This window comes from Arthrobacter sp. P1_B9 (assembly GCF_056406495.1).
In genome coordinates, this window is sequence record NZ_JBFUAA010000005.1 from 1 (window position 1) to 115,343 (window position 115,343).

Annotated in this window: 94 protein-coding genes, 5 tRNA genes, 1 pseudogene and 1 riboswitch (1 of these 101 running past the window's edge); of the genes and pseudogenes, 45 read left to right on the forward strand and 55 right to left on the reverse strand. The window is 67.6% G+C overall.

Going from position 1 to position 115,343, the window contains the following annotated elements; genetic code table 11:
• Positions 1-516: 516 nt before the first annotated feature.
• Genes AC1D1A_RS08825 through AC1D1A_RS08835 form a run of 3 tightly spaced genes read right to left on the reverse strand, consistent with a single transcriptional unit; the run spans position 517 to position 8,118 of the window.
• A complete protein-coding gene (locus AC1D1A_RS08825; protein WP_476858128.1) occupies positions 517-4,242 on the reverse strand; it encodes a 1,4-alpha-glucan branching enzyme in 3,726 nt (1,241 codons plus the stop codon).
• A gap of 1 nt (position 4,243) precedes the next feature.
• A complete protein-coding gene (gene treS / locus AC1D1A_RS08830) occupies positions 4,244-6,040 on the reverse strand; it encodes a maltose alpha-D-glucosyltransferase (RefSeq protein WP_018774200.1) in 1,797 nt (598 codons plus the stop codon).
• Between the two features lie 5 nt (positions 6,041-6,045).
• Complete coding sequence (locus tag AC1D1A_RS08835) at positions 6,046-8,118, reverse strand: alpha-1,4-glucan--maltose-1-phosphate maltosyltransferase (protein ID WP_476947549.1); 2,073 nt, start codon at positions 8,116-8,118, stop codon at positions 6,046-6,048.
• A 151-nt stretch (positions 8,119-8,269) separates the two neighbouring features.
• On the opposite strand from AC1D1A_RS08835, the gene glgP reads away from it, so the two are divergent.
• A complete protein-coding gene (gene glgP / locus AC1D1A_RS08840) occupies positions 8,270-10,888 on the forward strand; it encodes an alpha-glucan family phosphorylase (RefSeq protein WP_476850584.1) in 2,619 nt (872 codons plus the stop codon).
• Positions 10,889-10,933: 45 nt separating this feature from the next.
• On the opposite strand, the gene AC1D1A_RS08845 is transcribed toward glgP, so the two are convergent.
• Together AC1D1A_RS08845 and glgX are read right to left on the reverse strand one after the other, a co-directional pair.
• Positions 10,934-11,290 (reverse strand): barstar family protein, encoded by a 357-nt coding sequence (locus tag AC1D1A_RS08845; protein WP_079552073.1) that lies wholly within the window; start codon positions 11,288-11,290, stop codon positions 10,934-10,936.
• Positions 11,291-11,312: 22 nt separating this feature from the next.
• Positions 11,313-13,427, reverse strand: coding sequence for a glycogen debranching protein GlgX (glgX, locus tag AC1D1A_RS08850; RefSeq protein WP_476858130.1), 2,115 nt, complete (start codon positions 13,425-13,427; stop codon positions 11,313-11,315).
• A gap of 115 nt (positions 13,428-13,542) precedes the next feature.
• On the opposite strand from glgX, the gene AC1D1A_RS08855 reads away from it, so the two are divergent.
• Positions 13,543-14,346: a carbon-nitrogen hydrolase family protein gene (locus tag AC1D1A_RS08855; RefSeq protein WP_476947550.1), complete on the forward strand. Its 804-nt coding sequence runs from the start codon at positions 13,543-13,545 to the stop codon at positions 14,344-14,346.
• Positions 14,347-14,967: 621 nt separating this feature from the next.
• Here AC1D1A_RS08855 and rlmB read toward each other — a convergent pair.
• The 6 genes from rlmB to AC1D1A_RS08885 form a co-directional block, all read right to left on the reverse strand.
• Positions 14,968-15,969: a 23S rRNA (guanosine(2251)-2'-O)-methyltransferase RlmB gene (gene rlmB / locus AC1D1A_RS08860; RefSeq protein WP_028276342.1), complete on the reverse strand. Its 1,002-nt coding sequence runs from the start codon at positions 15,967-15,969 to the stop codon at positions 14,968-14,970.
• 134 nt (positions 15,970-16,103) lie between these two features.
• Entirely contained in the window at positions 16,104-17,552 is a 1,449-nt protein-coding gene (cysS, locus tag AC1D1A_RS08865; protein ID WP_476947551.1) for a cysteine--tRNA ligase, read from the reverse strand.
• A gap of 90 nt (positions 17,553-17,642) precedes the next feature.
• On the reverse strand, positions 17,643-18,002 hold the full coding sequence (locus AC1D1A_RS08870; RefSeq protein WP_223914369.1) for a hypothetical protein: 360 nt from the start codon (positions 18,000-18,002) through the stop codon (positions 17,643-17,645).
• A 134-nt stretch (positions 18,003-18,136) separates the two neighbouring features.
• Complete coding sequence (ispF, locus tag AC1D1A_RS08875) at positions 18,137-18,655, reverse strand: 2-C-methyl-D-erythritol 2,4-cyclodiphosphate synthase (protein WP_476850589.1); 519 nt, start codon at positions 18,653-18,655, stop codon at positions 18,137-18,139.
• Positions 18,652-19,497 carry a 2-C-methyl-D-erythritol 4-phosphate cytidylyltransferase gene (gene ispD, locus AC1D1A_RS08880; RefSeq protein WP_476947552.1) on the reverse strand — a complete coding sequence of 282 codons (846 nt, stop codon included), beginning with the start codon at positions 19,495-19,497 and terminating at the stop codon, positions 18,652-18,654. Before ispD ends, ispF begins: the two co-directional genes overlap by 4 nt.
• A gap of 168 nt (positions 19,498-19,665) precedes the next feature.
• Positions 19,666-20,148 (reverse strand): CarD family transcriptional regulator, encoded by a 483-nt coding sequence (locus tag AC1D1A_RS08885; RefSeq protein WP_026266570.1) that lies wholly within the window; start codon positions 20,146-20,148, stop codon positions 19,666-19,668.
• A 326-nt stretch (positions 20,149-20,474) separates the two neighbouring features.
• Here AC1D1A_RS08885 and AC1D1A_RS08890 point away from each other — a divergent pair, with 326 nt between their 5' ends.
• A complete protein-coding gene (locus AC1D1A_RS08890; protein ID WP_223915304.1) occupies positions 20,475-21,044 on the forward strand; it encodes a hypothetical protein in 570 nt (189 codons plus the stop codon).
• 142 nt (positions 21,045-21,186) lie between these two features.
• Here AC1D1A_RS08890 and AC1D1A_RS08895 read toward each other — a convergent pair whose 3' ends face one another.
• Together AC1D1A_RS08895 and AC1D1A_RS08900 are read right to left on the reverse strand one after the other, a co-directional pair.
• A complete protein-coding gene (locus tag AC1D1A_RS08895) occupies positions 21,187-21,867 on the reverse strand; it encodes a response regulator transcription factor (RefSeq protein ID WP_018774213.1) in 681 nt (226 codons plus the stop codon).
• Complete coding sequence (locus AC1D1A_RS08900; protein ID WP_223915308.1) at positions 21,864-23,096, reverse strand: sensor histidine kinase; 1,233 nt, start codon at positions 23,094-23,096, stop codon at positions 21,864-21,866. Before AC1D1A_RS08900 ends, AC1D1A_RS08895 begins: the two co-directional genes overlap by 4 nt.
• Before the next feature lie 207 nt (positions 23,097-23,303).
• On the opposite strand from AC1D1A_RS08900, the gene phoU reads away from it, so the two are divergent.
• Positions 23,304-23,966, forward strand: coding sequence for a phosphate signaling complex protein PhoU (phoU, locus tag AC1D1A_RS08905; RefSeq protein WP_079552056.1), 663 nt, complete (start codon positions 23,304-23,306; stop codon positions 23,964-23,966).
• A 173-nt stretch (positions 23,967-24,139) separates the two neighbouring features.
• Here phoU and AC1D1A_RS08910 read toward each other — a convergent pair whose 3' ends face one another.
• On the reverse strand, positions 24,140-24,886 hold the full coding sequence (locus AC1D1A_RS08910; RefSeq protein WP_230009468.1) for a phosphoglyceromutase: 747 nt from the start codon (positions 24,884-24,886) through the stop codon (positions 24,140-24,142).
• A 178-nt stretch (positions 24,887-25,064) separates the two neighbouring features.
• On the opposite strand from AC1D1A_RS08910, the gene AC1D1A_RS08915 reads away from it, so the two are divergent.
• A complete protein-coding gene (locus AC1D1A_RS08915; RefSeq protein ID WP_476947553.1) occupies positions 25,065-25,913 on the forward strand; it encodes a class I SAM-dependent methyltransferase in 849 nt (282 codons plus the stop codon).
• Positions 25,914-26,039: 126 nt separating this feature from the next.
• Here AC1D1A_RS08915 and AC1D1A_RS08920 read toward each other — a convergent pair whose 3' ends face one another.
• Positions 26,040-26,399, reverse strand: coding sequence for a DUF2516 family protein (locus tag AC1D1A_RS08920; RefSeq protein ID WP_028276353.1), 360 nt, complete (start codon positions 26,397-26,399; stop codon positions 26,040-26,042).
• Between the two features lie 9 nt (positions 26,400-26,408).
• A complete protein-coding gene (locus AC1D1A_RS08925) occupies positions 26,409-27,605 on the reverse strand; it encodes a trans-sulfuration enzyme family protein (RefSeq protein WP_476932470.1) in 1,197 nt (398 codons plus the stop codon).
• A 134-nt stretch (positions 27,606-27,739) separates the two neighbouring features.
• On the opposite strand from AC1D1A_RS08925, the gene tmk reads away from it, so the two are divergent.
• From tmk to AC1D1A_RS08945, 4 genes are all read left to right on the forward strand, one after another.
• Positions 27,740-28,396: a dTMP kinase gene (tmk, locus tag AC1D1A_RS08930; protein WP_476860416.1), complete on the forward strand. Its 657-nt coding sequence runs from the start codon at positions 27,740-27,742 to the stop codon at positions 28,394-28,396.
• A complete protein-coding gene (locus AC1D1A_RS08935; RefSeq protein WP_223914375.1) occupies positions 28,393-29,535 on the forward strand; it encodes a DNA polymerase III subunit delta' in 1,143 nt (380 codons plus the stop codon). Before tmk ends, AC1D1A_RS08935 begins: the two co-directional genes overlap by 4 nt.
• 60 nt (positions 29,536-29,595) lie before the next feature.
• Positions 29,596-31,179: an alpha/beta hydrolase gene (locus AC1D1A_RS08940; RefSeq protein ID WP_476870943.1), complete on the forward strand. Its 1,584-nt coding sequence runs from the start codon at positions 29,596-29,598 to the stop codon at positions 31,177-31,179.
• Between the two features lie 114 nt (positions 31,180-31,293).
• A tRNA-Thr gene (locus AC1D1A_RS08945) sits at positions 31,294-31,366 on the forward strand.
• A gap of 187 nt (positions 31,367-31,553) precedes the next feature.
• On the opposite strand, the gene AC1D1A_RS08950 is transcribed toward AC1D1A_RS08945, so the two are convergent.
• From AC1D1A_RS08950 to AC1D1A_RS08965, 4 genes are all read right to left on the reverse strand, one after another.
• On the reverse strand, positions 31,554-32,117 hold the full coding sequence (locus AC1D1A_RS08950) for a DUF805 domain-containing protein (protein WP_476947554.1): 564 nt from the start codon (positions 32,115-32,117) through the stop codon (positions 31,554-31,556).
• A 41-nt stretch (positions 32,118-32,158) separates the two neighbouring features.
• Entirely contained in the window at positions 32,159-32,335 is a 177-nt protein-coding gene (locus tag AC1D1A_RS08955; RefSeq protein ID WP_476947555.1) for a hypothetical protein, read from the reverse strand.
• Between the two features lie 235 nt (positions 32,336-32,570).
• Positions 32,571-33,317, reverse strand: coding sequence for an HNH endonuclease family protein (locus tag AC1D1A_RS08960; protein WP_476947556.1), 747 nt, complete (start codon positions 33,315-33,317; stop codon positions 32,571-32,573).
• A gap of 148 nt (positions 33,318-33,465) precedes the next feature.
• A complete protein-coding gene (locus AC1D1A_RS08965; protein WP_476947557.1) occupies positions 33,466-35,274 on the reverse strand; it encodes a cellulase family glycosylhydrolase in 1,809 nt (602 codons plus the stop codon).
• 190 nt (positions 35,275-35,464) lie between these two features.
• Here AC1D1A_RS08965 and AC1D1A_RS08970 point away from each other — a divergent pair, with 190 nt between their 5' ends.
• Entirely contained in the window at positions 35,465-36,778 is a 1,314-nt protein-coding gene (locus tag AC1D1A_RS08970) for an MFS transporter (protein ID WP_476947558.1), read from the forward strand.
• Here the strand turns inward: AC1D1A_RS08970 and AC1D1A_RS08975 are convergent.
• On the reverse strand, positions 36,775-37,248 hold the full coding sequence (locus AC1D1A_RS08975) for a hypothetical protein (protein ID WP_230010585.1): 474 nt from the start codon (positions 37,246-37,248) through the stop codon (positions 36,775-36,777). The two genes, AC1D1A_RS08970 and AC1D1A_RS08975, sit on opposite strands and share 4 nt — an antisense overlap.
• Before the next feature lie 86 nt (positions 37,249-37,334).
• On the opposite strand from AC1D1A_RS08975, the gene AC1D1A_RS08980 reads away from it, so the two are divergent.
• Together AC1D1A_RS08980 and AC1D1A_RS08985 are read left to right on the forward strand one after the other, a co-directional pair.
• Positions 37,335-38,372, forward strand: a complete 1,038-nt coding sequence (locus AC1D1A_RS08980; RefSeq protein WP_476947559.1) for a hypothetical protein — start codon at positions 37,335-37,337, stop codon at positions 38,370-38,372.
• A gap of 36 nt (positions 38,373-38,408) precedes the next feature.
• Positions 38,409-38,666 carry a hypothetical protein gene (locus AC1D1A_RS08985; RefSeq protein WP_308443740.1) on the forward strand — a complete coding sequence of 86 codons (258 nt, stop codon included), beginning with the start codon at positions 38,409-38,411 and terminating at the stop codon, positions 38,664-38,666.
• A 195-nt stretch (positions 38,667-38,861) separates the two neighbouring features.
• On the opposite strand, the gene AC1D1A_RS08990 is transcribed toward AC1D1A_RS08985, so the two are convergent.
• The 7 genes from AC1D1A_RS08990 to AC1D1A_RS09020 form a co-directional block, all read right to left on the reverse strand.
• The gene (locus tag AC1D1A_RS08990; RefSeq protein WP_028276361.1) at positions 38,862-39,707 is read right to left on the reverse strand and encodes an aldo/keto reductase; all 846 of its coding nucleotides are present in this window, start codon (positions 39,705-39,707) and stop codon (positions 38,862-38,864) included.
• Positions 39,708-39,860: 153 nt separating this feature from the next.
• A complete protein-coding gene (locus AC1D1A_RS08995; RefSeq protein ID WP_230007903.1) occupies positions 39,861-40,328 on the reverse strand; it encodes a hypothetical protein in 468 nt (155 codons plus the stop codon).
• A gap of 7 nt (positions 40,329-40,335) precedes the next feature.
• The gene (locus AC1D1A_RS09000) at positions 40,336-41,013 is read right to left on the reverse strand and encodes a bacterial proteasome activator family protein (RefSeq protein ID WP_476947560.1); all 678 of its coding nucleotides are present in this window, start codon (positions 41,011-41,013) and stop codon (positions 40,336-40,338) included.
• 161 nt (positions 41,014-41,174) lie between these two features.
• Positions 41,175-41,366: a YbdD/YjiX family protein gene (locus tag AC1D1A_RS09005; RefSeq protein WP_476874209.1), complete on the reverse strand. Its 192-nt coding sequence runs from the start codon at positions 41,364-41,366 to the stop codon at positions 41,175-41,177.
• A gap of 13 nt (positions 41,367-41,379) precedes the next feature.
• Positions 41,380-43,719, reverse strand: coding sequence for a carbon starvation CstA family protein (locus AC1D1A_RS09010; RefSeq protein ID WP_476947561.1), 2,340 nt, complete (start codon positions 43,717-43,719; stop codon positions 41,380-41,382).
• Positions 43,720-43,853: 134 nt separating this feature from the next.
• Entirely contained in the window at positions 43,854-44,390 is a 537-nt protein-coding gene (locus AC1D1A_RS09015; protein WP_476947562.1) for a PadR family transcriptional regulator, read from the reverse strand.
• Positions 44,391-44,568: 178 nt separating this feature from the next.
• Positions 44,569-45,552, reverse strand: a complete 984-nt coding sequence (locus tag AC1D1A_RS09020; protein ID WP_476874207.1) for an NAD(P)H-quinone oxidoreductase — start codon at positions 45,550-45,552, stop codon at positions 44,569-44,571.
• 163 nt (positions 45,553-45,715) lie between these two features.
• Between AC1D1A_RS09020 and AC1D1A_RS09025 the strand changes: the two genes are divergently transcribed.
• A tRNA-Ser gene (locus AC1D1A_RS09025) sits at positions 45,716-45,803 on the forward strand.
• A 758-nt stretch (positions 45,804-46,561) separates the two neighbouring features.
• A complete protein-coding gene (locus tag AC1D1A_RS09030) occupies positions 46,562-46,843 on the forward strand; it encodes a YciI family protein (protein WP_476947563.1) in 282 nt (93 codons plus the stop codon).
• A gap of 55 nt (positions 46,844-46,898) precedes the next feature.
• Here the strand turns inward: AC1D1A_RS09030 and AC1D1A_RS09035 are convergent, their stop codons facing one another.
• On the reverse strand, positions 46,899-47,786 hold the full coding sequence (locus AC1D1A_RS09035) for a helix-turn-helix transcriptional regulator (RefSeq protein WP_476947564.1): 888 nt from the start codon (positions 47,784-47,786) through the stop codon (positions 46,899-46,901).
• A 232-nt stretch (positions 47,787-48,018) separates the two neighbouring features.
• On the opposite strand from AC1D1A_RS09035, the gene AC1D1A_RS09040 reads away from it, so the two are divergent.
• From AC1D1A_RS09040 to AC1D1A_RS09050, 3 genes are all read left to right on the forward strand, one after another.
• A complete protein-coding gene (locus AC1D1A_RS09040; RefSeq protein WP_476947565.1) occupies positions 48,019-49,278 on the forward strand; it encodes an MFS transporter in 1,260 nt (419 codons plus the stop codon).
• Between the two features lie 124 nt (positions 49,279-49,402).
• Positions 49,403-50,206 carry a VOC family protein gene (locus AC1D1A_RS09045; protein ID WP_476947566.1) on the forward strand — a complete coding sequence of 268 codons (804 nt, stop codon included), beginning with the start codon at positions 49,403-49,405 and terminating at the stop codon, positions 50,204-50,206.
• A 374-nt stretch (positions 50,207-50,580) separates the two neighbouring features.
• Positions 50,581-55,152, forward strand: a complete 4,572-nt coding sequence (locus tag AC1D1A_RS09050) for an ExeM/NucH family extracellular endonuclease (RefSeq protein WP_476947567.1) — start codon at positions 50,581-50,583, stop codon at positions 55,150-55,152.
• Between the two features lie 256 nt (positions 55,153-55,408).
• On the opposite strand, the gene AC1D1A_RS09055 is transcribed toward AC1D1A_RS09050, so the two are convergent.
• Positions 55,409-57,628, reverse strand: coding sequence for an FAD/NAD(P)-binding protein (locus tag AC1D1A_RS09055; RefSeq protein ID WP_476947568.1), 2,220 nt, complete (start codon positions 57,626-57,628; stop codon positions 55,409-55,411).
• Between the two features lie 84 nt (positions 57,629-57,712).
• On the opposite strand from AC1D1A_RS09055, the gene AC1D1A_RS09060 reads away from it, so the two are divergent.
• The 4 genes from AC1D1A_RS09060 (at position 57,713) to AC1D1A_RS09075 (ending at position 63,602) form a co-directional block, all read left to right on the forward strand.
• Positions 57,713-59,992: a prolyl oligopeptidase family serine peptidase gene (locus AC1D1A_RS09060; protein WP_476947569.1), complete on the forward strand. Its 2,280-nt coding sequence runs from the start codon at positions 57,713-57,715 to the stop codon at positions 59,990-59,992.
• Between the two features lie 146 nt (positions 59,993-60,138).
• Positions 60,139-60,226: transfer RNA gene (locus tag AC1D1A_RS09065), tRNA-Ser, on the forward strand.
• Between the two features lie 174 nt (positions 60,227-60,400).
• A complete protein-coding gene (locus AC1D1A_RS09070; RefSeq protein WP_476947570.1) occupies positions 60,401-62,059 on the forward strand; it encodes a phytoene desaturase family protein in 1,659 nt (552 codons plus the stop codon).
• 73 nt (positions 62,060-62,132) lie between these two features.
• Complete coding sequence (locus AC1D1A_RS09075) at positions 62,133-63,602, forward strand: MFS transporter (protein ID WP_476947571.1); 1,470 nt, start codon at positions 62,133-62,135, stop codon at positions 63,600-63,602.
• On the opposite strand, the gene AC1D1A_RS09080 is transcribed toward AC1D1A_RS09075, so the two are convergent.
• Positions 63,547-65,727 (reverse strand): RecQ family ATP-dependent DNA helicase, encoded by a 2,181-nt coding sequence (locus AC1D1A_RS09080; protein ID WP_476947572.1) that lies wholly within the window; start codon positions 65,725-65,727, stop codon positions 63,547-63,549. The genes AC1D1A_RS09075 and AC1D1A_RS09080 overlap by 56 nt on opposite strands.
• Before the next feature lie 123 nt (positions 65,728-65,850).
• Between AC1D1A_RS09080 and AC1D1A_RS09085 the strand changes: the two genes are divergently transcribed.
• The 5 genes from AC1D1A_RS09085 (at position 65,851) to AC1D1A_RS09105 (ending at position 72,636) form a co-directional block, all read left to right on the forward strand.
• Positions 65,851-67,269 (forward strand): phosphomannomutase/phosphoglucomutase, encoded by a 1,419-nt coding sequence (locus AC1D1A_RS09085; RefSeq protein ID WP_223914399.1) that lies wholly within the window; start codon positions 65,851-65,853, stop codon positions 67,267-67,269.
• Positions 67,270-67,271: 2 nt separating this feature from the next.
• Complete coding sequence (locus AC1D1A_RS09090) at positions 67,272-67,757, forward strand: hypothetical protein (RefSeq protein ID WP_028278122.1); 486 nt, start codon at positions 67,272-67,274, stop codon at positions 67,755-67,757.
• A gap of 20 nt (positions 67,758-67,777) precedes the next feature.
• Positions 67,778-68,227, forward strand: coding sequence for an RrF2 family transcriptional regulator (locus AC1D1A_RS09095; RefSeq protein WP_230009078.1), 450 nt, complete (start codon positions 67,778-67,780; stop codon positions 68,225-68,227).
• Between the two features lie 194 nt (positions 68,228-68,421).
• Positions 68,422-71,319, forward strand: coding sequence for a CBM96 family carbohydrate-binding protein (locus AC1D1A_RS09100; RefSeq protein ID WP_476947573.1), 2,898 nt, complete (start codon positions 68,422-68,424; stop codon positions 71,317-71,319).
• A 156-nt stretch (positions 71,320-71,475) separates the two neighbouring features.
• Positions 71,476-72,636 carry a globin domain-containing protein gene (locus AC1D1A_RS09105; protein ID WP_476947574.1) on the forward strand — a complete coding sequence of 387 codons (1,161 nt, stop codon included), beginning with the start codon at positions 71,476-71,478 and terminating at the stop codon, positions 72,634-72,636.
• Positions 72,637-72,723: 87 nt separating this feature from the next.
• Here the strand turns inward: AC1D1A_RS09105 and AC1D1A_RS09110 are convergent, their stop codons facing one another.
• Positions 72,724-74,136, reverse strand: a complete 1,413-nt coding sequence (locus tag AC1D1A_RS09110; protein WP_476947575.1) for an FAD-binding oxidoreductase — start codon at positions 74,134-74,136, stop codon at positions 72,724-72,726.
• A 319-nt stretch (positions 74,137-74,455) separates the two neighbouring features.
• Positions 74,456-76,291, reverse strand: a complete 1,836-nt coding sequence (locus AC1D1A_RS09115; protein WP_223914403.1) for a phosphoenolpyruvate carboxykinase (GTP) — start codon at positions 76,289-76,291, stop codon at positions 74,456-74,458.
• Positions 76,292-76,568: 277 nt separating this feature from the next.
• Between AC1D1A_RS09115 and AC1D1A_RS09120 the strand changes: the two genes are divergently transcribed.
• Positions 76,569-76,642, forward strand: a tRNA-Arg gene (locus AC1D1A_RS09120).
• A gap of 169 nt (positions 76,643-76,811) precedes the next feature.
• On the opposite strand, the gene AC1D1A_RS09125 is transcribed toward AC1D1A_RS09120, so the two are convergent.
• Positions 76,812-77,540: a FadR/GntR family transcriptional regulator gene (locus tag AC1D1A_RS09125; RefSeq protein WP_476850662.1), complete on the reverse strand. Its 729-nt coding sequence runs from the start codon at positions 77,538-77,540 to the stop codon at positions 76,812-76,814.
• Positions 77,541-77,705: 165 nt separating this feature from the next.
• Between AC1D1A_RS09125 and AC1D1A_RS09130 the strand changes: the two genes are divergently transcribed.
• The 5 genes from AC1D1A_RS09130 (at position 77,706) to AC1D1A_RS09150 (ending at position 83,450) form a co-directional block, all read left to right on the forward strand.
• A complete protein-coding gene (locus AC1D1A_RS09130) occupies positions 77,706-79,253 on the forward strand; it encodes a dihydrolipoyl dehydrogenase family protein (RefSeq protein ID WP_476947576.1) in 1,548 nt (515 codons plus the stop codon).
• An 87-nt stretch (positions 79,254-79,340) separates the two neighbouring features.
• A complete protein-coding gene (locus AC1D1A_RS09135; protein WP_230008012.1) occupies positions 79,341-80,099 on the forward strand; it encodes an ABC transporter ATP-binding protein in 759 nt (252 codons plus the stop codon).
• Positions 80,096-82,132, forward strand: coding sequence for a YhgE/Pip family protein (locus tag AC1D1A_RS09140; protein ID WP_476947577.1), 2,037 nt, complete (start codon positions 80,096-80,098; stop codon positions 82,130-82,132). Before AC1D1A_RS09135 ends, AC1D1A_RS09140 begins: the two co-directional genes overlap by 4 nt.
• Positions 82,129-82,764, forward strand: coding sequence for a TetR/AcrR family transcriptional regulator (locus AC1D1A_RS09145; RefSeq protein WP_230008014.1), 636 nt, complete (start codon positions 82,129-82,131; stop codon positions 82,762-82,764). The genes AC1D1A_RS09140 and AC1D1A_RS09145 overlap by 4 nt, the downstream gene beginning before the upstream one ends.
• Positions 82,765-82,781: 17 nt before the next feature.
• A complete protein-coding gene (locus AC1D1A_RS09150; RefSeq protein ID WP_476947578.1) occupies positions 82,782-83,450 on the forward strand; it encodes a hypothetical protein in 669 nt (222 codons plus the stop codon).
• A 73-nt stretch (positions 83,451-83,523) separates the two neighbouring features.
• On the opposite strand, the gene AC1D1A_RS09155 is transcribed toward AC1D1A_RS09150, so the two are convergent.
• From AC1D1A_RS09155 to AC1D1A_RS09175, 5 genes are all read right to left on the reverse strand, one after another.
• On the reverse strand, positions 83,524-84,108 hold the full coding sequence (locus tag AC1D1A_RS09155; protein WP_476947579.1) for a hypothetical protein: 585 nt from the start codon (positions 84,106-84,108) through the stop codon (positions 83,524-83,526).
• A gap of 137 nt (positions 84,109-84,245) precedes the next feature.
• Positions 84,246-84,773 (reverse strand): SixA phosphatase family protein, encoded by a 528-nt coding sequence (locus tag AC1D1A_RS09160; RefSeq protein WP_018774262.1) that lies wholly within the window; start codon positions 84,771-84,773, stop codon positions 84,246-84,248.
• A 55-nt stretch (positions 84,774-84,828) separates the two neighbouring features.
• The gene (locus AC1D1A_RS09165) at positions 84,829-85,032 is read right to left on the reverse strand and encodes a dodecin family protein (protein ID WP_230012628.1); all 204 of its coding nucleotides are present in this window, start codon (positions 85,030-85,032) and stop codon (positions 84,829-84,831) included.
• 226 nt (positions 85,033-85,258) lie between these two features.
• Positions 85,259-86,122, reverse strand: a complete 864-nt coding sequence (locus AC1D1A_RS09170) for a winged helix-turn-helix domain-containing protein (protein WP_018774264.1) — start codon at positions 86,120-86,122, stop codon at positions 85,259-85,261.
• Between the two features lie 569 nt (positions 86,123-86,691).
• Positions 86,692-87,696: a hypothetical protein gene (locus tag AC1D1A_RS09175; RefSeq protein ID WP_476947580.1), complete on the reverse strand. Its 1,005-nt coding sequence runs from the start codon at positions 87,694-87,696 to the stop codon at positions 86,692-86,694.
• A 242-nt stretch (positions 87,697-87,938) separates the two neighbouring features.
• Here AC1D1A_RS09175 and AC1D1A_RS09180 point away from each other — a divergent pair, with 242 nt between their 5' ends.
• The 6 genes from AC1D1A_RS09180 (at position 87,939) to AC1D1A_RS09205 (ending at position 97,218) form a co-directional block, all read left to right on the forward strand.
• Positions 87,939-88,679, forward strand: coding sequence for a response regulator transcription factor (locus AC1D1A_RS09180; protein WP_079551963.1), 741 nt, complete (start codon positions 87,939-87,941; stop codon positions 88,677-88,679).
• Positions 88,680-88,700: 21 nt separating this feature from the next.
• Positions 88,701-90,311: a sensor histidine kinase gene (locus AC1D1A_RS09185; RefSeq protein WP_476947581.1), complete on the forward strand. Its 1,611-nt coding sequence runs from the start codon at positions 88,701-88,703 to the stop codon at positions 90,309-90,311.
• Between the two features lie 183 nt (positions 90,312-90,494).
• A riboswitch (cyclic di-AMP (ydaO/yuaA leader) is annotated at positions 90,495-90,654 on the forward strand.
• Positions 90,654-91,493, forward strand: a complete 840-nt coding sequence (locus tag AC1D1A_RS09190; protein ID WP_476874420.1) for an aggregation-promoting factor C-terminal-like domain-containing protein — start codon at positions 90,654-90,656, stop codon at positions 91,491-91,493. (Overlaps the previous riboswitch by 1 nt.)
• Positions 91,494-91,653: 160 nt before the next feature.
• Entirely contained in the window at positions 91,654-93,087 is a 1,434-nt protein-coding gene (locus AC1D1A_RS09195) for a bifunctional glycosyltransferase family 2/GtrA family protein (protein ID WP_476947582.1), read from the forward strand.
• Positions 93,088-95,130, forward strand: coding sequence for a glycosyltransferase family 39 protein (locus AC1D1A_RS09200; protein WP_476947583.1), 2,043 nt, complete (start codon positions 93,088-93,090; stop codon positions 95,128-95,130).
• 6 nt (positions 95,131-95,136) lie between these two features.
• On the forward strand, positions 95,137-97,218 hold the full coding sequence (locus tag AC1D1A_RS09205; protein WP_476947584.1) for an ArnT family glycosyltransferase: 2,082 nt from the start codon (positions 95,137-95,139) through the stop codon (positions 97,216-97,218).
• Positions 97,219-97,272: 54 nt separating this feature from the next.
• On the opposite strand, the gene AC1D1A_RS09210 is transcribed toward AC1D1A_RS09205, so the two are convergent.
• From AC1D1A_RS09210 to AC1D1A_RS09225, 4 genes are all read right to left on the reverse strand, one after another.
• Positions 97,273-97,953, reverse strand: a complete 681-nt coding sequence (locus tag AC1D1A_RS09210) for an HAD-IA family hydrolase (protein ID WP_476947585.1) — start codon at positions 97,951-97,953, stop codon at positions 97,273-97,275.
• 55 nt (positions 97,954-98,008) lie between these two features.
• On the reverse strand, positions 98,009-98,386 hold the full coding sequence (locus AC1D1A_RS09215) for a glyoxalase superfamily protein (protein ID WP_026266579.1): 378 nt from the start codon (positions 98,384-98,386) through the stop codon (positions 98,009-98,011).
• A gap of 71 nt (positions 98,387-98,457) precedes the next feature.
• Positions 98,458-99,093 carry a uracil phosphoribosyltransferase gene (upp, locus tag AC1D1A_RS09220; protein WP_018774274.1) on the reverse strand — a complete coding sequence of 212 codons (636 nt, stop codon included), beginning with the start codon at positions 99,091-99,093 and terminating at the stop codon, positions 98,458-98,460.
• A 12-nt stretch (positions 99,094-99,105) separates the two neighbouring features.
• A complete protein-coding gene (locus tag AC1D1A_RS09225; protein WP_476947586.1) occupies positions 99,106-99,960 on the reverse strand; it encodes a phosphatase PAP2 family protein in 855 nt (284 codons plus the stop codon).
• An 89-nt stretch (positions 99,961-100,049) separates the two neighbouring features.
• Between AC1D1A_RS09225 and AC1D1A_RS09230 the strand changes: the two genes are divergently transcribed.
• A complete protein-coding gene (locus AC1D1A_RS09230; protein ID WP_230008679.1) occupies positions 100,050-100,550 on the forward strand; it encodes a nucleoside deaminase in 501 nt (166 codons plus the stop codon).
• A gap of 10 nt (positions 100,551-100,560) precedes the next feature.
• On the opposite strand, the gene AC1D1A_RS09235 is transcribed toward AC1D1A_RS09230, so the two are convergent.
• The 4 genes from AC1D1A_RS09235 to AC1D1A_RS09250 are packed head-to-tail and all read right to left on the reverse strand — an operon-like array spanning position 100,561 to position 104,651.
• Positions 100,561-101,892 (reverse strand): DNA glycosylase AlkZ-like family protein, encoded by a 1,332-nt coding sequence (locus tag AC1D1A_RS09235; protein WP_476947587.1) that lies wholly within the window; start codon positions 101,890-101,892, stop codon positions 100,561-100,563.
• Positions 101,893-101,927: 35 nt separating this feature from the next.
• Entirely contained in the window at positions 101,928-103,178 is a 1,251-nt protein-coding gene (locus AC1D1A_RS09240) for a glycosyltransferase (protein WP_476947588.1), read from the reverse strand.
• A gap of 9 nt (positions 103,179-103,187) precedes the next feature.
• Positions 103,188-103,586 carry a 6-pyruvoyl trahydropterin synthase family protein gene (locus AC1D1A_RS09245; RefSeq protein ID WP_476857772.1) on the reverse strand — a complete coding sequence of 133 codons (399 nt, stop codon included), beginning with the start codon at positions 103,584-103,586 and terminating at the stop codon, positions 103,188-103,190.
• A 3-nt stretch (positions 103,587-103,589) separates the two neighbouring features.
• Entirely contained in the window at positions 103,590-104,651 is a 1,062-nt protein-coding gene (locus AC1D1A_RS09250; protein WP_476947589.1) for a zinc-dependent alcohol dehydrogenase, read from the reverse strand.
• 127 nt (positions 104,652-104,778) lie between these two features.
• On the opposite strand from AC1D1A_RS09250, the gene AC1D1A_RS09255 reads away from it, so the two are divergent.
• Positions 104,779-104,865: transfer RNA gene (locus AC1D1A_RS09255), tRNA-Ser, on the forward strand.
• 64 nt (positions 104,866-104,929) lie between these two features.
• Here AC1D1A_RS09255 and AC1D1A_RS09260 read toward each other — a convergent pair.
• From AC1D1A_RS09260 to AC1D1A_RS09270, 3 genes and pseudogenes are all read right to left on the reverse strand, one after another.
• Positions 104,930-105,418, reverse strand: a pseudogene (locus AC1D1A_RS09260) (tyrosine-type recombinase/integrase); the annotation flags it as partial.
• A 422-nt stretch (positions 105,419-105,840) separates the two neighbouring features.
• A complete protein-coding gene (locus AC1D1A_RS09265; RefSeq protein ID WP_476947590.1) occupies positions 105,841-106,533 on the reverse strand; it encodes a DUF4145 domain-containing protein in 693 nt (230 codons plus the stop codon).
• Positions 106,534-106,950: 417 nt separating this feature from the next.
• Positions 106,951-107,835, reverse strand: coding sequence for a DUF6602 domain-containing protein (locus AC1D1A_RS09270; protein ID WP_476947591.1), 885 nt, complete (start codon positions 107,833-107,835; stop codon positions 106,951-106,953).
• 384 nt (positions 107,836-108,219) lie between these two features.
• On the opposite strand from AC1D1A_RS09270, the gene AC1D1A_RS09275 reads away from it, so the two are divergent.
• Positions 108,220-108,642, forward strand: a complete 423-nt coding sequence (locus AC1D1A_RS09275) for a hypothetical protein (protein WP_476947592.1) — start codon at positions 108,220-108,222, stop codon at positions 108,640-108,642.
• A gap of 79 nt (positions 108,643-108,721) precedes the next feature.
• Positions 108,722-109,387, forward strand: a complete 666-nt coding sequence (locus AC1D1A_RS09280) for a hypothetical protein (RefSeq protein ID WP_476947593.1) — start codon at positions 108,722-108,724, stop codon at positions 109,385-109,387.
• Here the strand turns inward: AC1D1A_RS09280 and AC1D1A_RS09285 are convergent.
• On the reverse strand, positions 109,307-110,053 hold the full coding sequence (locus AC1D1A_RS09285) for a helicase associated domain-containing protein (RefSeq protein WP_476947594.1): 747 nt from the start codon (positions 110,051-110,053) through the stop codon (positions 109,307-109,309). The genes AC1D1A_RS09280 and AC1D1A_RS09285 overlap by 81 nt on opposite strands.
• A 1,407-nt stretch (positions 110,054-111,460) precedes the next feature.
• Between AC1D1A_RS09285 and AC1D1A_RS09290 the strand changes: the two genes are divergently transcribed.
• Together AC1D1A_RS09290 and AC1D1A_RS09295 are read left to right on the forward strand one after the other, a co-directional pair.
• Entirely contained in the window at positions 111,461-112,066 is a 606-nt protein-coding gene (locus AC1D1A_RS09290; protein WP_476947595.1) for a dihydrofolate reductase family protein, read from the forward strand.
• Between the two features lie 89 nt (positions 112,067-112,155).
• On the forward strand, positions 112,156-112,593 hold the full coding sequence (locus tag AC1D1A_RS09295; protein WP_476947596.1) for a hypothetical protein: 438 nt from the start codon (positions 112,156-112,158) through the stop codon (positions 112,591-112,593).
• Positions 112,594-112,679: 86 nt separating this feature from the next.
• Here the strand turns inward: AC1D1A_RS09295 and AC1D1A_RS09300 are convergent, their stop codons facing one another.
• The gene (locus AC1D1A_RS09300; RefSeq protein ID WP_476850637.1) at positions 112,680-113,456 is read right to left on the reverse strand and encodes a type 1 glutamine amidotransferase domain-containing protein; all 777 of its coding nucleotides are present in this window, start codon (positions 113,454-113,456) and stop codon (positions 112,680-112,682) included.
• A gap of 128 nt (positions 113,457-113,584) precedes the next feature.
• Here AC1D1A_RS09300 and AC1D1A_RS09305 point away from each other — a divergent pair, with 128 nt between their 5' ends.
• Positions 113,585-113,953 (forward strand): hypothetical protein, encoded by a 369-nt coding sequence (locus AC1D1A_RS09305; protein ID WP_476947597.1) that lies wholly within the window; start codon positions 113,585-113,587, stop codon positions 113,951-113,953.
• 120 nt (positions 113,954-114,073) lie between these two features.
• Here AC1D1A_RS09305 and AC1D1A_RS09310 read toward each other — a convergent pair whose 3' ends face one another.
• The 3 genes from AC1D1A_RS09310 to AC1D1A_RS09320 all read right to left on the reverse strand — a co-directional run.
• Complete coding sequence (locus AC1D1A_RS09310; protein ID WP_476947598.1) at positions 114,074-114,313, reverse strand: hypothetical protein; 240 nt, start codon at positions 114,311-114,313, stop codon at positions 114,074-114,076.
• A 181-nt stretch (positions 114,314-114,494) separates the two neighbouring features.
• Positions 114,495-115,136 carry a LutC/YkgG family protein gene (locus tag AC1D1A_RS09315; RefSeq protein ID WP_476947599.1) on the reverse strand — a complete coding sequence of 214 codons (642 nt, stop codon included), beginning with the start codon at positions 115,134-115,136 and terminating at the stop codon, positions 114,495-114,497.
• A protein-coding gene (locus tag AC1D1A_RS09320) for a LutB/LldF family L-lactate oxidation iron-sulfur protein (RefSeq protein WP_476947600.1) crosses the window boundary here: on the reverse strand, positions 115,133-115,343 show its 3' end. 1,382 nt of this gene lie beyond the right edge of the window; the window shows 211 of its 1,593 coding nt (coding positions 1,383-1,593); its start codon lies off the right edge, out of view; it ends in the stop codon at positions 115,133-115,135. Before AC1D1A_RS09320 ends, AC1D1A_RS09315 begins: the two co-directional genes overlap by 4 nt.

Consider the following 115,343-nt stretch of genomic DNA (forward strand, 5'->3'; position numbering starts at 1 on the left):
CGTTCATCCTGAGCCAGGATCAAACTCTCCGTTGAAGTAAAACAGACACAACATGCGCCCCCGGGAAAACGGGATGCACACGCTGCACAAAATTTGAAACCAGCCAAATAACACCAGACCACACCACGGGGTGGCGGGCCCGGCAAATTCAACCAATTCAATACAATAAATTGGTATCAACAAACTTGGCACACTATTGAGTTCTCAAACAACAGACACACCCGGCACCACCACAACCAACAAACAGTCAAGGATCGCTCCGGAGCAACTTTTCAAACTTACCCGGCCGCTTCACCCTAGTCAAATCGGCGATCCAGACTCATTCTTGCCATAGGCTTCTGGGTCTTGGTGGCCGTTCAACTCCGGGGAGCAGCGCGGAAATAAACTCTACCACCACTTGGGCCGGCTGACAAAGCGGCACCGAAGACGGTGCAGAAAAGCCCGGAATCACGGGGATTCCGGGCCTCTCGCAAACACTTCCCTACGCGCGCCAGGTCTGCTGTCCGGGCGCTGCGCCTAGCCCAGCGGCTTGAAGTACGCGGCCCCTAGCGGAGGCAGGGTGACGGTGAGCATGGCCGGCTGTCCGTCCAGGCCGTCCTTCGTCGCGGTCAGGGTTCCGGTGTTCTCCACCCCGGAACCGCCATAGCTGGCGGCGTCGGTGTTGAGCACTTCCTGCCACTCGCCGGCGGCCGGGACGCCGAGGAGGTAGTCCGTGTGCGGCCCGCCGGAGAAGTTCACGGCGCAGACCAGCGGGTTGCCGTCGGCGTCACGGCGGATGAACGTCAGCACATTGCGGTCCGAGTCTCCCCCATTGATCCACTGGAACCCTTCGGGCTGGTTGTCCCGCTCGTACAGTGCCGGCGTGGAACGGTAGAGCTCGTTGAGGTCCTTGGTCAGGAGCTGCATGCCGTTGTGTGCCGGGATGTCCGCGAGCCACCAGTCCAGGCCGTACTGCTCCGACCACTCCGCTTCCTGGCCGAATTCGGTGCCCATGAAGATCAGCTGCTTGCCCGGGTGGGCCCACTGATATCCCAGGAATGCGCGCAGGTTTGCCAGCTGCTGCCACCGGTCACCGGGCATTTTGCGCAGCATGGAGCCCTTGCCGTGCACAACTTCATCGTGGCTGATGGGCAGCAGGAAGTTTTCCGTGAAGGCGTAGACCATCGAGAACGTGATGGTGCCGTGGTGCCACCGGCGGTTGTACGGGTCCTCGGCCATGTATTTGAGCGAGTCGTGCATCCAGCCCATGTTCCATTTGAGGCCGAAGCCCAGGCCGCCGCCGCTCGTGGGCGCCGTGACGCCCGGGAATGCGGTGGATTCTTCGGCAATCATGACCGCGCCGGGGTGGGTTTTGTAGACCGTGGCGTTGACCTCCTGGAGGAATGAGATCGCTTCCAGGTTTTCGCGGCCGCCAAAACGGTTTGGCTGCCACTGACCCTCTTCGCGGGAGTAGTCGAGGTAGAGCATGGAGGCGACGGCGTCCACGCGGAGCCCGTCGATGTGGAACTCATCGAGCCAGTACAGGGCGTTGGCCACCAGGAAGTTACGCACCTCCCTGCGGCCGAAGTCGAAGATCAGCGTTCCCCAGTCCGGGTGTTCGCCCAGGTTCGGATCGGCGTGCTCGTACAGTGCTTCGCCATCGAACCGGGCCAGGGCCCACTCGTCCTTGGGAAAGTGCGCCGGGACCCAGTCGAGGAGGACGCCGATGCCGGCTTGGTGGAGTTCGTCAACGAGGTGGCGGAATTCGTCCGGGTGCCCGAAGCGCGAGGTCGGCGCGAAGTACGAGGTGACCTGGTAGCCCCACGAGCCGCCGAAGGGGTGCTCGGCCACAGGCATGAACTCCACGTGGGTGAAGCCGAGCCATTTGACGTATTCCACGAGTTCCTTGGCCAGTTCGCGGTAGCCCAGCCCCACCTTCCAGGAACCGAGGTGGACCTCGTAGACGCTCATGGCCGAGTTGTGCGGATCGCGGGCGGCGCGGGCCTGCATCCACTCGGCATCCTTGAAGACGTAAGAGGGCTCCACCACCCGGGATGCCGTCAGCGGCGGGACTTCGGTGCCGAAGGCCAGCGGGTCCGCTTTTTCCACCCAGTATCCGTGCCGGGTCCTGAGTTCAAATTTGTAGCACGCCCCTGCTACAACCCCGGGAATGAAGACTTCCCACACACCGGTGGAACCGAGGGAGCGCATGGAGTGTTCGCGGCCGTCCCAGCCGTTGAAGTCGCCCTTGACGCGCACTGCCTGGGCGTTCGGGGCCCAGACGGCGAAGGACACGCCGTCGACGTCGCCAAGCGAGGACTTGTAGTGCTGCACGTGCGCGCCGAGGACATCCCACAGACGCTCGTGCCGGCCCTCACCGATCAGGTGCAGGTCTACTTCGCCGACGGTTGGCAGGTAACGGTAGGGGTCGTCCATGACCTGGGGCTCGTGGTCCTTGTAGGTCACCTCGAGCCGGTAATCCGGCACATGGCCGCGCTCGAGCGGCTCCATCACGGCCACCCATACGCCGCTCGATTCGTGCGTCATGGGCGTCGAACCTGCCGACGTCACGACCGAGACCGCTTCCGCCAGGTGCTTGACCGTCCGGATGGTGACATGGCCATGGTCATCGAGATGGGCGCCGAGGACCGAGTGGGGCGCGTGGTGTTCGCCGCTGGAGACCCTTGCAAGGGTCTCGCCATCCACGGGCAGTGGTGTGCCGGGCCGATCGATACGTGCTGATCCTGTCATTTTTATACCTTCCGCTGCGGCTTCGGCGGCGACGCCGGAACCTGTACTGCCGAGGAGACGACGCGATGCGTTCACCGGGATGGAGAGCCAGTCCGGCCTGTTCCTTAGTTCGTAGATGACTTCGTAGAGGGCTTTGTCGAGCCACAGCGCCACAAAGAGCGGCGAGTCGCGGTCGATGCTGCCGGGAATGACGTCGGCGTAGCCGGCCAGGAAGGCCTCAGCGCAGTCATCCACCCAGGTCCCGGGCACCACGGCTCCGGGGTTTTCGCGGACGGCGGCTCCGGCGGCGTAGTCGAAGGACCGCAGCATGCCGACTACGTCGCGAAGGGCGACGTCCGGGAAGTTGCGCTCGGAGATGGGGCGCAGGGGCTCGCCCTCGAAGTCGAGGATGGCCCAGCGCGGGGGGCCCCCCGGCTCGCCCGGGACCATGCTGCCGGGCACCTGCAGGATTTGCCCGAGGTGGAGGTCGCCATGGATACGCTGGAGCGGGCCTGCGCTGGTGCCCTCGAGCCGGCCGAGGAGACCGTTCAGCGCTTCTTCGTAAGGCCCGACAGCCTGGCCGGCCTGGGCCCAGGACTGACGGACGCGCTCGGCTACTCCCGGCGCGATGTCCTGCCCCGGCGCAGATTCGGCGGCTGTGCCCAGGGCCTCGGCGAGCCGGCGGTGCACGGTGGCCGTGGCCGCGCCCAGCGCGTGGGCTTCTGCAGCGAACCCGATCCCCCGGCTGGCCGCGTCCACGGCGAGCCGCCACGCATCGAGTCCGCCGGCGAGGAATTCGTGCGCCACAGCCAGCTCGCCGGAGGCGGGACGGACAGTGGCGGGACGGCGGGCATCTGATGGCTCCGCCCCTGCTGCCGCCGCCGGCACCTCCCACTCGCCAGCCACCCAGCCAAGGGTTGCCGGGACCTCCGCGGTGTGTCCCGCAGTCAGCGCCGCACCGATTTCAACCTCGGGATTCTGCCCTTCGGACAGCACCCGGAAGAACTTCACGATGGCGACTGTGCCGCCGTCCTCGTCGTCGACGATCACCGAGCTGTTCGATTGCTCGCCCGAGAGGACCTTGACCTTGCCTGTTGCGAACGGCAGGCGGTAGCCGGACTCCACCAGGTGGCCGGTGGCGTTGCCCGACGGCGTCGTTGCGCCGTGCCGCATGAGCTCCAGCCAGGCGGCGACGAAGGAGGCGTCGTGGACGCCGTCGTACACCCACTGGTGGGCGGCATCAGCGCGGGTGCCGGGAAGTTCGCCGATGAGCGCGCGTTCTGCCCCCGGCAGGGGTTCTGGCCGGAAACTGAGCGGCACCTGGACGACGTCGGTGCGGCTGCCGCCGGGCGTGGGGTAGGACACCGCGACCAGCAACACCTCGAACGTGGCCCCGCCGGCGGCGGTCTCAAGGCGCAGGCCGCCCGCCGGTTCGAAGGTGAACTCGGCGGTCTTGACAGGGAACCATCGCTGGCGCGGGAGCCAGGCGCCAAGCAGTCCGCTCAAGGCCGGGGCAAGGGCTGGTCGCGTCATCTCAACCCTCGATGGACAGGACGGGCATCGCCTGTGTGAACGGGGATGCCGGGTTGGAGGCGGCGGAACGGATCCGCAACCAGAAGAAATCGTGGCTGCCCAGGGTCAGCGTCAGCGTTCCGTCATCGCCGATGGCCGGGAAGGCCTGGCCGCCGAAGACGTCCCGGAGGCCGCGGCCGGCGAAGTTCGGCACCCGCAACGTGGCAGCCACGGGGTGCTGTGAGAGGTTGAAGGCGCACAGGATGGTCTCGGCGTCCTCGCCGGCGGCGTTGCCTTCCGGGAGCTCACGCAGGTAAGCGAGGACGACGTCGTGGTCAGCCTCCACATGCTTGAATCCGCCGAGCCCGAAGGCGGGGTGGTTCTTGCGGACGCTCAGGATCTGGCGGGTCCAGCGCAGCAGGGACCCCGAATGTGCGGCCTCGGCCTCCACGTTCGCCATGCTGTAGTTGTAGACCAGCGACTGGATCACCGGCAGGTACAGCTTGCCCGGGTCGGCGCTGGAGAACCCGGCGTTCCGGTCCGGGTTCCACTGCATCGGGGTGCGGACCGCGTCGCGGTCCTCGAGCCAGATGTTGTCCCCCATGCCGATCTCGTCCCCGTAGTACAGGAACGGGCTGCCCGGCAGGGACAGCAGCAGGGCGTTGATCAGCTCGATCTCGGAGCGGGAGTTATCCAGCAGCGGGGCCAGCCGGCGCCGGATGCCGATGTTGGCGCGCATGCGCGGATCCGGCGCGTACCAGCCGAGCATCGCGGCGCGTTCGTCGGAGGTGACCATTTCCAGCGTCAGTTCGTCGTGGTTGCGCAGGAACGTGCCCCACTGGGCGCCTTCCGGAATGTCCGGCGTGTCCTTCATCGTCTCGATGATGGGGGACGCCTTCTGGTCCCGCAGCGCGTAGTACAGCCGCGGCATGATCGGGAAGTGGAACGCCATATGGCATTCCGGTTCCTCTTCGGTGCCGAAATACTCCACCACTTCGGCGGGCGGCTGGTTGGCCTCGGCAATGATCACGCGGCCCGGGTAGCTTTCATCGACCATCCGGCGCAGCTGGCGGAGGAATTCGTGGGTCTGCGGCAGGTTCTCGCAGTTGGTGCCCTCCTCCTCGAACAGGTACGGGATGGCGTCCGCCCGGAAGCCGTCGATGCCCTGGTCCAGCCAGAACCGCACGACGTCGAAGAGCGCGTCAATGACCTTGGGGTTCTCGAAGTTCAGGTCGGGCTGGTGGCTGAAGAACCGGTGCCAGAAGAACTGCCTGCGGATGGGGTCGAAGGTCCAGTTGGATTCCTCTGTGTCCACGAAGATGATGCGGGCGTCTTCGTACTTCTCGTCCGTGTCGCTCCACACGTAGAAGTCGCCGAAGGGACCATCCGGGTCCTTGCGTGACTCCTGGAACCACGGATGCTGGTCGGAGGTGTGGTTCAGCGGAAGGTCGATGATCACCCGGACGCCCCGGGCATGGGCCTCGGCCACGAGCCGTTTGAAGTCGCTGATGGTGCCGAACTCGTCCAGCACGGAGTTGTAGTCCGAGATGTCGTAGCCGCCGTCGCGCAGCGGTGACTGGAAGAAGGGCGGGAGCCACAGGCAGTCCACCCCCAGCCACTGCAGGTAGTCCAGTTTCTCGATCAGGCCGTGGAAGTCGCCCGAGCCGTCTCCGTTGCCGTCGGCGAAGCCCCGGACGAGCACCTCGTAGAAGACCGCCTTGCGGTACCAGAGGGGATCGTGCTGGAGGCCCGGGGCATTCAATTCAAAGCTCCCCCTCGGGCTGAAGTGCTGGCTCGGGTTCTGCGGGCTAAAACTCACTGGCACTACCTCCGGATGCTAAGAATGTGAACGGGCTCGACGTGCGGGTCCAGGCGGACGTAGTTGTACTCCCCCCATTCCCAACTCTCGCCGGTCAGCAGGTCATCAACCATGAAACGGCCGTTGTGCGTGAAGTTCTCCGGGTCCAGTTCCAGCGCCGGCAGGTCCAGGGACACCGTGCTCTCCCGGGTGCCGTGCGGGTCCACGTTGACGACGATGATCAGGGTGTCCTTGGTCCCGTCCGCGAGGGTCTTGTGCTTGGAGAACACCACGGTGGAGCTGTCCGAGCTCTGGTGCACCGTCAGGTTCTGCAGATCCCCCAGGGCCGGGTGCGCGCGCCGGATCCCGTTGAGCCGGGTCAGGTACGGGGCCAGGGTGCGCCCCGATTCTGCCGCAGCGTCCCAGTCGCGGGCCTTGTACTCAAACTTCTCGTTGTCGATGTACTCCTCGGCGCCGGGACGCGCCACGTGTTCGTAGAGCTCAAAGCCGGCGTACACGCCCCAGATGGGGCTTGCCGTCGCGGCCAGGGCGGCACGGATCTTGAAGGCCGCCGGGCCGCCGAACTGCAGGTATTCGGTGAGGATGTCCGGGGTGTTGACGAAGAAGTTCGGCCGGAAGTAGGCCGCCGACTCGCGGCTGACCTCCTGGAAGTACGTCTCCAGTTCTTCCTTGGTGTTCCGCCAGGTGAAGTAGGTGTAGGACTGCTGGAAGCCGGCCCGGCCAAGAGCGTGCATCATGGCCGGGCGGGTGAACGCCTCGGCGAGGAAGACGACGTCGGGGTGCTTCTTATTGACCTTGCCGATCAGCCATTCCCAGAACCACACGGGTTTGGTGTGCGGATTGTCCACCCGGAACACTTTGACGCCGTGGCTGACCCAGAGCATCACAATCCTTAGAATTTCGTTGGACAGCCCCGCGGGGTCGTTGTCGAAATTCAGCGGGAAAATGTCCTGGTATTTCTTTGGCGGATTCTCCGCGTAGGCAATAGTGCCGTCGACGCGCGTGGTGAACCATTCCGGGTGGCTTTGCACCCACGGGTGGTCGGGCGCGGCCTGCAGGGCCAGGTCCAGGGCCACCTCGAGTCCCAGCTCACCGGCCCGTGCCACGAAGGCGTCGAAGTCCTCGAAGGTGCCCAGATCCGGGTGGATGGCGTCGTGGCCGCCCTCGTGGGATCCGATGGCCCACGGCGAACCGGGATCGTGCGGTCCGGCGATCAGGGTGTTGTTCGGCCCCTTGCGGTGCTGGCCGCCGATCGGGTGGATCGGCGGCATGTAGATGATGTCAAAGCCCATGGCGGCGACGGCGTCGAGGCGCTGCGCGGCGGTGCGGAAGTTGCCGGAGGTCCATTCCCCCGTGTCGTGGTTGCGCACGGCACCTTCGGAGCGGGGGAAGAATTCGTACCAGGCGCCGGCTCCGGCAAGCGTTCGCTCCACCAGCAGCGGGTAGGGCTCGGAAACCGTCACAAGTTCGCGGATGGGCTGGCGTTCGACGACGGCGGCGACGTCGGCGCCGAAGCCGGCGGCGAGGCGTTCCTCGGGTGTCCGGGACGTATCTGAGAGGACGACGACGGCCATCCGCAGCGTTCTGCGGTCACCGGAGGGGCGGGAGGCGTCTTCGGAGGCTTCGGCCAGCAGGGCGGCACCTTCGGACAGCATGAGCTCGACGTCGATGCCGGCCTCCACCTTGACCTCGGCGTTGTGGTGCCAGGTGCCGTAGCGGTCGTGCCAGGCCTCGATGACGAAGGACCAGTTGCCAGTGGCGGGCGGGGTCAGGAGGCCTTCCCAGCGGTCCGTGCCCATTCCCCGGGGTCCGCGCGGCGGGGCGAGGCGGACCCGCTGCCGCTCTTTGCCGCGGGGGTCGAGCAGGACGGCGCTGACGCCGAGCTGGTCGTGTCCCTCCCGGAACGCGGTGGCTCCCACAACAATGCTTTGGCCCTCGACGGCTTTGGCGGGAAACTTTCCGCCCTCCACCGAAGGCTGCACGGCGGTGATCGGAAAGCGGCCAAATCGAAGGCCATCCGTGATCAGGGCCTTGGGCTTTTGCTTGGACACGGCGCTGGTTCGCGAGTTATTCGTCACAGCCTCGACGTTATCTACAAAACGGCCAGAATGCTAAGGCCTCGAACGTTTTCCGGAGGTTTCTGGTTCTGGTCGGAGTGATATCCGTCATTTACGGGAAAGAATCTTAAAGCAGTTCCGGGGCAACGACTTGTCCGTTAGTGTTTCGCTGGTGAAGGCAATCCGCAGATTTACCGTCCGAACCGTACTCCCGGAGTCGATCCGGCCGCTGGCCCGGCTCGCCACCAATCTCCGGTGGTCCTGGCATCCGCCCACCCGGGAGCTTTTCGAGGGGCTCAACCCCGGGGTCTGGGCGGAGAGCGCCCACGACCCCGTGACTTTCCTGGGCCTGGTCAGCCGGGAAGAGCTGCAGCGCCTCGCCGCGGACCAGGACGTGGTGCGGCGCGTCCACGCCGCGGCCGATGACCTCGACCAGTACCTGGAACAGCCGCGCTGGTACCAGAGCCTGGGCGACGGCGCGCCGGCATGCATCGCCTATTTCTCGCCGGAGTTCGGCATCACCGAGGTCCTGCCCCAGTACTCGGGCGGCCTTGGCATCCTGGCCGGGGACCACCTGAAGGCGGCCTCGGACCTTGGCGTGCCGCTGATCGGCGTCGGACTCCTGTACCAGGCCGGCTACTTTAAGCAGTCGCTCTCCCGGGACGCCTGGCAGCAGGAAACGTACCCGGTCCTCGACCCCGACGGGCTGCCCCTGACGCTCCTGCGCGAGGCCTCCCCGGACGGCAACGGCAAACCGGTCCAGATCTCCCTGCCGCTTCCCCAGGGCCGGCGCCTGCTGGCGCACGTGTGGCGGGCCGACGTCGGACGTGTGCCGCTGCTGCTGCTGGATTCCAACGTTCCGGGCAACGACGAGGCTGCCCGCGGCATCACCGACCGCCTGTACGGCGGCGGCGGAGACCACCGGCTGCAGCAGGAGCTCCTGCTGGGCATGGGCGGGGTCAAGGCGCTGCGGGAGTTCCAGCGGCTCACGGGTGTCCCCGCGCCGGAAGTCTTCCACACCAACGAGGGCCACGCCGGGTTCCTCGGCGTCGAGCGGATCCAGGAATTGATGTCCGGCACGGCGCCGCTGAGCTGGGAGGAGGCCCTGGCCGCCGGGCGGGCGTCCACGGTGTTCACCACCCACACGCCGGTGCCGGCGGGGATCGACCGCTTCGAAATCTCCCAGATTCAGCACTTCTTCGAAGCCGGCCTCGCCCCGGACGTCCCGGTGGCCAAGATCCTGGACCTGGGCCGCGAGGACTTCGCCGACGGCAACCCGTTCGTGTTCAACATGGCCGTGATGGGGCTGCGGCTGGCCCAGCGGGCCAACGGTGTGGCCAAACTGCACGGCGTGGTCTCGCGCGGGATGTTCTCCGCCCTCTGGCCGGGCTTCGACCACTCCGAAATCCCCATCACCTCCGTCACCAACGGCGTGCACGTCCCCACCTGGGTGGACCCCCGCATCGCCGCGCTGGCGCGGGACCACTTCGGTGCCGAGGCGGAGGCGCAGGGCCGGTGGGACCTGGCCTACAACGTCACCGACGAGGACCTCTGGGCGTTGCGGCGCGAGATGCGGGTGTCCCTGGTCGAGGATGTCCGGCGCCGGCTCCGGGCCGCGTGGAAGAAGCGCGGCGCGGCCGACGCCGAGCTGGCGTGGACGGACTCCGTCCTGGACCCGGACGTCCTGACCATCGGCTTTGCCCGCCGCGTGCCGACCTACAAGCGGCTGACCCTGATGCTGCGCGACCCGGAACGGCTCAAGGCGCTGCTGCTGCACAAGACGCACCCCATTCAGCTGGTCATCGCAGGGAAGTCCCACCCGGCGGACGATGCCGGCAAGAAGATGATCCAGGACCTCGTCCGGTTCACCGACGACCCCGCCGTGCGGCACAGGATCGCGTTCCTGCCCAACTACGACATCGCCATGGCCCGGACCCTGTTCCCCGGCTGTGATGTGTGGCTGAACAACCCGCTGCGCCCCTTGGAGGCCTGCGGTACCTCCGGCATGAAGGCTGCCCTGAACGGTTCGCTGAACCTCTCGGTCATGGACGGCTGGTGGGATGAGATGTACGACGGCGAGAACGGCTGGGCGATCCCGACCGCCAACAACGACGCCTCCCCGGAGGAACGCGACGACATCGAGGCGGCGGCTCTGTACGAGCTGCTCGAAACGCAGGTGGCGCCGCGGTTCTACGGGCTGACCGTATCCGACGCCGCGGGCGCTGCCGGACCGTCCCAGCCCGGCCCGCAGGCCGTGCCTACGCACTGGGTTTCGATGATCAAGCACACCATGTCCCACCTGGGCCCGGCGGTTTCCGCGGAACGGATGCTCCGGGACTACGTCAACGTCCTGTACCGGCCCGCCGCGATCGCAGGACGCCACGCTGTGGCGGACAACTACGCCCAAGCCAAGGCCCTGGCGGCATGGAGCTCACGGGTCCGGGCCGCATGGCCGCACATCCAGGTCGAACACGTCGACTCGGTGGGGGTCTCCGAGGACCCGCAGATCGGCGATCTGCTGCAGGTAAATGCATACGTGGCGCTGCGTGAGCTCTCACCGGACGACGTCTATGTTGAGGTGGCCTACGGCCGGGCCGAGGACACCGACGAGCTGACGGACATCACGGTCGCGGAGCTCAAGGCCGCCGAAGACCTCGGCAAGGGCCGGCACCTCTTCAGCGGCACGCTGGTGATCGACCGTTCGGGGTCCTTCGGCTACACCGTGCGTGTGCTCCCCAAGAACGATGCCCTGGCCTCAAAAGCGGAGCTGGGCCTGATCGTCAACGCCTGACCGTCACCACGGCCTGACCGTCACCGCGTGGCGTGCTAGCTCTCTTTAGAGGCAGACGGCGATGACGTCCAGGCTCTTGCCGGCGTAGCCTTCGGCGTCCTGCAGCGTTTCGCAGATGACGCCGAAGGAGCGGTCCGCGCGGAGCGCGGCGGGCACCTGCCAGATGAACGTGACAGGGGCCTCGCCGTCGTCTGTCACGGCATCCGCGACGTCGTGCAGCGAATCGTGCAGGGCATCCAGGTCTGTGCCGTAGTCCTCGGGGACGTCCAGGAGCTCGCCGAACGTGTCCAGGACCGCCTGCTTGGTGTCGGCGGCGGGGACAACCAGGGCGCGCCGGCCGGCGTCGCCGATTTGCGCCGTGAGTTCTTCGATGGTCCAGGTCTCTGCCGAGTAAATCTTCATGGGGTCCTTAATCTCGAATTGTTTAGGTGCGGTAGATATTGATCGTGTTGGCCTGGACGAGGTCGCGCTCACCGGAGGCGACGCGGGCGCCCTGACGCCGGTCATGGAGTTCGGACGTCGTCACGCGGAGTTCGAAGAGCCGGTGCCCGGTGCCGTCCTCGTTGCTCAGCCGTGGCAAGGTGACCTTGACGTCGTCGGCGCCGCCGTTGACCACCACGAGGCCGTCGACGTGCCCGTCGTCGGACCCGAGCAGGAGCTGGATCACCCGGTGGCCGGGGTCATGCCACGTGTCGGCGGACATGGGCTGGCCGTCCACATCGAACCAGTGGAAGTAGGACTGGTTGTCACGCGCCGGGTAATCATGCGGCTGGCTGGCCAGAAACTCCTTGCGCAGCCGGATGACGCGCTTGGTGGTGCGCAGCATCGCATGGGATTCCGTGGTGCTGGTCCAGTCGATCCAGGTCAGTGCATTGTCCTGGCAGTAGGCGTTGTTGTTCCCCTGCTGGGTCCGGCAGATCTCGTCCCCGGCGGTGATCATGGGTACGCCCTGGGAAATCATCAGGCAGGCCATCAGGTTCCGCCTGCTTTGGGCGCGCCGGGCGAGGATCTCGCCGTCTTCAGTGGGGCCCTCGAAACCGTGGTTGTAGCTGCGGTTATCGCCGTGGCCGTCCCGGTTCTGCTCGCCGTTGGCCTCGTTGTGCTTGCGGTCGTAGGCCGTCAGGTCGGCCAGGGTGAAGCCATCGTGGGCCGTGATCAGGTTCAGCGAGGCGAGCCGGGACCGGCCCGAGGACTCGAACAGCCGGGCGGAACCAGAGAGGGCGTCCGCGAGGCGGGCCACCGGGCCGCCGCTGCCGCCGCCGTCGATCGCTGCGCGGTCGGCGAGCCAGAAGCTGCGGACGGCGTCGCGGAAATGATCGTTCCAGTCCACCCACCCGGCGGGAAACCGGCCGGTCTGCCAGCCGCCGTAGCCCACGTCCCAGGGTTCGGAAATCAGCTTGACGCCGGACAGGACCGGATCGGCTCCGACGGCGACGAGGAAGGGGTGCCGCGGATCGAATTCGTTGGCGCTGTTACGGCACAGCGTGACGGCGAGGTCGAAGCGGAACCCATCGATGTGGAACTCGCTCACCCAGTAGCGCAGGGAATCCAGCACCAGCTGTACGACGCGGGGTTCGCCGAAGTTCAGGCTGTTGCCGCAGCCCGTGGTGTCCACGTACCTGCCGTGGCCGTCGTTGCGGTAGTACTGCATCTCGCCCAGGCCGCGGAAGCTCAGGGTGGGACCGTCCGTGCCGCCCTCGGCGGTGTGGTTGTACACGACGTCGAGGATGACCTCGAGCCCGGCGGCATGCAGCAACTTGACCATGCCCTTGAACTCGTCCTGGACCGCGTGGGCGCCGGCGGCCTGGGCGGCCTCGGTGGCGTAGCCGGGATGAGGGGCGAAGAACGCCGCCGTGTTGTAGCCCCAGTAGTTCGTCAGCCCGAGCTGTTGCAGGTGCGGCTCGTCCACGTGGAAATGCACGGGCAGGAGCTGGACCGCCGTGACGCCCAGCGAGATCAGGTGCTCGATCATGGCCGGGTGGGCCATCCCGGCATAAGTCCCCTGCAGGTCCTCCGGAATGTCCGGGTGCAGCTTCGTCTGGCCCCGGACGTGGGCCTCGTAGACGATCGTGTTGCGCCACGGGACCCGCGGGCTGCGGTCCAGACCCCAGTCAAAATCGTTGCCGACCCGGACGCTGGTGATCAGCCCCTCGCGTTCGTCGACGGCCCGGCCATAGGGGTCCATCAGCAACGGCTGCTCGCCGACGGCATCGAAATTCGTGGCGGGCATGGACAGCGGGAGGGCCTCGTGTTCCGGGGAGGACCGGAAGCCATAGCGCGAGCCGGCGGGAATGCCCTCAACAATTCCGTGGTGGACGCCGTCGGTGACGTTGGGCAGGGTCTTCACCTGCCAGGTTCCCCCGGGCGCCTGATATTCGATCTCCAGCGTGGTTACGCCGGGCGCGTAGACGGCCACGTTGGCGAACGCGCCCCGGGGATCGTCCACTGCCGGCGACCCGGTATGTGGAACGCTGATCCCCAGCGGAAACGCCCGCGAAGCGTCTACGGTGGAAGCGGTATCTATGTAAGACATAACCATTGCTTAAAGCTTAGCCGGGCCAGACAAATGGCCCCCGTTTTCGTTTTCATGACGTTTTGCAGTGTACGGACCGCCGCACTGCATACTGTAATGGAGCGCCGAGTTGGAGGTAATTGTGCGCGTTGCACTAGCCCAAATAATTACCGGCCGTGACGTGGCCGCAAACCTGGACCTCGTGGACGCCTATGCGCGCCAGGCCAAGGCCGGCGGCGCGGACCTGGTGGTGTTCCCGGAAGCCACCATGCGGGCCTTCGGCAATTCGCTCCTGGCTATCGCCGAGCCGCTGGACGGCCCGTGGGCATCCCGCGTCCGCGCCCTCGCCGCGGAGCTCGGCATCGTGGTCGTCGCCGGCATGTTCACTCCCGGCACCGCCGCAGACGGCGCCAAGGTGCGCAACACCCTGCTGGTCACCGGCCGCGGCCTCGAGGCCAGCTACGACAAGATCCACCTGTTCGATGCTTTCGGTTTCGCCGAGTCGGACACGGTCGACGCCGGCACCGCCCCCGTCACCTTCGAGCTCGACGGCGTGACGTTCGGCCTCGCCACGTGCTACGACGTCCGTTTCCCGGACCTGTTCACGGAAAACGCCGACCGCGGCGCCGACGTCAACATTGTGTGCGCCTCCTGGGGCTCGGGCCCCGGCAAGGCCGAGCAGTGGAAGCTCCTGGCCCGAGCCCGCGCCCTGGACTCCACCACCTTGGTCCTCGCCTGCGGCCAGGGCGACCCCGCCAGCGTGGGTCACCCGGTCAAGGGTTCCGCCCCCACCGGCGTCGGGCACTCCGTGGTGGTCTCCCCCATGGGCGACGTCCTCGAAGAACTCGACGGCGCCCCCGGCCTTCTGTTCGCGGACTTGGACACCGACGCCGTCCAGGAAGCCCGCACCAAACTCCCGGTCCTGGCCAACCGCCACAGGTTCTAAGCCGTCTGTTCCCCAAAGCTTCACGCTGTGGTCACCCCTGCTCTGGTCACCCCAGCGTGCAACGGCGCCTTGCCGTCGCTTAGACACCTCCCGCCGCCTCCTTCGGCCGCTGGGCGGCCTCATCCGGCTCTGGTCGGCGATGCGCTCCTTTGCAAGACACCGCCGCCCGCTCGATATTGGGTCACCAACCGCCGGGCTGCTTCACATGAACGGCAGAGACGAAGAGGCGAGTGTTCCCAACAACAACGCGGGGTCACTTCGCGCCCATTTTGGAGCCTCGGATGGGCGCGATCTGACCCCGCGTTGCCTGTGGCCGTTCTCGGCTTAACAGGAAACGCTCCCCCACGAGACGTGAGGAAGCGTTTGCCGTTTACTACCAACGGTGAGCGGGGCTCATCGCCGGAACCGGAGTTTTGCAACGGAGCGCATCGCCGACCAGAGACGGTGAAGGCCGCCCGCGGCCGAAAGCGTCGACGGGAGGAAGGGAAGCCCCGAGGGCCCCGAACTGAGCTTGCGAAGTTTGGGAAGGGGCCGACCGCTAAGCGACGGCAAAACTGCGGTTCCGGCGGAACCCAACCCCGACTCAGGTGACTGGGAACTGAACCGCCACCGGAGCACGGACTACTTAGCGGCGCGCTGGCGGGAGATCTCGTAGAGGGAGATACCGACGGCCATGGAGGCGTTGAGCGATTCCATGGCGGAGTCGATCGGGATGGAGACGATCTGGTCGCAGTTTTCGCGGACCAGGCGGCTCAGGCCCTTGCCCTCGGAACCGACGACGATGCACACCGGTTCGGTGGCCAGGGTGAGCTCGGGCAGCGAGACGTCGCCGTCGCCGTCGAGCCCCAGGACGTAGATCCCCATGTTCTTGAACGCCTTGAGCGTGTTGTTCAGGTTGGCCGCGCGGGCGACGGGGACGCGGACGGCTGCACCGGCGCTGGTCTTCCAGGCCGAGGCGGTGACGCCCACGGAGCGGCGCTCCGGGACGACGACGCCGTGGCCGCTGAAAGCCGAGACGGAGCGGATGATCGCGCCAAGGTTTCGGGGATCGGTGATGCCGTCCAGCGCGACGAAGAGCGGGGCGTTGGCTACGTGGCCCTTCTTCCAGGCCTCGAGGGTTTCTTCGGCGAGCTCGTACGCGTCCTGGTATTCGTACGGCGGGATCTGCAGCACGAGGCCCTGGTGGATGGCGTCGTCGGTCATCCGGTCGAGCTCGGGCTTGCCGGTTTCCATCAGCGGGATGCCGCGTTCGGCGGCCAGCTTCAGGGATTCCTTGACGCGGTCGTCCATTTCGATGCGGACGGCGACGTGCAGGGCCTTGGCCGGGATGCCGGCGCGCAGGGCTTCGACCACCGAGTTGCGCCCGGTGACGACCTCTTCGGTGGCGCGCCCCTTGGGACCGGAGCGGCCGGTGCGGGCGGCGGCGCTGGTAGTGCGGCTTCCGCTGGCGCGCTTGGCCTCGGAGCGTTCGGCGAGCTGCTTGTTCTTGAACGCCTTGTGGTAGGGGCGGTCCTCCGCCTTCGGCGTGGGGCCCTTGCCCTCCAGAGCCTTGCGGCCGTGACCGCCGGTTCCGACGGAGGGGCCCTTCTTCAATTTGACCGAGCGGCGACCGTTGTTGGCCATGAGTTTCACCCTTTAAATACGCGATTCGTTGACAAGTCTGACCTCCAGTCTACTGACTCGAGTAAAATCCACGATTTCGGGGTGGCCCGGAACGGACGACGGCGGCCCACTTCACCGGCCGCCGGCAACGGGCTTCAGCCGCGCTTGAGGCTCCAGCTCGCCCCGTCCGGGCCGTCCTCGACGACGACGCCGGCTGCGGCCAGGGTGTCCCGGATGGCGTCGGACGCTGCCCAGTCTTTGGCGGCCCGGGCGTGGGCGCGCGCCTCCAGCTGAGCCTCGACCAGGACGCCAAGGGCGGAGTTGGCTTGTTCGTCGGCCGCAGGCGTTGCGGTGGCGTTGAGGCCGAGGACGTCCAGCATGGCGGTGACGCTGGCCAGCGCCTGACCCGCGGCGTCGAGGTCGCCGTCGGTGAGAGCCGTGTTGCCGGCGCGGACGGTGTCGTGCAGGACAGCGAGGGCCTGCGGGACGTTGAGGTCATCGTCCATAGCCACCCCAAAAGCTTCCGGGACAGAACCAGCGGATGCCTCCGATCCCGGGTCGGGCAGGACCCGGCTTGCGCGGCTGAGGAAGCCGTCGATCCGCTCGACGGCGGCGGCCGCTTCCTGCAGGGACGTCGGCTGGTAGTCCAGGACCGAGCGGTACTGCGCCTGCCCGAGGTAGTACCGGACAACGCGCGGCGGGGCGAGTTCGAGCATTTCCGCCGGGCTCACGGTGTTGCCGATGGACTTGGACATTTTCTCGCCGGCGTAGGTGACCATCCCGTTGTGCATCCAGAAGCTGGCGAAGCCGTGGCCCGCCGCCTGTGACTGCGCCATTTCGTTTTCGTGGTGCGGGAAGCGCAGGTCCAGGCCGCCGCCGTGGATGTCGAACTCGGTGCCGAGGTATTTGGTGACCATCGCGGAGCATTCGAGGTGCCAGCCCGGGCGGCCGGCGCCCCATGGGGAGGCCCAGCTCGCCGTCGTCGGCTCCCCGTCCTTGTAGCCCTTCCACAGCGCGAAGTCGCGGGGGTCCTTCTTGCCGCGGGGGTCCGCGTCAGGGGCGCCCTGCATGTCGTCGAGCTTCTGCCGCGTCAGCGAGCCGTACTTGGACCAGGAACGTACATCGAAGTAGACGTCGCCGGAGTCGTCCAGGGCCGGGTAGGCGTGGCCGCGGTCGATCAGCTGCTGGATGAGGGTGTGCATTTCCGGGATGTGGCCGGTGGCGCGGGGCTCATAGGTGGGGCGGGAGACGCCCAGGGTGTCGTAGGCCTTGAGGAATTCCTGCTCGTAGCGGTAGGCCAGGGCCCACCATTCCTCGTTGCGGAGGGCTCCGGGCTCGTCTTCAAAGTCGGCGCCGAACGAGGCGGCCGACTTGGCAAGGATCTTGTCGTCGATGTCGGTGACGTTGCGGACTGCCGTCACCCGGAAACCGCGGTACTGCAACCAGCGGGTCAGCTGGTCGAACGCGATGGCCGAGCGGATGTGGCCGACGTGTGGCATGCCCTGGACGGTGGCTCCGCAGTAGTACAGGCTCACCTTGCCAGGTACCAGGGGGACGAAGTCGCGGACTTCGGCGGATGCAGTGTCGTAAAAGCGCAGGGTCACCGCTCCAGATTAGCCGATGGCGCTCCGGGGCCTGACCCGCGGCTTTGCCGGCACGGCGGAGGCCGGCAGGCAGGCCGCCGGTGCGGCGACCTACTTGCAGTATTGGCCGATCTTGTTGATCTGCTCCGTGAGCTGGGCCGTCTGTTGGTCGGTCTTGGTTCCCGTAGGGCTCGCCGCAACCTGCTTCATGATCTCGGCCATCTGCTGGATCGGGGCGCCCACCTCCGGCGCTACCTTGTCCGCAACCTCCTGGTAGTGCTGGCCAATCTGCCCTGCCTGCTCCTTAGCGCTCCCGGAGGGCACGAAGGTGTCGGTGTTGAGGAACTTACAGCTTTCCTCGACGCTGAGCTTCGGAGTGGCGCTAGGCGTTTGGGGCGCTGTCGTGGAGGCGGCACAGCCGCTCAGCATGGTCCCTGCCACGAGTACGACGGCGGTCAGCAGCTTCTTCACGGCAGGTCTCCTGGCAGTTCGGAACGGGTGTCTCGCTTGGGTCTTCCCTCAAGCGTAGGGGACCGGGGCCGGCGGTGCTTAACCAGCGGCGCCCAACCTGCGGTGCTTCACCTGCTGTGCTAAACCTGCGGTGCTTAGCCTGCCGGATACACGAGCGCTGTTGCCACGGCCGAGATCCCCTCGCCGCGGCCGGTGAACCCGAGCCCGTCGCTCGTGGTGGCTGTGACGCTCACCGGCGCCGCGGCAGCGGCGCTGAGGACCTGCTGGGATTCCTCCCGCCGCGGGCCGAACTTTGGCCGGTTGGCCACGAACTGGACGGCGATGTTGCCGATTTCGAATCCGTGGGCGCGAACAATCCGGGCGGCCTCGGCCAGCAGGGTCACGCCGGATGCTCCGGCATATTCGGGCCGGTCCGTACCGAAGTGCGTGCCCAGATCCCCGATCCCGCAGGCCGAGAACAGCGCGTCGGCGGCGGCGTGGGCCACGGGGTCGCCGTCTGAGTGGCCGGACAGACCCCGTTCCCCCTCCCAGAAGAGGCCGCCGAGCCACAGCGGCTGCGGCTCGTCCTCGGCGGCGAAGGCATGGACATCGACTCCGATCCCGGTCCGGGGAATGACCGGGGAAACGACTGGCGGGTTGGTGGACATGCTCATCCCTCCACCCAGCGCAAGCCCAGGGGTCCTTCGAGAAGGCCTTCGGCCAGGATCAGGTCCAGGGGCGTGGTGATCTTCAGGGACTGGCTGGCGCCGCGTACCGCGTGGACCGGGACCCCGATGAGCTCCACGAGCATCGCGTCGTCCGTGACGAGGGCGGCCTGGCCGGCGTCGAACCCGGAGGCAGCTTCGTGGGCGCGCTTGAGGGTGCTCAGGTCGAATCCCTGCGGTGTCTGCACGGCGCGGAGCGATTCCCGGGGCGCTGTCCCGGTGACCAGTTCGGGTGCCACCGCGGCGCCGTCGCCGGTGGTCGGTTCGACGGTCTTGACGGTGTCGACGACCGGTATCACCGGAATGACGGCCGAGGCACCGGCGCCGAGCGCCGCTGCCACGCGGTGAAAGACGGCTTCAGGCGTCAGCGCCCGGGCGGCGTCGTGGACCAGCACCGATTCGATATTGGGCAGGAGGGCCGCCATCGCTGCGCGGACTGAATCGGCGCGGTCCGCACCGCCGTCGACGACCGTCACCACGGGAGCCCGGACGCCGGAGCCCGACGCCGCGCCGGAGTGTCCGGCCGCAAGCTCCTGCGTGAAGGCCTCGCACAGCGCCCGCAACTCGGTGTCGCCCGGGGGGAGCGCAATGCAGATCTGCTGTGCGATCCCGGCAGCCGCCACACCGCGGAGGGCGTGGGTGAGGATGGTGTCCCCGCCGAGAGGTACTTTTGCTTTCGGCATGCCGTAGCCCAGGCGCTGGCCGGAGCCGGCGGCTACAACTATGACCGCTGTGGCGGGACCGGGCTGTGACGTATTCGCCTGTGACGTATTCGTCGGTGCAGTATCCATGGGCACAAGACTACGTCCCCGCGCCTCGGACCGGGGCGCTCAAAGGGACCACAACCGATAGCGCAACGGAGGGGGCGGCCGCTGAAAAGGGGCAAAAAGAAGCCCCGGCGGCTGACGCCACCGGGGTTCGATTCTTATCTGCGCCGGCCCTGCTGGGCCGGCCCTGTGCTAGGAAGCCAGGACCTCGTCGAGAACGCTTGCAGCTTTCTCTTCATCAGTCTTCTCAGCCAGTGCCAGTTCCGAAATCAGGATCTGACGGGCCTTGGCCAGCATGCGCTTCTCTCCCGCGGAGAGACCCCGGTCGTGATCACGGCGCCAGAGGTCGCGGACGACCTCGGCTACCTTGATGACGTCACCGGAAGCAAGCTTTTCCAGGTTTGCCTTGTAGCGACGCGACCAGTTGGTGGGTTCTTCAGTGAACTCGGCCCGCAGCACGTCGAACACGTGCTCCAAGCCTTCCTTGCCCACTACGTCCCGAACCCCTACCAGGTCAACGTTTTCTGCTGGAACTTCAATGGTCAGATCACCCTGAGCCACCTTGAGCTTGAGATACATCTTCTCTTCGCCCTTGACAGTGCGCATCTTGATTTCTTCAATTTTGGCTGCACCGTGGTGAGGGTAAACTACTGTCTCGCCGACCTCAAAAACCATGTGGACATTCCCCTTTCCCGCAGACCAGTTTATCACGATTAAGGCATACAACTGGCATCAAAAGGTGCCGGGAACCGCATGAATCCGGGGAAAATGGCCGTAATCCGCCCCCTCAAACCCCTTGACGAATGCGGATAATAGTGCCTGCGGCCCTAACTGCCAAGAGGTTTCCGTCCCCCGCCGAGCCGGGTCCCGCCGCCGGTGACGCACGCTTGGCCGCGCTTGTGTGTAGTCGCCGAATCCTTGTTTGCGGCCGTTTGCGGCTAGGCTATGGCTGAATAATGTTTCAAGACTCTCAAGGAGTGCGTGACGTGCGTTTCACTGCGATGAACCGGGGCCAGCGCGGCAAGCTGGCAATGGCAACGGCTGCACTTGGCATCGGCCTGTTGTCCCTGACCGGCTGCGGCTACATCAACGCCCAGCAGACCACGGAGCAGTACGCGGCCTCGGACGGAACCCGGACTGATCTCGGTGCGCTGCAGCTGCGCAACTTCATCATCGTCTCCGATGGCGAGGACAAGCCGGGCCGCGTGATCGGCGCCGTGTACAACACCTCCTCCAATGACGTGGTGCTGACCATCAAGGGTGCGGAGGGATCGCAGACCCAGGTTCCGGTCAAGAAGAACTCCTACACCATGCTCAACGACTCCACCGACGCCGCGATCCTGAACCCGGCCGGCGCCAAGCCGGGCGCCGTCCTCGATGTCACCATCTCCGAGAACGGCACCAACAAGGAAGCCAAGTTCACGGTTCCGGTCATGGACGGCACGATCGTCGACTACAAGTCGTACCTGCCGACGCCGGCGCCCACCGAGTCCGGCACGGCCACCTCGACGGAGACGGCTACGCCTACCGAGACGGCCACGCCGACGCCGAGCAGCACGGCCGGCCACTAGCTTCAACGGCTGGAACAATTGCAAAAGGAGGGGCACCTGCAGGTGCCCCTCCTTTTGTGTGTCCCCTGATGTTCAACTGCGCCGGACGTCCAGCAGTCCGGCGGCCCGGCAGCAGCGGCCGCCGGGCTGCCTCTTCCGATCTTTAGGGCTCGAACTTGTAGCCCAGCCCCCGGACGGTGATCAGGTACCGCGGCGCAGACGCATCCGGCTCGATCTTGCTGCGCAGCCGCTTGACGTGGACGTCGAGGGTCTTGGTGTCCCCCACGTAGTCGGAGCCCCAGACCCTGTCGATCAGCTGCCCGCGGGTCAGGACCCGGCCGGAGTTCCGCAGCAGCATTTCCAGCAGCTCGAACTCCTTGAGCGGCAAGGCGATCTGCTCGCCCCCGACGCTGACCACGTGGCGTTCAATGTCCATCCGGACAGGACCGGCCTGCACTGTGGTGGAGACAAGTTCCTCCGGCTCGCTCTGGCGCCGCAGGACGGCCCGGACCCGGGCCACGAGTTCCCGCGAGGAGTAGGGCTTGGTGACATAGTCGTCGGCGCCCAGTTCGAGCCCCACCACCTTGTCGATTTCAGAGTCCTTGGCCGTCAGCATGATCACGGGCACCCCGGAGCGCTGCCGGAGTTGGCGGCAGACCTCCGTGCCGGACTGGCCAGGCAGCTGCAGGTCCAGGAGCACGAGGTCGGCGCCGTTGCGGTCGAATTCGGTGATGGCGTCCAGTCCGTTGTCCACCACCTCCACTTCGAAGCCTTCTTTACCCAACAGGTAGGACAGGGGGTCGCTGAAGGACTCCTCGTCCTCGACAATCAGAATCCTGCTCAAGCGGTAGCTCCTTGCTCATGGACGCCTGCGGCGTCACGTCGTTGCGGTCTGGGGTCCCGACTGGAAGTTTGGGCAGCGGGCTTGCCCGCCTCGGGGGCGTCGCCGTCGTCCTGCCCTTCTATCTCGGGAAGTCGAATGGTGAACGTGGAACCCTGGCCGAGCCGGGACCACAGGGTCACCTCGCCGCCGTGGTTGGAAATGACGTGCTTGACGATGCTCAGGCCAAGCCCGGTGCCGCCGGTCTGCCGCGAGCGGGCAGCATCCACGCGGTAGAAGCGCTCAAAGACGCGCTCCTGGTCCTCGGCGCTGAGCCCATCGCCCTGGTCCGTCACCGAGACCGCCACGAGACCGTCCTTGGCCCGGATGCCCACGCCCACCTTGGTGTTCTCCGGCGAGTAGCGGATGGCGTTATCGATCAGGTTGCGCAGGGCGGTCACGAGAAGGTCCTGGTCGCCGTAGACCAGGGCATCGGCGTGCCCGCCGACCACCAGCTGGATGTTCTTGCTCTCGGCCGGCAGCACGGAGCGGTCCACGGCCTCGCTGACCACAAGGTTGATGTCCACCGGGCGGCCCTGCTGCGCGACGTTGGCGCCCTGGAGCCGGGAGAGTTCAATGATGTCCTGGACAAGCGCCGCAAGCCGTGTCGATTCCTTATGCATGCGCTTGGCGAACCGCTTCACCGCCTCGGGGTCGTCAGCGGACGACTCGAGTGCCTCGGCCAGGAGGGAGATCGCCCCGACCGGTGTCTTCAGTTCGTGGGAGACGTTCGCGACGAAGTCGTTGCGGACTTCCTCGGTGCGGGTGAACTCTGTCCGGTCATCGGCCAGCAGGAGGACATATTCCTCCGTGATGACGGCGGCCCGGACCTGGACAACGATCGTGCCCTGGCCGAGCGGGCCGCGCGGCAGTTCCAGCTGCTGTTCGAGGATGACCCCGTCCCGCCGCACCTTGGCCGTCAGTTCCAGCAGCTGCTGGTGCACCACCGTGTGCCCGCGGACCAGGCCGTAGGCGTAGGCGGCGGGGCTGGCGCGGACCACGCCGTCGATCGCATCCACCACCACGAACGCGCGGCCGAGGACGGCGAGCACTTCCGCGGCCCCCTCGGGCAACGAGGGGTCATCGACGTCGACGTCGACAATATGCCGCTGCTGCTCACTGACCCTGAACGCGAGTACGCCGAACATGCCAAACGAGAGGCCGATCAGGCCGGCGATCACGCCGATGAGCATTGGATCCACGGCTCCAGCTTATGCTCTGCCGCGTGACCGAAACCGAAATCTCCTGCGATTCGGGCAGCGGTTCAGCTAACGTTCACCTATTGGGGCGTAACAGTTCACCGGACACTGAAAGAGTTGACAGTTGGAGCGCCGGTAGGTGAACCGAAATAGGCCCGCCACTTCGATTGCAGGCAATATTTCCGAGGAAAGGACGCACACGTGCGTAAGGTTTTTCAGGAGGAGCTCGCCCAGGTAAGGGAACAGCTCGTCGAGATCTCAGCGCTGGTCACAGAGGCCATCGATAAGGCCACGACAGCTTTCCAGGGCGCCGATATCGACCTCGCCGAGGACGTGATTGCCGCCGATGCCCGCATCGACTTCCTGCAGAACAGCCTCGACGAGCGGGCCATCGACATCCTCGCTCTCCAGGGCCCGGTGGCGAGCGATCTGCGCATGCTGGTTGGTTCGCTCCGGATGAGTGCCTCGCTCGAACGCATGGGCGACCTCGCCCGGCATCTGGCCCAGCTGGCGCGTCTGCGCTATCCGGCGTCAGTGGTCCCGGACCAGCTGCGGGAGACCTTCAAGGCTTTCGCGGAACAGGACCTGCTGATCGCCCAGAAGCTCACGGAGCTGCTGGCAACCCGCGACCTCGGCGTGGCCCGGGAGATCATGAAGGCCAACGGCGCCGTCAACGACCTTCACCTGAGCGTTTTCCAGGCGATCGCCCGCAGCGACTGGCAGGAGTCGCCGGCCACCACGGTGGACGTTGCCCTGGCCAGCCGCTACTTCGAGCGCTTCGCGGATCACGGCGTCTCCGTGGCCCAGAAGGTCACGTACCTGGTGACGGGCGCGTGGCAGCCGAGCACGATCGAGCACAACTGACTCCGGCCAACTGCGGCTGACTCAGCCGCAGTTACGGCTGAATCAGCAGCAGTTACAACGGCGCTGATAGCACCGCGCTGATACGAACGACGGCGTCCGGTCACCTTGGGGGTGGCCGGACGCCGTCGTTTGTGCGCTGTGCCTTACTTAGTGCCTGCCCGGGCGGGGGCCGGTTACTTCTTGCCCTGGTTGGCGACTGCCTTGATGGCCTCGGCGGCGGCCTCGGGATCGAGGTAGGTGCCGCCCGGGTTCAGCGGCTTGAAGTTCTCATCCAGTTCGTAGACCAGCGGGATGCCGGTGGGGATGTTCAGGCTGGCGATGTCCTCGTCGCTGATCCCGTCAAGGTGCTTGACGAGGGCGCGGAGCGAGTTGCCGTGGGCGGTGACCAGGACGGTCTTACCGGCCCTGAGGTCTTCCTTGATGTCTGATTCCCAGTACGGCATGAGCCGGATCAGGACATCCTTGAGGCATTCGGTGCGCGGGACGGCGTCGCCGAGGTCCGCGTAGCGCGGGTCCCCCACCTGGGAGAACTCGGAATCGTCAGCCAGGGGCGGCGGCGGGGTGTCGTAGGACCGGCGCCACAGCATGAACTGCTCCTCGCCGAATTCGGCGAGGGTCTGGGCCTTGTCCTTGCCCTGCAGCGCGCCGTAGTGGCGCTCGTTGAGCCGCCAGTCGCGCTTGACGTCGATCCAGCCGCGGTCGGCCTTTTCCAGTGCCATGTTCGCTGTGTTGATGGCCCGCTTCAACCGCGAGGTGTAGAGGATGTCGGGGAGGATGTTGTTCTCCACGAGCAGCTCGCCGCCGCGGACCGCCTCGGCACGGCCCTGGTCATTGAGGTCAACGTCCACCCAGCCGGTGAACAGGTTCTTGGCATTCCAGTCGCTGTGGCCGTGGCGCAGCAGAATCAGCTTGTAAGTCATGGTTTTCATCCTAGCCGAGCGGTTGGCGGCGGTGCCGAGCGTTACACCGCGCGCGTTTCAGAGCGTGCTTCACCTTCTGCTTCACCGCGTGCTTCAGGGCAACGCGGGGTCGCTGCCGGCCCATCCAGCGCCCATCACGGAAATGGGGTGACCCCGCGTTGGAGGATAGGCTTGGGCGGTGGTGCAGAAGGCTGAACGGGTGCTGGCCCCCCGGAACAAGGGCGGAACGAGGGGCGGCGCGCGCGGCGGCAGGCCCGTGGGTAACGTGACCCGCGGAACCACGAACCCTAACCGGATGCGCCGCGTGGACCGCTGGCTGACCGGGCCGCAGGCATGGCGGCTGCGGGCCGCGGCCCATCCTCTCGCCGTCGACCTCGGGTACGGCGCCTCACCGGCCACCGCCGTCGAACTTTTCGAACGCCTCGCCGCGGTCCGCGGGGACGTGCAAATGGTGGGGATCGAAATCGAACCGGAGCGCGTCCGGCAGGCCCAAGCCCTTGAACGGCCCGGCCTAAGGTTCCAGCTGGGCGGCTTCGAACTGCCCATGACCGGAAAGCCCGTGCTGGTCCGCGCCTTCAACGTGCTGCGGCAGTACGAGGAAACCGACGTGGCGGGCATCTGGCGGCTGGTGCAGGACCGGCTGGCCCCGGGCGGGCTGTTCATCGACGGCACGTGCGATGAGATCGGGCGGCGCGCCGCCTGGGTGGCGCTCGACGTCGAGCGGCCGCTGAGCCTGAGCCTGTCCATGCGGTTCGGTGCCTTCGTGCTACCCTCCGACGTTGCCGAAAGGCTGCCGAAGGCCCTGATCCACCGCAACGTGCCCGGCGAGAAGATCCACGCCTACCTGCAGGCGATGGACCAAGCTTGGCTGGAAGCGGCGCCGCTGGCGGCCTTCGGAAACCGGCAGCGCTTCGGGGCTATGTGCCGCGCACTGCTCGAGGCCGGTTGGCCGATCCAGGACGGCCCGTCCCGCTGGCGGCTGGGCGAAGTGACGGTCGGCTGGGACGCCGTGGCCCCGGGAGCTTAGGCGCCGGGGGTTGGGCCCACGCCGGCAGGGTTCCCTGGGCGAGCTTGCGAGCTTAGGGTGCCGGTGTTGGGCCCACGCCGGCAGGGTTCCCTGGGCGAGCTTGCGAGCTTAGGGTGCCGGTGGGGATCACCAGGGGCCGTAGGGGCCCATGTTGCTGCCGCGGCCGCGGCCGGCGTCCTTGACGGCGGGGCGGACGTCGGCGAGGTACACGGACGCGGCCGTCACGGCTGCAAGGCCGAAAATCCCGAGCGAACTGGCGCCGCCACCGCTGCCCAGCTGCGAGAGCAGGGAGAACAGTCCCACGGCGAACGCGCCGCCGGTCAGGGCCAGCCAGAAGGTCTTGGTCCGCTTCGATACGGCCTCGAACGCGTTGGCCTTGTGCCGGAGGCAATCGAAAAACGCCCATGCCTCAAGGACAAAGGCCACGACAGCCAGGACCAGGTAAACCCCGGATTCGACAAAGTAAATGAGTATGCGTCCGTCCACTCCCCCAGCCTAGCCGTCCAGAGTGCCCAATGCCTGCTCCAAATCGGCCCAAAGGTCTTCTACGTTCTCAATGCCCACGCTCATCCGGACCAGGTTGTCCGGCACGCTCTCCGGCTCGGCGGCGTGCCGGCGCCGGCGTTCGATCAGGGATTCCACCCCACCCAGGGAGGTCGCGGGGAGCCAAAGCTGCAGGGCGCGGATCATGCGGTCCGCGGCGTCCGCGCCGCTGAGGCCCCTGCCCTGCCCACCCACCGGTGCCACCTCGATGCACAGGACGGAACCGAAACCCTTCATCTGCTCCTTGGCCCTCGCGTGGCCGGGGTCCGAGGCCAGCCCGGGGAAGCGGACGCCGGCCACCTTCGGATGACCGTCGAGCCGCTCGGCCAGAATTTGGGCCGACGCCTGCGAACGCTCGATCCGCAGCGCGAGGGTGCGGAGCCCGCGCAGCGCCAGCCACGCCTCGAATGGTCCGGCGATTCCGCCGTGGATGGTGCGGTGGTGCAGCAGGGCGGCGCGGAGACCGGCGTCGGACGTCACCAGGGCACCGAGTACGACGTCGGAGTGGCCGGAGAGGTACTTGGTCACCGAATGCAGCACGACGTCGGAGCCCAGGCTCAGGGGCTGCTGCACCAGGGGCGTGGAAAAGGTGTTGTCCGTGACGACGATGGCGCCGGCCTCATGTGCCGCGGCGGTCAGGGCCCGCATGTCCGCGACGCCGAGCATGGGGTTCGTGGGGCTCTCCAGCCAGAGCATGCTGGCGGCGCGCCCGCCGGCCGGGGCAAGCGCCGCAAGTACAGCGTCGGTGTCCGCGATGTCTACCGTCCGTAGCTCGAGGAACCCTTTGGCCGCCAGTTCGGTGGCCATGGTGACCGATCCCGCGTAGCTGTGCGACGGCATGACGAGCACGCCCTGGGCGGGCACCAGGGACAGGGCCGAACTCACGGCGGCGAGTCCCGAGGCGTAGAGCAGGCCCGGCAGTTCCGCGCCCTCCAACTGGCCCAGCGCCTCTTCAAAGGGGTCCCACGTGGGGTTGGAATACCGGCCGTAGCCGCGGTCGCCGTCGCCTAGCGGTCCCGTACCGAAGTAGGTCGAGGACAGCACCAGCGGCGGGTTGACCGGTTCGTCTCGGGTGCGCGGCGGGCGCCCTGCCGCGACGACCAGGGAATCCGGCGAAAGCGAGGCGGCCTGTTCTTCAGTAAGACTCATGAGGACAGGGTACGTGGGCGCCCGGCAGGGTACCCAAGCCGTTACGCCGCAGACTTTGCGCAGACTAGAGTGTCGGGGATTGTCGGTACTCTTGAACGGTGACTACCCAGAGCCCCGGAGCGTCCCGCCGAAAGTTGACCGGCCTGTTGCCCGGACTGTTTATTGCCTTCGAAGGCGGAGACGGCGCCGGCAAGTCCACGCAGGCGGCTGAACTCGCCAAGGCCCTGGAATCGGGTGGTTTTACCGTGCTGCGGACCCGGGAACCGGGCGGCACGGCGATCGGTGAGAAGCTGCGGTCCCTCGTGCTGGATCACGGCCACGGCCACATCGATGCCCATACCGAGGCCCTGATTTTCGCGGCATCCCGGGCGGCGCACGCTAGCCAGGTCATCCGCCCCGCCCTGGAACGCGGCGACATCGTCCTCACCGACCGGTACATCGATTCCTCGGTCGCGTACCAGGGCGCCGGCCGAGGCCTCGGAACGCAGGCGGTCCGGGACATCAATGCCTGGGCAACATCGGACCTGCAGCCGGACCTGACGGTACTTCTCGACGTCGAGCCCGCCGTTGGCCGGCAGCGGCGCACCGCCGGCGAGGCCGCCGAAGACCGCCTCGAGTCCGAGGCCGACGAATTCCATGCCAAGATCCGGGCGGCCTTCCTTGACCTCGCCTCGGCCCGGCCGGAGGCGTATCTGGTGCTGCCCGCCCGGCTGCCCGTCGCCGAACTCGCCGCCCGCATCCTCGAGCGCGTCGAGTCCCTGCTGGCCGTCGCCCAAAGCAGCACAGCATGACGGTCTGGGACGACCTCCAGGGCCAGGACGCCGTCGTGGCCCAGCTGCGCCAAGCGGCCCAGAACGAAGGGCTCACCCACGCGTGGCTTTTCACCGGCCCGCCCGGCTCCGGCCGTTCCAACGCCGCGAAGGCGTTCGCCGCGGCCCTGAACTGCGACCAGGAGGACGTCAGCCTGCGCGGCTGCGGCGAATGCCCGGCCTGCCTGACCATCCTCGGCGAAACCCATTCCGACGTCGCGTTCGTGCGCACGGAGAAGGTCACCATCACCATCGACGAGGCGCGCGAGCTCGTGTCCACCGCCGGGAACCGGCCCTCGTCGGGCCGGTGGCGGATCATCGTGGTGGAGGACGCGGACCGGATGGCCGAGCGGACCACCAACGTGCTGCTCAAGGCCATCGAGGAACCCACGCCCCGCACCGTCTGGATGCTCTGCGCCCCCTCCCCCGCCGATGTCCTGGTGACCATCCGCTCCCGCTGCCGGCCGGTGGCGCTGCGGCTTCCGCCGGCCGCCGCCGTCGCTGCCCTGCTGGTCAAGCGCGACGGCGTGGACCCGGCGGTCGCCGAGCGCGCCGCCCGCGCGGCGCAGAGCCACGTCGGGATCGCCCGCCGCCTGGCCCGGGACCCGGAGGCCAGGGAGCGCCGGCTCGAGACGGTCCGGTTTCCGCTGTCCCTTCGCGGCGTCACGGCGGCGGTCATGATGGCCGAGAAACTGGTCAAGATCGCCACCGAGGAAGCCAACAGCTCCAACGACGAGCGCGACGCCGCCGAGAAAACCGCGCTTCTGACCACCCTCGGGGCACCCGAAAGCGGCACGCTGCCGCCAGCCATGCGGAGCCAGGTCAAGCAACTCGAGGACGACCAGAAGCGCCGCGCCAAGCGTTCCGTCACCGATTCCCTTGACCGCACCCTGACGGACCTGTTGTCCTTCTACCGGGATGTCCTGATCATCCAGATGGGGAACGCAGTGGAACTCGTCAACGTTGAACTCAGAAGCGAACTCGAAGACTTCGCCTCCCGTTCCACCGCCGAAGTGACCCTTGCCCGAATGGACGCCATCAACAAGGCCCGCACGCGGATCACCACAACCAACGTGGCCCCGCTGCTGACGATCGAGTCCATGGCTTCCAGCCTTATTTGACGGTTCCGGCCGCTCCAACGATCATCTTCGCTTTCGTTCCTAGCCTCCAAGGAGAACCGCATGAAGCCTGCTCGACCCAAGTCCGCAAGATCCCGATCCCTGGCGATCGGCATGCGGGCCGTCGGCGCCGTGGCCCTGGCCCTCACGCTGGCCTCGTGCACCCTTTTCGGCGGCGGGGGCGGCAACGGGTCCAGTGCGCCGGCATCGGGGACAGCGGGGCAGGCGGACCCGTCAATCGTGGCGGCCGCGCCGGCCGAACTGCGCAGCTACTACTCCCAGCAGGTCGACTGGAAACCGTGTGAAGGCAACTTCCAGTGCGCCAAGATCAAGGTTCCGCTGGACTACAGCAAGCCCGACGGCGAACGCATCGAGCTTGCCGCCATCAAGCTCGCCACGACAGGTGACAAGAAGGGCACCCTGATGGTCAATCCGGGCGGCCCGGGCGGCTCGGGGTACGACTTCGTCAGGGATGCGGCCAACACCAACATTTCGGACAAAGTCCGGTCCGCCTACGACATCGTGGGCTTCGACCCCCGCGGTGTGAAGCGCTCCGCCCCGGTCACGTGCCTCACGGACAAGGAACGCGACGCGTCCCGCGCCAAGACCTACGCCCTGGACACCGACGCCGGACTGGACGAGGCCCTGGCCGACAACAAGGCCATCGCTGCCAAGTGCGTGGAGAAAACCGGGCCGGTGCTGGCCCACATCGACACCTTCAGCGCCGCCAAGGACCTCGACATCCTGCGCGGCGTGGCCAACGACTCAAAGCTGAACTACCTCGGCTACTCCTACGGGACCCTGCTGGGCTCCACCTATGCGTCGCTGTTTCCGGACAATGTGGGCCGGTTGGTCCTCGACGGCGCCATGGACCCGTCGCTGAGCAACGAGGAACTGACCCGCGACCAGGCCGTGGCCTTCGACAAGGCCCTCCACGCCTATGTCGCCAAATGCCAGCAGACGTCCGGATGCCCCCTCACGGGAAGCACCGAGGAAGGCGTCCAGCAGATCCACAACGCCATCAGCGCGGCCGAGGCGAACCCGCTGCCGGCGAAGGACGGACGGAAGGTCTCGGGCTCCACGTTTGTCAGCGGCCTCATCATCCCGCTCTACAACGATGACAACTGGCCGATCCTCACCCGTGCGCTCGCCACCGCCCTGGCCGGCGACGGCACCGGCATGTTGCAACTGGCCGACTTCGGCGCCGACCGCGATCCCAGCGGCACCTACACGTCAAACAGCACCTTCGCCTTCAACGCCATCAACTGCCTGGACTACCCGATGGTGTCCGACACCGCGTCCATGCGGGCCGAGGACCAGAAGCTGCGCCAGCTGTCGCCCACCCTGGGCTACTACTTCGCCTATGGCGGCAGCAACTGCAAGGACTGGCCGTACAAGAACGTCCGGACCCCTGCCCCGATCGAGTACAAGGGCTCGGCCCCGATTGTCGTAGTTGGAACCACCGGCGACCCGGCTACCCCCGTGGAATGGGCCAGTTCGCTGCGCAAGCAGCTTGGGAACGCCTCGCTGCTGACCTGGAAGGGTGAGGGCCACACGGCGTACGGCCGTTCCAACAGCTGCATCGGCAACGCGGTCGATGACTACCTGGTGGACGGAAAGGCCCCGGCGGACAACACGGTCTGCTAGGTCCGTGACGGGGCCGCATGGCGGCTTCGGTCGCTCATTTTGACCCGGACGCCGGGACTCTATTACAGTTGTCTCTTGCATGATCCGCCCGGTTCGCCGGGCATTCATGTGGTTGCTTCCTTAGCTCAGTTGGTAGAGCGTCTCACTCGTAATGAGAAGGTCGCCAGTTCGATTCTGGCAGGAAGCTCGGGAAGAACCCCGTATCACCGTTGACTCAACGGGGATACGGGGTTTTTTATTGGTTGCGGCGGGACGGGGCCGTACGGCGCCGCATAGGGCCGGGGCACACCTATGGCAGAAGAAGGCCCCGCAGCCCACGAAGGCGGCAGGGCCTTCTTGTAGTTCGTGCGGGGTCAGTGGGTGCGACCGGATGCTTATGCGGGGACGTCGAAGCGCTGGCCCTCGGGTTTTGATTCCAGCAGCGTGAAGACGAGGAGAATGATGCCGCCGATAAACGGGATGAGCACGATGAGGTACATCCAGCCGCTGAAGTTCGCGTCGTGGAGGCGACGGACCGTCAGGGCCAGGGACGGGACAATGACTGCCAGGAACCAGACGGCTGCCAGGATCAGCCCGACCATATAGGCGGGGCCGGGGACGCTGGCGCCGTTGGGGCCCAGTTTTGCGCCGGCCGCGCCACCGGCAAGCATGATGACGTTCAAGACGATCGAGACGAGTCCGGAGACGAGCATCCACCACCAGTATTCGCTCCGGCTGGCGCGGCCGGAGAACGTCCCGTACTTCCTGAAGAACCGCGACGCGGCCTCTGGCAGGGAAGCGCCGTAGAGCGGTGCCCAGAGTGGCACGGGCCCGGATCCCTGAGCCGGGTACGCCGCAGCGGCGTACGGGTTCGGCGCCCACCCCGGGTTCTGCCGGGGCTGCTCGCTGGGCCACATCTGCCGGCCGGTGCCTTGCTGAGAATTATGCGGATCTGACATGTGATGCTCCTTCACTGGTGTGGCGGGTGGATCCGGGAGGGTCAGGGGACGTCGGCCGCGGCGGAATCGCTGAAGTGTGGCGCCTGGCTCGGCGGGGGCTGGACATGGGTCTGGGCACGCTCGGCTCCGCGGCGTTGCGCGTTGTGGACCTCGAGGCGGTGACGGCCCGCGATGACGGAGCTTGGACTGCTGCCGAGTAGCCGGCGCGGTTGTGCCATGGTTCCCCCCGATACCGGGCACCCCAGCGGGCCCCCGGCTGTCATGCTACCGGCGTTTTCGCCCCGTGGGCACTATGGCATCCCGGAATGTTTCCGCAGGTCAGGGAGCAGAACGGGCCGACACCTTGGTGTGCCGTCCTTAGGGACGGAAGCTGCTCGACGAGACGGACGTTTGGTCGCGGGTTGGGCGGTTTAGGCGGCGCAGACGAAGGTAACCCTCAGGGATGCGGTGCCGCTACTTGCAGGTGGCGAGAATCCCGGCGATGGCGTCGTGCTCGGGACGGGTCATCCACAGTTTGTACTTGGCCTTCACAGCCGTCTGGCGGGCGACGTATTCGCACCGGAACGCCTTGTTGGCTGGCAGCCAGGCATCGGCCGAGGAGTCTGACTTCTGCTGATTCGCGGGGCCGTCGGCGGACATCAGGTTCAGCGGATCGTTGGCGAGCTGGAGGCGCTGGCCGGCGCTGATCTGCTGGGCGCCGGTCTGCCAGGCCAGCGACAGGGGAATAATGTGGTCGATCTGGACGTCCGCCGAGTTCTCACCACGGGTGAAGGTGATGGTCTTGCCGGTGTATTTGTCGGCAAGCTTGCCGGAGGCGATGACGCAATCCCTGGTCCCGGGCTTGGTCGTCACGTCGGTGAGGTCACGGCGGAGCATGTCGTTGCGCGTGTCGCAGCCGTTGTGGTCCACATCGGACCAGGCGGGACCGAACTGCCCGCGGCTGTACCCGGTCTTTGGGGCCTTGCCCTTCACCGGGATGGACGCCAGCTGGGCTACGGCCGCGGCGGCCTCGCCCGGGTGCGCGGTGCCGGTGCCGGTGCCGGGAGCCTGGGACGCGGCCGCGCTGTGCACGGCGTCAGCGACTTTGGCGCCAACGTGGGCTGCGGCATCACAGCCGGCGAGGGAGCCTGCGAGAAGCAGGCCGGCAAGGACGGTCAGGGACTTGGTGGCGGCGGAGCGGGAGATGTTCATGCCTATCATGAGTGCGGCGAAAATGACCAGATTACCCGCGCCCCGTTCCGCGCCCGCGCAGGCCGGAGCATGGAGTCGCTCACGTGCAGCTGTGGCCGCGGCTCCAAGCTGCTTCTCGTCAACACGTTGCGCGGTGAGGGCGTCCTTGCGCGGCCGGCTACTTCAGGGTGAGCACCGGGTTCACGGGAGCCTTCAGCGAATCCACCTGCAGGCCTACGGACAGTTTCTGGCCGGCGGCGACCTTGGTGGCCCAGTCCGAGCCGCTGCAGGTCACCGACACCTTGGGGAGTACCGTGCAGCTGATGCCCCAGGAGTTGGCCACCCGGGTGACGTTCGGATCGGGCCAGCTCACGCTCCAACCGGCCGCCGCCCGGAGGCCGGTGACCTCAATATTGGCCACGTAGCCGCCGGTCCATGAACTACCGAGTTTCCAAACCGCGCTGATCGGCGCGCCCGATGTAGGGGTGGGAGACGGCGAGGGCGTCGGCGTGGCGGTCGGCGTCGGCGTCGCCGTGGGCGTGGGCGACGGCGTGGCGGTCGGCGATACCGTCGGCGTCGCAGTGGCGGTCGGCGTCGGCGTCGCGGTGACGGTCGGCGACGGCGTCGCGGTGACGGTCGGCGACGGCGTGGCGGTTGCGGTCGGCGTCGGGGTGCCGTTCAGGATGGGCGCGAGCGCGGCCAGTTTGGCGGCCTCCGGGGTGCGCCAGTCCGCCTGGACAAGGCCTCCGGTAATGCCGCTGTTCGGGTTGAACGCCCAATACGCGAAGCTCATGGAATTGGTCCCGAGGTAGGAGACGATCTTCTCCATCCACTGCTTGTCCGACGTGGTCTGCAGCGCGGTCCCGAACTCTCCGAGCAGAACCGGGGCGATGCCCTGCTTCTGGATGTAACCCCAGTTGGCATCCCACACGGCCGGCAGGTTGTTGGGGTAGCTGGGGTCGCTGAACCACTTCTGCGCAAACAGCGACGCCGGGTAGTCATGCGGGGAATAGACCACGCGGCTGGGCGTGGCCAGGGTGACCGGCTTGTTCTTGACGTCGGCCAGGCCGCCGCCCCACCAGGTGGAGGTGCCGTTGCCCTGGTTCTCGATGCCCTCAACGATGATCAGCAGGTTGGGGTTTGAGGCCAAGACGGCGTTGCCGCCGCGGGTGGCCGCGGCCTGCCAGTCGGTGGCCGCGGCGCCGCCCCACGTCGCCGCCCCGGCAGGCTCATTGTGAAGGTCGGCGCCGATGACGGTGGGTTCGTTCTTATAGCGGGCGGCGAGCATTTGCCAGTCAGCGATCCACTTCGACTCCGGGTAGGCGGAGGTGTACCAGAGCGGGGACTGGTCGGCAGAGGACGGCCGGTGCCGGTCCAGGATGATCTGCAGGCCGTTGGCCTTCGCGCGGGCGATCACCGTGTCCATCAGGACCAGGGGCGTCTTGCCCTCCAGCGCGGAGGCGCGGTTGGCCCAGTAGTTCAGGTTGCCCTTGATGGATGCCGCTGCCAGGCACTCGTTGGAGAACGGCAGGCGGACGGTGTTGAATCCCATCGATTTGATGTTGGCCAGGGCCTCGTCGATGGTCAGTGTTCCCCAGAGCCCGTGCGGCATGCAGTCGGTGGTTTCCATGCCGAACCAGGACGCGGCCTTGATCGTATACGGGGCGTTGTTCGAGTCCAGGATCCTCCCGCCAGAGGTGTGCAGCCAGCCGGTGGGCGGCGTTGTGGCGGCAGAGGCCAGGGGAAGCGAGGCCGCGGCGACGCCGGTGAGGGCCAGTCCGGCAGCCACAGCGATGCCCAGAAGTGTGGCAGTGAGGCTCGGGCGCCTTCCCCCGGCGTGGAGTGGGGGATTCGAAAACGGTTTCACAGTTCCTCCGTGAGAATGGCGTGCAGGTGCGGCCTGGTTGGTGCGGCTCTTGGCGCGCGGGGCGGCACCGAGGATGAGGGCCCCTTCCGGCGGGTGCCGGTGGGTGCCGTCCGAGCTCATGGGTGTGTTGCCTTTCAGTCCGTCATTGTGGGTCCCCCCGGCCCGCACAATACGGATCGGCTCTCAAAAAGTACCAAGCTGCCGCCCAGAAAGAACCTCTTTGGCCAATATTTCCTTCTGCGCCTCGACCCCGCGACAGGCCCCTGACCTGCGTATTGTCTTTTTCCGGGCCGTCCGTCAGCCTTAGGAAATGGAACGGCCCCGGCGCAGGATGCCAGCCGGCCAGCAATACCCGCCGTCGCGGTCCGGCCAAACCGGGAATTGGCGGCACCGGCTGTGGGGCCCGGTTGTCGGCTTCGGCCTGGTCAGCCTCGCCGCGGACATGGTGTCCGACGGCGCCCGCCCGCTCGGCGGTCCCCTGCTGGCCCAGCTCGGTGCGTCCGCGCTGTTCGTCGGCCTCGTGACCGGCGCCGCCGAAGCCGCGTCCCAGGGACTCCGGCTGGTGTTCGGCCCCTGGGCGGACCGCACCGGGAAGTACTGGACTTTCACGATGGCCGGCTATGTGCTGACGGCGGTGTGCGTCCCGCTGCTGGCATTGACGCCGCTCGCCGGGACCGCCGGGATGGCCCTGGCGGCCGTGCTCATCATCGGGGACAGGGTCGGCAAAGCCGTCCGAAGCCCGGCGAAAACCGTGCTGCTCGCCACCGTCGCCGGGCCGGTTGGCCGGGGCCGCGGCTTCGCCGTCCACAAGTCCCTCGATCTGGCCGGGGCGCTCTTGGGCCCGCTGCTCGTCTCGGCGGTGCTGGTTACCACCGGCTCACTGCCGGCAGCCTTTGCGGTGCTCATCATTCCGGCGGCGGCGGCGCTGGCGATTCTCGTGTGGCTGCGCCGCCGCGTCCGGGATCCCGGCGCGGACAGGCCTGCGGCCGACCCCTCCGTACTGCCGGAGCCGCCCCGCGGGAAACCCGCCGGGCGGCCGCCGTCGGCGCTCTCCAGCGTCTTCATCTTGTTCGCGTTGGCCGGGTTCTTCTGGAGCGCCGGACTGGTCGCCTTCGGCGTCATCTCCTATCACCTGACGGCCGACGTGGCCGTCCCCGTTTCGGTGGTTCCGCTGCTGTACGCCGGCGCCATGGGGGCCGGCGCCGTCGGGGCCCTCGCCAGTGGCGTCCTGTACGACCGCGCCGGGGCGGCCGTGCTCCTGGCACTGCCCGTGCTGATTATGGGGGTGCCCGTGCTGGCCCTGGCGCCGAGCGCCGGGCTCGTGCTCGCGGGCGTCCTGGTCTGGGGCGCCGCCACCGGCATCCAGGACTCCACGGTCAAGGCGTTGGTTGCCGATCTGGTGCCCCAACCCCGGCAGGGCACGGCGTACGGGGTGTTCGCGGCGTTCGAGGGCGCCGGCGCCTTGGCCGGCGGCGCCCTGTACGGGTCACTTTACGGCGCACGGCCGGCGCTCATCGCTGCCGTGGCCACACTGCAGGCAACGGCCTTCGTCCTGCTGCTCGTCACGCTGCACCGGGCCCGGCACGCATCACCTGGCCAAGGGCCCGCGGATGGGCTGACTTAGCGCGCCCAGACCGAGGCCGCGCCGGAATGTCCCGTGATGATGCTCTGGTAAATGAAGAAGCCCCCCGCGAGGGCGCCGGCAATCAGGACGGCTCCCCGGACAATCCGGTTGCTCCGAAGGCCGCCAAGGAACGCCAGGCGCCGGCCAAAGGGCTCGTAGGTGACTATCAACATTGCCGCGACCAGGACGAAGAAGATCACGGAAAGCACTTTGAGTACGTCACCTTCCTGGGCGTGCTCGTGGACCACCGCCGACGCCGGACGGACTTTCTCCAACTGCTCGCCTGCCTGCGCGGTCAAGAGTGTTACTGGCACCAGCCCCAGTGACAACACGCCCAGGGGCCAGGCCAAGTAGCCCCACCAGCGCCGTGCCACGGCATAAACGATGGCGCCAAGACCTGCGATGGGCGCTAATACCACTACGGCGTGGACGAGCAGGACATGGGCCGGGAGCCCACCAATTTCGATCAAGTGAAATCTCCTCCAGAACGTGACGGCACCGGGTCTGATGATGGGGCAGCGAACTCGCGGCGGGGCCAGACTCCTATGATTCTTGCATGGGATCGCGGGAACTAGCGGGCATTGCCGGACCGCTCTATGCATTGCCCTACGGGGATTTCGTGGCTGCTAGAACGGCGGCGGCCAAAGACGTCAGTTCCGCGGGCGTCACCGCCGCCGAGCAGCGTGCCCTGGCGGCCGCAGTCCGTGCCCTGCCCAAGCCGTCGGTGGCGGCGTGGGCGGTGAACATGCTGGCGGCGCACAGCCCCGAAATCCTGCGGGAGCTGGCTGCGCTGGGGACGTCGATGCAGGCCGCACAGGATGCCCTGGATGCAGCGGACCTCCGTCGCCTCGCCCAGCAGCGGCGCCAGCTCCTCGGCAGCACGGTGAAGGCGGCACAGGCCTTGGCGGCCCGGCACGGACGGGCCATCAGCGCCGCCGTCGCGACGGAAGTGGAGCAGACCCTGCGGGCCGCCACCGCCGATCCGGGGGCCGCCGCCGCCGTGCAAAGCGGCTGCCTGCTCCGGGCGCTCTCGGCGGACGGGGTCGACGTCGTCGATCTCGCCGGCGCAGTGGCTGTCCCGGGGAGCCATGCGGCGACGGTGCCCGGCACTGGAGCCGCGCCTGGAACGGCCAGCGTCCGCGGGACAGAACCAGCGCCCGGCGCCGGCGGGACAGAACCGGCGGACCGGACCGCACAGCGTGGCACAACTGCCGGCGGAAAGCCGACAACGGAACAACCCCGCCTCCGGGCCGTCGGCACGGCACGGATGACGCCCACGCCGTCGGCGGTGGAACGGGCGCGGGCCGCCCTGGAGGCAGCCGAAGTGGCCGCCGCGGAAACCGACGAGGAGGCAGGCCGCGCGGCCGCGGAGCTGGCGGAGGCGGCGGCGGAAACCACCCTGCTGGCCGACGAGGTGCGCGAGCTCAGGCGGCGTCTGGACGCGGCAGAAGCCGGTCTCAAAACGGCCCGGAAGAATCACGAGCTGGCGGCGGCTTTGGCGCAGCAGACGGCACGGGCCGCCGACCGCCAGCGCCGCAAGGAAGTCCTGGCGCGGGAACGGGTGCTGCGGCTCGGCAACACGCCGGAGGAGTGAAGTCTTAGTGTCGGAGGTCAGTCGCACACTGGAAGCATGGAGAACAACCAGAATTTCCAGCAGAGTTTCCGCCATGATATCGAGTCAGATTTTGAGGCGGATTTCAACGACGCACAGGACGGCGCACTGTATTTCGCGGTCACCTACCTGGACACCGACTGCGGCCGGATCCGCACCGAGAGCTTCGATGACGCTGCCGCCGCAGACCGCTTCGCCAGCCGCTGCGTTGCGGGCGAAGACGGCTGGGCCGTGGTCGATGCAATTCCGGCGAAAGAGCGCCGGGCCGCCGCCTGACTCCCGAGACTTTCGGGACCGGCGCCTGTGTCCGGGCCGTCTATCTCCGAGCGCGTGGGATTGGCCGGTCACGGTCGCGGACGGCGGGAAGGTGCCGGAAGGCGGGAAGGTCCCGGACGCCCGAAGGGCCTCCACCCCGTGCGGGGTGAAGGCCCTGTGTGATCGCCGGCTGGCTGCCGGCGTCATGGGAGGTGCTTAGGCGAAGTCGGAGACGGCCGGATCCGGACCGATCCGGCCAGCATCTTCGGCGGAACGGTCCAGCCCGTTAATGGCCTGGATGTCGGTCTCGTCGAGGCTGACGTCCAGGGCCGCGTAGTTCTCGCGGATCCGGGACTCGGTCACCGACTTCGGGATGACCACGTTGCCGATGGCCAGGTGCCAGGCGATGACAACCTGGGCCGGGGTGGCGCCGTGCTTGGCGGCAATCTGGGCAATGACGGGGCTCTCGAGGAGCTCGCCGCCCTGGCCCAGCGGCGACCATGCCTGGGTGAGGATGCCCTTGGACGCGTTGAATTCGCGCAGGTCGGCCTGGCTGAAGAACGGGTGCAGTTCGACCTGGTTGATGGCCGGAACCACGCCAGTCTCATCGATCAGGCGCTGCAGGCCTTCCTTGGTGAAGTTGGAGACGCCAATGGTCTTGACCCTGCCCTGCTTCTGGAGCTCGATGAGGGCCTTCCAGGTGTCAACGTATTTGTCCTGCTTGGGCTGCATCCAGTGGATCAGGTACAGGTCCAGGGTCTCGAGGCCGAGCCGCTCCATGGATTCCTCGAACGCCTTCAGGGTGGACTCGTAGCCCTGGTCCGCGTTCCACAGCTTGGTGGTGATGAAAATTTCCTCGGGCTTGAGGCCGGAACGCTCGATGGCGCGGCCTACGCCTGCTTCGTTGCCGTAGATCTTTGCCGTGTCGATGTGGCGGAAGCCGGCCTCGAACGCCTGGACAACCACCTTTTCGGCCACGTCATCTTCAACCTGCCACACGCCGTAGCCAAGCTGGGGGATGGTGTTGCCGTCATTGAAAGTCAGTTCCGGTGAAAAAGTCATATAAGTATCCTGCCAACTTCGGCGCCCTCCGGCCAGCGACAGGCCGCCGCTAAGCTAGGCGCGTAACCGGGAATACCCGGGGATTTCGGGAAATATCGGGAACCCCAGCCATGCCGGGGCGGGCCTGTGCAAGAGACTAATTCGCGTAGCGGCTCAGGCTGGCGTCGGCCCGCCGCCGTCGGCTTCCGCAAGCCGCCGCTCGGCGTCGTGGACCTGTTCCAGCACGGAATCGGCGCGCCGGCGCACCGACGCGGCACCGGCCGGGACCGGCCCCACTGCGAGCCGGAGCATCGCGGCCGCCTCAGCCGTCATGGCCAGGGAGTTGCCGGCCGTCGACAGGGCGCGGTGGACCCCTGCCAGCGGCCCCGGGATATCCAATCCACTGCTGGGAAAGCGCCGCTGGGCCTCCACGCAGACCTGCCGGACCCGGGGCGCGAGCGCGGAGAGCTGATTGGCGATCTCGACGAGCTCGCCGTACAGGGCCTCGTCTTCGACCCCCTCAAGGACCTGGTGGTAGCGGTCAAGTCCGCGGTTGAACCGGTCGTGGGCGCGCCGCCAGAGCCCCTTGCCAAGTTCTGCGTCGTCCCTGCGGCCTTGCCGTGCTGCGCTGAAGAAGCCCAAGGTCGCGCTAAAGGTACTGGCCCGGGCCATGGTCAGGGTCCGCGGGTTCGGGCGGCTCGGGGGACTCCGCGCCGTGACGCGGCGCGGCGGCGCGGACCGGTTCGCCGTTTTCCCCGATGATGACGCCCGGCGCGATCACGGTTCCGGGCGGCAGCTGGCGCAGCTGCATCTGGGCGTAGGTGTGCTCCCTGGCGGCGTGCTGCGCCGCGATGGCCGTCTGGATGCCGTGGAAGAGCCCCTCAAGCCAGCCGACCAGCTGGGCCTGGGCTATCCTCAGTTCCGCGTCGGAGGGGGTGGCGTTCTCCGGAAAGGGAAGGTTGATCCGTTCGAGCTCCTCAACGAGCTCCGGGGCCAGGCCGTCCTCGAGTTCCTTGATGGACCGGTCGTGGATTTCGGCCAGCCGGACGCGGGCCGCGTCGTCCAGGGGCGCGGACTTCACCTCGTCCAGCAACTGCTTGACCATCGTGCCGATCCGCATGACCTTCGCGGGCTGGTCCACGAGGTCCTGAAGTTCGCTGCCCCGGGGCGGCCTGGGCCCGGCACCGGCTCCACCGGCGCGGCCGGGCGGCACCGCAGCCGGTGGCGCCAGGGGCGTCCCGGGCAGGGCGTCATCCACGGGTGTGCCTTCGACGGGCACGTCGTCGGCAGTTTGGGCGCGGGGCTGAGTGTCGTGCTGATCGCTCATGGCTTCATACTCTCACGCGCCGGGCGCCCCGGACCCGGCGTCCGCCGGAAGCGGAGGGGCGGCGTCGGACACCGTTGTGCCCCACGCCGCCCCTCCCCCGGCCCGGCCGGGCCAGCTGCCCAGCATCAGCCGCTCAGCAACACCGGCTCAGCAGCACCGCCTCAACAACACCGCCCCTGCGGGTTGGTGTCCTGCCGGTCGGTCCGGTCACGCCAGAAGTCCCGCTCGGTGAGGGGCGGGCTGGTGTGCCCGGCGGCCTCATGGTGTTCCAGGTACTTCTTGTAGGCATCGGCGCCCAACACTCCGCCGAGGTACGCGGCAAAGCCGCGGACCCCGGCGAGGACCGCGTTCACACCCGGCCCCGCATCAGTGGTGCCCGGACTTTTCGAGCCGGTCTCCGGCCGGGAGCTGATTCCATTCGGCCACGAGGTCACGCTCCGCCGCCGTGGGGACAAACCCTGCCGGGGCGAAGACACGGGAGGCCCGGGCGGGGTCTTCGTTCTCGGCGTTGGGGAGCCCCGCGGCCGTGTTCCGCAGGGCCTTGATGGTCGCCATCACCGCCGTGACGATGACGATGATGCTCAGCACCACGAAGATGATCGACAGCCATCCCTGGATCATGGTGTTGCGGACCACGGCCTCCATGGCGGCCTGGGTCTTGGCGGTCCCGAAGGACGTCTTGCCGTCCGCCAGAGCCTTGGCGAAGGCTGCGTTGTTGGCGAAGTAGCCCACCGCCGGAACGGGCGAGAAGATCTTGTAGAAGCTCGCCGTGATGGTCACGACGGCGGCGAACGCCAGCGGCGCCGCCACGATCCACAGGTACTTCCGGGCGGTGCGCTTGGCGGCAATGGCCAGGCAGACCGAGAGGGCGATGGCCGCGAGCAGCTGGTTGGCGATCCCGAACAGCGGGAACAGGGTGTTGATGCCGCCCAGCGGGTCGGTGACGCCCATCAACAGGACCGCGCCCCAGGCGGCCACCATGATGGCGGTGCAGAGCCAGGCGCCCGGGCGCCAGGAGTGTTCCTTGAACTTCGGGACGAAGTTGCCGATCGAGTCCTGGAGCATGAAGCGGGCAACGCGGGTGCCGGCGTCGACGGCCGTGAGGATGAAGAGGGCCTCAAACATGATGGCGAAGTGGTACCAGAAGGCCATCATCGCGGTGCCGCCGATGAACTGCTGCATGATGTGGGCAAGGCCGACGGCGAGGGTGGGCGCGCCGCCCGAACGCGACACGATGCTTTGCTCCCCCACGTCCTTGGCCGTCTGCGCGAGATCACCGGCCGTGATGTTGACGCCGGACAGGCCCAGGCTGTTGACCCACGCGGCCGCGGTCTCGACGGTCCCGCCGGTCAGCGCCACGGGGGCGTTCATGGCGAAGTAGATGCCGCGGTCAATGGAGATTGCGGCCACGAGGGCCATGATGGCCACGAAGGATTCCATGAGCATGCCGCCATAGCCGATCAGGCGCGTCTGGCGCTCCTTCTCGATCAGCTTCGGTGTGGTGCCGGAGGCGATCAGCGCGTGGAACCCGGACAGCGCGCCGCAGGCGATCGTGACGAACAGGAACGGGAACAGGGCGCCGGAGAACACCGGACCGTTGTCCCGGCCGGCGAACTCGCTGAAGGCCGGCACGGTGATTTCGGGGCGGACCACGATGATGGCCAGCGCCAGCATCACAATCACGCCGATCTTCATGAACGTGGAGAGGTAGTCGCGGGGGGCCAGGAGGAGCCAGACGGGCAGGATGGCTGCGATGAAGCCGTAGATGATGAGGCCCCAGGCGATGGTGACCTTGTCCAGGTGGAAGAACGCGGCACCCCATTCGGTGCCCGCCACGGCGCCGCCGCCGATGATGGCAGCCATGAGCAGCACGAAACCGATCACGGACACCTCCATGACCTTGCCCGGCCGGATGAAGCGCAGGTACACGCCCATGAAGAGGGCGATCGGGATGGTCATGCCCACCGAGAAGACGCCCCAGGGGCTCTCGCCGAGGGCGTTGACAACCACCAGGGCGAGGATGGCCACGATGATCACCATGATGAGCAGGGTTGCGACGAGGGCGGCCGTGCCGCCGATGACGCCGAGTTCCTCGCGGGCCATCTGGCCCAGGGACCGGCCCCCGCGGCGCATGGAGAAGAACAGGACGAGGTAGTCCTGGACGGCGCCGGCAAGGACGACGCCGATGATGATCCAGATCGTGCCGGGCAGGTAGCCCATCTGGGCCGCGATGACCGGGCCCACCAGGGGGCCGGCGCCGGCGATGGCGGCGAAGTGGTGGCCGAAGAGGACGTTGCGGTCCGTCCGGACGTAGTCCTTGCCGTCGGCCTTGTATTCGGCCGGGGTGGCACGGCGGTCGTTGGGCTTGGTCAGGTAACGCTCAATGACCTTGGAGTAGAAGCGGTAGCCGATCAGGTAGGTGCAGACGGAGGCGAACACAAACCAGATGGCATTGACGGTCTCGCCGCGGATGATGGCGAGCATGAACCAGGCGATCCCGCCCAGCAGCGCAATGGCCGCCCACAGCGCGATCTTGGCGGGCGTCCAGGCGCGGTCCGCGGCGTCGCGGACCGACTCATCCACCGACGTCGGCGGGAGGGACGGGTCCGGAACGACCCCGTCGTCGAGTTGCGCGGTGCCACGCGCGCTGCCCTGCGTGAGGTTGTTTGTGCTTTCGCGTTGTGTGCCATCTGGCATTGTGCCCATGTCTCCTCCTTGAGAAACCCAGCTGGGCAGTCCACCGGTACAGAACTGCCCTCCGGCACCCTACCAATGCGGGCGGGTCCCGGTCGGGTCCCTGCGCCCGGCGGTGTGGATTGCGCGACGAGCGGTCGGCCCGGCTACGCCCGGAGGTTGCTGAGCTGCACGAGGCGGGCCTCGCAGAGGTCCAGCCAGCGCACCTCGGCTTCGGTCTGGAAGATGAGGGAATCCAGCACCAGGAGCCTGGCGGTGTCGGCCGGGCGCTGAAGCGCGGCCGTGTCGCGGCGGGACTTGGTGTAGTCCTGCAACGCGCGGATGGAGACCGTCCGCTGGGCCTGGATGATGGCGCCGACGTCTGTCCCGGGAATTGTGAGGCCGAGGGCGAGCTTGATGGCCAGTTCATTCCGGGGCGGATTCGCGCGGGATACCGGGGCCGTGAACCAGGAGCCGACTTCGGTCCGGCCGGCCGGGGTGATGCTGTAGATGACGTGCCCGTCGCCGTCGCCGCCGTCTTTGCGGACCAGCCCGTCGCGTTCCAGCCGGTCCAGGGTGGTGTAGACCTGTCCGATGTTCAGCGGCCAGGAGGACCCGGTGCGGTCCTCGAATTCGGTCCTGAGCTGGTACCCGTAGCGCGGGCGGTCCTGCAAGAGGGCGAGGAGACTGAGACGGATAGACATGGCGCCCCCCGGAATCGCTAAGTCACGAAATCACACAGCATACACGCGCCCCAAGACGCGTGTATACCGCGTATGGAACCACGCTATCGCCTTTGGTGTCCTTGCCGCAAAACAGCGCATGCCCCGCACGGAATAAGTCGGCCCGGACCTGCGGTTTCAGGCCGGATCCGGCACCCCGCTACATGACCAGCAGGACCTTGCCCACGTGGTCGCCGGAGTCGAAGTAGGTGTGTGCGGCGGCGACCTGGTCCAGCGGGAAGCTCTTGGCCACGAGGGGCCGGATCCTGCCGTCGGTCAGCATCGGCCACACGGCGTCGCGGACGGCGTTCATGATCACGGTCTTTTCCTCGACCGGGCGGGGACGCAGCGCGGTGGCGATGATGGCGGCCCGTTTCTGCAGCAGCTGGCCAAGGTCCAGTTCCGCCCTCGCGCCGCCCTGCAGCCCGATCACCACGAGGCGTCCGTAGTCGGCGAGAGCATCGATGTTCTGCTCAAGGTACTTGGCCCCGACGACGTCGAGGATGACGTCCGCGCCCTTTCCGCCGTTTTGCGCGCGCAGGCTCGCCGGGAAGTCTTCCTCCGCGTAGTTGATGGCGATGTCCGCCCCGAGGAAGGCTTTGGCGGTGCCGACTTTTTCCGCGTTCCCGGCCGTCGTGGCCACGCGGGCGCCAACGGCCTTGGCCAGCTGGATGGCCATGGTGCCGATACCGCCTGTGGCTCCGTGGATGAGGACAGTTTCGCCCGGCTGCAGCTGCGCCGTCATGATCAGGTTGGAATAGACCGTCGCCGCGACCTCGGGCAGCGACGCCGCCGTGACCAGATCCACGCCGTCGGGGATCCTCAGGACCTGCCCCGCGGGGACGGCCACCTGCTGGGCGTAGCCGCCGCCGGCGAGCAGCGCCACCACCTTGTCCCCCACGGAAAACGCCTTGGTCACGCCCGGACCGAACCCTGCGATCCGGCCGGAGACCTCCAGCCCGGGGACCTCGGAGGCGCCCGGGGGCGGCGGGTAGAAGCCCTTGCGCTGCTGGACATCGGCACGGTTAAGGCCTGCGGCCACGACGTCGATCAGCACCTCGCCGGGGCCGGCCACCGGGGCCTGAACCTCACGGACTTCCAGGACCTCGGGTCCGCCGGGCTCTGATATATAGACAGCCTTCATGGAGCACTCCCGATTCCTAACTGGCTCCGCGCACGTTCGCCGCGATCGCCAGGTCCGATCAACATCACTCCCCAGAATATGGCGGGGAGCTGCACGCGTCCGCAAGCGCACCGTGTTTTTGGTTTTTGTTGCAGCCGACTGCCTATGAAAGACTACTCGTTAGGGAAGGTTGTCCGAGCGGCCGATGGAGCTGGTCTTGAAAACCAGTGTGCGGTGACCCCGTACCAAGAGTTCGAATCTCTTACCTTCCGCGGGAGCGCAGATCTTGCGCGGTTCAGAGGCCGGCCCGGGGCGATCGAAAGATCGTTCCGGCCGGCCTTGCTCGTCTCCGCCCCGGAGTGAAACTCCCGACCGGCCCAAGAATCATCAGCTGTCAGTGTTGGCCGTGTTGGCGGCCAACTGGCAGCCCAAGCTAACGGTTCAGCACCGTCTTTCGGACCTGACAATAACTTCCGGCCGCATACCTGATACTGAGGTCTCGAGCGGGATAATCACCCCGCCGTCGCAAATATTGGGGGAACAAAAAAGTGGGTCTCAACCGCACCGGGTTTTACGCGCATGTCACAATGGCGGGCATTGCGCTCAGCCTCGTCCTTGCCGGATGTGCATCACAGCCAGGAACTGATCCTGCCGCTGCCGCTCCGCGCTCGACCACCGGGTCCAGGCTGGGGCCGCGCCGACCGTGACGGCCACACCAACCGCCACTCCAGCACCGGTGGCGCCGACCGCCAGCGCGGCACCCCCGGTTGCGGCGCCTGCCCCGTCAGCGAAGCCTGCAGCACCTGCGCGGAAGACGTTCACTTTCCCGGATGGCCACATTTCCTTCACGTATCCGTCGACCTGGACCGTGCGCACGGTCCTCCCGCCTGCCCGAACCGTCCCCGGCGTTGAAGCGATCGTTTCCGACGGCGCCGGCAACGATCTGCTCTCACTACAAACTGGCTTTACCACTGGTTGCGCAACTGCGCCCACCTCCCGCGAAGTGTTCGATAAGGTGCAGGCTCCGGGAATGACCGCACCGGACGGCACTAAACCCGTTTTTGGGTTCGCCGTGGAATCCTCTTCGACCCGCGATTCTTACGGAATGGGTCTCCGCGACCCTCGATACCTGGAGCAGGGCAAAGGCGTCACCTCAGGCTGCGGGCTCCTGGCCACGGGGAACGGCGGGCTCACCACGAGTGTTCTTTTCAACGACCCCGCGTTCCCGACCCGGGCCGCCGCTAAGGCCTGGATGGCAACAGACCAATACGCCCAGCTCAAGGCGCTGCTCATCAGCCTGAACTACGTCTAAGGCAACTCTGGCGCCGGGTAACACGCTCGCTGGCGGGCACGGAACTTTCCCTCCGTCAGCTGGTTGCCCGGCGCCGTTCGATCGTGGCGTCTTCGCTTGCACTCCAGCTGGCGAGGAGGTGCAGCCGTTCCGCTGAGGGCGAGCCCGGCTCGGCGGTGTAGACCATGAGGACCAGGCCCGGTTCCGCGGTGATCGCCAGTTCCTCGTAGGCCAGCGTGAGTTCGCCGGCCACGGGGTGGTGAAAGCGTTTCGTGCCGGACCCGTGGGTCCGCACATTATGGGCGCCCCACAGTGTCCGAAACGTCTCACTGCGGGTCGACAGTTCGCCGACCAGGTCCTGCATGGTGCGGTCGTGGGGGTCGCGGCCGGCTTCAGCGCGCATGATGCCGACGCACATTTCACCGAACAAGTCCCAGTCTGGGTAGAAATCGCGCGAGGCGGGGTCGAGGAACTGGAACCGCGCCAAGTTCGGGGTTCGGCCGCCGTCCCCGATCACCGGAGAGTAGAACGCCCGGCCCAACGCGTTCGTCGCGAGCAGGTTCTGGTACGGGTCGCGAACGAATGCGACGCCCTCGGTGATCGCTTCCAGCGCCCACTGCAGGCTCAGACGCGCCCCGGCCTGGACGGTCGCGCGCTTGCGCGACCGTCCCGAGGTCGGGATGCCGTCTGCGGCGCGGGCCAGATCGAACAAATGGGCACGCTCGGTGTCATCAAGCCGGAGGGCACGGGAGATGGATTCGAGCACGGACGAGGACGCACCGGCGATCGAACCGCGCTCCAGCTTGGCGTAATACTCCACGCTGACGTCGGCGAGGACCGCAACTTCGCTGCGCCTCAATCCGGCCACCCGTCGGTTCGAGCCTGCCGCAAGGCCCGCTTCTTCCGGCGTCAGTCGTGCACGGCGCGACATCAGGAACTCACGAACTTCACCCCGGTTATCCATGCATCAAGGGTAAATCGCTGCGGCCAAACAAGGGGTTCCCTCCCGGTACACGTCTCACCGGGGACTCCCCCGCCCGCGGAAATCGGGCTTGACTGGCCAGAGGGTTGAGCTGTGCTTCCCGGCCTGCGGAACGGTCGACGCCGTCGGGCGAGGCGCCGCTTCCTGTGGCTACGCAGCCACGCATGACCAACCCCAACGCTGAGGCATTACCGCCACCCACGAAAGGAACCGCATGACGACCGCCCCCACCCGAACACCGGCACAGGAAGCCAGAGCATTAGTCGACGGCACACCAGAGGGCAGCGCACAAGAAAACAGAGAACAAGAAGACAACGCACAGCAAAGACTGCCCCTGACCGCACTGGTGGTCCTGGCCGCCATGGGATTTATCCTCGTCGCCACCGAGACCATGCCTGCCGGCCTGCTTCCTGTCATTGCCGCCGGCCTCCACACCGGCGAAGGTACGGTGGGTCTGCTGGTCAGCGCGTACGCCCTCGGAACGGTCATCGTCACCATCCCCGCGATCATGCTGACGCGTGGCATGCGACGAAAGCCGCTGCTGCTCGGCGGTATCGCCGGTCTCGTGCTTGCCACCACGGTCACCGCAGTCTCCCCCGATGTGACGTTGTCACTCGTGTCACGATTCTTTGCGGGCGCGTTCTCGGGAATCATCTGGGGAATGCTCGCCGCTTACGGGCGCCGCATCAGCCCGCCCCGGCACGCAGGGTTGTCCTTGGCCATCGTGTCCACCGGGGCGCCCCTCGGATTCGCGTTCGGCACCCCACTCGGCGCCTGGATCGGAACAGCTTTCGATTGGCGCTGGTCATTCGGTGCCCTGTCCGCCCTGGGGGTCATCGTGGCTGCGCTGATCCTCGGATGCGTCCCCGACGCCGCCGGCCAACCGCGAGCGTCACGGCTCCCCCTGGGCCGGGTGTTCAAAATCCCCGGCGTCGCAGTCATCCTGGCCGTCATCGTCGCCTGGATGCTCGCCCACAGCACCATCTACACCTACATCGCCCCCTACCTCCGGGCCACCGGCACCGGCCTCTCCGCCAGCCTGGTCCTGCTGGTCTACGGCATTGCGTCCGTTGTCGGGGTCGCCGTCACCGGTGCGCTGCTGGACCGCCACCCGAGGCCCCTCCTTCACCTCAGCGTCACCGTGTTCGTCGCTTCCGGACTCATTCTGCTGATCGGACATGCATCGGTAGTCGCCATCCTGATCGCCGCCGCGCTCTGGGGCCTCACCTTCGGCGGCGCATCAGCCCAAGTCCAGGGACCACTCACCACCGCCGGAGGCGACAACGCCGACGTCGCCAATGCATTCCTCCCGGTCGCCTTCAACCTGGCTATCTTCGGCGCGGGCATTCTCGGCGCGCTCCTCCTGACCCCATTCGACGGGCTGGCGCTCCCGGTCGTCATGATCGCGCTCGGCATCACCGCCCTGCTGCTCACCCTGTACGGCCGACGCTCGGCATTCCCGCGCCGGCTCTGACTGGCTATGCATTGAAACTGTCTGTGCCCCGTCATAGTCTCTCTGTGTCTCCACCACCCATCTCCACACAAACCAGAGTCCGGAGGCCGCATGTCAACGGCCGCCACAGAGAGCAGGAGCTTCCATGCCCACACCCGAGCACTCCAACGGCGCACCATGTTGGATCGACCTCATGACATCCGATGCCGAGAAGGCCAAGGCGTTCTACGGTGCGCTGTTCGGTTGGACGTACCAGACCGGCGACGAAGCAAAATACGGCGGCTACATCACCGCCTGGAAGGACGGCAAGTCCGTCGCCGGCCTGATGCAGAAGCAGGAGGATCAGGCCGCCTGGCCGGACATGTGGTCCACGTACCTGCGCTCGGAGGACGCCGCCGCCACCGTCAAGGCTGCAACGGAACACGGCGGCCAGGTCTACATGCCGCCCATGGACGTCCCCGAACAGGGCAGCATGGCGATGATCGCCGACGCCACGGGCGCATCGGTCGGCGTGTGGCAGCCGGCTGAGATGAAGGGCTATGAACTGGCGGCCGAGCCCGGTGCTCCGGCGTGGCACGAGCTCCATTCCAAGGACTACGCCGCCGCCGTCAAGTTCTACCAGGACGTGTTTGGCTGGGACACCGACGTCATGAGCGACACCCCGGAGTTCCGCTACACCACGCTGGGCGCGGGCCCGGCGGCCAAGGCCGGGATCATGGACGCGTCTGCCTACCTTCCCGCCGAGGTCCCGTCCAACTGGCAGGTTTACTTCGCGGTGGAAGACGCCGACGCCTCCATCGAGACGGCCGTGTCCCTCGGCGCCAAGGTCATCGACGGGCCGGACAACACCCCGTTCGGCAGGCTCGCCACACTGACCGACCCCACGGGCGCGATGTTCAAGATCGTGGCTGACACCGGACAGGGCGGGCAGTCCGCCACAGACGCCTAACCGGCCAGGACACCAGAGCTCTTCCCACCTAATTACAAAAATTGTTGTAGGAAATACCGGCCAGAGCCTTCCCTGAGGGCTACTGGCCGGTATTCTGCTGTGGAGCGTCCGGTGGAGGCACCCGGATACAACTCACCCGCATCACCAGTCACCATTGCCCGGGGCTTTCGAGCCGCTCCGGGAAGGCTGCGGCGCGTCCCGCTGGGGGGCGTCCCGCCGAATGCACGTTTAGTCCATACGTTGTTCATTCACCCCTGTTTGGATGGGCCCGGCACGACTTGACCAGGAGTTCTGGCCGGCCACTGTCCGCTGCACCCTGCGGACGCACTGCACCCTGCCCTTTACCCGGGGCACCCTAATGAGAGTTAGAGCGGATGAAACTAACACCCTGGAAAACAGCGCTGGGCTCAGCACTGTCGGCGGCGCTGATAGCAGCCCCACTGGCGGCGGCCGTGCCGGCTAACGCCACCGAACCCTTGCCGGCAGCAGCCGGAACCTCGCCGGTGGTCATCAACGAGGCCTATCTCAGCGGCGGCAGCTCCGGCGCTGCCTTCAAGAACAAGTTTGTCGAGCTGTACAACGGCTCCGACGCGCCAGTCTCACTGGAGGGCTGGAGTCTCCAGTACCGCTCAGCCCCGGGCACCGGCGCGCCGAGCTCGGTGGCAGTCCTGGCCGGCAGCATTCCCGCCAAGGGCTACTACCTGCTCAAGGGCGGCAGCAACGGCACGGCCGGCGCCGACCTGCCGGCCGCCGACGCCACCGCTACCGGCTTCAACCCGGCCGGTGGCGGCGGCACGATCGTGCTGGCCAAACAGGCCACAGCACTCAATCCGCTGCCGACAGGCTCGGTCATCGAACCGGCCAACGTCGCGGACCTCCTCGGCTACGGCACCTCCAACACCTTCGAGGCCCAGGCGGCCGCGGCGCCGTCGGGAAACACCGACGTCAAGAGCATGAACCGCAGCAACGGCGGGGACACCAACAACAACGCCGCCGACTTCGCACTGAACGCAGCCATCACACCGACGGCGGCCAGTGGCGCTGCCGGCCCCGTGGACCCGCCCGTGGATCCACCCGTGGACCCGGGGCCGGGCACGCCTCCGGCCGCCAAGACCATTGCCGAAATCCAGGGCAACGGCACCGCAAGCCCGCTGGCAGGATCCTCGGTCACCACCCGCGGCAGGGTCACTGCCACGTTCCCCACCGGCGGCTTCGCCGGCTACTACGTCCAGGCCCCCGGCACAGGCGGCGATCTCACGCCGGCCAACCACGCGGCGTCGGACGCGGTGTTCGTCTACTCGCCGTCGACAGTCGACGCCGTCAGGATCGGCGACTACGTCGAACTCACCGGCGCAGTCAGCGAATTCTTCGGCATGACCCAGCTGAACGTCGCCGCGGCGGCCGATCTGAAAAAGCTCACCGAGGCCGCCCCCGAGGTCAAGGCCACCGGCTTCGCCCTGCCCGCCGACGAGGCCTTCCGTGAGTCCCTCGAAGGCATGCTGCTCACCCCGCAGGGCCCCGTCACGGTGGCGGACAACTTCTCGCTGAACCAGTACGGCGAGATCGGCCTGGCCGGCGGCACCACCGCGCTGGCGCAGCCCACCGCCGTCGCGCCTTTCGGCTCCGCGGAGTACACCGCCACGGTCGCGGCGAACGCCGCCCGCGGCATCAAGCTCGACGACGGCGCCACCACGAACTTCCTCAAGGACGCCGCCACCAAGGCCCAGGTGCTCCCGTACATGACCACTACGGATCACGTCCGGGTCGGCGCGCCGGTGACGTTCAAAACCAACGTGGTGCTCAGCTACGCGAACAATGCCTGGAAGTTCCAGCCCCTGACCCAGCTGACGGCCGCCAACGCGGACACCGTCCAGCCGGCCAGCTTCGGCGCCACCCGCGCGGACACCCCCGCGGCGGTTGGCGGCAATCTCAAGCTTGCCTCCTTCAACGTGCTGAACTACTTCCCCACCACCGGCGACCAGATCTCCGGCTGCACGTTCTACCCGGACCGGGACGGCAACCCCATCACGGTCAAGGGCGGCTGCGACGTCCGCGGCGCGGCGAACGCGGAGAACTTCAAGCGGCAGCAGGACAAGATCGTCGCGGCGATCTCCAAATCCGGGGCCGACGTAGTCACGCTCATGGAGGTCGAGAACTCGGCCCAGTTCGGCAAGAACCGGGACGACGCCCTCGCCAAGCTCGTGGATGCCCTGAACATCGCCACCCCGGGAATCTGGGACTACGTCCGCACGCCCGCCAACGCACCCCCGCTGGCGGACGAGGACATGATCCGCACCGCGTTCATCTACAAGAAGGCTGTCGCCGAACCGATCGGCGAATCCATCATCCACAACGACACGGTCGCGTTCGCCAGCGCCCGCAAGCCGATGGCCCAGGTCTTCAAGCCGGTCGGCGCCGCCGATGACAAGAAGTTCATCGCGATCGCCAACCACTTCAAGTCCAAGGGCTCCGCCGCGACGCCGGATGACACCGACAAGGGCCAGGGCGCCTCGAACCTGGCGCGCACCGCCCAGGCCAAGTCCCTGCTGGCGTCCGCCGACGAACTGCAGAAGTCCAAGGGCACGGACAAGGTCTTCCTGATCGGTGACTTCAACTCCTACGCCAAGGAGGATCCGATTAACGTCCTCACGGGCGCCGGGTACGTCAACCAGGATGAGAAGGCCAAGAACGCCGACGGGTCCGCCAAGCACTCCTACCTGTTCGGCGGCCTCGTGGGCTCGCTGGACCACATCCTCGCCTCCCCGGCGGCCAACGCCGCCGTCACCGGCGCGGACATCTGGAACATCAACTCCGTGGAATCCGTGGCGCTGGAGTACAGCCGCTACAACAACAACGTCACCGACTACTACGCTCCGGACCAGTTCCGGGCGAGCGACCACGATCCCGTGGTGGTGGGCCTGAACTTGCCCGTCACCCCGGCAAGTGTTGAGCTGAACTTCCTGGGCATCAACGACTTCCATGGCCGCATCGATTCCAACACCGTGTTCTTCGCCGGGACCATCGAGAAGCTGCGCGCCGCTGCCGCCCCGGGCGCCACGGCGTTCATTTCGGCCGGCGACAACATCGGCGCCTCGCTGTTCGCCTCGGCGATCGCCAAGGACCAGCCGACCATCGACGTGCTGAACGCCCTGGAGCTGCGCACCTCCGCGGTGGGCAACCACGAGTTCGACGGCGGCTGGGCTGACCTGCGCGACCGCGTCACTGCCGGCGGGACCAACGCCAAGTTCCCGTACCTGGGCGCCAACGTCTACGCCAAAGGCACCACCACCCCGGTCCTGCCGGAATACACGGTCCTGGACATGAACGGCGTGAAGGTCGCCGTGATCGGCACGGTTACGCAGGAGGTGCCGTCCCTGGTCACGCCGTCAGGCATCGCGGACCTTGAATTCGGTGACCCCGTCGACGCGATCAACCGGGTCGCGGCGAAGATCAAGGCGGACAAGCTCGCCGACGTCATCATCGTGGAGAACCACGACGGCGCCGGGTCGGGCGCACCCGAGGGCGCCACTTTGGAGCAGGAAATCGCCGCGGGCGGCCCCTTCGCCAAGATGGTCCAGAAGGTCACCCCGGATGTGGCGGCGATCTTCAACGGCCACACCCACAAGCAGTACGCGTGGGACGCCCCGGTCCTGGATGCGGCGGGCCAGCCCATGGGCAAGACCCGCCCGATCGTCCAGACCGGAAACTACGGCGAGTTCATCGGCCAGATCCAGCTGACCATCGACACCAGGACCATGTCGGTGACCGGGTACAAGGCCGGCAACGTCCAGCGCACCACCAGCGCCGCGCAGCCGGCAGCCGATCTTGTGGCGCAGTACCCGCGCGTCGCGGCCGTCAAGGCCATCGCGGACAAGGCCCTGGCCGACGCCGCGGTGGTCGGCAACCAGCCTGTCGGCAAGGTCACGGCGGATATCACGACGGCGTTCGCCGGTTCCCCGGCTGTGCGCGATGACCGGAGCAGCGAGTCCACGCTCGGCAACCTGGTGGCGGACTCCCTGGTGGATGCGCTGAAGGCGCCGGACCTCGGCGCCGCCGAAATCGGCGTCGTCAACCCGGGCGGCCTGCGCAACGAGCTGTACTACGCGCCCGACGGCACCATCACGTACGCCGAGGCCAACGCCGTGCTGCCGTTCGTGAACAATCTGTGGACCACGTCCCTGACCGGTGCGCAGTTCAAGACCCTGCTGGAGCAGCAGTGGCAGACCAACCCGGACGGCACGGTTCCCAGCCGTGCGTACCAGCAGCTGGGCCTGTCCAAGAACGTGAACTACACCTACGACGCCGCCCGCTCCGCCGGTGACCGGATCACCTCGATCCGGGTCAACGGTGCAGTGATCGACCCGGCGAAGTCCTACCGGATCGGGACGTTCAATTTCCTGGCCACCGGCGGCGACAACTTCCGCATCTTCAAGGAAGGCGCGGGCACCAAGGACTCCGGGCTCGTGGACCGCGACGCCTGGATCAAGTACCTGCAGGCCCACAACCCGGTCTCGCCGGACTTCGCCCGCCGCTCCGTGGCTGTCGTGAACACGACGGCGGCCGAGGTCAAGGGCGGCGAATCCATCACACTGGCGGTTTCGAAGCTGGACCTCACCTCGCTGGGCAGCCCGGTGAATGCCTCGCTGCGCGCCGAGTTCACGGACGCCGCCGGCACCGTGACGGGCCTGGGCACGGTACCGGTGACCGCCGGCGCCGCCAACGTGAGCGTGTTGGTTCCCGCTGGCGCCGCCGCCGGCACGGGCACCCTGGTGCTTACCGCCGTCGAATCCGGCACTGTGGTGAAAACGGCGGTGAAGGTCGCGGCCAGCGTCCCCGTCCCGCCGAAGTGCACGCCGCCGGTCAAGCCGACCAGGCCCGGGGATCTCGTGGGCCAGGTGAACTACGGGACAGCCATGGCCGCCTACCGGAAGTGCCTCAAGGGCTGATGCCTTAGCCCGGACTTCCTGGTCGCCCACCACGGCACATGCCCTCCCCTGGCCCGCAGCACTGGACATAAGCACCAACTGTCCACTGCCCGGCCCCAGGGGAGGGCTTGTCCACTCTTGAGCGGCTCCGGAGCGGCGGGCGGGCTACGGGCTACGGGCTAGGGGCTACGGGCTACGGGCTACGGGCTACGGGCTACGGGCTACGGGCTAGGGGCTACGGGCTACGGGCTACGGGCTACGGGCTACGGGCTACGGGCTACGGGGCCAGGATGTCGCGGGCGATCTCGTCGGCGTCGCGCAGGGTGCGCTGGCCGCTGCGGTAGACCGGGCCGGTCTTCGGCCGGGCCTCGGCGGCGATGGCCGTGCCCCATTGCGTGGCGGAGAGCTGAAGCCCGAGCACGTAAAGCCCCGGCGTCACGGACCCATTGGCACCCAGCGGCCGGTAAGGATGCGGGACGACGTCCAGCCCGGAAGTCTGCACCGGGGTCCCCTCCACGCTCATCATGAGGCGCGGCCGCACCAGCCCCTCGGCGAGCAACTGCTCCAACAAGGGCGAAGAGTTGACGGCCACCCGGTTGGCCGGGGCCAGCGCCTCGATCATCGCCGCCGCTGACACAGCCCCCGCCCCGGAACCGGACACGGCGGCCGCCCCAAAACCGGACACGGCGTTCTCCGTCCGGTCCCTTACCGCACCCGCGTGCGCCGTCCCTGATGCAGCACCGATCACGCCGGCACTGCCCACAAAACCGCGGACCCCAGCACCGCCCGCGGCAGCACCACCGATGCCGGCAGGCTCCATCGCGGCACCTTCCGCCCCGCCGTCGGCGCTTTCATCCATTCCGCCGCCCACCCATGGTGACGCCGCGGTGAACATCCGGGCCCGCCGGTCCACGCCGAACTTGGGGTCAGGGCCCACGAAGCGCACGATTCCCGCCCGGGCCAGCGCCGCGAGCTGCGCGGAGCGCAGCGCCGGCGGACCGCTCGCCAGGCCTTCCACGAATGATTCGAACCAGCCCCGGAGGCCCGCGACCCAGGATTCGTCCGTGATGCCGCTATCGGCCACAGCGGTCTTGAGCACGGCCCGGCCGTGGTGCAGCGCGCCGATCGCCATCTTCACCGGATCGTCCTCACCAAGGGCCGAGCGCCGGGCGTCGTCGAGCAGGTAGTCGACGACGGCGGCGTCCAGTTCGGCTCTGGAGTCAAACGAGCGCCCGGCCAGGGGCGCAGCGAGGCCGAGCAGGTCCAGGCGGTGGGATGCCCGGACATGGACGGCAATCACCGATTCCGCCGTGTGCTCCCATTTGACGGTCGAGTGAGCGTGCGGCCGCAAAGACTCGTCCAGGGCGCGCAGGAACTCGGCCGGGCCGGTCAGGATGGCATCGGGCTGCGAGCGCGCGAGCGTGGAGTAGTAGGCCCAGACCGCGTCCCGGTGCAGGAGCGGCCAGAGGTCGTAGTCGAAGGAGGGCCGGATTCCGGAGTCGGCGAACTTCGCGATCGCGCCCTCAGTGCAGTAGCGCAGCCGGACCGTTCCGGGGTAGTAGCCGGTGAGTGTCGCCTTCGCCCGGTAGGGGGTGCCGCGGCGTGAGGCGGCGATGATGAGCGGTTCGCGGCCGGACGGCAGATACGTCAGTTCAGCGTTGCCCTCTCCGGCAACGAACCGGCCGCCGCGCCCTTCCGTCAGCTGTCCCATCACGTCAAAGAAGTTCAAGCCCATGCCGCGCACCAGGACAGGTTTGCCTCCCGGCACCCGGGACCAGTCGACGTCGGCGGGCGCCGCCGGCGGCACGTACAGGAGACCGAGTTCCTCCGCCGCGGAAAGCAGCTCCCGCTGTTCAGGGTTTAACCGCGCGTCGAGGTGGCCCACGGCCAGCACCACGGAGTCGACGGTAATTATGGTGCCGTCGTCGAGCACGACGTCGAACCGCACCGCAGCGTCCTCCGCGCCGGCCGGCCCGGAGGCGGCCAGGTCCGGGCCCGGCGCCGCGGCGGCCTCCGCGGCGTGGCGGACGGACGTCGCCCTCGCCGCGTGGAAGTCCACGCTGACGCCGGCCGGCAGCACGGTGAGCAGTTCCTCGAGGGTGGACCGCAGGTAGCGGCCGTAAAGGGCCCGGCTGGGGAAGTCCGCCTCGCCGAGCCGTGAGAGCTCGGCACGTTCGTCGTCAGTGAGCGAAGGGTGCGGGTGGGCCTGCTGGAGTTCGCGCCACTGGTCGAATGTGCGCCCGGCCAGGGGCGGCACGAGTTCCGGGTCTTCGGGGACCACGGTGGGATAGAAGGACTGCGTGTTCATCAGGTACAGCCGCGACTGTCCTGGCTGCCAGACGTGCCCCGGGCCTGCCGGGTAAGGGTCCACGACGTCGATGTGCAGGGTGCCCGCGGAGCCGGTGGAGGCCCAGTTGGCGAGGAGCCGTTCCAGCGCGCTCGTGCCCCGGGGACCGGCGCCTATCACTGCCGTCCGGATGCTTCGAGATATGCCCACGGCATCCAGCGTATCGGCAACCCGGCCGCCGGCTTGACCTCCGTGTGACTTGCCACTGCCGCACCGATGTTCTTGGATGGAAAAATGACCACCACAGAAGCTGACCACCCGTCCGCGTCCGGCGAGGCCACCGGCGCCCTCCCGGCTGGAGGGACTTCCCCCGAACCCGTCGACGAGAACATCTGGCTGGAGGACATCTACGGCCAGGAGCAGCTGGCGTGGGTCCGTGAACAGAACGCCCGCACCGAGGAGCTCCTCGAGGACGCCGACTACGCCGATCTGGAAGGCCGGATCCTGGAGGTCCTCGACTCCACCGACCGGATCCCCATGGTGGGCAAGCACGGCGAGTGGTACTACAACTTCTGGAAGGACCGGGACAACCCCCGGGGCCTGTGGCGGCGCACCAGCTGGGACAGCTACCGGGCCGGGACCCCCGAGTGGGATGTCCTGCTGGATGTCGACGCCCTCGCCGCCGCCGAGAACCAGGACTGGGTCTTCCACGGCGCCAACTTCCTCCGCCCGGCCCCGGGTGAACCCCACCGGCGGGCCCTGCTGGCGTTCTCCCCCGACGGCGGGGACGCCAACCGCCACCGGGAGTTCGACGTCGAGGCCCGCGGCTTCGTGGACCCGGCCGACGGCGGCTTCGACCTCCCGACCGGCAAGGGCAACGCCTCCTGGCTGGACGGGGACACCCTGCTGGTCGCCACCACCGCCCACGATCTGCCGCGGACCACCTCGTCCTATGCCCGCACCGGGGTGAAGCTGCGCCGCGGCGAGTCCCTGGCCCAGGCCGAGCAGCTGTTCGACATTCCCGAGGACCACATGATGGCGATCGTGGCCCACGACTCCACGCCGGGCTTCGAACGAACGTTTGCCGTCGACTGGATCAGCTTTTTCGAGAAGAACACCTCGGTGCTGCGCGATGGTGCATGGGTGCAGATCGACGTGCCGGCGGACGTGAACCTGAGCTCGCACCGTGAATGGCTGCTGTTCCGCCCGCAGCGTGACTGGACCGTCAACGGCACCACCCACCCGGCGGGCTCCCTGCTCGCGGCCGGCTTCGAGGACTTCCTCGCCGGCTCCCGGGACCTCGGCGTGCTCTTCACCCCCGATCCGCACACCTCCCTGCAGTCCTGGAGCTGGACGCGGGACTTCCTGCTGCTGAACCTGCTCCGGGACGTGTCCTCGGAGATCCACGTCCTGGATCCGCGGCGCCCCGGTACGGACGCCGCGTGGGCCGCCACCGTGCTGGACGCCTGCCCGCCCCTGCACGACGTCAATGCCTTCGCGGTGGATGACGAAGACGACGCCGAAGGCTCGGACGACGACGGTACCGGCGGCGCCGCCTCGGTCGCCGAAGGCGAGGCACCGGGTGCAGGGAACGACTTCTGGCTGGTGGCCACCGGCTTCACGACGCCGACCACCCTGACCCGCGGGACACTCGCCCGCGACGGCGGATCGGTGACCAGCACGCACGAGGTGATCCGGACGTCGCCGTCATTCTTCGACGAGGCGGGCTACGAGGTCCAGCAGCACTTCGCGGCCTCCAGCGACGGCACGAAGGTTCCGTACTTCCAGGTGGCCGCCAAGGACCTGGTGCTGGACGGCCAGAACCCGACCCAGCTTTCCGGCTATGGCGGCTTCGAGATTTCGCGGACGCCGGCGTACAGCGGCGCGATCGGCCGGGCATGGCTGGAGCGGCGGACCGCGGAGTCCAGCGGCGAAGAGGGCGAGGGCACGCACCGCCGCGGTGGCGTCTACGTGGTGGCGAACATCCGCGGCGGCGGCGAGTACGGGCCGGACTGGCACCGCGCCGCGCTGCAGGGCAACCGCCACCGGGCGTACGAGGACTTCGCCGCCGTCGCGAAGGACCTGATCTCCCGCGGCGTCACGTCCCGTCAGCGGCTCGGCTGCGTGGGCGGCTCCAACGGCGGACTGCTGGTGGGCAACATGCTCACCCAGTACCCGGAGCTGTTTGGCGCCGTGTCCTGCGGGGTCCCGCTCCTGGACATGCGCCGGTACACCAAACTGTCCGCGGGCTATTCCTGGATCGGCGAATACGGCGACCCCGACGTGCCCGAGCAGTGGGAGTTCCTGAAGACGTTTTCGCCGTACCACCTGCTCAAGGACGGCGTGGACTACCCGGAGACGTTCATTTGGACGGCGACTTCGGATGACCGGGTGGGGCCGGTGCAGGCCCGGAAGATGGCGGCCCGCATGCAGGCCATGGGCATCCCGAATGTCTGGTTCCACGAGGCGCTCGAGGGCGGCCACGCGGGGGCTTCGGACAACCGGCAGGCGGCGGCCCTGCAAAGCCGCAGCCAGCATTTCCTGTGGCGGGCCCTCGCCGGCACCGAGGCGTAAGGCCCACACCCAAGCAACGCGGGGTCACTTAGCGCCCATCCGGGGGCCCCGCATGGGCCGGATCTGACCCCGCGTTGCTCTGGAGCCGCCGTTTTGCACTGCGTGGCACCTTCTGCGTATCCTTGGTTGGCTAGTTATTAGCAATTGGAGACGTGCCAGAGCGGCCGAATGGGCTTCACTGCTAATGAAGTGTGGGGCACAACTCCACCGGGGGTTCAAATCCCCCCGTCTCCGCGTTTGGCCCCGGTCCTCGGACCGGGGCCTTTTGCGTTCCCGGGCAGATCAGGGCGGATCGACGTCGTTCAGTCGCGCTGGTCTGCCCCCAGCAGTCACGTCCCCCCTGCCCCGGCACGTCCGGTGGCCGGACGCCTCACGCCCGCCGGCGGATCCGGATGGCAGGATAGGCCCATGTCGAGCAACACGGAATTTGACGCCATCATCGTCGGCGGCGGCCACAACGGACTGGCCGCGGCCGCGTACCTGGCCAAGGCCGGGCGGGACGTCCTGGTCCTGGAAAAGCTGGAACACGCCGGCGGCGCAGCGGTATCCGCGCACGCGTTCGACGGCGTCGACGCCCGCCTCTCGCGCTATTCGTACCTCGTCAGCCTCTTGCCCCGGCAGATCATCGACGACCTCGGCCTGCGCATCACGCTGGCGCGGCGGCGCTATTCCTCCTACACCCCGGACCCCGCGGATGCCAGCCGGGCCCTGCTGGTGGACAACGGGGACGAGGCCGCCACGGCCGCGTCGTTCGCCGCCGTCGGCGCTCCCGACGGCGAGTTCGGCGCCTTCACCGCGTTCTACGCCGCGTGCCGGCAGCTCACGGAGGCACTCTGGCCCACCATGACCGCGCCGCTGCTGGCGCGGTCCGACGCGCGGGCCCTCGCCGCCCGGGCCGGGGCCGACGCGGCGTGGGAGGCCATGATCGAGCATCCCATCGGACAGGCGATCCGCCGGGAGCTGGGCAGCGACCTGGTCCGCGGTGTGGTCCTGACGGATGCGCTGATCGGTACCTTCGCCCGGGCTGACGATGAGGACCTGCAGCAAAACATCTGCTTCCTCTACCACCTGATCGGCGGCGGGACGGGGGACTGGGACGTGCCGGTCGGCGGCATGGGCGCGGTCTCCGGCGAGCTGGAGCGGGCCGCGCGCGACGCCGGCGCGACCATCCTGACCTCCGCGGACGTGACCGCCGTCCGGCCCGGCGGCGCCGTGGACTACCGCCACGGCGGGCGGGACCATTCGTCTTCCGCCCGGTGGGTGTTATCCAATGTGGCGCCGGTGGTCCTCGACCGGCTGCGCGGCCGGCCTGCCGCCGACCTGTCAGCCGGCGCCGCCGCCGGCGACCCTGGCATTTCAGCGGTCGCCGCCACCAATCCGAACCATCAGCGCGAGGGTGCGCAGGTCAAGGTCAACCTCCTGCTCAAACGCCTCCCGGAGCTGCTGGACGGATCCGTCAGCCCCGAGGCCGCGTTCGGCGGGACGTTCCACATCAACGAGACCTGGTCCCAGCTCGACGCCGCCTACAGCACCGCCGCGGCCGGATCCGTGCCCTCGCCGCTGCCGTGCGAAATCTACTGCCACTCGCTGACCGACCCCAGCATCCTGTCCCCGGAACTGCAGGCCGCCGGCGCCCAGACGCTGACCGTCTTTGGCCTGCACGTCCCGGACCGGCTGGTCACGGCGGAGAACAATGAGGACCGCCGCGCCGAACTGCAGGCGGCCGTCCTGGCCTCCCTGAACTCCGTCCTGGCCGAGCCCGTCGAGGATCTGCTCCTGACCGGTCCGGACGGGCGGCCCTGCATCGAAACCAAGACCACCCTGGACATTGAACGCGCCGTCGGGATGCCCCGCGGCAATATCTTCCACGGCGGCCTCGACTGGCCGTTCGTGGAGGACGGCGAACCGCTGGACACACCGGCGCGCCGCTGGGGCGTGGCGACGGATGATCCGCAGATCCTGCTCTGCGGCTCCGGTGCCCGCCGCGGCGGCGCCGTCAGTGCGATCGGCGGACACAACGCCGCCATGGCTGTGCTGGAATCGGAACCACCCCTGCGCCATGGGTGAACCGGTGCAATGGGCGAATCAGTGCAATGGATGAGCCGGCGCTATGGGTGAACCGGACCGTGGAGACACGCGCATGAACGCCTCCCCGCGCGGCGCGGACCCGGCCGGGGGCAGCTGGAGCCCGCGGCTGGCCCTGCTGGTGGCCACGACGTTCTTCATGGAGTTCCTCGACGGGACCGTCCTGACGACCGCCATACCCAGTATCGCCGCCGATTTCGCGGTGCCGGCCGCCGACGTGAACATCACCATGACCGCCTACCTGATGACGGTGGCGATGGGCATCCCGCTCAGCGGCTGGCTCGCGGAGCGGCTCGGTGCCCGCCGGGTGTTCTGCCTCGCCATCGCTATCTTCACGGCCGCGTCATTGCTCTGCGCGCTCAGCCAGGACCTGACCATGCTGACGCTGAGCCGTGTCCTGCAGGGTGCCGGCGGCGCCATGATGGTCCCGGTGGGCACGCTGGTGGTGCTCCGCGGCACCCCGAAGAAGGATCTGCTGCGCGCAACGGCCTTCCTCGTGTGGCCCGGGCTGCTGGCCCCGGTCCTCGCCCCGCTGGTGGGCGGAGCGCTGACGACCTACCTGTCCTGGCACTGGATCTTCCTGGTCAACCTCCCCCTGGGCCTGGCGGCCTTCCTGGCCGCGCTGCGCCTGGTCCCCCGAGTCCGCGGCGACAGCACGCGGCGCCTGGACTGGCTCGGACTGGTCCTGACCACGCTCGGGGTGGGATCCCTGCTGGTCGGCCTGGAATTGATGGGCGGCCGGGACGCCGGACTCCTGGCGGCCGCGGGGATCGCTGCGGGCCTGCTGTTCCTGGCCGCCGCCGCGGCCTGGATGCGGCGGACCAGCACGCCGCTGTTCAATCTGTCCGTCTTCGGCACACGGACGTTCCGCGCGACGGCGACGGGAGGCTTCGTGTACCGCCTGACCATCAGCGCGGTGCCGTTCCTGCTGCCGCTGATGTTCCAGGTCGGTTTCGGCTGGGACCCGCTGCGCGCCGGGGCGATGGTGTCGGCCGTGTTCGTGGGGAACATCGGGATCAAGCCCGCCACGACGCCCCTGATCCGGCGTTTCGGGTTCAAGCCCGTCCTGGTGTTCGCGTCGCTGGCCTCCGCGGCCACTTTTGCGCTGTGCGCGCTGCTCGACGCCGGCACGCCGGAACCGCTGATTGTCGCGGTGCTGGTGGCCAGCGGGGCGTTCCGCTCGATCGGATTCTCGGCGTACGCATCCGTGCAGTACGCCGACGTCGTCCCGGCCCAGCTGCCGTCCGCCAACGCCGTCTCCGCGACGCTCGTGCAGCTCGCCACCGCGGCCGGGATCGCGGTCGGGGCGCTCCTGCTGCGGGTCTTCGAGGCAGGCAGCCGCGCGGGATCCACCGGGGTCGCCGGTGATCCGGCGGCGCCGTACCGGGCGGCGTTCCTGGCCATCGCGGTCTTGATGCTCCTGAGCACCCTGGACAGCCTGGCCCTCCCCCGCCACGCCGGCGCTGAGGTCAGCCGGCCTGGCCCAGCACCAGCGGCAGAACGGCGCCGGCGCCCGCGAGCCTGAGGGCCCGCCCGGAAACGGTCAGGCTCCAGCGGCTGTCCACGAGGTCGTCCACCAGCATGACGCTCTGGCCACGGATTCCAGCCAGGGCCTCCTCCAGCTCCGGCCCCACCACCAAACGGTCCCAGACGCCGGCGAGCCGGTAGGCGCTGTTCCCGCCGCGGCCGCCGGTGGGTCCGCCGTGATTGAGCTGCAGCTGGCCCAGATACGGGATGCGGCCAATCTCCGAGATCCCGCGGGCCAGGGAATCCACCAGCAACGGCTTCCCGCGGGAGGGCAGGCTGATGATCGCGGCAGGCCGGCCGGCCCCGCTCCAGCCAGCGGTCCGGGCATCTCCGGTGCCCCACTCCCGGAGCACCTGGACGCAGGCCTGAAGCATGCCCGGGTCCACGGGCCGGTCGGGCGCACCGGCGGCGAAGGCCTCCCGCAGGGCCCCGCCCCAGCCAAGGTCCGTCAGGCGCGCCAGCACCCGGCCGTCCGCGAGGGCCTCATCCGGCTTGATCTTGCCCTTGACCGGCACGCCCAGGCGGTCCATGCCGCTGGGCCACTGCAGCCGCGGTTCCAGGGCGACGCCGGCCCGGCGCAGGGTCTGCCCGGCGGTCTCCGTGGCGTCCTCGGCGATGTCGGCGCGGAACCAGCGGCCCGCGCAGTTGTCACAGCGGCCGCAGGCGCGGGCCGTTTCATCGTCCAGCACCGAGGTGATGTATTCCATCCGGCAGCCGGCCGTGTCCTGATAGATGACCATCGAGTCCTGTTCATCCACCCGGGCCTCGGCGATCCGGCCGTACCGCTCGGCGTCGTAGTTCCAGGGTTGTCCCGTGGAACGCCAGCCGCCGCCGACGCGTTCGACGGCGCCGTCCACGGCCAGGACTTTCAGCAGCAGCTCCAGCGGGGTGCGCCGCAGGTCCACCCGGGCCTCGAGCGCCACCGTGGACACCGCCGTGCCTGCCTCGGCGAGGGCCGTCAGGACCGCGGCAGCTTTCTCCTCCGACGGCATGGATGCGGTGGCGAAATACTGCCAGATGTCGCGGTCCTCGGATCCTGGCAGCAGCAGGACGTCGGCGTTCGCCGCGCCACGGCCGGCGCGGCCCACCTGCTGGTAGTACGCCACCGGCGACGACGGCGCGCCAAGGTGCACCACGAAGCCGAGGTCCGGCTTGTCGAAACCCATGCCGAGGGCGGAGGTGGCCACGAGCGCCTTGACCTGGTTGTCCTTCAGGAGCTGCTCGGCCCGTTCCCGGTCCGCGGGGTCCGTGCGGCCGGTGTAGGCGAGGACCTCGTGCCCCGCCTCAGCCAGCAGGCGGGCGGTGTCCTCGGCGGCGGACACGGTGAGGGTGTAGATGATGCCGCTGCCCTGCAGATCCTGCAGGTGGGTCAGCAGCCAGCCGAGGCGTTCGCGGGAATCGGGCAGGGTCAGGACACCGAGCCGGAGCGAATCCCGGCCCAGGGCGCCACGGATGGTGAGCACGTCCTTGCCGAGCTGTTCCTCGATGTCATGCACCACCCGGGAGTTGGCCGTGGCCGTGGTGGCGAGCACCGGGACGGTGTCCGGGAGCTGCGTGATGAGGTCAGCGATGCGCCGGTAGTCGGGGCGGAAGTCGTGGCCCCAGTCCGAGATGCAGTGGGCCTCGTCAATCACCAGCAGCCCGGTCCGGCGGACGAGCTCGGGCAGCTGGTTTTCCCGGAAGGACGGGTTGGTGAGTCGTTCCGGCGAGACCAGCAGGACGTCCACTTCATCGGCGGCGAGCTGCTCGCGGACAGTGTCCCAGTCCAGCTGGTTTGCGGAGTTGATCGCCACCGCCCGCACCCCGGCCCGCGCCGCGGCCGCGACCTGGTCCCGCATGAGGGCCAGGAGCGGGGACACGATCAGGGTCGGCCCGGCGCCGCGGCGGCGCAACAGCAGGGAGGCGACAAAGTACACGGCCGACTTCCCCCAGCCGGTGCGCTGCACCACCAGAGCCCGCCTGCCGCCGTCGACCAGGGCCTCAATGGCCTCGAACTGGCCGTCATGGAACTCGGCTTCAGGATGGCCCACGAGCTCCCGCAGTACATTCTGGGCCTGTTCCCGGGTCGAGGATGGGGTGCCGGCTAGGGCCGTGCTGGAAAGGGCGTTCTGGTTACTGGCCATTGCTTCAGTATCCCAGCCCCCTCCGACAGCCACGAAGCCGGTACCCGCTATGTGCACAATCCGGCGTGTAGACAAGGGCGGGGACAGGCCGGCGCGTCAGGGCCGCAACGTAAGATAAGACGCGTGACTACGGACAAGACAAAGACTTTTGACCTCTCGACCTCGTTCAAGGCCTACGACGTGCGCGGAATCGTGGGGCAATCCATCACCGCGGAGATCGTCGAAGCCGTCGGTGCCGCCTTCGTCGACGTCCTGGAACTCACAGGGCAGACCGTGCTGGTGGGCGGGGACATGCGCCCCTCCTCCCCCGAGTTCGCCAAAGCCTTCGCGAACGGCGCAGCCACCCGCGGCGCCAACGTCCAGCTGCTGGACCTGATCTCCACCGACGAGCTCTACTACGCGTGCGGGGCCCTCAACGCCGCCGGCGCCACGTTCACCGCGAGCCACAACCCGGCCGAATACAACGGCATCAAGATGGCCAAGGCCGGCGCCGTGCCGATCTCCTCCGAAACCGGGCTCATGGAAATCCAGGCCCGCGCCGAGGAATACCTCAACGCCGGCGCCATCCCCGCGGCCGGCAGCACTGGCCTGATTGGCGTGCAGGACGTCCTCAAGGGCTACGCGGAGTACCTGCGGTCCCTGGTGGACCTGCGCGGTTCCCGGCCGCTGAAGGTTGTGGTGGATGCCGGCAACGGCATGGCCGGCCTCACCACCCCGGCCGTGCTTGGCGATGCCCTGCTGCCCAAGCTTCCGCTGGAGATCGTGCCGCTGTACTTCGAGCTCGACGGATCCTTCCCGAACCACCCGGCCAACCCGCTGGAACCGGAAAACCTGCGCGACCTGCAGGCCGCCGTCGTCGAACACGGCGCGGACATCGGCCTGGCCTTCGACGGCGACGCCGACCGCTGCTTCGTGATCGACGAGAAGGGCGAGCCTGTCTCGCCGTCGGCCATCACCGGCATGGTGGCCCGCCGCGAAATCGCCCGCGCCCAGGGCCTCGGTGAAGACACGCCCACCGTCATCCACAACCTGCTGACCTCCCGCGCGGTGCCCGAACTCGTCGAACGCCACGGCGGCCGGCCCGTCCGCACCCGCGTGGGGCACTCCTTCATCAAGGCCGTCATGGCCGCGGAAGGGGCCATCTTCGGCGGGGAACACTCGGCCCACTTCTACTTCCGCGACTTCTGGAATGCGGACACCGGCATGCTGGCCGCCATGCACGTCCTCGCCGCCCTGGGCGAACAGGAGGGCCCGCTCTCCGAACTCGGCCGCGAATACGAGCCGTACCGGTCATCCGGTGAGATCAACTCGGAAATCGAGGACAAGGCCGCCGCGGTCGAGCGGGTCCGCGAGGACTTCCACGACGAGGACGTCGAGGTCGACTACCTCGACGGCAGCACCTTCATCGCCACCGACGGCAGCTACTGGTTCAACCTGCGCCCGTCCAACACAGAACCGTTCCTGCGCCTCAACGTTGAAGCCACGGACGCCGCCACCATGGAACGCGTCCGCGACCGCGTCCTGGCGCTGGTCCGGGGCTAGCGGTGGCAGTACACCCGGAAGAATCCGCCAACACCGGATCCTGGCGCGAGTCCGTGCCGGACGCCAGCGCCACGGATCTGGAGAACCTGCTCGGCACCGGCGTCGGTGCCGCGCAGGAGCAGCTGGAACGCAACGGCGGCTTCCTGCCCTTCGCCCTGGTGGTGCAGAACGACGGCGAAGTCCGGCTGGTGGCAGTCACACCCGCGGACGCGAGCGACGGATCGGACGCCGACTTCGACGCGGACGCCATGATCCGGGACCTCCACGAGTTGCTCCGGCAGCACCGGGAGGAGTTCCGGGCCGCCGCCGTCGTCTGCGACATTACGCTGCTCGAGGAAGACTCGGACGCCATCCACGTCGCGGCAGAGCACCAGGACGGCTCCCTGTTCGCCGCCGTGCTGCCCTACGCCGCGAATGCCGGGACGCACGAACTCGAGTTCGGCCAGCTGGCCGCCGATACCAACGAGCCCGCCGTCTGGGTGGACTAGACCGCCCTTAGGCTGGGGATATGAAGATCAATGCGTTCGCCGATGTGAGCCTTCGCGCTTTGCTGGTGCTCGCGGCCGCTCCGGACGGCGGGCTCCTGACCACCCAGAGCATCGCCGACGCTGTCGGCACGCCGTACAACCACGTCAGCAAGGCGATGGCGAAGCTGCGCGCACTGGGCCTGATCGACGTCGAACGCGGCCGCAACGGCGGATCCCGGCTGAGCAGCGCCGGCCGGACCGCAACGGTCGGCCAGCTGCTGCGGCAACTCGACACCCGCATGGACCCGGCCGACTGCATTGCCACGGGCGGGACGTGCCCGCTCATCACCGAATGCCGGCTCCGGGCCGCGCTGGCCCGGGCCCGCGAAGCCTTCTATGGCGAACTCGACGGGATCGTGATCGCGTCGCTGCCGACCTCCCGGCAGATGGCGCCCGTCTTTGCGGCGATCGGGCTGCGCCCGGGGCTTTGAGCGGCCCGGCAGGTTCGGGCCGCTGTCCGGCGGGAATCCGGCCCAATCTGGGGAAAACCTTTGGTTTGGCGTCCAAACGCCCTTCCTGGCGGGCCTGGCCATTGACTTCAGGCAGGCACGGGATGACAAAGTACCCCTAGGGAACGTCACCAAGCCGGTATTTTTTGTCTTTCCGGCCAGTCGAAGGGCCGCTGATGAAAAGTATCCGTTGGTTTAGCGCTGCCGGAGCCGCGGCGCTCCTCCTGACGTTCATCACCGCCCCCACCGCCCTTGCGGTACCGACGGTGGTGGCGGTGGAGTGTGCGGCGGATACCTACACCTCCGCATCGGCGCCCGCGACGGACTTCGGCACCAGCGGCTCGCTGGCGGTCTACGGCTCACCGGACGCCACGACCGTGCTCCGGTTCCAGGTCCCGGCAGCCCCGGCCGGGCAAACACTGACCGGCGCGATCCTGCGCATACGCACCACCAGCCTGGCCTCCGCCGGCTCCGCCAACACCCTCAACGTCCGCTCGGCGGCCGACTCCTGGTCCGAGACCGGCACCCTCTACGCCAACCGCCCCGCGGTTTCCGGGCCCACCCTCGGGTCCCTGCCCGGCGGCACGGCCGCCAACACGGCCTACGACATCCCCCTGGACACCAGCCTGATGACCGGCTGGACCGGGTCCCGGACCCTGGCCCTGACCGGCACCGGCACCGACAGCTCCTGGTTCTGGTCACGCCAGGCCTCCGCCACGCTGCGCCCCACCCTCACCCTCACCTACACGGACGGAACCCCGCCCGACACCACCGCACCCGGCGCGCCCGGGACCCTGGCCGCCACAGCCACCGGAACCACCGTCGCCCTGTCCTGGACCGCCGCAACCGACAACACCGGCGTCACCGGCTACACCGTCCACCGCTCCACCACGGCAGGCTTCACCCCCGCCACCACCACCAAAATCGCCGACACCACCGGGCTCAGCTACACCGACACCAACCGGCCCGCCGGAACCTGGTACTACCGCGTCACCGCCACCGACGCCGCCGGCAACACCGGCCCCGGCTCCAACGAAGCCACCGCCACCACCCAACCCCCGCCCGACACCATCTCACCCGGCGCGCCCGGGACCCTGGCCGCCACAGCCACCGGAACCGCCGTCGCCCTGTCCTGGACCGCCGCAACCGACAACACCGGCGTCACCGGCTACACCGTCCACCGCTCCACCACGTCAGGCTTCACCCCCGCCACCACCACCAGAATCGCCGACACCACCGGGCTCAGCTACACCGACACCAACCGGCCCGCCGGAACCTGGTACTACCGCGTCACCGCCACCGACGCCGCCGGCAACACCGGCCCCGGCTCCAACGAAGCCACCGCCACCACCCAACCGGCCGCTCCGCCGACGGTGCTGGCGGTGGAGAGTGCGGCGGATACCTACACCTCCGCATCGGCGCCCACGACGGACTTCGGCACCAGCGGCTCGCTGGCGGTCTACGGCTCACCGGACGCCACGGCCGTGCTCCGGTTCCAGGTCCCGGCAGCCCCGGCCGGGCAAACACTGACCGGCGCGATCCTGCGCATACGCACCACCAGCCTGGCCTCCGCCGGCTCCGCCAACACCCTCAACGTCCGCTCGGCAGCCGACTCCTGGTCCGAGACCGGAACCCTCTACGCCAACCGCCCCGCGGTTTCCGGGCCCACCCTCGGGTCCCTGCCCGGCGGCACGGCCGCCAACACGGCCTACGACATTCCCCTGGACACCAGCCTGATGGCCGGCTGGACCGGGTCCCGGACCCTGGCCCTGACCGGCACCGGCACCGACAGCTCCTGGTTCTGGTCACGCCAGGCCTCCGCCACGCTGCGCCCCACCCTCACCCTCACCTACACGGATGCCGCCCCTTCCGACACCACCGCGCCGGGCGCGCCCGGGGCTCTGGCCGCCACAGCCACCGGAACCGCCGTCGCCCTGTCCTGGACCGCCGCGACCGACAACACCGGCGTCACCGGCTACACCGTCCACCGCTCCACCACGGCAGGCTTCACCCCCGCCACCACCACCAAAATCGCCGACACCACCGGGCTCAGCTACACCGACACCAACCGCCCCGCCGGAACCTGGTACTACCGCGTCACCGCCACCGACGCCGCCGGCAACACCGGCCCCGGCTCCAACGAAGCCACCGCCACCACCCAACCCGGTGCCGGCGGGACTGCGACCGTGCTGGCTGTCGGCGACATCGCCTGTGCCCCCGGCTCAGTTGTCACCTCGTCGGCGTGCCGCCAGGGCGACGTGGCCGCGGTGGTCGCGGCCCAGTCGCCCGACAGGTTCATCGCCCTTGGGGACCTTCAATACCAGAACGCCACCCTTGCCGAGTTCATGGGGGCCGGCGCCTACAACGACACATTCGGCGCCCTGAAGGCCATCACCTCGCCGGTGCTCGGCAACCATGAATACCTTGACAACACCCGCGGCTATTTCGACTATTTCTATGGCCCCGGCGTCACCACGGGCGACTTCGGGACCCGTACGGACGGCTACTACTCGACGACGATCGGGGCCTGGACCTTCATCGCCCTGAACAGTGAATGCGGGCCCGGCGGGGTGAGCGGTGGATGCGGTGTCGGCAGCCCGCAATATTTGTGGCTGCAGGACCGTCTCACCAATTCCCCGACGGCGTGCACCCTCGTGGCGGCGCACCATCCACGCTGGTCAACGGGCGTGAACCACGGCTCCTACCCGGAACTGGGACCTATGTGGGACCTCATGGCCGGCCACGGTGTCGACGTCATGATTTCCGGGCACAACCACGTCAGCGAGATCTTCAAACCGATCGGCGCCTCCGGCTCAGGCACGGTGCCGGCGCTCTCCCCGACCGGGATCCGGTCCTTTACCGCGGGCGCCGGCGGGGCGGATCTCCAGGCGTTGTCGGCCAACACCGACCCCCTTCTGACCGCAATGGTGGCCCGTGGCCGAAGCGCCTTCGGGCCGCTCAAATTGACCCTGAACGCGTCGTCCTACTCCTGGCAGTTCCTCCCCCTTCCCGGCATGACGTTTACGAACGTGGGCACCACCGGTTCCTTCTCCGGCAGCGACACTTGTCACTGACACCCGCCTTCTCCCGCCGCCGCCACGCCCGGAATCCGGTCGATTTGGAATAGATTTCTACGCGGTGTAGAAATGAGGCATAGATATTTGTATTTGAAATGCAAGTATCGCCGCGGACCCGGCTGAAGACGCCGGGCCACTATCTCAGGAGTCAGCATGCTCTCGGACAAGTCCTTCCCCGTCATCGAGGCCACCCTGCCGCTGGTCGGTTCCCGGATCGGGGAGATCACCCCCAAGTTCTACGCCCGCCTCTTCGCCGCCCACCCCGAACTGCTGGACGGCCTGTTCAGCCGCTCCAACCAGCGCTCGGGCAATCAGCAGCAGGCCCTGGCCGGAAGCATCGCCGCCTTCGCCAGCCACCTGGTGAACAACCCGGACACCCTGCCGGAGACCGTGCTGTCCCGGATCGCGCACCGCCACGCTTCCCTCGGCATCACCGAACCGCAGTACCAGGTGGTCTACGAGCACCTCTTCGCCGCCATCGCCGAGGACCTGGCCGAGGTCATCACCCCGGAAATCGCCGAAGCCTGGACCGAGGTCTACTGGCTCATGGCGGACGCCCTCATCAAGCTCGAGAAGGGCCTCTACTCCGCACAGGCCAACGCCAAGATGTGGACCCCCTGGAAGGTTGCCGCCAAGACTCCGGCCGGCACCGGCTCCATGACCTTCACGCTGGAACCGGCCGACGACACCCCCATCACCGCGGCGCTGCCGGGCCAGTACGTCAGCGTCAAGGTCACCCTTCCGGACGGGCTCCGCCAGGTCCGCCAGTACTCCCTCTCCGGCGACGCCGGCACCAGCCGCAGCTTCACCACCAAGCTCGACGACGGCGGCGAGGTCTCCCCCGTGCTGCACAACAACGTCGCCGTGGGCGACGTCATCGAAATCTCCAACCCCTACGGCGAAATCACGCTCAAGGAAGGCGACGGCCCCGTGGTCCTGGCCTCGGCCGGCATCGGCTGCACGCCCACGGCGTCCATCCTGCGCTCCCTGGCCGAGTCCGGCTCGGACCGCCAGGTCCTGGTCCTGCACGCCGAAAGCACCCTGGACAGCTGGGCGCTGCGCTCCCAGATGACGGACGACGTCGAACGCCTGGACGGCGCCGACCTGCAGCTCTGGCTCGAGCAGCCCGAAGCCGGTTCCAACGCGGGCTTCATGTCCCTGCGCGAGGTGGACCTCCCGGCCAACGCCTCGCTCTACCTGTGTGGCCCGCTGCCGTTCATGAAGAACATCCGCAACGAGGCCATCAACGCCGGCATCCCGGCCACGAAGATCCACTACGAGGTCTTCGGCCCGGATATCTGGCTCGCCAGCTAAAACACTCACCGACGGCGGCCCCGCACCTCTTCGTGAAGGTGGGGGCCGCCGTCGTGAAGCGGTGCCCCGGAGCCCGCACAGAGCGCGTCAGCCCGCCGACGGCACCCCGGTGATCGCGTGACCGAAGCGCAGGAGGTTACCGGGGTCGTACGTGGACTTCGCGGACCGCATCCGCTCGTAGACCGCGGGAGTCCAGGCCCGGGCCCGGTCCTCCTCGTCGCCCGGTGCGCCATGGAAATTGACCAGCGTGTACCCGGTGGAGTGGGGAGCCATCGCGGCCAGGATCCCGCTGATGGAGGCCGATACGGCCTCGGCAAGGGGCGGTATCTTGAACCCGACGAGGAACAGCAGGAAGGCCGCGTCCCGCCCCGACACGGCGTCCGACACCGCATCCGGCATAGCCCCCGGCCGGGACAGTGCAGTCCGGGCCAGCGCGCCGCCGAGCGGCCGGACCTCCACCAGCAGCAGCGGGCAGTCCGAACCGTCCCCGGTGAGCTCGAGCAGGTCAGCCACCGCCTCTTCGCCGAAATCCTTCAGGAGCGCGCCGCCGTCCATGAAGGGCAGCGGGTCCGCCGGGTCCATGTGGATCTGGTCAACGTCGAGGTAACTCATGGGCCCGGCCGTGTCCATCAATGGGGTCGAGACCGCCCGCATCGGGGCAAGCAGCGCGTCGCCGGCCTCGCGCTTGCCCAGGAAGGCAAAGCGCAGGTGCACGACGAACTGGTTCCGCAGCGGCTCAGGAACGAAGTCCATGTCCGGAAGCCGCAGCAGCGAGATCGAGGGTGAGGCGTCTTCGGGCAGCGTGGGCAGCCAGTGACGGAAGGCAGCCAGGACGGTGGCCGCATCCGCCCCGGGATAGATGATGCCGCCGCCGTACAAATCACTGAACGGAAAGAGACTGAACTCGAGGGCGGTCACGATCCCGAGGTTGCCCTTGCCGCCGCGCATCAGTGCAAACAGCTCGGCCTCGGCGTCGGCGTCGATCCGCCGCAGCTCGCCGTCGGCCGTGACAATCTCCATGCTGCGGACATGGTCCGCCGCGAAGCCGTGCGCGCGGCCGAGCACGGGCAGCCCGCCGCCGAGCGTGTAGCCGACGACGCCGACGTCGGTGCTGGAGCCGTGCAATCCGAGGAGCCCGTGCGGCACGCTGGCCTCCAGGAGGGTGCGCCACTTCACCCCGGCGCCGACGCGCGCGGTGCGTTCATCCGGATCGATCTGCACGTCCTGCAGCCGGCGCGTGTTAATGAGCAGGCCGCCATCGATCGCAGATTCGGCGCCGTGCCCGGTGGACTGGACGGACACGGGAAGCCTGCGCTCGGCCGCCCACTTAACCGCGGCCACGACGTCCCGGGCATCTGCGGCCCCCAGAACGACCTCGGGCCGGTGCACTGTTGCAACGTTGAAGGCGAACGTCTCCGCCGCGAATTCGGGGCTGTCCGGCAACGCGACCGGACCGCTGACAGCCCTGGACAAAGCATCGATGTCGTCGTTGACAAGCATGAGGAACTCCTGAGTCTCGCTTACCGCGAGCAGGTCGGGGGCGCGGCCGCACCCGCCCGGAATGCCCCCAGCGCACGCTCCAATCGTCGGCCGGCCCGGCTGATGGAATGCGGACAAGCCTAGGGATCTGGCCGGACGCGGCCTAGGGACCTAAGTCCCGGCGTCACGCACCCAACGAAAGCGGCGGCCCTGCATCTTGCGAGAGATCCTGGGTTCTAACGGTCGCTGGTTAAACCGCAACGCGGGGTCACTTACGGTCCATCCACAGAGGTGGGATGGGCCGTAAGTGACCCCGCGTTGCTTAGTGTTGTGCGGGCTGCTACTGCTCGGCAGCCATGCGCTCCTTCAGTCCTGCGAGTTCGGCGCGCAGCGCCTCGGGCAGCGAGCTGCCGAAGTTGGCGAACCACTCCTCGATCGAGGCCAGCTCGGTGGTCCACTCTGCGGGGTCGACACGGACGGCCTCTTCAACCTGGGCCGGGGTCATGTCCAGGCCCTTGAGGTCGATCGCGTCAGCGGTGGGGACGAACCCGATGGGGGTCTCCACGGCGTCGGCCTTGCCCTCGAGGCGTTCGATGGCCCATTTCAGGACCCGGGCGTTGTCACCGAATCCGGGCCAGGCGAATCCGCCCTCGGAATTGCGGCGGAACCAGTTGACCAGGAAGATCTTGGGTAGCCGCTCCGGGTTGGCCTTCGCGGACAGGTTGACCCAGTGGTTCAGGTAATCGCCTGCGTCGTAGCCGATGAAGGGCAGCATGGCCATCGGATCCCGGCGGACAACGCCGACGGCACCGGCTGCCGCGGCGGTGGTCTCCGAGGACAGGGTGGAGCCCATGAAGATGCCGTTGGACCAGCTGCGCGCCTCGGTGACCAGCGGGATGGTGGTCTTGCGGCGGCCGCCGAACAGGATCGCGGAAAGCTCCACGCCGTCCGGGTTGTAGTACTCCTCGGCCAGCATGTCGATCTGGTCGATCGGCGTGCAGAAGCGGGAGTTCGGGTGAGCGGCGGGCTTGTCCGAATCCGGGGTCCAGGAGTTGCCCTGCCAGTCGGTCAGGTGCGCGGGCACCTCGTCGGTCATGCCCTCCCACCACACACCGCCGTCGTCCGTCAGGGCGACGTTGGTGAAGATGCTGTGGCCCTTGGCGATGGCGCGCATCGCGTTGGGGTTGGTGCCCCAGCCGGTGCCCGGAGCCACGCCGAACAGGCCGGCCTCGGGGTTGACGGCGCGGAGCTCGCCTTCCTTGCCGAACCGCATCCAGGTGATGTCGTCACCGAGGGTTTCGACTTTCCAGCCCTCGATGGTCGGATCCAGCAGGGCGAGGTTGGTCTTGCCGCAGGCCGACGGGAAGGCGGCGGAGATGTAGTAGTTCTTCTGCTCCGGCGAGGTCAGCTTGAGGATGAGCATGTGCTCGGCCAGCCAGCCTTCGTCGCGTGCCATCACCGAGGCGATGCGCAGGGCGTAGCACTTCTTGCCGAGCAGGGCGTTGCCGCCGTAGCCGGAGCCGAAGGACCAGATGGAGCGCTCCTCCGGGAAGTGGACAATCCACTTGTCCGGGTTGCAGGGCCACGGGACATCGGCCTGGCCGGGGGCCAGCGGGGCGCCCAGGGAGTGCAGGGCGGGGACAAAGAACGCGTTGGTCGCGGTGATCTTGTCCAGGACCTCGGTGCCGATGGTGGCCATGATCCGCATGGAGGCGACAACGTAGGCGCTGTCGGTGATCTCGACGCCGAACTTGGGGTCCTCGGCGTCGAGGTGGCCCATCACGAAGGGGATCACGTACATGGTGCGCCCGCGCATGGAGCCGGCGAACAGGCCGTGCAGCTTTTCCTTCATCTGCGCCGGGGCCATCCAGTTATTGGTGAAGCCTGCGTCGTGCTCGTTCTCGGAGCAGATGAAGGTCTGCTCTTCGACGCGGGCCACGTCGGCGGGGTCGGAGAAGGCCGCGAACGACTTGGGGAAGAGGTCCTCGTTGAGGCGGGTCAGGGTGCCGGCGGCAACGAGCTCGTCCGTCAGCCGGGTGTTTTCCGCTTCGGACCCGTCAACCCAGTAGATCCGGTCCGGCTGGGTCAGTTGAGCTACCTCTTCTACCCATGCCAGTAGACCGGCATGTGTGGTGGGTGCTTTTTCAAGCAACGGCAGTCGCGCCAGATCTCCCATTACGGTTCCCTTCCTCGGGTTCAGTGGTGTGTCCTAAATGCTAGGGCTCGGCAGGGGGCCCATTTCGGGCCCGGACGTGGGATGACCGGGGCCGAGCAAATCAAAAACCGCGGAAATTCAAGGAACTGGCCGGCCATCATCCCTCCTTTTTGTGACTAAGGTCACGTAGACCGGTCTAGTCAGCTAGATTACACCCGCTTCGATTTGTAACTGGGCCCGGGCTCGCGTAAAGTAATTCGAGGTTCGGGGAGAGAGAAGTTCTCCAAGAGCCGAGAATGCGCCCATAGCTCAGCTGGATAGAGCGTCTGTCTACGGAACAGAAGGTCAGGGGTTCGAATCCCTTTGGGCGCACAGATGAAGATCCGCCCCGGTTCACCGGGGCGGATCTTTTGCTTTAACCGCCGGATGCCCTAGGCGCCAAGGCGCCGGCCCGGCTGCTTTAGGCGCCAGGCTGGGCGCCGGCCCGGCCGCCTTAGGCGCCGGCGGCAGCTGTCGGGCCGGAGCGGCCCGGCAGCAGGGGTCAGGCCGTGGACCGGACGATGATGTTGCGGATGTCGTCGAAATGCGTGCTGAGCCGCTCGGAGGCGAGTGCCTTGTCCGCCGTTGCGACAGCCTCATAGATCCCCCGGTGCACTGCGGCCGTTGCCTGCAGGTCGACGGCGTACGGCCCGCCGAGTTCGAGGTGGATCCGGCGGTAGACCTTCCAGAAGACGTCCATCAGGCTGATCAGCAGGTCGTTGTTCAGCGGCTCGAAAAGCCTGCGGTGGAACTCCGCGTCGGCCTCGATGAACGGCTCCCCCGCGTCGGCCAGCGCTTCCATGCGGTTCACGGACTCCTCCACGGCGGCCAGCTGTTCGGCGCTGATCCGGTCCATGGCGGCGCCGACCAGGCCGGATTCGAGTGCTTGCCGGACCTCCACGAGCTGCAGGGCTTCCTCGCCCTGGTGGCGCAGCGACAGCCGGGCGCGGAAGGTGAGCCCGTCGGTCAGGGCCTCAAAATTGCTCGGCGCCACGAACATGCCGAATCCGTGGCGGATCTCAATGACACCCAGCGCCTGGAGCGCCTTCAAGGACTCCCGCAGGGTGTTGCGGCCGACGCCGAGTGCCGCCGTCAGCTCGTTTTCGGTCGGCAGAGGGTCGCCGGGAACCAGGTCGCGTTCCAGGATCAGCTCCAGGATGTCCGACTGGAGCGCCCGGAGCCGGGCCTGGGCGCTGAACCTTGCCAGCGGTATGGCCGGTCCTGTTGTCATGTTGCGTGCGGCCATGGCCGCCTCCTCCCCCAAGTATGGTCCCAACAGTATCGACCGTCCCCCGTCCTGCAAAGGGTTCGGCCCGGCACATTACGCCGGAAGCCCGCATCGCCGGAGCCCGGAGCTCCCCCGGATCCGGCCGTGGCCCCGGCGTAGGCTGGTGCCATGACGGCACAGATTGAGCGGGAATTCGATGTCATTGTGATCGGCGCCGGGGCCGTGGGCGAGAATGTGGCGGACCGTGTGGTCCGCGGCGGCCTGACAGCAGTGCTCATCGAGGCGGAGCTGGTCGGTGGCGAGTGCTCGTACTGGGCCTGCATGCCTTCGAAGGCGCTCCTGCGGCCGGGCACTGCGCTGCATGGCGCGCAGACGGTCCCCGGCGCCCAGGAAGCGGTCACCCGCACCCTGGATCCGGCAGCCGTGCTGAAGCGCCGGGATTACTTCACCTCTAACTGGCAGGACGACAGCCAGGTCAAGTGGGTGGAGGACACAGGCATCGAACTGATCCGCGGCCACGGCTGGATCACCGCCCCGCGGCACGTCGAGGTGGCCGGGCTGGACGGCAACAGCTACGCACTCACGGCCCGGCACGCCGTGGTGGTCGCCACGGGCTCCGCCCCGAACCAGCCGCCGGTCGAGGGGCTTCACGACGTCGAGTACTGGACCACGAGGGAGGCGACCTCTGCCCGCGCGGTTCCCCCGCGGCTTGCGGTCCTCGGCGGCGGCGTTGCCGGCGTCGAACTCGCCCAGGCCTATGCCCGGCTTGGTTCGTCCGTGACGCTCGTGGCCCGCGGCGGGCTCCTGGGTGTTTTCCCGGAGCAGGCCGCGGACCTGGTCGCTGCCGGCCTGCGCGCCGATGGCGTCGATCTCCGCCTGCACACCGGTACGCGGAGCGTGCATGAGAACGAGGACGGCTCCCTTACTGTCGTGCTCGACGGCGGCCCCAAGGGCGGCCCCAAGGGCGGTCCCACGGGCGGCCCCAAGGACGGCCCGGGCGCCGGGCGCGCTGACGGCATGGCCCATGGCGCCACGATCACGGCGGACAAGCTGCTCGTCTCCACCGGCCGGCACCCCGCCCTTGAGGGACTCGGCCTGGACAGCGTCGGCCTCCCGGCACCCGAGGGCGGGACCCTGCGGCTCACCACCGATTCCACCGGACTAGTCCACCACGCCACCGAGAACGATGTGTCCGGCAACCCGTGGCTCTACGCTGCCGGCGACGCCGCCGGACGGGCCATGCTGACGCACCAGGGCAAGTACGGTGCGCGGGCCACCGGAGACGCCATTGCCGCCCGGGCCAAGGGCGAACTCCGCGGCGAGCCGGCACCGTGGAGCCGCTTTGCCCAGACGGCCTCCGAGCACGCGGTGCCGAACGTGGTGTTCACCGACCCGGAGCTGGCGAACGTCGGCCGGACCATGGCGCAGGCGGAGAAGGACGGCTTCCGGGCCTCCGCCGTGGAACTCCCCATCCAGGTGGCCGGCTCCTCGCTGCACGCCGAACACTATGAAGGGTGGGCGCAGCTGGTCATCGACGAGGACCGCAAGGTGCTGCTGGGCGCCACGTTCGCCGGCCCGGATGTCGCCGAACTCCTGCACGCAGCCACCATTGCGGTGGTGGGGGAAGTCCCGCTGGACCGGCTGTGGCACGCCGTGCCCTCCTATCCGACCATCAGCGAAGTCTGGCTCCGCCTGCTGGAGGAGTACGGCCTCTGATCCGTTGATCACAAGCGGCTGTTCTATTTGAACTGACCAGTCAGTTCGGTTAGCCTTGAAGCAGACCAGACCCTGCGAAAGGCTTACATGCTCTCCGTGCAACAGCTCCGTGTGAACGGGCGCCGGAATGACCTGCTCCCACCCACGTCCCTTGAGGTACGTGCCGGGGAGCTGCTCTTGGTTGAAGGCGACGGCCAGGACCAGCGAACAGCCCTCGCCCTCACACTCAGCGGCCGGATGAAGCCCTCCGGGGGAGTGCTCAGCTGGGACGGAAATTCCAAGATTAAGCGCCTCCGGTTGGCCAGTGCACTCGTGGACTCCCCCGGTGTCAACGAGCCCGAACAGCATCTCAGCGTGGGCGACCTCGTCACCGAGGACCTCGCGCTCATCCCCCGGCGCTATCGGGGTGCTCTGCTGAGCAAACCCTGGCTCAAGGTCAACCGCTTCGAGGACATTGCCGGCCTCTGGACCGAACAGATTCCGGCCCGGCGACGCGTCGAACTGCTCACCGCCCTTGCCCTGGCCAACCCCGGAACAGATCTGCTGGTGGTCGATTCTCCGGACAGGCACAGCGCAGATCCCGCGGACTGGCTTCCCAGGCTGGAAGATCTGGCGCACGACGGCGGCCGGCCGCTCGCCGTCGTCGTCACCGTCGCGGCACTGCCGGACGGCTGGACCGGGCCCTCCGCCGCAATCGGGAACGCCGTTGAGGCTGCCGCCGCAACGGTTTCCATCGTTGACGCATCCGCGGACCCCTCCCAGCCTGATGCGCAGAAGACAGAAGGCCATCCCGCGAAACACCGGAACCCTGAACACATCCCGTTCGAAACCGAGGCCCTAAAGTGACTGTTCTGCGGCTGGCCCGCTCCGAGCTCAAGCGCATGACTGGCGGGCTCCTGCCCAAACTGACCATCCTGGCGCTGACCATGGTGCCTTTGTTGTACGGCGCGGTGTACCTCTACGCCAACTGGGATCCGTACGGGAACCTGGACCAGATCGACGCCGCCTTGGTAGTCGAGGACACCGGCGCGTCCGCCAGCAACGGGACCCGGCTCGAGGCGGGGAAAAAGGTCGCCGACAGCCTTGTGGACGGCCACGTCTTCAACTGGCAGAAAGTCACAACCGCCGCGGAAGCGGACCAGGGCGTGAGCAGCGGCAAGTATGCGTTCGCGCTCAAGATTCCCAAGGACTTCTCGGCCAACCTGGTTTCCCCGGGCAGCTTTGACGCCGCGAACCAAGCCATGCTGAATGTCACCACCAACGATGCCAACAACTACGTCCTCAGCAACATCGTGGACAAGCTGACCACTGCCGTGCATTCGACGGTTGCCAAGGAAGTGGGCGAGGAGACTGCGAACCAGCTCCTGACGGGCTTCGGCACAATCCATACTCAAATAGTCCAGGCCGCCGACGGGGCCGGAAAACTCTCCGACGGCGTTGCCAGACTCCGGGACGGGGCAGCCAGTTTGCATTCCGGAACGAGCCAGCTGAACGGCGGAGTCGCAGAACTCGCCGCCGGCCAAATGAAGCTGCGCGATGGCGCCAACCAGCTCAATTCAGGCGCCGGCCAGCTCAGCGCCGGCCTGACGCAGCTGAAGGACAGGACGGCCACACTCCCTGCCGACTCACAGAAACTCGCGGACGGCGCCGCGCAAGTCGCGGCGGGAAACGCGGCATTGAACACGAAAGTCCAGGACGTCGTCGGGCAACTCAGCGCTGCCGACAAGGGCCTCCGGGACCGTGTGGTGCAATCCAACAGCCGTCTGGTTGCCGCCGGGATCATCACCCCCGACCAGGCCGGCAAAATCCTGGCCGATTTCGATACCGCCGCAGCCTCAAGCCCGGTGGCCGATGCGAAGTCCAGAATCCAAACAGATGCAGCCCAGATCCAGCAGCTTGCCGACGGATCCGCCGCCGTAAGTTCCGGGGCGGCCAAACTTGCGGGAGCAACGCCGGCCCTGACTGATGCCATCTCAAAGGCTTCAGACGGCGCCAACCAGCTCTCAGCCGGCTCGGCCGCGCTGGCCGCGGGCGAGCAGAGCGCTGTCGACGGCACTGCCAGGCTCGCAGATGGCGCCCGGCAGCTCGACGACGGGGCGGGCCAGCTTGAGGACGGCGCCCGCACGGCCTCGGATGGCGCCGCCACCCTGGCCGCAGAGCTGGACAAGGGTGCCGGGAAGATCCCCAATCCCGATGATGCCCAGAAGAACAGCCTGTCAAAGGTGATCGCGGACCCTGTTGCCGTCAGCGACGTCTCTCAGGCCAAGGCTGCGTCGTACGGTGCCGGCCTGGCGCCATTCTTCTTGACCCTGGCCCTGTGGATCGGCGTATTCATGCTGGTCCAGGCCATGCGGCCCATCACGCAACGCGCACTGGCGTCCAACGCCCCGTCATGGAAGATCGCCGTCGGCGGCTGGCTGCCATTCTTTGCCGTTTCAGTCATCCAGGCCACGCTGCTCACCCTCGTGGTGGACCTGGGCCTGGGCCTCAAGCCCGCCCACCCGGTGCTGATGTGGTTGTTCATGTTGGCGGCCGCCATGGCCTTCAGTGCCATCATCCAGGGCGTCGTGGCCCTGCTGGGAACTCCCGGAAAATTCGTGGTGCTTATCCTGCTGGTCCTGCAGCTGGTTTCCTCCGGCGGAACCTTCCCGTGGCAAACCACCCCGCAGCCGCTGCACTTTGTCCACGAGGCGCTGCCTATGGGTTATGTGGTGGCCGGCATGCGGCACCTGATCTACGGCGCGGACCTTTCCTTGATCGTGCCCACGGTGGTTGGCCTCCTTGGGTACACTGTGCTCGGGGCGGCGCTTTCCACGCTGGCCGTTCACAAGCACAAGTTCTGGACCCTGAAGTCCCTAAAACCGGAGATCGCCGTATGAGCACAGTGGGGGCCGGGGAGAAGAAACTCCGTCCCGCCCGCACGAACGCCACGAAGCAGAAACTGTTCGAGGCGTCCATGGATCTGATCGGGGAGCGCGGCGCGGCGGGCGTGACGGTGGACGAGATCGCCACGGCAGCCGGGGTGTCCAAGGGCACGGTGTATTACAACTTTGGCAGCAAGTCGGACCTGATCGCCCAGCTGCTGCGCCACGGCGTGGACATCCTCCTGGCGCGGCTGCTGAGTGTCCGCGACGGCTCCGCCGACCCCCTCGCTGCCATGGAGGAAATGATCGGCCAGGCCATGGACTTCATGGCCGAGTACCCCTCCTTCGCCCGGCTTTGGGTCAGCGAAAGCTGGCGGACCCCGAGCGAATGGCAGGACACCTTCGCCGAGCTCCGCGGGCGCCTGCTCGCGGTGATCGGCTCTGCCATCGACGGGGTCGCCGCCGTCTATCCCGTGGATTCCGCCGTTTCCCGGGGCAGCCTGGAAACGGCAATCTTTGGGGCCTGCTTCGTGGTGGGACTGGACCGCCAGACGTACAACCCGGAGCGGACCAGGGAGCAGAGTGTGGCCGCAATCATGGCCTCCATGCGCGGCTACGTCGTGAAGCAGCCGCCTGCTCAGGCATGATTATTCACATGCGTCACATGGGTACCAACGGGAAAGTAGCCATCGGAGCGTTTCTCACTGCCCTGGCACTTCTGGTCCTGACCGGAATCACCCTGCAAGAGTGGGTGCTGGTGTGGTTCGTCGGGGCGGCCGCGACGGCCTATGTGGCCTGCGTGGCGGAGGTGGTGGTCCGGCGCCGGCACAAGACTTTGGCCGCGAGCGGGGTAGGCAGCATCCTCTTCATCGCGTTCGGGGTCGCTTTCCTGCGCCAGTGGGGGCTGGCCTTCAACCCCGATCCCGACGCCCTGTCCACGCGCGTCGATTCCGAGCATCCGGATTTGTACTTCTATCTGGCCGCGGCCGCCGGAGCCGTCACCTTACTGTTGCTGTTCGCCGGCACTGTACTGCCCGGCCGGAGCCGCGGCCGGCGTTCCCCGGGCCGTGCTCCGCGACGCCGCCCGGCGCCCGGCGCGCGGGGAGCGGGGGCCAGGTCTGCGAATCCGCGGCCCTCCGCACCGCGGCCGACGCCGAGAGGAACCGCTCCGCGCCAGGCGGCTCCGCGTGCGGCTGCTCCGCGGGCCACTGCCCGGCCCGCGGCCAAGTCACCGGCGAAGACACCGGCGAAGACACCGGTCAAGCCAGCTGCGAAGACACCGGCCAAGTCGCCTGCCCCCAAATCACCAGCCCGGGCCTCGGCCCGCCGCTGAGTCCCGCGCATCACCACCCGGCGGAGAGGTTCAGCACCGGAGTTTCCGCCGGAAGGCAGCCCGGGAGTTCAGCTCAGAGGTTTCGAGGCCTGTCTTCCCGTGGGGTGGCATCCGGACCCGGGGCCGTGTCGGTCCGGGTTACGTCCTCGCGGCTGCGCTGGTCGGCTGACACTGGCTCGCCGGACGCTTGCTCGCCGGAAGACGCTTGCTGGCCGGACGTTTGCTGGCCGGGGACGTGGCTGCCCGTTGTGGTTTCGGCGGCGGCCCTCTCGGCGCGCAAATCCCCGCGGGTCGGCATCTGCCCGCTTTCGCCGCCGCGTTCAGATGTGACTACGTCCGGGTCCACTTCGTCGGCTTTGCGCAGTTGCTCCTGCGCGCCGGAGCGGACGCTTTCGGCTTCTTCCTGGCGCTTGCGGGCTTCCTGCCGCAGCCGCTCGGCCTCGAGGTCGGCCTCCTGCGCGTCGGCCTCGGCACGGGCCGCCTTGGCGTCGCGTTCCCGCGCAGCGAATTCGTCGGCCTTGGCCTGTTCACGCATCTCGGCCGCACGGTTCCGGTCTGCGGCCACCTTGCGTTTGCGGCTGACCATGACCGCCACCGCTACGATCGCGAGCACCACGACGATGCCGACAATAATTCCTATGAGCTGCCCTGAATCCACGTTGATCACCTTTTCTCCGGGTTGCAACAGATGCCCCAAAACCACTGGAAAAAACCACATGACTAAACAGCATCAGTAAACCGCAGATCGGCGCAGGTGGCTATGGATTCCGCAGCCCTCACCGGGCGGACCTGCGGCTATTTGGCGCGGGGGACCTTGAAGTGGGTCAGCTTGGCGTCCTGCCCGTCCAGTTCGGCCCAGGACTTTTCCGTCTCCAGGATGGTCAGCCCGCTGGTCGGATAGCGCGTGGCGGCGTCCATGTAGGCATCGTGGTCCGAGTCCCGCGACGCCAGATGCATGGCAAGGTCCTGCACCCCGGGCATGTGGGAAATCACCATGAGGGTGGTGACGGTGTCCGGGACGTGGTTGATGACGGCCAGCATGCGCAAGGCGGAGGCGGCGTACAGCCCATCCTCGAGCTTGGGCGTCGGCGCCTTGTCTCCGAGTGCGTGGCACACCCACGTGCAGGTCTGGCGGGTCCGCAAAGCGCTGGAGCAGAGGATGAAATCAGGGACCACGCCGTGCTTGAGCAGCCACTTTCCGGCGACTGGGGCGTCCTTGTGGCCGCGTTCTTCGAGCGGCCTTTCGTGGTCGGCAACCCCGCCGGGCCAATCGGACTTGGCGTGCCGCATGATCACCAGCCGTTTGATGTGATGCGCGCTCATGCCCCAATCCTAGTGCGGCGGCTGGCCCACGGGCGCGCATCCCACCAGCGTCCGTTCAGTCTTCAAGGACAAAGGTCACTTCCAGCACGACATGCCAGGCAACGACGGCGCCGTCGCTGATTTCGACCTTCTGTTCCTTCACCCATGCCCCCGTGACATTGCGAAGGGTCTTATTGGCCCGGTCGACGCCCTCCTTGATGGCGGCATCAAACGAGGTCTTGGAGTTCGCGCTCAGGGTAGTAATCCGTGCAACTGACATGTCTTCCTCCCAATAGTCGGCTCAACGGTCCGAGACTACGCCGGACCCCCGAAAGGCAACAGAGTCCAACCAAAACCACCAGCAGCGGCGGCAAAGGCCCGTCAGCCAGCCCACCCAAAGCGCCCGTCGGGGAATGTGGCTGCCGGCGGAAAGCCGCTGAAGCTTCCGGAAACGCGAAAGCGCCCGCTCCCTATGCAGGGGACGGGCGCTTTGCGTGAAGCTGAGGCTAGATCGAGTATTCCGGAGCGGCCCAGACAACCACTTCGGGGTGCTCGTAGAACCGGTAGCCCTGGCCGCGCACGGTGCGCACGGTGTTGGCGAGGCGGCCGAGCTTGGAACGCAGGCGGCGGATGTGGACGTCGATGGTCCGCTCGTTCGGGACCTCTTCGGCGTTCCGCCACAGGCCTTCGAGGAGCTCGTCGCGGCCCACGGTGCGGGTGCCGTTCTCCACGAGGTAGTTCAGGAGCTCAAATTCCTTGAACGTGAGGTTCAGGGATTCGCCGTCGAGGTGCACCTCACGGCGGGCGAGGTCGATCAGCACCCCGGACGGCCGCGGATCCTGCGGCTGCTGCAGGCGGGCGGTCTCGGTGCGCTGGCGGGCCCCCGCGGTGGGGTCACCGAAGGTCGAGCGGACGACGTCGAGGGCGGAACCCGGGGCACTGGCCGGCGCGACGGCGACGGCGGCATAGCTTTCGGCACCGGCCACGAGCGACTGTGCGTAGGCCCGGATTTCCTGGGCAAGCTTGGCGATGGATGTGCCGGCTGCAGCCGCGGTTTCCTCGTCGATGCCCATGTACAGCACGAAGCCGCGGGCGACGTTGTCGCTGGGGGCCGGACGGACCGGGCTGCCGGCACCCGGGGCGATCACCGGGGTGGGCGCCGTGGCGGGGGCGGGGGGGACGGCACGGAGCTGGCCGTAGGAGTCAGGGTTGTAGCCCTGCGCTGCATATCCGGGGGCGGGGAAGCTGCCCGTGGATCCGGCGGGGGCGAACGCGGAGCGCCCGCCAAAGCCCTGGCGGATCCCTGAGGCCTGGCCGGCCTTGCTGGCGTTACGGACGGAGATGTGGACGTATCCGGATGCAACTGACATGGAATGCTTACCTCAATGTGAATGGCCGTCATCGCGGCTCGAATGCTTCTTTCCCCGCAATGAAATTGGGGAGGGGCGCCCGACTCTGGGCTGGGGGGCGAATACCTGGAAACCTTTAGGGGTGTAAAAGTTAGGCGTGCATTCGACAACAGCGCATCTCGGTACCAGCGGGTGTGCTGATCCAGGAAGCTGCGGCTGCAGGTGCTGTTGAGTTCTTGTTCACAATTGAAGTGTGCAACGTAACAATGTAAACGTGCAAGTAACAATGGACCCCAGGTTCCACATAGTGAGACAGATCGAGGATTTGTAGCGCAAGTCACAATTCTGCAGCGGCAATAAAATAACAAGTGTTTTACTGACCGGAAGGTCAGCAAGTGCGCTTTCTCGAATATTATTCGGTCAAGGCCGACTACATCAGGCAAATCATTCACAGCACGGCGAGTTGGGCCAAACCGCGCCTGCCCACCGCCGCCTGCGAGGCGGTCCACGGAGTGGGCAGCCGGCATCGCCGCCGGCCAAGCACGGCGGCACTGCCTGCCAGGTACGGTGGCGATGCCGGCTGCGGCGGTTCAGTTCGACTGGCCGGTGGCCGTCGCCGCGACCACCATGACGGAGGCCGCCGTGTAGCCGGAGCCGTCCTTCGCCGCCACGATCCGCACCGTCCCGCCCGCCACGATGTCCGCGAGGCTCAGCTGCGTGCCCGCGCCGCCGGCCTGCTGGCGCCGCTGTTGCAGATTGCTCACCACGACGTCGCTGCCCAGCGCATAGCTGCGCGTGAAACCGTCGCTGCTCTTGACGGTCACGGAGGACGAGCTGACCTCGCTCACTGTGCCCAGCTGTTCGGCCATCGTGGTGTACGCGCTTCCTTGCAGCACCACGTATTCGGCGTGCACTGCCACGGAAAGCCCGCTGCCCATCCCCCCGGCAGCGAAGTCGCCGGGACCGCCCTGCCCCGGCATGCCGCCGCCCGCGAAACCACCTTGCGCGGAACCGTCTTGCGCTGAACCTGGCGCGCCCGGGGCGAAACCCTGGCCGCCGGGTCCGCCGGCGCCCGCCCCGCCGGCCGCACCGGTGGCTGCCGTTGCGCTTGAGGTGAGGGCATAGACGCCCGCCCCGGCGCCGACGGCCAGGACTGCGGCGGCTCCGGCGACGGCGAGCCCCCGCTTGAGGGTCCATGGCTTTGCCGCCGAGGCCGTCTTGGCGGAAGTTCCCGGCGCGCCCCAGCCTGTGGCTGCGGCGGGCACAGGTTCCTGCCGGGGCATGCCCCGGGCCGGCTCCGATGTCGGAACCGTCCAAACCGGCGGTGCGCCCCAGCCGCCGGCAGCGCCTGCTTCCGGCCGCCCGGCGTCGGAGTGTCCGGCGTCAGCGTGTCCGGTTTGGACTGTTCCGGCGTCGGTGGGTCCGGCGTCAGCATGTCCGGTTTGGACCGTTCCGGCGTCGGTGGGTCCGGCGCCGTACTTCCAGGCAGTACGGGGTGTGGTTACCGGCGCGGGCGCCGCTGGCGCGCCGGTGGTGGGCGTGGGGGCTGGCTCGGGGGCTGGTCCGGAACCGGCTCCGGGATGCTGACCGCTCATGGTATTTCTCCTTTAGGGTGCGGATCGGTGTTCACCCCAGAGTGGTGAGCGATCCTGTGCCTGGGCTGTGCGGGCCGACAGCCCGGCCTGTGACGTTGGCGCCGGACGGTAAAGGGGTTTGAACATGGCCGGTGCGGCCCGTACGGTCCCGCAACGGCATCCAGCTCGCTAGGCTGGGATTCACAGGTGCCGCACAGGGTCCCCAAAGCCCCGCCTAACCGGCAGATCGGAGAGTTGTCCCCATGGCCACTTCGCACTCCATGACCAACAACCTTCCCCAGCTCACGCATCCGGACGGCTCCCCCATCCGCGCCCTCGTGGTGGATGACGAGCCCAGCCTCTCCGAGCTCATGAGCATGGGGCTCCGGATGGCCGGCTGGTCTGTGGCCGTAGCCGAGGACGGGCCCGGAGCCGTCCGGCTAGCCAAGGAGTTCCGCCCCGACGTGCTGGTGCTGGACGTGATGTTGCCCGGGTTCGACGGCGTCGAACTGCTGAACAGGATCCGCGCGTTCGCGCCGGAGGTGCCGGCGCTGTTCCTCACCGCCAAGGATGCCGTCCAGGACCGCATCACCGGACTGGCGGCCGGCGGCGACGACTATGTCACCAAGCCGTTCAGCATGGAAGAGGTGCTGCTGCGCCTGCACCGGCTGGTCCAGCGCTCCGGAGTGGCTGCCATGGACACCGCCGAACTCGTGGTGGGAGACCTCGTGCTCAACGTCGACACCCGCGAAGTCACCCGGGCCGGTGAGGAAATGCACCTGACCGCCACGCAGTTCGAGCTGCTGCGCTACCTCATGGAAAACCCGAAGCGGGTCATCAGCAAGGCCCAGATCCTGGACCGTGTCTGGGACTACGATTTCGGCGGCCAGGCGAACATCGTGGAACTGTACATTTCCTACCTTCGCAAGAAGGTCGACGCCAACCACGCTCCGATGATCCACACGGTGCGCGGAGCCGGGTACGTCCTGAAACCGGCGGACTGATCCGTGCCCTCACTTTCCGGCATGACCCGCGTCCCCGGACGCGACTGGCGCAACCCGTCGACGTGGCATTTGCGCACCCGGCTGGTCCTGGTCGCCATGGCGCTGCTCGTGGCCATCTGCGGCGCTGTGGGCTTGTTCAGCTACGCCTCCATGGACCTCTTCCTCACCCGGCAGCTCGACACCCAGCTGGACCAGGCCTCGCACCGTTCGAGCGAGTTCGGCCGGCCCTCCTCCGACGATTCGGGCAGGCGCCCCGACCCCCTCGAAGCCCGGGGACAGGGCGTCGGGACGCTTAACGCACGGATAGTGGACGGCGAAGTCAGCAGGGCCGGGTTCCTGGCCGGGGACGGCGCGGTCAAGAGCCTCTCCCCCGCCGACAACAAGGTTCTCCTGGCCCTCACCCCGAGCGGCGTGTCCGTGGACCGCAGCCTTTCGGCCGGCGCCTACCGGCTCACGGCGGCGCGAACACCGTACGGTGACGTGATTGTGACCGGACTCCCGCTGGCAGAAAAACAAAGCACCCTGGCCTCCCTGGTCTGGACCATGGTGGTGGTGTCCGCAGGCGGGCTCGTGCTGATCGGGCTCGCCGGCACGGCCCTGATCCGGCGGACCATGAAGCCGCTGGAACAGCTCTCCGAGGTTGCCACTAAGGTCTCCCGTCTCCCGCTGGACGCCGGCGAGGTGGCGCTCGGGGTCCGCGTCCCGACGTCGGCGGCCCATCCCGGAACGGAAGTGGGCAGCGTGGGCTACGCGCTGAACAAGATGCTGGACAACGTCTCCAACGCTCTCGAGGCGCGGCAGGAGAGCGAGATGAAGGTCCGGCAGTTCGTCGCCGACGCCTCGCACGAACTCCGCACCCCGCTGACGGCCATCCGCGGCTACACGGAGCTGATGCGGATGACCGAGCATTTCACCCCCGACGGCGAGAGGTCCCTCGCCCGTGTGCAAAGCCAGTCCGAGCGGATGACCACGCTCGTGGAGGACCTGCTGCTGCTGGCGCGCCTGGACGAGGGACAGCCGCTCAAAATCTCCGACGTCGACCTCACCCAACTGGCCATCGAGACGGTCAGCGATGAGAAAGTCATGGCCCCGGACCGCATCTGGCAGCTGGAACTTCCGGACGAGCCCGTGGTGGTGCGCGGTGATGCGACCCAGCTTCACCAGGTCCTCGCCAACCTGCTGTCCAATGCGCGCAAGCACACGGAACCCGGGACCAAGGTGGTCACGGGCGTCATGCGCTCGGCTGACGGCAGTGCCGTGGTCACCGTGACAGACAATGGCAGCGGCATCGCCCCGGAATTTATCGGCCGGGTCTTCGCCCGCTTCACCCGGGCCGACGCCTCGCGCACCAATCCGGCGTCGAACCCCGCAGCCGTCCCCGCCGATTCTGCCGTCGCGACGGCCAGGGTCGGGTCCGGGGCCGCCGCACGCTCGTCCTCCGGCGCCGTTTCCGGCAGCCGCGGAGGTCACGGCACGGCGACCGCCGCGCCGACGTCCGAGGGCACCAGCGGGTTGGGCCTGTCCATTGTCCAGTCGATCGTGGAGGCCCACGGAGGAACAGTCGAGGTCACGTCCCGGCCGGGCCGCACGGAGTTCGCCGTGCGGCTGCCCGCCTCGCCGCCGCCGGCGTAACCGGAACGGCCGCCGCCGGCGCAAACGACCCGGACGGTCGACCGGTGAGCCCGGCGCAACCCGACACCCCGGCACTGTGACTCCTGTTACCAAAATGTGACTTAAGCGGCCGGGTCCTGTAGCGTCGTTAGCGTGCGCCGCCATCGGTGCCGCATATCCGGACGGACGCCAAACTCTGCCGCTTCCCGGATTCCGCTGGACCAGGCAGAGGCGGGGGACCCAGAGTTCCCGGGCAATCTGCTTTCATGCGCCCTCGGGGTGAAGCCGACACGTGATGTTCCGTGCGGCCGGATGACCTCATCCGAACCCGACAGCTAACTCCGCCGGCGTTGAGAGGCCACCATGACTGAATTCCAGGTACAAACACGCCCTGACGGCGGTTCGCATTCCCGCTCAGTTGGCGCCGCCAAGTCGCGCCACCGCGCCGAACCGGTCAAGCAGGCATCCGCCCTGTCGCGGTTCGCCGCCGGGCTCGGTGTAACCGGCCGCCGTGCCGCCGTCGTCACCGCCGCGTGCGCGCTGCTGCTGGGTGGCGGCGCCGCCAGCCAGGCGGCAGAGCCGGGCGCCCACACGGCGAATGTTGCGAGCCAGACGGCCACGATCGCCGACCCGCTGGCCAAGCTCAACTTCGAGCGGGTCCAGGTGGCTGGGCCGACCGCTGCCACGGAAAAGAACGTGGCTCCCCAGATCTCGGAGGTTAAGGCAGCCGAAGCGCTGATCCACGCGCCCGCTGCTGCCGCACCGGCAGCCGCGGCAGCACCTGCTCCGGCACCCGCGGCAGCCCCCGCACCTGCTCCGGCTCCCGCGGCAGCCCCCGCTCCGGCACCGGCAGCCGCTCCGGCACCGGCACCGGCAGCCGCGCCGGTCGCAGTCGACGACCCCGCCGGCGCGCAGGCCTACGCCGCGTCCCAGCTGGGAAGCTATGGCTGGGCACCCGGCCAGATGCAGTGCCTGCACAAGCTGTGGACCAAGGAATCCGACTGGAAGACCACCGCCACGAACGCCAGCAGCGGCGCCTACGGCGTGGTCCAGTCCCTGCCCGCCTCGAAGATGGCGAGCGCCGGCGCCGATTACATGACCAACTACCGGACCCAGATCAACTGGGGCCTGAACTACGTCAAGTCGCGCTACGGTTCCCCCTGCGGTGCCCTGAACTTCCACTACGCACACAACTGGTACTAAACCGGCACTAGCCGCCCCCGCCCTGGAGGCCCCGGATCCGCATGGATCCGGGGCCTCTTTGCGTCTCCACGGCCGGACCGGCCCCGGCGGCCCGGACTTCCACAGCCCCCGCACAGCTTGACCCTAAAGCCCTCATATGGGCCGCCGGGAAAGTTGAGCCATGACATTCACAGACCAGGCCACAGGAACCCTGCCCCGCTCCACGGCGACGCCGGCCGGCCCGGCGGCCCCCGGGGCACCCTCGGGGCTTGCGCTGGCCGACGCACCCGTCCCGGGCCCGATCGCTGGGGCCCTGACCGGCCCCGGCGGCCGGCGCACGGCCATTGATACGCGCGCCAGCACGCCCCTGCTGGACGTCACCATCCCGGTCTTTAACGAGGAACGGGACCTCGAGGCCTGCCTGCGCCGGCTCCACGCGTACCTGCTCGGCGCCTTCCCGCATTCCTTCCGGATCACCGTGGCGGACAACGCCAGCACCGACGGAACGCTCAAGGCCGCGGAACGGGTAGCCCGCGAGCTGCGCGAAGTGACGGTGGTCCATATGGCAGAAAAGGGCCGCGGAAACGCACTCCGCAAGGTGTGGCTGGCCTCGCCGTCGCCGGTCCTGGCGTACATGGATGTGGATCTTTCCACTGATCTGGCGGCCCTCGGCCCGCTCCTTGCCCCGCTCATTTCCGGGCACTCCGACCTGGCGATCGGGACACGGCTGACCCGCAACTCCCGCGTGGTCCGCGGACCCAAACGGGAATTCATCTCGCGCAGCTACAACTTCCTGCTCCAGGCCCTCATGGGCGCCCACTTCAGTGACGCGCAGTGCGGCTTCAAGGCGATCCGGGCGGACGTGGCCCGGCAACTGCTTCCCCACACGCTGGACAACGCCTGGTTCTTCGACACCGAGCTGCTGGTCCTGGCAGAAAAGTGCGGCCTGCGCGTCCACGAAGTCCCGGTGGACTGGACCGACGACCCGGATTCCAGCGTGGACATCGTCCAGACGGCCCTCGCGGACTTGCGCGGCATGGCACGGTTGAGCCGGGACCTGGTCTCGGGCAGGATCCCGGTTCCCGACCTGCGCGCGGCCCTGGCCCGCGGACCGCTGCCGGCCGCCTCGCGGGCACAGGAACAAAGCCCCGGCGGAAGCCTCTTCGGACAGCTCGTCCGCTTCGGCAGCATCGGGGTGGCCTCCACCCTGGCCTACCTGGCGATTTTCCTGCTCTGCCGCGGGTTCATGGACCCGCAGCTGGCAAACTTCCTCGCGTTGCTCACCACCGCCGTGGCCAACACTGCGGCCAACCGGCGCTTCACGTTCGGCATCCAGGGCGGCAGCCAGGCGGCTCGCCACCATTTTGAGGGGCTGCTGGTCTTCGGCATCGGGCTGGCCCTGACCTCGGGCGCACTCGCCCTCGTTCACGCCGCGTCGGGAGCGGCCCCGGACCGCTGGCTTGAACTGCTCACGGTCACCGCCGCCAACCTGGCCGCCACGGCCGTGAAGTTCCTGCTCTTCCGGTTGGTGGTTTTCCGCCACAGGCCCGCCGCTGCCGTTCCGGCGCCCGGCGCCCCCGATCCTTCCCTCTCCCGCACAGAAAAGGCCAAGTAAATGACGGCAACCATTAGCCCCACCGCCGGAGCCCAGGGCGGTTCCCCGGCCGGCAGGCCGCCGGCCGCCGAGGAACAGCCACACCCGGTTCCCGGAGACGGCGGGACGGCGCCCCATCTGCCCGCGTCCCCGGCGCCGGCCACCCAAGGCCGCCGGGACCGGCTGCTGTTCGGACCGCAGCCCCGCTGGGTGCGGCCCTCGGCAGCGCTGCTCCTGGTGGTCTCCGCGGCGTTGTACCTGTGGAATCTGGAGGCCACCGGCTACGCCAACTCCTTCTATGCCGCGGCGATCCAGGCCGGGACCAAGGACTGGACCGCGCTGCTCTTCGGCTCCCTCGACGCCGGCAATGCCATCACGGTGGACAAGCCCCCGGCCGCACTCTGGATTCCCGCCCTCGCGGGACGGATCTTTGGTTTCTCGGCCCTGAGCATGCTCATTCCCCAGGCGCTCATGGGAGTGGCCGCCGTCGGGCTTCTCTACCTGACCATCAAGCGGGTGTCCGGGCCGGCCGCGGGCCTGCTCGCCGGCGGCGCCCTGGCGCTGACCCCGGTGGCCGCCCTGATGTTCCGGTTCAACAACCCGGACGCGATGCTCACCCTGTGCCTGGTGCTGGCGGCCTACCTCACCACCCGCGCCATCGAGAAGGCCGGCTGGAAGTGGCTCGCCGCGGCCGGCGCGGTCATCGGCCTGGCGTTCCTGAGCAAGATGCTGCAGGGCTTCCTGATCGTTCCCGGGCTGGCCCTGGCCTACCTGTGGGCGGCGCCCACCACCCTCGGCCGCCGGCTCCTGCACCTGCTGGCCGCCGCCGCCGGGATCGCCGTCGTGGCCGGCAGCTACGTTGTGCTGTTCCAGCTGACGCCGGCCTCGGTCCGGCCGTACATGGCGGGGTCTGAGACCAACAGCTTCCTGGAACTGACGTTCGGCTACAACGGCCTGGGCCGGATCACCGGGTCAGGCGGGGGCATGCCCGGGGGAGGAAACCTGGGAGGCAACGCCGGCGGCCCGGGAGGCAACGGAAACGTCGGCTTCGGCGGCGCGGCCGGGATCACCCGGATGTTCGGGACCAGCTTCGGCGGCGAGGTGTCCTGGCTGCTGCCGGCGGCCCTGATCCTGCTGGCCGCCGGGCTGTGGTTCACCCGGCGCGAGGCCAGGACCTCAAAAACCCGTGCGGCGCTCCTGCTGTGGGGCGGCTGGCTGGTCATCACTGCGGGAATCTTCAGCTTCATGAGCGGCACCGTGCATCCGTACTACGCCGTGGCGCTGGCCCCCGCCATCGCGGCGCTGGCCGGCATCGGTTCCCTGGAACTGTGGCGGGGCCGGGCCTACTGGCCCGCCCGGGTTGTCCTGGCCGTGACGGTGCTGGCCACCTCGGTCTGGTCCGCCGTGCTCCTGGGCCGCGACCCGTCCTGGCTTCCCGGGCTCCGGGTGATCATCGTGGTCCTGGGCGTGCTCGCCGCCGCGGCCCTGCTCCTGCGGGCGGACGGCATGGCGGCTCTCCCGGCGCGGTTCCGCAAGGCCGCCACGGCCGGCGTCGTGATCCTCTGCCTGCTTGCCGGCGGGCTCGGAAGCACCGCGTGGACACTGGCGACCGTCGCCCAGCCGCATTCCGGTTCGATCCCCACGTCGGGCCCCACCGCGTCCGCGATGGGCGGCGGCTTCGGGGCGGCAGGCAGGACCGGCAGTGACGGCATGGGCGGCGGCCCCGGCGGGGAAACGTCCTCGGCGGAGTTGACCGCGCTGCTGAAGTCCTCCGGCGCCAAGTGGTCCGCGATTGTCTCCGGCGCCACCCAGGCCGCGAGCCTGGAACTCGCCACCGGCACCAGCGTGATCGCGCTCGGCGGCTGGAACGGCGGCGACCCCTACCCGACGCTCGCACAGTTCCAGGCGATGGTGGACCGCGGCGAGATCGGCTACTTCATTTCCGGCGGCATGGGCGGCATGGGCGGAGGCCGCGGAGGCAACTCCGAGGTCGCCACCTGGGTCGCGGCCAACTACCAGGCCCAGACCGTGGGCAACGCCACCGTCTACAAACTGGGAGCGTAGACCGCCATGACTGACACCCTGAGCCCCCGCCCCGACACGGCCCCGGCCCGCACGCCGGGGCGGCCGCGGCCGCAATCCCGGGACCGCCGTCGGCGACTGGAGCCCCCGGCTGCCGGCGGCACGCGAGCCGTCCCTGGCGCCCCGGCCCTGCGGATGCGGCTGGAACTGGCGGGGCTGCTGCTGGCCACGGCCGTGCTGTACCTGTGGAACCTGGGCGCCTCCGGCTGGGCAAACGCGTTCTACTCCGCGGCGGCCCAGGCCGGGTCGCAGGATTGGGCGGCCTGGTTCTTTGGCTCCTCCGACGCCGCCAACGCCATCACCGTGGACAAGCCGCCGGCGTCGCTGTGGGTGATGGGCCTGTCGGTGCGGATCTTCGGGCTGAGCTCCTGGAGCGTCCTGGTGCCGCAGGCGCTCATGGGGGTCGGCACGGTCTGGCTGGTCTATCTGGCCGTCCGCCGGGCCGCGGCCCCCGCCACGGCCGACGCCGGTCTGGCCCACCGAGCGGGGCTTCTCGCCGGTGCGGTCATGGCGCTGACACCGGTGGCCGTGCTGATGTTCCGGTTCAACAACCCCGACGCCCTGCTGGTGTTATTGATGACCGCGGCCGCCTACGCCGTCTTGCGCTCCATCCAGGACGCGCGCGTGCGCTGGCTGCTGTTCGCCGGGGTGCTGCTGGGCTTCGGGTTCCTCACCAAGCAGCTGCAGGTCCTGCTGGTTGTCCCCGGTTTCGCCGTGGCCTACCTGCTCGCGGCGCCGGCAGCGGCAGGCAGGCGCATTCTTCACCTGCTCGGCGCGGGCGCGGCGATGGCCGTCGCCGCCGGGTGGTGGCTGGCCGCGGTCGAACTCATTCCGGCGGCGGACCGCCCGTACATTGGCGGCTCGCAGAACAACTCCATCCTGGAGCTGACCCTGGGCTACAACGGCCTGGGCCGGCTGAACGGGGATGAAACCGGGAGTGTGGGCGGCAGCAACGGCTGGGGCACGCCCGGGCTGTTCCGGCTCTTCAACAGCGAGTTCGGCGGCCAGATCGCCTGGCTGCTGCCCTCGGCGCTGCTGCTCGGAGCGGGGCTGCTCTGGCTGGGCCGCCGCGCGCCGCGCACCGACCCGGTACGGGCCTCGGTGATCATCTGGGGCTCCTGGGTTGCCGTTACCGGGCTGACGTTCAGCTTCATGGCCGGGATCATCCACCCGTACTACATGGTGGCGCTGGCGCCCGGGATCGCCGGGCTCGCCGGGCTCGGCGGCGTCCTGCTCTGGCAGCGACGGAACCAGCCCGTGGCCGCCGCCGTCCTCGCGGTGGCGATCGTGGCGGCCGGCGCCATGGCCGCCGAACTCCTGGTCCGCACCGCGGCGTACATGCCGTGGCTGCGCTGGGTGACGCTGCTGGGCGCGCTCGCCGCCGCCGGCCTGGTGCTGGCCGCCGCGGCCCCGGGCGCCAAGGGGGCCGCGGGGGTGAAGGGGACGGGGATGATGGCGTCCAGGACGGTGGCGCGAACGACGGCGGCGCTCGCCGTCGCCGCGGCCCTCGCCGGTCCGCTGGCCTACTCGCTGTCCACCGCGGCCACGGCCCACAGCGGCTCGATTGTCAGCGCCGGGCCGGCCGTGTCCGGACGGGGCGGGGCCGGGATACCGCCGGCCCTCGGCGGCGCGGCAGGAGGCGGCTTCGGCGGTGCCACGACGGCGAACGGCAACGGCACAGGCACAGGCCGCGGACCAGGGGCGGGCGGGATGGGCGGCCTGCTCGGGGCCAGCACGCCGTCGGCGGCGCTCGTGGCCGCGCTGCAGACAGATGCCGGGCCCTACACGTGGGCCGCCGCCGTCGTCGGATCCAACAACGCTGCCGGCTACCAACTGGCGACGCAGCTCCCGGTGATGGCCGTGGGCGGGTTCAACGGCACGGACCCCGCACCGACCCTGGCGCAGTTCCAGCAATACGTGGCCGACGGCAAGATCCACTACTTCGTTGCCGGGCGCCTGATGCAGGGCGAAAGCGGAGCCAACGACGCCGCGCAGATTGCCGCCTGGGTGCAGGACAACTTCACCGCCCGGACCGTGGGCGGGACCAGCGTTTACCTGCTGGCCGGGTAGGCGGGCGACGCCGTCGGGTCCGGGCCGGGCAGCGGCGGGGCTAGAAGGTGGGGGCTAGAAAGTGAAGGACAGGGTGCGCAGGCCGGCGCCGGTGATGTGTGTGGTCACGGCCACCCCGGAGTAGTCGGGAATGTGCAGCACACCGTCCGGCAGTTCGCCGGCATTGGGCCCTACCGCCACGGTCCGGACGCCGGCGGCGATGCCCGCGGCAATGCCTGCCGGGGCGTCCTCGAACACCACCGCATCGGCCGGGGCGACACCCAGCAGGGAGGCCGCCCGGAGGTATCCCTCAGGGTGGGGCTTGCCCCGCATGACGTCCTCCGATGTGACCGAGACGGCCGGGACGCCGATCCCCGCGGCTGCCATCCGGACCCCGGCCAGGTCCCGTGACGCGCTCGTCACCAGCGCCACGGCATCCGGCGGCAGGCTCGCCAGCAGCTCCGGCGCGCCGGGAACCGGAACAATGCCCCGGGTCTCGGCCAGCTCCATCCGGCCGAGCTCGGCCGCGAGGGCCTGGATGTCGGAACCGGCCGGAGCAAACCTGCGGACGGTGTCCATGGCCTGGACGCCATGGGAGGAGCGCAGGATCTCGCCGATGTCCAGGCCGTAGCGGTCCGCAAACGTGGTCCACACCTGCTCCACGATGCTGGTGGAATCCACCAGCGTGCCGTCCATATCGAACAGGACGGCGCGGGCGGTCAGGGTGGTGGTGCCGGAACGGGATGCAGAGCTCATGCCTCCATCCTGCCGCATGGCCCCGGGTCAGACTGCCGCGCGGAGCCTGCCGGGATCAGCCGTTGGGCCGGTGGGGGATGTACTGCACTGCCCACTTGTTGCCGTCGGGGTCGGCGAAGTGGACAAAGTGCCCCCAGTCCTGGACGTCGACGTCGCTGACGTCCACTCCGTTGTCCTTGAGCTGCTTGTGCGCGGCCTGGATGTCGCTGACCACAAGCTGCAGGCTCGGTGCGGTACCGGGCGGGGCGTCGTTGAGGCCCTCGCCGATGGCAATCGAGCAGCCGGAGCCCGGCGGCGTCAGCTGGACAAACCGGAGGCCCTCCATGGGCCGTTCGTCGTAGTCGGCGTTGAAGCCCACCTTGTTGACGTAGAAATCCTTGGCCCGGTCCACATCGGACACCGGCACAAACACGAGTTCAAGTTTCCAATCCATGGCGCACAGGCTAGCGCGGTCCGCGGCGACGCGGAAGGGATCCTCCGTGTTGCGCCTCGGCGGCGCCGCTCCTAGCCGGCGATGCCGTAGAGGCGGTCTCCGGCGTCGCCCAGGCCGGGCACGATGTAGGACTTCTCGTTGAGCTTCTCGTCGATCGAGGCCAGCACGATCGTGACGTTGGCCTCTGACAGCTCTTCCTCCAGCTTGGCCAGGCCCTCCGGGGCGGCGAGGAGGCAGATGCAGGTGACGTCGGAGGCGCCGCGCTTGAAGAGGAACTTGATGGCCTCGCGCAGGGTTCCGCCGGTGGCCAGCATGGGATCGAGGACGAAGATCTGCCGGTCCGTGAGGTCCTCGGGGAGGCGCTCGGCGTAGGTGATGATGTCCAGGGTCTCTTCGTCCCGGGCCATGCCGAGGAAGCCGACCTCGGCGGTGGGGACCAGCTTGGTCATGCCCTCGAGCATGCCGAGCCCGGCGCGGAGAATGGGGACTACCAGCGGGGTTGGCTTGGTGAAGGCGGTGCCGACGGTGGTGCTGACGGGGGTCTCGATGGTCACCGGTTCGGTGCGGACGTCACGCGTGGCCTCGTACGCCAGGAGCGTGACAAGCTCCTCGGTGAGCTGGCGGAAGACCGGGGACGGGGTGTTCTTGTCCCGCAGAACGGTGAGCTTATGGGCGACCAGCGGGTGGTCCACAACGAGAGTGCGCATGGGTCAAAACTATCACCCGGATGCTGAAGACCGTCCCGCGGGGCCGGAGGTATCGGCGTCGTTCGTCCCTGCCTGTGCAGTGCCGACGGCACTGCCTTTGGTGGCGCCGTCATGCAGGTGGGCGGGATGCTCAAAAGTCGGCGCGTCGCCGGCGTGTTCGCGGTGCCGGAGCACGTGGAAGAGCCGGTGGGCCAGGATCACGATCCCCACCCACGCCAGACCAATGACCCACCCGACGATCACATCCGTCATCCAGTGATGGCCCAGGTAGACCCTGCTCAGGCCCATCGCGACGATGAAGATCACACCAGCGGCGATCAGGGCGATCCGGGCGCCGGTCCGCTTGATGTGCAGGCAGGCCAGGTACACCACGAGCGCGATCACCACCGTGGTGTTCAGCGTGTGGCCGCTCGGGAACGACGGCGAGTTCTCGTAGGGCGGCACGGCGTCGGCATGGTCCGGGCGGGTCCGGCCGATCAGTTTCTTGCCCAGGGACGTGGCCGTCACGGAGACCGCGGCTGCGCCGCCGATCAGGATCAGCGGCCGCCACGACCGGGAGGTGTAGATGAGCACTGCCGTGAGGATGCTGGCCAGGATGGGCATCCCGATGCCGCCGCCGATGTTGGTGAATCCCGTGATGAACGCGTCGAGGCCGGGGTTGCGAAGCTGCTCCATGAACGCCAGCGCCGGCTTGTCCAGGTTCGCCAGGCCCGCGTCGTCCACCACGTTGTCGTAGACCTCGGCACTCGTCAGGGCCAGGATCACCACCACCACGCCGCCGATCAGCATGGTGATCCACAGCGCCGCGTAGGGCACCACCCATTTGCCCCAGCGCTCCGTCAGCCAGTTCTCTGTTCTGGTGGTCACGGCCGTCTCCCGAATATTTGACTATTTGAACCCGTGGACTGCGCAGCCGGGCTGCACAGCATGCTTAGGATCGAAACTATCATTGACCCATGACTGCCCCTGAGCCCCGCCATGCCCAGTGGATGGGCCTTGCCCTGGTTGAGGCCCGGAATGCCCTGGCCACCGCAGACGTGCCGATCGGCGCCGTCGTGATCGGGCCGGACGGTTCGGTGCTGGGCACCGGGCGAAACGAACGCGAGGCCCTCGGGGACCCGACGGCCCACGCCGAGATGGTCGCCATCCGGGAGGCCGCCGCGCGGTTGCGGTCGCACCGGGCCCTGGAGGGCAAGGGCGACGACGGCTGGCGGCTGGAGGACTGCACCCTGGTGGTGACGCTGGAACCCTGCGCGATGTGCGCTGGAGCGATCGTCCTCGCCAGGATTCCGCGGGTGGTGTTCGGTGCCTGGGACGAGAAGGCCGGCGCCGCTGGTTCCGTGTTCGACATCCTCCGCGAGCGCCGGCTCAACCACTGGGTGGAAGTGGTTGCAGGCGTCCGTGAGCAGGAGTGCGCAGCGCTGCTGCGGGACTTCTTCGCCGGGCACCGCGCCTGATCCGTTCCGGCTAGCCTGCGCCGCCGGCAGATGACGCGCCGGCCGGTGACGCTGAGGCTACAGCTGAAGCCGCGAGCCCATCGATCCGCTTTTGCCGGGAGGCCGGAGAGTCCAGGCTGAAGGCCCGGAAATCACCGAGGTCCTCGCGGATCCAGGCTTCCACCTCGGCGATCCGCTGTGTGACGGCGGGCGTGGGGCCGTGGAACAGCCAGGGCACGATCCGTTCCTGGGCCGGATCGTACTGCCAGAGTCCGATGATCCGGCCGCGGTCCAGGATCGGGTGGTCCGGGAGATCCGCCTGCAGCGCGAGCGATCCCAGCGCCGGCTTGTGCAGGTCCTCCTCGGCCAGCAGGTCCGCCGCGTTGCGGCGCAGCAGGAACAGGGAATCCGTTCCTGCCAGCAGCTGGATCTGTTCCCCCGCCGGCTCCTCAAATGCGGCGAGGCCGCCGAGGTCCTCGGGCAGCATCCACAGCGGGTCCCCGCCGACGGCGGCCTGTGACCCGGCCATTGCTGTGGACAGGGCGGTGGGCACCTCGACGGCGCCGACGGCGGCGAGGGCCGCCTTGCTTTGCGCCACGGTGAACCCCGTAAACCATTGCGACTGTTTGAAGGTGGCCCCGCCGGTCCAGCCCAGGTAGCGGCGGATCAGCTCAGTGCGCGCATCCTCGTCGTCAAGATCGCTGGGCGGCAGGCCCCACGGCTGGTAGGCGTAGCGCTGCTGGTCCAGGCGCCCGTTCGCCGGGACCCGGCGGATCCGGCCGTCCGACTGCAGGATCCCCAGGGCGGTGGGCAGCGTGGTGGTGGCGCCCTTCTTCTTGCCTTCCTCGCCAAGGTTGCGCACTGAATCGCCGAGCTCGTCCTTGAGTTGCCGCGGGTCCATGGGCCCCTCCGCCTCGGCGAGGGTGTGCAGCACCTGCTCTTCCAGCAACGTGATCTCGCCGCGGTCCACGCCGAGCCGGCCGACCACCTTGAACGCGGACTCGGCCGCGTCCCGGCCCAGCTGAAGCGCCCAGGCGAAGTCTTCCCGGCCCAGGACGTACGTGCAGCCGCGGGCGGCCGGAAGTTCCAGGATCCGGTGGGCGAGGACGTCGGCGTCCACCTCGTCGCGGCGGATCCCGGCGCGGGCAAAGAGCGTGAGGTAGGGGTTGGCGCCGCCCACGGACCGGGCCCAGCCTGCCCGGGCAAGGACCTGCTCCGCCGTGCAGCCAGCCAGCGAGCCATCCAGGCCCTGCCGGTGCCAGGACCATGCCCGGAGCCGCTCCGGGGTCAGGCTCTGCGGCTCCGGCAGGTTGACGGGCTTTTCTACCGACGGCGATTGCGTGGCGACAGGGTGGGTGCTCATGGGCTCATTCTCCAACAGCTTCTCTGTCAGCGGTATCAAGAAGCCGTATCAACCCGCGCCGTCTGGTTTCTGGGTGCCTCTGTTTCACCGAGTTCCGCGGTTTCCGCGGTTTCGGTAGGTTCCGTGGGTTCCGTCGGTTCCGTCGACAGGAAGCCCAGAACGGTCCGGGCGGTGGCGTCCCAGCCGGGCAACCGGCCCCGGGCGGCCGCTGCCGCCTCCCGCCAGCGGTCCCTGAGGCCGGGGTCGTCCAGCCAGCGGCGGAGCAGGTCCGCCAGCGGAGCGGGGTCCGTTCCGAGCCCGACGGCGGCGCCCGGCAACCCGGGCGCCAGAAAGTCCGGCGGGCTGTCCGGCGTCGGACTGCCGGCCGCCGGCGGCCCGGGCCGGGTGCCGGCGGCGAGCGCCTCGACGGCTCCGGTGCCCTCGCGCACCACCACGGGAATGCCGCGGGCCAGCGATTCGGTGACCACCAGGCCGTAGGTTTCGGCCCGGGAGATCAGCAGGCTGAGATCGGCCGCATCCCACTCAGCATCCAGTGCCGGGCCCCGGAGCTCGCCCGGGATACGGACCCTCCCGGCCAGGCCCAGGCGTTCCACGGAGTTCCGGAGCTGCGCGGCGTAGGCCGGATCGGCGGTGTCCGAGCCGATGAGGGACGCCGTCCAGGGCACATCCGTGAGCCGGGCGAGCGCGTCCAGCAGGAGCGACTGGTCCTTGTTCGGCAGCAGGGCCGCCACGGCGATGAGGTGCCGAGCGCCGGTTGACAGGCTGCCGGACGCGAGCGGCGCGGGGGCGGTCCCGGGCAGGGCCACCCGGAGGCCGTCGAGGCCGTGGCGGGCGCGGATGCCCGCCGCGGCCGAACCGCTCGTGCAGATGACGCCGGCAGCGGCCCGCAGGGCCCTGCGTTCGCGCTCCGCGTGGTCCGGCAGGGGCATGTGCAGCAGGATCCAGACCCGGACCCCGGCCGCAGCAGCCGCTTCCAGCTCGTCGGGCGCACCGCAGGCGAGGAGGCTGTCGACCACCGTCACCGTGCCCCAGGTTGCGGCGCCGGCAGTTGCAGCGCCGCCGCCCCCGGCCGGGCCGCCGTCGGGCCCGGCGTGCAGCAGCGTGGCCAGGCGCCGACGGTCCGCCGCGCTGCCTCCCGGCCAGTCGCCGTCGAGCGGGCAGGTTTCCACCGCGGCACCGAGGGCCGCCAGTTCGGCGGCGAGCGCCGCGTTGTAGACGTTGCCACCGGAGTTGTGCCGGACGTTGCCGGGCACCACAAGACGGATGTGGGGGCTGGCCGGCGGCATCTGCGGCGCCTAGCGGACGTCGAAGTCCAGCGAGTAGCTGGCCCAGGCATCGGGGGTCTCGCGCAGGGTGACGTCCAGCCCGGCGAGGTCACGCCCGTCGTTGCCGACGCGGATCTGGGCGGCGACGGCGTCGGCGATGTACCGGGCGAGGGCTTCGGTGGTACTCAGCTTGCCGGAGAAGTCCGGGTGCTCGTCGAGGTTCTTGTAGTTCAGCTCGTCCAGGATCTCGTCCACCGCGTCCCCTGCCGCGCCGATGTCCAGCACAATCGCGTCGTCATTGAGCTCACGACGGCGGAAGGTCACCTCCGTGACGAAGGTGGCCCCGTGCAGGCCCTGGGCCGGGCCGAAGACTTCGCGCGGAAGGCTGTGGGCGATCATGAAGTTGCGGCGGACGGTCAGACTAAACACGGGCTACCTCGTGGCTTCGGTGGGCTGGTCGGCGGATTCGAACTCGGTGGGCTGGTCGGCGGATTGAGCGTCCCAGGACGGGTATTCGATGACGTGGCACAGGGCGTCCAGGTTGCCGTCGGCGAGGCGCTGGACGACCCCGGGGAGCTCTGCGAACGTCGAGGAGCCGGTCAGGAAGACATCGAAGACCGGATCCCGCAGCAGGGACACGGCGAGCGCGAGACGCTCGGCGTTGGTGCGGCGGTGCCGGCGGGCGCGAGCCACCATCCCCACCTGGCTGGCGCGGATGGACAGACGGCGGGCGTGGAAGTCCTCCCCCAGTGGGAGGGAGATTTTCCGGTCGGCGTACCAGGACATTTCGATGATGTCGCCGTCGTCGCCCACCAGCTGCAGGCTCCGTTGCAGTCCTTCCTGGGAGGCCGAGCAATGGATCACGATGTCGCAGTCCGGGAGGGCGTCGTCGGGGTGGCTGAAGTCGACGCCGAGGGCGTCCGCGAACGCGCGTTTGGCGGGGTCGACGTCGATCAGCTGCAGCCGCGCGAGCGGAAAGCCGGCCAGGAGCTTGGCCACCATGCCGCCGACCAGTCCGGCCCCAATCACGGCGACCCTGTCGCCCAGACGGGGTCCGGCCTCCCAGAGGCCGTTGATCGCGGTTTCCACGGTGCCGGTGAGCACCGCGCGGCGGGCCGGGACGTCGTCGGGGATCATGGTGAGGGCTTCGACCGGGACGATGAAGCGGTCCTGGTGCGGATAGAGGCAGAAGACGGTCCTCCCGGCCCAGCCCTCCGGTCCGTCCTCGACCACGCCCACGGTGAGGTAGCCGAACTTCACCGGGTACGGGAAGTCCCCCTCCTGGTTGGGGGCGGCCATGGCGCCGGCGACGCACTCCGGGACACTAGCGCGGTGGACCACCAGCTCGGTGCCCTTGCTGATGCCCGAATACAGGGTCCGGACCAACGCCTCCCCGGGGCCGGGGGCGGGCAGGTCCTCGCTGCGGAGCTCGCCCTGTTCCGGGCCGACGGTCCAATAGGCGGTGGCCGTGGCGTGCTGTTCAGAAGTCGTCATTGTGCTTACGAATCTAGTGCCCGGGCTGTTCGCGGGGAAGGGTGCCGTGTCCGGGCGAGTCGGCGGGCAGGGGCCGTTGGGGCTCGTTTTGTGGATGGGCGCCTTGCTCCGGTACCCTAGTCAGGTTGGTGACGTGTCCGAGCGGCCGAAGGTGCAACACTCGAAATGTTGTTTGGTGTAAAAGCCAACGTGGGTTCAAATCCCACCGTCACCGCGAATGAGAAAGGCCCTGCTCCCCTTGTAAACAAAGGGAAGCGGGGCCTTTTATTTTGCTCAAATTAGGGGTTTGCCCACATTTTGCCCACACTGGCCAGACATACAGCGTGATCTAGCGCGTCCGAAACGGCGTCCAGGTCCCCGTAAATATCCAGCGCCATCGCTGCCGAGCTGTGACCCAACATCTTTTGGACCACCTTCACATTCGCGCCAGCCGACACGGCGAAGCTCGCGGCAGAGTGCCGAAGGTCATGAGGCGTGATCCGGGGAATGCCGGTCCTCTTCACGGCACTGCCAAACCAGCTCATATTGTCCTCATGCACCCGGGCCAAGTGCAGATGGTGCCCACTCTCGCCAGGGAACACCAGATCATCCCGCCCCTTGCCCGCGCATTGCCGCGCCAGGCACTCCCCCAGAAACCGCGGGAACGGCACGGTGCGCTTTTTATGATTCTTCGGAGTGCCCACCTCGATCACGGAGCCAACCTGAACGGCGTTCTCCTCGATCATCAGCCGGCGGCGCAGCATGTCCAGGTGCTTTACCCTCAGCGCGGTAGCTTCACCTCACCGGATGCCGCAGTATGCCAGCACCAGGACCAAGGCCGGGTACTTGCTCGCAGCGGCCAGGGCATGCACTTGCTCCTGGCTGAGGTAGACGTGCGGATTCTTCACTTTACTGTCCGGAGACAGCATCCTCACCAAAGCGCTCATCAACCGGGCGCTGGAAGCCGGCTATGGCTGGGGTGAAGGCCAGGCTTTTGGGCGGCTGTGCGGGATGGCAGCTTCAAGCCCGATGACTTCGGGAAACACAACCAAGGAGGCCAGATTGTTGGGTAGCTCGACGGAAGAACTGCAAACAGCCGCCCTAAATTCCATCAGGCTCGTGTTGGGATGGGACGTAGATCTTGACGATGAACTCTCCTACGGAAGCCGATTTGACCCATACGATAGGTATTGCGCAACAGTCGAGGAAATCATTCGAGTTGTGGTGCTTGCTGCGTCGCCGCAAAGTCCACAGATGAAGGCCAATGGTTCACGACTTGGTTCATGAGCCTAAGAATGCAGGTCCAATAGCACTCCAGATAGCGACGCTTCTCAGGCGACTTAATCTCAGGGCCCGCCACTGATTTGCAGTAGAAGCCAACCTGGTTGTCTCGGTCTAGTAACAGGTCGTGTATTGATGTATCGATAATTCCGCCGAAACCATCGTCCAACTGCGTTTCCTGAATATTCTCGTAAACGCTGAAGTCCGCTCCTTTGAATGGACCTTGCGAGATGTCCGCTGTCGTGGTCTTCAACTTATCAATGAATTTCTTGACGTCGGGAGAGTCCCAGGAGGGCGTCGAAAATGCGTGTGCATACAGATTTCTTATCTCTCTTAGCGCGTGCAGGTCTTCACGCGCAGAATCCGACAAGACTCCGAGGGCTGCCGCCACGTCTATTTTGGACGCGAGACTGGACAGGGCACTCCCACGATGACCAAAGAGGCTATAGATAACGGATCCACTCGTGTTGATCAGCCCGCTGATGATCGCTTTTTCCAGCACAGTGTCCAGATACGCCATAGAAAGGACCACCAAGTCAGTGTCTGGTTTTGAGTCCAAGTCGTTGACAAGCTGGCAGAATTCCATGAGTTCGGGCAATGGTGGGAGTTTCTTGGCGGCCATGAACTCAATTTCTCATTAAGGGCCCCTGATGTCGGGGGGCTCCCCCTCCGGGCGTGTCCTGATTCGAGAGCATGCCGCTCGAGACTTGCTAGGTGTTGCGACCTGCAATGACAAGCCCTCGGCCCGCTTGCGACTCGCAGGGCACCAGGCGGAAACACCGCCTCCTAACCATGCCGGCGGGGTTTCTTACGTCGCCACGTCGTCGGTAATGCCGCCTGATTCCATCCGTCGTGCCGTATTGAGATACGCGTGGCTGACCTATTCCTCCAGGCCATCAGGGCCAACTCTCCAAAGCCCGCTGCCCCCGAGTTGGAAGCCTCTCAGCTCCCCAGCCTAGCAACGCCCACACGAGTGGAATCTGTTCAACCGCGAGGAACCGGGGCGTCAATTCTTCAAGTTCAGCGACATATCGTCCGCTCACAGATGACGCGGGCTTCCGTGGTCGAATAGTAGGTCCGACTTATGTTCAAGAAATTCGCTGGTGAAGACGACCGCGGGATCCCATTGTGTCGTCTTGCCTCGCCCTTGACCCGTCTCCGTCTCGTGTCCTAGTTGGGTCGCCAGCTTACGCAACGATGGATCGTTGCGTCCGAGGAGCCCGTAGAGGGAAACAATAAAGTGCGCCACGGCGCCGTAGCCTTTGTCGTCGTTCATCCTGACGTAAGTCGACATACTGAAGTCCGCCTGAGCCGGATAAAGTGAACTGATAGGGAGGCAGGGCGTTCGTCGGCAAGCGAGTGTCCCTGCGTCGGCCACACACACCAAGTCGAGGAGCTCGCGGGGATGAGAGGCGGCCTCCGACGCTCCGTCGAAGCCGTCGGACAGGGTTCCAATTGGGTCAGATCCTAAGTCATGGGAGTGGGCCAGGAAGCCAGTAGGGAATCCTGGTAGGAGTTGCCCTTCGACCGTCGTTTGATCGGGGTGACCGAGCCGAGACAAGTTAGCGGCCCACTTGGCCATCTCATTTATGTGCTTTTTTCTGGCCGTCAGTTTGACAGAAAAGGCGGCGGCGATACCGCCTGCGTGCACCTTCGTCCTGTAGCGCAAATGTTCAGGGTAGGCCGGCTCAAAGATAACAATGTCCGTTTCGAAGGGCTTGGGTCCATCGTCGGTCCCGATTATGTACTTTCTGAGGCCGACGCCATATGTAGGTGGTAGCCACTTCGCCAAGAGATCTGCCCAGGTGGACTCGCCTTCATGCCCTGATCTCTGGATGTCTTCTTTGTGCGTGGCCTGAGCATCTCCGTAGTCTTCTTCGATTTCGGCCTGGATGGAATCAAACCATCGTCGCGTCTCACTCATAACGTCGGAGCCTAGCGTAGCCATATCCGTTTCGCTGGCCTGGCGTTACTCTCGGCCGGAAATCGTGGTTCAATGGTCACATCTTTCACAGACCCCCTTGGGCCGTGGGGGAGTGTTGTAGCCGTAGCGCTATACCTGATCTCGCTCGGGATTTCGATGATTCTTTCAGTCCGTAATGTCGAGAAAGGGGAAACGCCTATGACCACATGCGCAGCGTGGATCTCAAGTCAGTCCGGAAATATCGCCGCAGGCATGGCCGCAACGCTCCTCCTAGGGGAGGCCCCGACATGACTGTCAGTGCTGCCGCCTAGTGTCCCTTCCGTGGTGAAGATAAATGTTGAAGCGGTAGGCGCGATGCTGACCCGCGGCAGATATATTTACCGCATGGCAGCGTTCACGCTCGACGGCGAAATGTACGAGTACTTGAAGCCGGATCCGGGGCATCAGCCGGAAGACACTAAGTCGTGGACCTACGGGAACTATCCCAAAGTGATAGCAACCCTGCCCCTGGCTGACGGCGGAACCATAGGTGTCTATGCCGTTGCGGAACGCTGGAACCCCTCCTGCGTCCTCGTGTCGTGGGCCGGCGACGGCGACCACGCACGCTGGGCGTGGATCCCCGCCGGGAACATCCGCCGCGTCACAGACTCCGAATGGGACATCGAAGAATTCCGCCACTGCCCCGAGGAACTGCGCGCCATCCAGTGGAGCAAACGGCTTCCTGCCCGCTTGATCGCTGCTACTGGCTTCGGGTGCGTGGACGCGCTACAAAGCATCGAGAAGGTCGGTAGTTGGGAGCTTAACTAGCCCTATCAGTGGCGGGCGGCGGCACTCTCAACGTGAGACGGGGTGCGGGGGAACCGGTGGCAATGATTAGGTTTAGCACATGACAGAAATATCTGATTGGCACTTTCATCAATATCTGACCGAAATCGAGAACCAGACAGAGGCCGCGGAGACGCACTGCGACAACTATCGGGCGGCCCTCAAAGCCCTCGGTGACGGAGCCCAGGGCCGAGGGCCAATGGACCAGATTTTTGCTGCAGGACAAGGCATCCTTGCCGCTGCCGCAATCGTTAATCAGTTCCTCTGGATCGATACCGAGCCGCCGAAACCTCGGGACTTGGCACATCTGAGCGAAGAGCAGTGGACGAAGCTAAAAGCTCATGCTCAGGCCCGAGCGAAAAGGCTCCGCAAAGTCCTGCGCGCCAACGACACTTCGCCACTTCGAGGAAGAACGGTGCGAAATTCTCTAGAACACATCGATCAGCGCCTCGATGCTCGTCTCCTGTTCGGTTCCACTGTTTTTGCAGACCGTACCATCGGTGGAGCGGATTTGATCCGGGCCCAAGGCCATAGCTCTCTGGACATCCATTTCCGACGCATCGATCCGCGCACGAGCGAGTTTTGGATACTTGGCCACAGCGCCTCCCTTGGAGATGTCGTCGATGAGATGCACCGGATGATGCTGCTAGCCAAGGAGGAGGCGCGAAGGATTCGGCCGATCTTGGAGAAGAATGGTTTCAGATTCATAGACGGGGCTGGCGCCTAATTCGACTAGGCGGGGTGGACGGTCACTTCCGCTCGTGGCCTGCCTGGTTTGACCCCGTCGTTGGCGACGGCAGTGGCAAGCATTCCAGCCAGGAACATTGGAATCCAAGAGCCGGTTTTCATCCTCGGCCAGGTACCCCCTGCCGAATCTCTGCCGCTGCGCATGCAACCAAACACCCAGCACGCGCTCGGCCTCATTCACAGAGCCGCGGAACCGCGGCCATCGGCCCTCAGATGCTTGGAAGGCCCGGAGTTCATCGAGCCTCGCCCGCCAGCGGGCCGCCCCTATCGTTTCCCGCTGGTTTTTGGTCCAGTCGGGCAGCACCGACAGCAGGTTGCGCCGATGGTCAGGCAGGCTGCCAGCGCGGTCCTCACGACGTTGGAGCGAGAGCCACTGCGCCAGCTTCCGGTTGGAGGAATACGGGTCACTGGACGTCGGATACCTGCCGTATGTCTTGTGAAAAGTGAAAGGGCGTCGACGTTTGCCAGCCAGCGCGGGCCTGCCGGGCGGGACTTGTCCGAGGGACGGTTGGCCGCGTGTTCGGCAACCATGTCGGGGTACCTCGCACGTTGTACGCGGATGTGCCTGCTGACCGTCTGGGGAACGGCGTGACACAGGTCCGCGGTGCGCTTTACGGTAAGGCCCTTTCGGTACATCAGTTCCCACTCTGGATGGCGGGACTCTGGGCTTTGCAACGTTTCCCCCCGCCCGTGCTCATGACGAAAAGACTAAACAGTTTGGCGGTTGGTTGCACCTTCCATACCGCGTCCAGGAAGCAAAGGTGAGGGCGGGAGGTGTACTCCCGCCCTCCTCGTGCTACTTCTCGTTGGATTTCTTCCACGCTTGGATGAAGCTTATGGCGCGTGTGTGGGCCCTGTCATCCACGAGGATGAGGATGGCCACGGGCAAACAGCAGATGAAGAATATGGGGTCCATATTCAACCTTTCACTAGTAGTCGGCTTCCTGATCGGAGGCCTCGTTGAAATGTCGCTGATGCTTCCCACGGCATGTGGGAAGCCGCGACTGAGGCGGTCTAGCCTTCAATTACTTCTATGCGGCCATCGGGATGACGGGTGTCACAACTCGTTGGCGTCGACCCAAAATTTGCGGGCCGAGACGCCTATAAGGCTGGCATGTGGCCAAGAGCACCAGCCGATCAGCAGCGAGATGATGGCGTGGGAATTGTGGCGGAAGTTCCGAAGATGTCATTGCCCCGCACTATGGTGCCGGTGTGGTGAAGATTGATGCTGAAGCGGTGGGCAGGATGCTCGATGAGGTGCTGGCGGTTCCTGTCCGCTCGCCATTCGAGGATCTAGAGCCCGACTATGAGTTCATGCCGGCCCCCGGGTGCGGCTGTACCTGCCATCTAGGTGGTTAGGATCGAGGCCATGACAGAGACGCCCCGCGAGGATGATCCGAACCGATTTCTGAAGCTTGCGGAAGTTGCCGCTTTGTTCCAGATAAGCCGGAGTACTGCGTACCGGTTGAAGAAAGAACAAGGGTGGCCTTCCCATCGCTTTGGTACCGAGATTCGGTTCTCCCCGGAATACGTCGAAGGGATTAAGGCGATGAATCAGGAGGCTACCCCAACTTCCGCAATCGAGGATCGTCGGGCCCGCCCACGCATTGGGACTCGAGCAAGCCGGAGGAACAAGCCGGGCGCTGCGCCTGACTAGGCCCATGACAGGGCAGATGATCGGTCCCTGTCGTTGCTGCCGCCAACATTTTTGCCCACATCCACCGTGAAGTGCCGTTATGTGAGGTGATGGATTTCTGCGAATTCTAGAGGTTTTCCTTGCCAGCGCTGACAAGGGAGAGGTTTCAAATCCCACCGTCACCGCGAAATAGCGAGGCCCCTGCTTTCCTTTGTTTACAAGGAAAGCAGGGGCCCTTCGCTTTGCCCGGAAAGGGTCCCGCGGAAACGCCGCACCCACAATCCGGCGCCTGCGCCCTGAGTGAGGCGACCGCCGGCGACCAGCCGCCGGAGACGGTGGTCGAGGATGCCATCACCTGCTACGATCCCCAGAATCCCCACGACCGCATGCAAGCCGCAATCACTCTGGAGGTTCGCGATGTCTGACACCACCTGCCACATGTCGATCTCGCTGGACGGCTTCGTCGCCGGGCCGGACCAGAGCCGCGAGAACCCCCTGGGCAAGCGGGGGCTGGAGCTGCACGGCTGGCACATCGGCGACCCGCGGGCCAACGATGCCGACAAGGTCGCGAACGAGTGGCTTATGCGCCCACGGGGTGCGTATGTGATGGGTCGGAACATGTTCGGCCCGGTCCGCGGGGACTGGGATGAGGACTGGGCCGGGTGGTGGGGAGCCGAACCGCCGTACCACGCGCCGGTGTTCGTGCTGACTCATCACGGACACGACCCGATCCAGATGGACGGCGGGACGACCTTCCACTTCGTCACCGAGGGCTTCGACGCGGCCTACTCCGCAGCCTGCCAGGCCGCCGGGGACAAGGGCGTGGACATCGCCGGTGGGGCCTCGACCGTCCGGCAGGCGCTGATCGCCGGCGTGATCGACGAGCTCACCCTCGACATCGCACCGGTCCTGCTCGGTTCGGGCGAACGTATTTTCGACGGGGTTGAATCCTTCGGCTTCGAGCCCGCCGAGGTGCTCCACTCACCGCTGGCCACCCACATCCGTTACCGCCGCGCCAGTTAAGTCCGTAGGCGCTGCGGGTCTCACAACCAGAGAGGTACGCCGTGGGGAGCGGGACGAGAAAGAGCACGGGCCGCAAAATATGGCTCGGTGTGCTGGCAGTAACGGTTGCCTTTGTCACCGCTTTCTTCCTCTGGTCATCGTGGAAGAGCGATCAGATTGTCGCTGAGCTCAAGACGATTGCCGACCGCCTCCAGCCAGAGCCGGGATGGGAACCCTTAAGAACGCAGGAGCCGGTGGGCAGTGCGCTGTGCATCCCGCTCGATGGACCTTGCTCCCAGTACGCATACCGTTGGGACACTCACCGGAAGTACCGGGAGGGTGACCTGAAGCGGTACGTTCAGCAGGTGGGTTTGACGCCACAGGAGTACAAGCCATGCGTACGGGAGCAGAGGATCAATGCAGGCGGACTGGACTGCCGGGGCATTGGCGTCATCGACGGATGGAACGTACGCATCACGATCACTGACTACGGTCGGGACGACGACACCAACATTGTGCAGGTCGTGGTCAACAAGTACGGCTACTGATCCTTGTTTTGTGTTCGCGATTGCCGCAGAGCGGAGGCGGCCACTCCGTTGCCGGGGTGGCCGCCAGTTTCAGTGCGCTGTGGGTGCTAGTGCTCCGCTTCCGCGGCAGCCTTCTTGGCGTCTTTCTCGGCGTCCTTCTCGGCGCGCAGGGCCTCCGCGTCGTGCTGTTCCTCGGCTTTTTCCTGGTGGATGACCGCGGCGAAGAGCTTCTCCATCTCCTTGGCCACGCCGGCGGCCGAGGCCGGGTTCTGGCCGGTCACCAGCCGGTCGTCAACCACGACCTTCTCCTCGAAGACGTCAGCGGAGACGTGGGTGGCGCCTTGTTCCTCAAGCCGGTCGGCCAAGAAGAACGGGATGACCTTGTCCTTCCCTGCGGCGACCTCTTCGTCGTTGGTGAAGGCGGCCACCTTCCGGCCCTCGACGAGGCGAAGCCCGTTCTTCAATTCCACGTTCAGCAGGCCGGCCGGTCCGTGGCAGACCGCGCCGACCAAGCCGCCGGCGTTGTAGACGCTGGCCACCAGGTTCTGCAAGCCTTCGCTGTCCGGGAAGTCCCACATCGTGCCGTGGCCGCCCACGAGGTAGACGGCGTCGTACTGGTCGGGATCAACGACGTCGACGCGGGCAGTGTTGTAGAGGCCGGCGCGCGTGGTCTCGTCCTCCGTGAAGGCGACCTGGATGGGATCTTCTGAGTCCACCTCGTCGCGCGGAGGCTGGCCGCCCTGGATGGACGCGAAGTCGACGAAATGCCCGGAATCCTTGAAGACCTTCCAGGGATGTGCAGCCTCGGCCACGTTGTAGCCGGTCTTCTCTCCGGTATCGCCGATCTCGGAAACGCTGGTCAGTACCATGAGGATTTTCTTCATGAAGTGCTCCTTTCGTCCAACATCCACCCTACGCCCAGCCCATTTCGCCCCCTTCCCCGCTGTCTTTTGCCTGCCGGCAGGCCTGCCTGGCTCTTGACCATTGAGGCAGCGCCCTAGAGCCTTGGGGCATGACAGCTCGATACCACTTAGGCCTCGCAGCCGCTGCAGGGTTGGCGCTGCTGTGCGGGTGCGCGATGCAGGGGGATCCGGCAAGCGGTACCCCGGCCAAGCCAACAACGATGGCCGCCTCAGGCTCGCCGTACAGTCTCTACACACACTGCGGCATCCATGAAGCGCTCGTGCAGGGCACCTATTTCGTCGCAGACGAGGCGCTGGACGACGGCCACGGCAACCCGCCTGAAGGCTGGAAAAACCCCTACCAGCCCGGCGCCATCACCGTGACCGGCCCGAAGGCCATCTTCCGCGATGACGCCGGCCGCACGGTGACCTTCCATGCCCGCCCTGGCGCCACAGGTTTCCTCAACACCTGCTCCTAGAACGCAGGCACCGGCAGCCGAAGCCAAAACCGACTAGTCGTCGCAAGTTCTGCAGGACCCAGTTCTGAGCGCGCCAGATGACGTAGAGGTTGTAGGGTTCCGTCGAGCGCTGCCAGCCGTTCACAGCTCCCCCTCGAGGTGCTCCATCTCCAGGCACGCGTCCTCGTAGGAAACATCGCCGTTCCGGAATGCCTGCTCGAGTTCCTTGGCCCTGCGCCGTGAATGGGCCGTGCTCAGTGTTCCCGTGAGGCCAGCCTCCAGATAGTCGAACCTGGAGTGCGTGGGCTGCTGGTCGCGGGCGTGGTCGCTTGCGGGGACGTGCCGGCGGATTGTCGCGCGGAACCAGGCGCCAGGGTGCATTAGGCGATGCGCATAGGCTCTGGGGTCGACTAGGTACATGCTTCCATGGTTCAACTCCCTGCTGAGAAGACCATGAGTTTCCTCTGAGTGATCGGGGCAAACGACTTTCCGGGGCCATCACCGCAAACCAGGAGGCCCCGCTTCCCTTGCGGTGGCAGGGAAGCGGGCCCCGGTCTCCCGCCTACCCGCGAACGATCACGACGTCCAGGGTCCGCGGGCCGTGGACGCCTTCGACGCGTTCGAGTTCGATGTCGCTGGTGGCGCTGGGGCCGCTGATCCAGGTCTGCGGGCGGGTGCCGTCGAGCCGGCGGAGGGCCTCCGGCAGGATGGCGGTAATGTCCCCGGCCCGGACGATGCAGATGTGCCGGTCCGGGACGAGGCTGATGACCCGGCGCCCCTGGTCCGGTGCGGCATCGAGGATGATGGTGCCGGTTTCGGCGACGGCGACGGCGCTGCCGGTGACGACGGCGTCAATCCCGTCGAGCTCCTCGACGCTGAGCCGCTGCCCGGGGGCGTCCGTGACGCGGCGGCCGGAGCCGCCGTCGTGAGCGTCCGCCTCCGAGAACAGCGCCTGGTCCAGACCGTGTGGCACAGCGTAGCGGCCGGTGCCCTCGAGGAGCGCGGCGAGCCGCTGTGGCACCGCGGCGGCTTCCTCGATGAAGACATTCGCCTTGTAGTCGAGGAGCCGGTCCGTCAGCAGCTCGATGAGCTCTTCTCCGCCCAGCCCGGAGGAGCGCCGGTAGTCGCGGGGCACCTCCGGTATCGCCGGGGCGTCCCGAAGGGCGGAGCGGATCCGGTCGAGTATTTCTGCGCGTGCGTTCACGGGTTCTCCTCTGTTCCGGCTGATCCCGGGCCAGGGGACTTCGGCCCGGGGGCGTCGGTGCCGGCAGCCGGGGCTGCCCCTGCACCGGGTCCGGCGGCGCGGTGTTCCTTGTCCCACCACTGCCGGAAGGACTGTGCGGGCGGTGCGGGGATGTCCCGGCTTTGGGTCCAGCCGGCGGCGATGCCGGGCAGTTTGGTGATTTTCCGG

Coding starts and splice junctions, on each gene's coding strand:
- AC1D1A_RS09150 (WP_476947578.1), top strand. CDS start 82,782: ATGGGTACCAACGGGAAAGTAGCCATCGGAGCGTTTCTCACTGCCCTG.
- AC1D1A_RS09310 (WP_476947598.1), bottom strand. CDS start 114,313: ATGCACCCTGGCGCCTGGTTCCGCGCGACAATCCGCCGGCACGTCCCC.
- AC1D1A_RS08970 (WP_476947558.1), top strand. CDS start 35,465: ATGGAACGGCCCCGGCGCAGGATGCCAGCCGGCCAGCAATACCCGCCG.
- AC1D1A_RS09175 (WP_476947580.1), bottom strand. CDS start 87,696: ATGAGCGGTCAGCATCCCGGAGCCGGTTCCGGACCAGCCCCCGAGCCA.
- AC1D1A_RS09185 (WP_476947581.1), top strand. CDS start 88,701: ATGACCCGCGTCCCCGGACGCGACTGGCGCAACCCGTCGACGTGGCAT.
- AC1D1A_RS09125 (WP_476850662.1), bottom strand. CDS start 77,540: ATGACAACAGGACCGGCCATACCGCTGGCAAGGTTCAGCGCCCAGGCC.
- AC1D1A_RS08960 (WP_476947556.1), bottom strand. CDS start 33,317: ATGATAGGCATGAACATCTCCCGCTCCGCCGCCACCAAGTCCCTGACC.
- AC1D1A_RS08935 (WP_223914375.1), top strand. CDS start 28,393: ATGACGGTCTGGGACGACCTCCAGGGCCAGGACGCCGTCGTGGCCCAG.
- AC1D1A_RS09270 (WP_476947591.1), bottom strand. CDS start 107,835: ATGAGTGAGACGCGACGATGGTTTGATTCCATCCAGGCCGAAATCGAA.
- AC1D1A_RS08925 (WP_476932470.1), bottom strand. CDS start 27,605: ATGAGTCTTACTGAAGAACAGGCCGCCTCGCTTTCGCCGGATTCCCTG.
- AC1D1A_RS08955 (WP_476947555.1), bottom strand. CDS start 32,335: ATGGCACAACCGCGCCGGCTACTCGGCAGCAGTCCAAGCTCCGTCATC.
- AC1D1A_RS08825 (WP_476858128.1), bottom strand. CDS start 4,242: ATGACGCGACCAGCCCTTGCCCCGGCCTTGAGCGGACTGCTTGGCGCC.
- AC1D1A_RS09290 (WP_476947595.1), top strand. CDS start 111,461: ATGTCTGACACCACCTGCCACATGTCGATCTCGCTGGACGGCTTCGTC.
- AC1D1A_RS09180 (WP_079551963.1), top strand. CDS start 87,939: ATGGCCACTTCGCACTCCATGACCAACAACCTTCCCCAGCTCACGCAT.
- AC1D1A_RS09300 (WP_476850637.1), bottom strand. CDS start 113,456: ATGAAGAAAATCCTCATGGTACTGACCAGCGTTTCCGAGATCGGCGAT.
- AC1D1A_RS08890 (WP_223915304.1), top strand. CDS start 20,475: ATGAACCGGGGCCAGCGCGGCAAGCTGGCAATGGCAACGGCTGCACTT.
- AC1D1A_RS08965 (WP_476947557.1), bottom strand. CDS start 35,274: ATGAGCTCGGACGGCACCCACCGGCACCCGCCGGAAGGGGCCCTCATC.
- AC1D1A_RS09010 (WP_476947561.1), bottom strand. CDS start 43,719: ATGGGCACAATGCCAGATGGCACACAACGCGAAAGCACAAACAACCTC.
- AC1D1A_RS09050 (WP_476947567.1), top strand. CDS start 50,581: ATGAAACTAACACCCTGGAAAACAGCGCTGGGCTCAGCACTGTCGGCG.
- AC1D1A_RS09265 (WP_476947590.1), bottom strand. CDS start 106,533: ATGGCCGCCAAGAAACTCCCACCATTGCCCGAACTCATGGAATTCTGC.
- AC1D1A_RS09015 (WP_476947562.1), bottom strand. CDS start 44,390: ATGTCTATCCGTCTCAGTCTCCTCGCCCTCTTGCAGGACCGCCCGCGC.
- AC1D1A_RS08900 (WP_223915308.1), bottom strand. CDS start 23,096: ATGCTCATCGGCGTGATCGCCGGCCTGATCGGCCTCTCGTTTGGCATG.
- AC1D1A_RS09035 (WP_476947564.1), bottom strand. CDS start 47,786: ATGGATAACCGGGGTGAAGTTCGTGAGTTCCTGATGTCGCGCCGTGCA.
- AC1D1A_RS09305 (WP_476947597.1), top strand. CDS start 113,585: ATGACAGCTCGATACCACTTAGGCCTCGCAGCCGCTGCAGGGTTGGCG.
- rlmB (WP_028276342.1), bottom strand. CDS start 15,969: ATGGCCAACAACGGTCGCCGCTCGGTCAAATTGAAGAAGGGCCCCTCC.
- AC1D1A_RS09045 (WP_476947566.1), top strand. CDS start 49,403: ATGCCCACACCCGAGCACTCCAACGGCGCACCATGTTGGATCGACCTC.
- AC1D1A_RS09130 (WP_476947576.1), top strand. CDS start 77,706: ATGACGGCACAGATTGAGCGGGAATTCGATGTCATTGTGATCGGCGCC.
- ispF (WP_476850589.1), bottom strand. CDS start 18,655: ATGAGCATGTCCACCAACCCGCCAGTCGTTTCCCCGGTCATTCCCCGG.
- AC1D1A_RS09070 (WP_476947570.1), top strand. CDS start 60,401: ATGTCGAGCAACACGGAATTTGACGCCATCATCGTCGGCGGCGGCCAC.
- AC1D1A_RS08980 (WP_476947559.1), top strand. CDS start 37,335: ATGGGATCGCGGGAACTAGCGGGCATTGCCGGACCGCTCTATGCATTG.
- AC1D1A_RS09235 (WP_476947587.1), bottom strand. CDS start 101,892: ATGAGCACCCACCCTGTCGCCACGCAATCGCCGTCGGTAGAAAAGCCC.
- AC1D1A_RS08885 (WP_026266570.1), bottom strand. CDS start 20,148: ATGGTTTTTGAGGTCGGCGAGACAGTAGTTTACCCTCACCACGGTGCA.
- AC1D1A_RS09210 (WP_476947585.1), bottom strand. CDS start 97,953: ATGAGCTCTGCATCCCGTTCCGGCACCACCACCCTGACCGCCCGCGCC.
- AC1D1A_RS09040 (WP_476947565.1), top strand. CDS start 48,019: ATGACGACCGCCCCCACCCGAACACCGGCACAGGAAGCCAGAGCATTA.
- AC1D1A_RS09215 (WP_026266579.1), bottom strand. CDS start 98,386: ATGGATTGGAAACTTGAACTCGTGTTTGTGCCGGTGTCCGATGTGGAC.
- AC1D1A_RS09250 (WP_476947589.1), bottom strand. CDS start 104,651: ATGACGACTTCTGAACAGCACGCCACGGCCACCGCCTATTGGACCGTC.
- AC1D1A_RS09075 (WP_476947571.1), top strand. CDS start 62,133: ATGAACGCCTCCCCGCGCGGCGCGGACCCGGCCGGGGGCAGCTGGAGC.
- AC1D1A_RS09205 (WP_476947584.1), top strand. CDS start 95,137: ATGACTGACACCCTGAGCCCCCGCCCCGACACGGCCCCGGCCCGCACG.
- AC1D1A_RS09145 (WP_230008014.1), top strand. CDS start 82,129: ATGAGCACAGTGGGGGCCGGGGAGAAGAAACTCCGTCCCGCCCGCACG.
- AC1D1A_RS09115 (WP_223914403.1), bottom strand. CDS start 76,291: ATGGGAGATCTGGCGCGACTGCCGTTGCTTGAAAAAGCACCCACCACA.
- AC1D1A_RS09080 (WP_476947572.1), bottom strand. CDS start 65,727: ATGGCCAGTAACCAGAACGCCCTTTCCAGCACGGCCCTAGCCGGCACC.
- AC1D1A_RS08950 (WP_476947554.1), bottom strand. CDS start 32,117: ATGTCAGATCCGCATAATTCTCAGCAAGGCACCGGCCGGCAGATGTGG.
- AC1D1A_RS09095 (WP_230009078.1), top strand. CDS start 67,778: ATGAAGATCAATGCGTTCGCCGATGTGAGCCTTCGCGCTTTGCTGGTG.
- AC1D1A_RS08985 (WP_308443740.1), top strand. CDS start 38,409: ATGGAGAACAACCAGAATTTCCAGCAGAGTTTCCGCCATGATATCGAG.
- upp (WP_018774274.1), bottom strand. CDS start 99,093: ATGCGCACTCTCGTTGTGGACCACCCGCTGGTCGCCCATAAGCTCACC.
- AC1D1A_RS09275 (WP_476947592.1), top strand. CDS start 108,220: ATGGCAGCGTTCACGCTCGACGGCGAAATGTACGAGTACTTGAAGCCG.
- AC1D1A_RS09060 (WP_476947569.1), top strand. CDS start 57,713: ATGACCACCACAGAAGCTGACCACCCGTCCGCGTCCGGCGAGGCCACC.
- AC1D1A_RS08940 (WP_476870943.1), top strand. CDS start 29,596: ATGAAGCCTGCTCGACCCAAGTCCGCAAGATCCCGATCCCTGGCGATC.
- AC1D1A_RS09165 (WP_230012628.1), bottom strand. CDS start 85,032: ATGTCAGTTGCACGGATTACTACCCTGAGCGCGAACTCCAAGACCTCG.
- AC1D1A_RS09190 (WP_476874420.1), top strand. CDS start 90,654: ATGACTGAATTCCAGGTACAAACACGCCCTGACGGCGGTTCGCATTCC.
- AC1D1A_RS09020 (WP_476874207.1), bottom strand. CDS start 45,552: ATGAAGGCTGTCTATATATCAGAGCCCGGCGGACCCGAGGTCCTGGAA.
- AC1D1A_RS08910 (WP_230009468.1), bottom strand. CDS start 24,886: ATGACTTACAAGCTGATTCTGCTGCGCCACGGCCACAGCGACTGGAAT.
- AC1D1A_RS09030 (WP_476947563.1), top strand. CDS start 46,562: ATGACCGCACCGGACGGCACTAAACCCGTTTTTGGGTTCGCCGTGGAA.
- AC1D1A_RS09200 (WP_476947583.1), top strand. CDS start 93,088: ATGACGGCAACCATTAGCCCCACCGCCGGAGCCCAGGGCGGTTCCCCG.
- glgX (WP_476858130.1), bottom strand. CDS start 13,427: ATGGTTATGTCTTACATAGATACCGCTTCCACCGTAGACGCTTCGCGG.
- AC1D1A_RS09160 (WP_018774262.1), bottom strand. CDS start 84,773: ATGAGCGCGCATCACATCAAACGGCTGGTGATCATGCGGCACGCCAAG.
- AC1D1A_RS09195 (WP_476947582.1), top strand. CDS start 91,654: ATGACATTCACAGACCAGGCCACAGGAACCCTGCCCCGCTCCACGGCG.
- ispD (WP_476947552.1), bottom strand. CDS start 19,497: ATGGATACTGCACCGACGAATACGTCACAGGCGAATACGTCACAGCCC.
- AC1D1A_RS09230 (WP_230008679.1), top strand. CDS start 100,050: ATGACTGCCCCTGAGCCCCGCCATGCCCAGTGGATGGGCCTTGCCCTG.
- AC1D1A_RS09280 (WP_476947593.1), top strand. CDS start 108,722: ATGACAGAAATATCTGATTGGCACTTTCATCAATATCTGACCGAAATC.
- AC1D1A_RS09240 (WP_476947588.1), bottom strand. CDS start 103,178: ATGCCGCCGGCCAGCCCCCACATCCGTCTTGTGGTGCCCGGCAACGTC.
- AC1D1A_RS08990 (WP_028276361.1), bottom strand. CDS start 39,707: ATGACTTTTTCACCGGAACTGACTTTCAATGACGGCAACACCATCCCC.
- AC1D1A_RS09135 (WP_230008012.1), top strand. CDS start 79,341: ATGCTCTCCGTGCAACAGCTCCGTGTGAACGGGCGCCGGAATGACCTG.
- AC1D1A_RS09000 (WP_476947560.1), bottom strand. CDS start 41,013: ATGAGCGATCAGCACGACACTCAGCCCCGCGCCCAAACTGCCGACGAC.
- AC1D1A_RS09105 (WP_476947574.1), top strand. CDS start 71,476: ATGCTCTCGGACAAGTCCTTCCCCGTCATCGAGGCCACCCTGCCGCTG.
- AC1D1A_RS08845 (WP_079552073.1), bottom strand. CDS start 11,290: ATGAAGATTTACTCGGCAGAGACCTGGACCATCGAAGAACTCACGGCG.
- AC1D1A_RS09100 (WP_476947573.1), top strand. CDS start 68,422: ATGAAAAGTATCCGTTGGTTTAGCGCTGCCGGAGCCGCGGCGCTCCTC.
- AC1D1A_RS09170 (WP_018774264.1), bottom strand. CDS start 86,122: ATGTCAGTTGCATCCGGATACGTCCACATCTCCGTCCGTAACGCCAGC.
- AC1D1A_RS09110 (WP_476947575.1), bottom strand. CDS start 74,136: ATGCTTGTCAACGACGACATCGATGCTTTGTCCAGGGCTGTCAGCGGT.